General features: G+C 67.6%; 100 protein-coding genes and 1 tRNA gene (2 of these 101 cut by a window edge). 41 read left to right on the plus strand and 60 right to left on the minus strand.

Annotated elements, in window-relative coordinates:
- The 8 genes from BoBH3_RS24495 to BoBH3_RS17770 all read right to left on the minus strand — a co-directional run.
- Positions 1 to 664, minus strand: the start of a protein-coding gene (locus tag BoBH3_RS24495; protein ID WP_316045113.1) for a methyl-accepting chemotaxis protein. 665 nt of this gene lie to the left of the window's left edge; only the first 664 of its 1,329 coding nucleotides appear in the window; its start codon is at positions 662 to 664; the stop codon falls past the left edge of the window.
- Positions 665 to 712: 48 nt separating this feature from the next.
- Positions 713 to 1,840, minus strand: a complete 1,128-nt coding sequence (recF, locus tag BoBH3_RS17740) for a DNA replication/repair protein RecF (RefSeq protein ID WP_262332163.1) — start codon at positions 1,838 to 1,840, stop codon at positions 713 to 715.
- A 10-nt stretch (positions 1,841 to 1,850) separates the two neighbouring features.
- Positions 1,851 to 2,966, minus strand: coding sequence for a DNA polymerase III subunit beta (gene dnaN, locus BoBH3_RS17745; RefSeq protein WP_262332164.1), 1,116 nt, complete (start codon positions 2,964 to 2,966; stop codon positions 1,851 to 1,853).
- Between the two features lie 176 nt (positions 2,967 to 3,142).
- Positions 3,143 to 4,615: a chromosomal replication initiator protein DnaA gene (dnaA, locus tag BoBH3_RS17750; RefSeq protein WP_262332552.1), complete on the minus strand. Its 1,473-nt coding sequence runs from the start codon at positions 4,613 to 4,615 to the stop codon at positions 3,143 to 3,145.
- 909 nt (positions 4,616 to 5,524) lie between these two features.
- Positions 5,525 to 5,791 (minus strand): 30S ribosomal protein S20, encoded by a 267-nt coding sequence (rpsT, locus tag BoBH3_RS17755; protein ID WP_262332165.1) that lies wholly within the window; start codon positions 5,789 to 5,791, stop codon positions 5,525 to 5,527.
- A 195-nt stretch (positions 5,792 to 5,986) separates the two neighbouring features.
- Positions 5,987 to 6,970, minus strand: coding sequence for a threo-3-hydroxy-L-aspartate ammonia-lyase (locus tag BoBH3_RS17760; protein WP_262332166.1), 984 nt, complete (start codon positions 6,968 to 6,970; stop codon positions 5,987 to 5,989).
- Between the two features lie 126 nt (positions 6,971 to 7,096).
- On the minus strand, positions 7,097 to 7,870 hold the full coding sequence (locus tag BoBH3_RS17765) for an enoyl-CoA hydratase (protein WP_262332167.1): 774 nt from the start codon (positions 7,868 to 7,870) through the stop codon (positions 7,097 to 7,099).
- 33 nt (positions 7,871 to 7,903) lie between these two features.
- Positions 7,904 to 8,521 (minus strand): hypothetical protein, encoded by a 618-nt coding sequence (locus BoBH3_RS17770; protein ID WP_262332168.1) that lies wholly within the window; start codon positions 8,519 to 8,521, stop codon positions 7,904 to 7,906.
- A gap of 883 nt (positions 8,522 to 9,404) precedes the next feature.
- Between BoBH3_RS17770 and BoBH3_RS17775 the strand changes: the two genes are divergently transcribed.
- The gene (locus tag BoBH3_RS17775) at positions 9,405 to 10,385 is read left to right on the plus strand and encodes an ATP-grasp domain-containing protein (protein ID WP_262332169.1); all 981 of its coding nucleotides are present in this window, start codon (positions 9,405 to 9,407) and stop codon (positions 10,383 to 10,385) included.
- A 480-nt stretch (positions 10,386 to 10,865) separates the two neighbouring features.
- On the opposite strand, the gene mutM is transcribed toward BoBH3_RS17775, so the two are convergent.
- Positions 10,866 to 11,762 carry a bifunctional DNA-formamidopyrimidine glycosylase/DNA-(apurinic or apyrimidinic site) lyase gene (mutM, locus tag BoBH3_RS17780; RefSeq protein WP_262332170.1) on the minus strand — a complete coding sequence of 299 codons (897 nt, stop codon included), beginning with the start codon at positions 11,760 to 11,762 and terminating at the stop codon, positions 10,866 to 10,868.
- A gap of 113 nt (positions 11,763 to 11,875) precedes the next feature.
- On the opposite strand from mutM, the gene ubiE reads away from it, so the two are divergent.
- Together ubiE and ubiB are read left to right on the plus strand one after the other, a co-directional pair.
- Positions 11,876 to 12,652 carry a bifunctional demethylmenaquinone methyltransferase/2-methoxy-6-polyprenyl-1,4-benzoquinol methylase UbiE gene (ubiE, locus tag BoBH3_RS17785; RefSeq protein WP_262332171.1) on the plus strand — a complete coding sequence of 259 codons (777 nt, stop codon included), beginning with the start codon at positions 11,876 to 11,878 and terminating at the stop codon, positions 12,650 to 12,652.
- Positions 12,653 to 12,677: 25 nt separating this feature from the next.
- Positions 12,678 to 14,234, plus strand: coding sequence for a 2-polyprenylphenol 6-hydroxylase (gene ubiB, locus BoBH3_RS17790; RefSeq protein WP_262332172.1), 1,557 nt, complete (start codon positions 12,678 to 12,680; stop codon positions 14,232 to 14,234).
- A 111-nt stretch (positions 14,235 to 14,345) separates the two neighbouring features.
- On the opposite strand, the gene BoBH3_RS17795 is transcribed toward ubiB, so the two are convergent.
- On the minus strand, positions 14,346 to 15,800 hold the full coding sequence (locus BoBH3_RS17795; protein ID WP_262332173.1) for an AMP nucleosidase: 1,455 nt from the start codon (positions 15,798 to 15,800) through the stop codon (positions 14,346 to 14,348).
- A gap of 221 nt (positions 15,801 to 16,021) precedes the next feature.
- Here BoBH3_RS17795 and BoBH3_RS17800 point away from each other — a divergent pair, with 221 nt between their 5' ends.
- Genes BoBH3_RS17800 through BoBH3_RS17810 form a run of 3 tightly spaced genes read left to right on the plus strand, consistent with a single transcriptional unit; the run spans position 16,022 to position 17,555 of the window.
- Positions 16,022 to 16,567 (plus strand): SRPBCC family protein, encoded by a 546-nt coding sequence (locus tag BoBH3_RS17800; RefSeq protein WP_262332174.1) that lies wholly within the window; start codon positions 16,022 to 16,024, stop codon positions 16,565 to 16,567.
- A 37-nt stretch (positions 16,568 to 16,604) separates the two neighbouring features.
- Positions 16,605 to 17,087, plus strand: a complete 483-nt coding sequence (locus BoBH3_RS17805; protein ID WP_262332175.1) for a DUF1579 domain-containing protein — start codon at positions 16,605 to 16,607, stop codon at positions 17,085 to 17,087.
- A gap of 33 nt (positions 17,088 to 17,120) precedes the next feature.
- Entirely contained in the window at positions 17,121 to 17,555 is a 435-nt protein-coding gene (locus tag BoBH3_RS17810) for a VOC family protein (protein WP_262332176.1), read from the plus strand.
- 122 nt (positions 17,556 to 17,677) lie between these two features.
- Here BoBH3_RS17810 and BoBH3_RS17815 read toward each other — a convergent pair whose 3' ends face one another.
- From BoBH3_RS17815 to BoBH3_RS17835, 5 genes are all read right to left on the minus strand, one after another.
- Positions 17,678 to 18,433, minus strand: coding sequence for an SDR family NAD(P)-dependent oxidoreductase (locus tag BoBH3_RS17815; RefSeq protein ID WP_262332177.1), 756 nt, complete (start codon positions 18,431 to 18,433; stop codon positions 17,678 to 17,680).
- On the minus strand, positions 18,406 to 19,443 hold the full coding sequence (locus BoBH3_RS17820; RefSeq protein ID WP_262332178.1) for a ketopantoate reductase family protein: 1,038 nt from the start codon (positions 19,441 to 19,443) through the stop codon (positions 18,406 to 18,408). Before BoBH3_RS17820 ends, BoBH3_RS17815 begins: the two co-directional genes overlap by 28 nt.
- Positions 19,440 to 20,390: an isoaspartyl peptidase/L-asparaginase family protein gene (locus BoBH3_RS17825; RefSeq protein WP_262332179.1), complete on the minus strand. Its 951-nt coding sequence runs from the start codon at positions 20,388 to 20,390 to the stop codon at positions 19,440 to 19,442. The genes BoBH3_RS17820 and BoBH3_RS17825 overlap by 4 nt, the downstream gene beginning before the upstream one ends.
- A 114-nt stretch (positions 20,391 to 20,504) precedes the next feature.
- Complete coding sequence (locus BoBH3_RS17830) at positions 20,505 to 22,097, minus strand: ABC transporter substrate-binding protein (RefSeq protein ID WP_262332180.1); 1,593 nt, start codon at positions 22,095 to 22,097, stop codon at positions 20,505 to 20,507.
- Positions 22,094 to 22,645, minus strand: coding sequence for a MarR family winged helix-turn-helix transcriptional regulator (locus tag BoBH3_RS17835; protein WP_262332181.1), 552 nt, complete (start codon positions 22,643 to 22,645; stop codon positions 22,094 to 22,096). The genes BoBH3_RS17830 and BoBH3_RS17835 overlap by 4 nt, the downstream gene beginning before the upstream one ends.
- Positions 22,646 to 22,799: 154 nt before the next feature.
- On the opposite strand from BoBH3_RS17835, the gene BoBH3_RS17840 reads away from it, so the two are divergent.
- The 8 genes from BoBH3_RS17840 (at position 22,800) to BoBH3_RS17875 (ending at position 31,697) form a co-directional block, all read left to right on the plus strand.
- Positions 22,800 to 23,501, plus strand: coding sequence for a creatininase family protein (locus BoBH3_RS17840; RefSeq protein ID WP_262332182.1), 702 nt, complete (start codon positions 22,800 to 22,802; stop codon positions 23,499 to 23,501).
- A gap of 22 nt (positions 23,502 to 23,523) precedes the next feature.
- Positions 23,524 to 24,498, plus strand: a complete 975-nt coding sequence (locus BoBH3_RS17845) for an ABC transporter permease (protein ID WP_262332183.1) — start codon at positions 23,524 to 23,526, stop codon at positions 24,496 to 24,498.
- Positions 24,495 to 25,373 (plus strand): ABC transporter permease, encoded by an 879-nt coding sequence (locus BoBH3_RS17850; protein ID WP_262332184.1) that lies wholly within the window; start codon positions 24,495 to 24,497, stop codon positions 25,371 to 25,373. Before BoBH3_RS17845 ends, BoBH3_RS17850 begins: the two co-directional genes overlap by 4 nt.
- Entirely contained in the window at positions 25,370 to 27,070 is a 1,701-nt protein-coding gene (locus tag BoBH3_RS17855) for a dipeptide ABC transporter ATP-binding protein (protein ID WP_262332185.1), read from the plus strand. Before BoBH3_RS17850 ends, BoBH3_RS17855 begins: the two co-directional genes overlap by 4 nt.
- 24 nt (positions 27,071 to 27,094) lie before the next feature.
- Complete coding sequence (locus tag BoBH3_RS17860) at positions 27,095 to 27,997, plus strand: polysaccharide deacetylase family protein (RefSeq protein ID WP_262332186.1); 903 nt, start codon at positions 27,095 to 27,097, stop codon at positions 27,995 to 27,997.
- A 642-nt stretch (positions 27,998 to 28,639) separates the two neighbouring features.
- Positions 28,640 to 30,160: an OmpA family protein gene (locus BoBH3_RS17865; RefSeq protein ID WP_316045114.1), complete on the plus strand. Its 1,521-nt coding sequence runs from the start codon at positions 28,640 to 28,642 to the stop codon at positions 30,158 to 30,160.
- Positions 30,161 to 30,711: 551 nt separating this feature from the next.
- Positions 30,712 to 30,909 (plus strand): hypothetical protein, encoded by a 198-nt coding sequence (locus tag BoBH3_RS17870; RefSeq protein WP_262332188.1) that lies wholly within the window; start codon positions 30,712 to 30,714, stop codon positions 30,907 to 30,909.
- A 41-nt stretch (positions 30,910 to 30,950) separates the two neighbouring features.
- On the plus strand, positions 30,951 to 31,697 hold the full coding sequence (locus BoBH3_RS17875; RefSeq protein WP_262332189.1) for a hydroxyethylthiazole kinase: 747 nt from the start codon (positions 30,951 to 30,953) through the stop codon (positions 31,695 to 31,697).
- A 4-nt stretch (positions 31,698 to 31,701) separates the two neighbouring features.
- Here the strand turns inward: BoBH3_RS17875 and BoBH3_RS17880 are convergent, their stop codons facing one another.
- Positions 31,702 to 32,574: a hypothetical protein gene (locus BoBH3_RS17880; RefSeq protein ID WP_262332190.1), complete on the minus strand. Its 873-nt coding sequence runs from the start codon at positions 32,572 to 32,574 to the stop codon at positions 31,702 to 31,704.
- Positions 32,575 to 32,943: 369 nt separating this feature from the next.
- On the opposite strand from BoBH3_RS17880, the gene dnaK reads away from it, so the two are divergent.
- Positions 32,944 to 34,860: a molecular chaperone DnaK gene (dnaK, locus tag BoBH3_RS17885; RefSeq protein WP_262332191.1), complete on the plus strand. Its 1,917-nt coding sequence runs from the start codon at positions 32,944 to 32,946 to the stop codon at positions 34,858 to 34,860.
- 152 nt (positions 34,861 to 35,012) lie between these two features.
- Entirely contained in the window at positions 35,013 to 36,146 is a 1,134-nt protein-coding gene (dnaJ, locus tag BoBH3_RS17890; RefSeq protein WP_262332192.1) for a molecular chaperone DnaJ, read from the plus strand.
- A gap of 103 nt (positions 36,147 to 36,249) precedes the next feature.
- Here dnaJ and BoBH3_RS17895 read toward each other — a convergent pair whose 3' ends face one another.
- Together BoBH3_RS17895 and BoBH3_RS17900 are read right to left on the minus strand one after the other, a co-directional pair.
- Positions 36,250 to 36,441, minus strand: coding sequence for a CsbD family protein (locus BoBH3_RS17895; RefSeq protein ID WP_262332193.1), 192 nt, complete (start codon positions 36,439 to 36,441; stop codon positions 36,250 to 36,252).
- Positions 36,442 to 36,521: 80 nt separating this feature from the next.
- Entirely contained in the window at positions 36,522 to 37,343 is an 822-nt protein-coding gene (locus tag BoBH3_RS17900) for a helix-turn-helix domain-containing protein (RefSeq protein WP_262332194.1), read from the minus strand.
- Between the two features lie 128 nt (positions 37,344 to 37,471).
- Here BoBH3_RS17900 and BoBH3_RS17905 point away from each other — a divergent pair, with 128 nt between their 5' ends.
- A complete protein-coding gene (locus BoBH3_RS17905; protein WP_262332195.1) occupies positions 37,472 to 37,906 on the plus strand; it encodes a hypothetical protein in 435 nt (144 codons plus the stop codon).
- A gap of 71 nt (positions 37,907 to 37,977) precedes the next feature.
- Positions 37,978 to 40,176, plus strand: coding sequence for an esterase-like activity of phytase family protein (locus BoBH3_RS17910; protein ID WP_262332196.1), 2,199 nt, complete (start codon positions 37,978 to 37,980; stop codon positions 40,174 to 40,176).
- A 203-nt stretch (positions 40,177 to 40,379) separates the two neighbouring features.
- Here the strand turns inward: BoBH3_RS17910 and BoBH3_RS17915 are convergent, their stop codons facing one another.
- The 5 genes from BoBH3_RS17915 to BoBH3_RS17935 are packed head-to-tail and all read right to left on the minus strand — an operon-like array spanning position 40,380 to position 43,452.
- On the minus strand, positions 40,380 to 41,180 hold the full coding sequence (locus BoBH3_RS17915; RefSeq protein ID WP_262332197.1) for a MetQ/NlpA family ABC transporter substrate-binding protein: 801 nt from the start codon (positions 41,178 to 41,180) through the stop codon (positions 40,380 to 40,382).
- Positions 41,181 to 41,220: 40 nt separating this feature from the next.
- On the minus strand, positions 41,221 to 41,901 hold the full coding sequence (locus tag BoBH3_RS17920; protein ID WP_262332198.1) for a methionine ABC transporter permease: 681 nt from the start codon (positions 41,899 to 41,901) through the stop codon (positions 41,221 to 41,223).
- Positions 41,891 to 42,997 (minus strand): methionine ABC transporter ATP-binding protein, encoded by a 1,107-nt coding sequence (locus BoBH3_RS17925; RefSeq protein WP_262332199.1) that lies wholly within the window; start codon positions 42,995 to 42,997, stop codon positions 41,891 to 41,893. The genes BoBH3_RS17920 and BoBH3_RS17925 overlap by 11 nt, the downstream gene beginning before the upstream one ends.
- Positions 42,998 to 43,004: 7 nt before the next feature.
- Positions 43,005 to 43,175 carry a hypothetical protein gene (locus BoBH3_RS17930; RefSeq protein WP_262332200.1) on the minus strand — a complete coding sequence of 57 codons (171 nt, stop codon included), beginning with the start codon at positions 43,173 to 43,175 and terminating at the stop codon, positions 43,005 to 43,007.
- A 7-nt stretch (positions 43,176 to 43,182) separates the two neighbouring features.
- Positions 43,183 to 43,452, minus strand: coding sequence for a hypothetical protein (locus tag BoBH3_RS17935; protein WP_262332201.1), 270 nt, complete (start codon positions 43,450 to 43,452; stop codon positions 43,183 to 43,185).
- Positions 43,453 to 43,886: 434 nt separating this feature from the next.
- Between BoBH3_RS17935 and BoBH3_RS17940 the strand changes: the two genes are divergently transcribed.
- Both BoBH3_RS17940 and BoBH3_RS17945 read left to right on the plus strand, forming a co-directional pair.
- Positions 43,887 to 44,264, plus strand: coding sequence for a hypothetical protein (locus BoBH3_RS17940; RefSeq protein ID WP_262332202.1), 378 nt, complete (start codon positions 43,887 to 43,889; stop codon positions 44,262 to 44,264).
- A 104-nt stretch (positions 44,265 to 44,368) separates the two neighbouring features.
- On the plus strand, positions 44,369 to 44,851 hold the full coding sequence (locus BoBH3_RS17945) for a copper chaperone PCu(A)C (RefSeq protein ID WP_262332203.1): 483 nt from the start codon (positions 44,369 to 44,371) through the stop codon (positions 44,849 to 44,851).
- A 127-nt stretch (positions 44,852 to 44,978) separates the two neighbouring features.
- Here the strand turns inward: BoBH3_RS17945 and BoBH3_RS17950 are convergent, their stop codons facing one another.
- Together BoBH3_RS17950 and BoBH3_RS17955 are read right to left on the minus strand one after the other, a co-directional pair.
- A complete protein-coding gene (locus BoBH3_RS17950) occupies positions 44,979 to 45,908 on the minus strand; it encodes a dihydrodipicolinate synthase family protein (RefSeq protein WP_262332553.1) in 930 nt (309 codons plus the stop codon).
- Between the two features lie 20 nt (positions 45,909 to 45,928).
- On the minus strand, positions 45,929 to 46,615 hold the full coding sequence (locus BoBH3_RS17955) for a fumarylacetoacetate hydrolase family protein (protein WP_262332204.1): 687 nt from the start codon (positions 46,613 to 46,615) through the stop codon (positions 45,929 to 45,931).
- 213 nt (positions 46,616 to 46,828) lie between these two features.
- On the opposite strand from BoBH3_RS17955, the gene BoBH3_RS17960 reads away from it, so the two are divergent.
- Positions 46,829 to 47,035, plus strand: a complete 207-nt coding sequence (locus tag BoBH3_RS17960) for a cold-shock protein (protein ID WP_262332205.1) — start codon at positions 46,829 to 46,831, stop codon at positions 47,033 to 47,035.
- 118 nt (positions 47,036 to 47,153) lie between these two features.
- Here BoBH3_RS17960 and BoBH3_RS17965 read toward each other — a convergent pair whose 3' ends face one another.
- The gene (locus tag BoBH3_RS17965) at positions 47,154 to 48,440 is read right to left on the minus strand and encodes a multidrug effflux MFS transporter (RefSeq protein WP_262332206.1); all 1,287 of its coding nucleotides are present in this window, start codon (positions 48,438 to 48,440) and stop codon (positions 47,154 to 47,156) included.
- A gap of 84 nt (positions 48,441 to 48,524) precedes the next feature.
- Entirely contained in the window at positions 48,525 to 49,160 is a 636-nt protein-coding gene (locus BoBH3_RS17970) for a glutathione S-transferase family protein (protein WP_262332554.1), read from the minus strand.
- 142 nt (positions 49,161 to 49,302) lie between these two features.
- On the opposite strand from BoBH3_RS17970, the gene BoBH3_RS17975 reads away from it, so the two are divergent.
- Entirely contained in the window at positions 49,303 to 49,995 is a 693-nt protein-coding gene (locus BoBH3_RS17975) for a hypothetical protein (RefSeq protein WP_262332207.1), read from the plus strand.
- A 24-nt stretch (positions 49,996 to 50,019) separates the two neighbouring features.
- Here BoBH3_RS17975 and BoBH3_RS17980 read toward each other — a convergent pair whose 3' ends face one another.
- The 6 genes from BoBH3_RS17980 to BoBH3_RS18005 all read right to left on the minus strand — a co-directional run bounded on the left by BoBH3_RS17980 (position 50,020) and on the right by BoBH3_RS18005 (position 57,591).
- The gene (locus tag BoBH3_RS17980) at positions 50,020 to 50,967 is read right to left on the minus strand and encodes a lysylphosphatidylglycerol synthase domain-containing protein (protein ID WP_262332208.1); all 948 of its coding nucleotides are present in this window, start codon (positions 50,965 to 50,967) and stop codon (positions 50,020 to 50,022) included.
- 181 nt (positions 50,968 to 51,148) lie between these two features.
- Positions 51,149 to 51,715 carry a hypothetical protein gene (locus BoBH3_RS17985; protein WP_262332209.1) on the minus strand — a complete coding sequence of 189 codons (567 nt, stop codon included), beginning with the start codon at positions 51,713 to 51,715 and terminating at the stop codon, positions 51,149 to 51,151.
- Between the two features lie 45 nt (positions 51,716 to 51,760).
- Complete coding sequence (locus tag BoBH3_RS17990; protein WP_262332210.1) at positions 51,761 to 53,557, minus strand: ABC transporter ATP-binding protein/permease; 1,797 nt, start codon at positions 53,555 to 53,557, stop codon at positions 51,761 to 51,763.
- A 131-nt stretch (positions 53,558 to 53,688) separates the two neighbouring features.
- The gene (locus tag BoBH3_RS17995) at positions 53,689 to 55,653 is read right to left on the minus strand and encodes a potassium transporter Kup (RefSeq protein ID WP_262332211.1); all 1,965 of its coding nucleotides are present in this window, start codon (positions 55,651 to 55,653) and stop codon (positions 53,689 to 53,691) included.
- A 78-nt stretch (positions 55,654 to 55,731) separates the two neighbouring features.
- Complete coding sequence (gene ispG, locus BoBH3_RS18000; protein ID WP_262332212.1) at positions 55,732 to 57,006, minus strand: flavodoxin-dependent (E)-4-hydroxy-3-methylbut-2-enyl-diphosphate synthase; 1,275 nt, start codon at positions 57,004 to 57,006, stop codon at positions 55,732 to 55,734.
- Between the two features lie 42 nt (positions 57,007 to 57,048).
- On the minus strand, positions 57,049 to 57,591 hold the full coding sequence (locus BoBH3_RS18005) for a Fur family transcriptional regulator (RefSeq protein ID WP_262332213.1): 543 nt from the start codon (positions 57,589 to 57,591) through the stop codon (positions 57,049 to 57,051).
- A gap of 112 nt (positions 57,592 to 57,703) precedes the next feature.
- Here BoBH3_RS18005 and BoBH3_RS18010 point away from each other — a divergent pair, with 112 nt between their 5' ends.
- Positions 57,704 to 58,489, plus strand: a complete 786-nt coding sequence (locus BoBH3_RS18010) for a 3-hydroxybutyrate dehydrogenase (protein ID WP_262332214.1) — start codon at positions 57,704 to 57,706, stop codon at positions 58,487 to 58,489.
- Complete coding sequence (locus BoBH3_RS18015) at positions 58,486 to 59,556, plus strand: patatin-like phospholipase family protein (RefSeq protein WP_262332215.1); 1,071 nt, start codon at positions 58,486 to 58,488, stop codon at positions 59,554 to 59,556. Before BoBH3_RS18010 ends, BoBH3_RS18015 begins: the two co-directional genes overlap by 4 nt.
- A 138-nt stretch (positions 59,557 to 59,694) precedes the next feature.
- Here the strand turns inward: BoBH3_RS18015 and BoBH3_RS18020 are convergent, their stop codons facing one another.
- Complete coding sequence (locus BoBH3_RS18020; RefSeq protein WP_262332216.1) at positions 59,695 to 61,980, minus strand: NADP-dependent malic enzyme; 2,286 nt, start codon at positions 61,978 to 61,980, stop codon at positions 59,695 to 59,697.
- Positions 61,981 to 62,109: 129 nt separating this feature from the next.
- Positions 62,110 to 63,939, minus strand: a complete 1,830-nt coding sequence (locus BoBH3_RS18025) for a methyl-accepting chemotaxis protein (RefSeq protein WP_262332217.1) — start codon at positions 63,937 to 63,939, stop codon at positions 62,110 to 62,112.
- Between the two features lie 101 nt (positions 63,940 to 64,040).
- On the opposite strand from BoBH3_RS18025, the gene mutS reads away from it, so the two are divergent.
- Positions 64,041 to 66,767, plus strand: a complete 2,727-nt coding sequence (mutS, locus tag BoBH3_RS18030) for a DNA mismatch repair protein MutS (protein WP_262332218.1) — start codon at positions 64,041 to 64,043, stop codon at positions 66,765 to 66,767.
- A gap of 64 nt (positions 66,768 to 66,831) precedes the next feature.
- Here the strand turns inward: mutS and BoBH3_RS18035 are convergent, their stop codons facing one another.
- From BoBH3_RS18035 to BoBH3_RS18045, 3 genes are all read right to left on the minus strand, one after another.
- On the minus strand, positions 66,832 to 67,689 hold the full coding sequence (locus tag BoBH3_RS18035; protein WP_262332219.1) for a C40 family peptidase: 858 nt from the start codon (positions 67,687 to 67,689) through the stop codon (positions 66,832 to 66,834).
- 145 nt (positions 67,690 to 67,834) lie between these two features.
- Complete coding sequence (locus BoBH3_RS18040) at positions 67,835 to 68,188, minus strand: MarR family transcriptional regulator (RefSeq protein ID WP_262332220.1); 354 nt, start codon at positions 68,186 to 68,188, stop codon at positions 67,835 to 67,837.
- A gap of 99 nt (positions 68,189 to 68,287) precedes the next feature.
- Entirely contained in the window at positions 68,288 to 69,664 is a 1,377-nt protein-coding gene (locus tag BoBH3_RS18045; RefSeq protein ID WP_262332221.1) for a leucyl aminopeptidase family protein, read from the minus strand.
- A 116-nt stretch (positions 69,665 to 69,780) separates the two neighbouring features.
- Between BoBH3_RS18045 and BoBH3_RS18050 the strand changes: the two genes are divergently transcribed.
- Positions 69,781 to 70,689, plus strand: coding sequence for a tetratricopeptide repeat protein (locus BoBH3_RS18050; RefSeq protein WP_262332222.1), 909 nt, complete (start codon positions 69,781 to 69,783; stop codon positions 70,687 to 70,689).
- 166 nt (positions 70,690 to 70,855) lie between these two features.
- Here BoBH3_RS18050 and BoBH3_RS18055 read toward each other — a convergent pair whose 3' ends face one another.
- The 9 genes from BoBH3_RS18055 to BoBH3_RS18095 all read right to left on the minus strand — a co-directional run bounded on the left by BoBH3_RS18055 (position 70,856) and on the right by BoBH3_RS18095 (position 79,629).
- The gene (locus BoBH3_RS18055) at positions 70,856 to 71,833 is read right to left on the minus strand and encodes a type II secretion system F family protein (protein ID WP_262332223.1); all 978 of its coding nucleotides are present in this window, start codon (positions 71,831 to 71,833) and stop codon (positions 70,856 to 70,858) included.
- A gap of 9 nt (positions 71,834 to 71,842) precedes the next feature.
- Positions 71,843 to 72,820: a type II secretion system F family protein gene (locus BoBH3_RS18060; protein WP_262332224.1), complete on the minus strand. Its 978-nt coding sequence runs from the start codon at positions 72,818 to 72,820 to the stop codon at positions 71,843 to 71,845.
- A 27-nt stretch (positions 72,821 to 72,847) separates the two neighbouring features.
- Complete coding sequence (locus BoBH3_RS18065) at positions 72,848 to 74,290, minus strand: CpaF family protein (RefSeq protein ID WP_262332225.1); 1,443 nt, start codon at positions 74,288 to 74,290, stop codon at positions 72,848 to 72,850.
- A gap of 93 nt (positions 74,291 to 74,383) precedes the next feature.
- On the minus strand, positions 74,384 to 75,652 hold the full coding sequence (locus BoBH3_RS18070) for a CpaE/TadZ family protein (RefSeq protein ID WP_262332226.1): 1,269 nt from the start codon (positions 75,650 to 75,652) through the stop codon (positions 74,384 to 74,386).
- Complete coding sequence (locus tag BoBH3_RS18075; RefSeq protein WP_262332227.1) at positions 75,652 to 76,392, minus strand: CpaD family pilus assembly protein; 741 nt, start codon at positions 76,390 to 76,392, stop codon at positions 75,652 to 75,654. Before BoBH3_RS18075 ends, BoBH3_RS18070 begins: the two co-directional genes overlap by 1 nt.
- A 37-nt stretch (positions 76,393 to 76,429) precedes the next feature.
- The gene (locus tag BoBH3_RS18080) at positions 76,430 to 77,896 is read right to left on the minus strand and encodes a type II and III secretion system protein family protein (protein WP_262332228.1); all 1,467 of its coding nucleotides are present in this window, start codon (positions 77,894 to 77,896) and stop codon (positions 76,430 to 76,432) included.
- Positions 77,893 to 78,660 (minus strand): Flp pilus assembly protein CpaB, encoded by a 768-nt coding sequence (cpaB, locus tag BoBH3_RS18085; protein WP_262332229.1) that lies wholly within the window; start codon positions 78,658 to 78,660, stop codon positions 77,893 to 77,895. The genes BoBH3_RS18080 and cpaB overlap by 4 nt, the downstream gene beginning before the upstream one ends.
- Before the next feature lie 129 nt (positions 78,661 to 78,789).
- The gene (locus BoBH3_RS18090; protein ID WP_262332230.1) at positions 78,790 to 79,302 is read right to left on the minus strand and encodes an A24 family peptidase; all 513 of its coding nucleotides are present in this window, start codon (positions 79,300 to 79,302) and stop codon (positions 78,790 to 78,792) included.
- Positions 79,303 to 79,464: 162 nt separating this feature from the next.
- Positions 79,465 to 79,629 carry a Flp family type IVb pilin gene (locus BoBH3_RS18095; protein WP_262332231.1) on the minus strand — a complete coding sequence of 55 codons (165 nt, stop codon included), beginning with the start codon at positions 79,627 to 79,629 and terminating at the stop codon, positions 79,465 to 79,467.
- Positions 79,630 to 80,046: 417 nt separating this feature from the next.
- On the opposite strand from BoBH3_RS18095, the gene BoBH3_RS18100 reads away from it, so the two are divergent.
- The 3 genes from BoBH3_RS18100 (at position 80,047) to BoBH3_RS18110 (ending at position 81,959) form a co-directional block, all read left to right on the plus strand.
- Entirely contained in the window at positions 80,047 to 80,553 is a 507-nt protein-coding gene (locus tag BoBH3_RS18100) for a pilus assembly protein N-terminal domain-containing protein (protein ID WP_262332232.1), read from the plus strand.
- A gap of 294 nt (positions 80,554 to 80,847) precedes the next feature.
- Positions 80,848 to 81,348 (plus strand): TadE family protein, encoded by a 501-nt coding sequence (locus tag BoBH3_RS18105; RefSeq protein WP_262332233.1) that lies wholly within the window; start codon positions 80,848 to 80,850, stop codon positions 81,346 to 81,348.
- Positions 81,348 to 81,959 carry a TadE/TadG family type IV pilus assembly protein gene (locus tag BoBH3_RS18110; RefSeq protein WP_262332234.1) on the plus strand — a complete coding sequence of 204 codons (612 nt, stop codon included), beginning with the start codon at positions 81,348 to 81,350 and terminating at the stop codon, positions 81,957 to 81,959. The genes BoBH3_RS18105 and BoBH3_RS18110 overlap by 1 nt, the downstream gene beginning before the upstream one ends.
- A gap of 1 nt (position 81,960) precedes the next feature.
- Here BoBH3_RS18110 and BoBH3_RS18115 read toward each other — a convergent pair whose 3' ends face one another.
- Both BoBH3_RS18115 and BoBH3_RS18120 read right to left on the minus strand, forming a co-directional pair.
- A complete protein-coding gene (locus BoBH3_RS18115; protein ID WP_262332235.1) occupies positions 81,961 to 82,872 on the minus strand; it encodes a ribokinase in 912 nt (303 codons plus the stop codon).
- Complete coding sequence (locus BoBH3_RS18120; RefSeq protein ID WP_262332236.1) at positions 82,869 to 83,765, minus strand: 2-dehydro-3-deoxygalactonokinase; 897 nt, start codon at positions 83,763 to 83,765, stop codon at positions 82,869 to 82,871. Before BoBH3_RS18120 ends, BoBH3_RS18115 begins: the two co-directional genes overlap by 4 nt.
- 145 nt (positions 83,766 to 83,910) lie before the next feature.
- Between BoBH3_RS18120 and BoBH3_RS18125 the strand changes: the two genes are divergently transcribed.
- On the plus strand, positions 83,911 to 84,810 hold the full coding sequence (locus BoBH3_RS18125; protein ID WP_262332237.1) for an aldose epimerase family protein: 900 nt from the start codon (positions 83,911 to 83,913) through the stop codon (positions 84,808 to 84,810).
- Between the two features lie 88 nt (positions 84,811 to 84,898).
- Here BoBH3_RS18125 and BoBH3_RS24500 read toward each other — a convergent pair whose 3' ends face one another.
- From BoBH3_RS24500 to trpA, 5 genes are all read right to left on the minus strand, one after another.
- Complete coding sequence (locus tag BoBH3_RS24500) at positions 84,899 to 85,618, minus strand: L,D-transpeptidase (RefSeq protein WP_316045115.1); 720 nt, start codon at positions 85,616 to 85,618, stop codon at positions 84,899 to 84,901.
- Between the two features lie 141 nt (positions 85,619 to 85,759).
- Entirely contained in the window at positions 85,760 to 86,605 is an 846-nt protein-coding gene (locus BoBH3_RS18135) for an aldo/keto reductase (protein ID WP_262332238.1), read from the minus strand.
- A gap of 31 nt (positions 86,606 to 86,636) precedes the next feature.
- On the minus strand, positions 86,637 to 87,959 hold the full coding sequence (locus tag BoBH3_RS18140; protein WP_262332239.1) for a bifunctional folylpolyglutamate synthase/dihydrofolate synthase: 1,323 nt from the start codon (positions 87,957 to 87,959) through the stop codon (positions 86,637 to 86,639).
- Positions 87,960 to 88,085: 126 nt separating this feature from the next.
- Entirely contained in the window at positions 88,086 to 88,991 is a 906-nt protein-coding gene (gene accD, locus BoBH3_RS18145) for an acetyl-CoA carboxylase, carboxyltransferase subunit beta (protein WP_262332240.1), read from the minus strand.
- A 106-nt stretch (positions 88,992 to 89,097) separates the two neighbouring features.
- On the minus strand, positions 89,098 to 89,943 hold the full coding sequence (gene trpA / locus BoBH3_RS18150; RefSeq protein WP_262332241.1) for a tryptophan synthase subunit alpha: 846 nt from the start codon (positions 89,941 to 89,943) through the stop codon (positions 89,098 to 89,100).
- Positions 89,944 to 90,022: 79 nt separating this feature from the next.
- Between trpA and hrpB the strand changes: the two genes are divergently transcribed.
- Positions 90,023 to 92,518, plus strand: a complete 2,496-nt coding sequence (gene hrpB, locus BoBH3_RS18155) for an ATP-dependent helicase HrpB (RefSeq protein ID WP_262332242.1) — start codon at positions 90,023 to 90,025, stop codon at positions 92,516 to 92,518.
- Between the two features lie 119 nt (positions 92,519 to 92,637).
- Here the strand turns inward: hrpB and BoBH3_RS18160 are convergent, their stop codons facing one another.
- The 3 genes from BoBH3_RS18160 to aroA all read right to left on the minus strand — a co-directional run bounded on the left by BoBH3_RS18160 (position 92,638) and on the right by aroA (position 95,552).
- Positions 92,638 to 93,441: a DUF1194 domain-containing protein gene (locus BoBH3_RS18160; protein ID WP_262332243.1), complete on the minus strand. Its 804-nt coding sequence runs from the start codon at positions 93,439 to 93,441 to the stop codon at positions 92,638 to 92,640.
- A gap of 117 nt (positions 93,442 to 93,558) precedes the next feature.
- Positions 93,559 to 94,212, minus strand: a complete 654-nt coding sequence (cmk, locus tag BoBH3_RS18165) for a (d)CMP kinase (RefSeq protein WP_262332244.1) — start codon at positions 94,210 to 94,212, stop codon at positions 93,559 to 93,561.
- Positions 94,209 to 95,552, minus strand: coding sequence for a 3-phosphoshikimate 1-carboxyvinyltransferase (gene aroA, locus BoBH3_RS18170; protein WP_262332245.1), 1,344 nt, complete (start codon positions 95,550 to 95,552; stop codon positions 94,209 to 94,211). The genes cmk and aroA overlap by 4 nt, the downstream gene beginning before the upstream one ends.
- Before the next feature lie 227 nt (positions 95,553 to 95,779).
- Here aroA and BoBH3_RS18175 point away from each other — a divergent pair, with 227 nt between their 5' ends.
- From BoBH3_RS18175 to hemN, 4 genes are all read left to right on the plus strand, one after another.
- A complete protein-coding gene (locus BoBH3_RS18175) occupies positions 95,780 to 96,178 on the plus strand; it encodes a TIGR02300 family protein (RefSeq protein ID WP_262332246.1) in 399 nt (132 codons plus the stop codon).
- Positions 96,179 to 96,344: 166 nt separating this feature from the next.
- Positions 96,345 to 96,420: transfer RNA gene (locus tag BoBH3_RS18180), tRNA-Ala, on the plus strand.
- Positions 96,421 to 96,666: 246 nt separating this feature from the next.
- Positions 96,667 to 96,948, plus strand: a complete 282-nt coding sequence (locus BoBH3_RS18185) for a hypothetical protein (RefSeq protein ID WP_262332247.1) — start codon at positions 96,667 to 96,669, stop codon at positions 96,946 to 96,948.
- Positions 96,949 to 97,330: 382 nt separating this feature from the next.
- The gene (hemN, locus tag BoBH3_RS18190) at positions 97,331 to 98,674 is read left to right on the plus strand and encodes an oxygen-independent coproporphyrinogen III oxidase (RefSeq protein WP_262332248.1); all 1,344 of its coding nucleotides are present in this window, start codon (positions 97,331 to 97,333) and stop codon (positions 98,672 to 98,674) included.
- A 114-nt stretch (positions 98,675 to 98,788) separates the two neighbouring features.
- Here the strand turns inward: hemN and BoBH3_RS18195 are convergent, their stop codons facing one another.
- Entirely contained in the window at positions 98,789 to 100,345 is a 1,557-nt protein-coding gene (locus BoBH3_RS18195) for a glucan biosynthesis protein G (protein WP_262332249.1), read from the minus strand.
- 351 nt (positions 100,346 to 100,696) lie between these two features.
- Here BoBH3_RS18195 and bglX point away from each other — a divergent pair, with 351 nt between their 5' ends.
- The 5 genes from bglX (at position 100,697) to BoBH3_RS18220 (ending at position 109,736) form a co-directional block, all read left to right on the plus strand.
- Positions 100,697 to 103,099: a beta-glucosidase BglX gene (gene bglX, locus BoBH3_RS18200; RefSeq protein ID WP_262332250.1), complete on the plus strand. Its 2,403-nt coding sequence runs from the start codon at positions 100,697 to 100,699 to the stop codon at positions 103,097 to 103,099.
- Between the two features lie 291 nt (positions 103,100 to 103,390).
- On the plus strand, positions 103,391 to 105,952 hold the full coding sequence (locus BoBH3_RS18205) for a methyl-accepting chemotaxis protein (RefSeq protein WP_262332251.1): 2,562 nt from the start codon (positions 103,391 to 103,393) through the stop codon (positions 105,950 to 105,952).
- Positions 105,953 to 106,409: 457 nt separating this feature from the next.
- On the plus strand, positions 106,410 to 107,417 hold the full coding sequence (locus tag BoBH3_RS18210; protein WP_262332252.1) for a phosphotransferase: 1,008 nt from the start codon (positions 106,410 to 106,412) through the stop codon (positions 107,415 to 107,417).
- A complete protein-coding gene (eno, locus tag BoBH3_RS18215) occupies positions 107,414 to 108,709 on the plus strand; it encodes a phosphopyruvate hydratase (RefSeq protein ID WP_262332253.1) in 1,296 nt (431 codons plus the stop codon). Before BoBH3_RS18210 ends, eno begins: the two co-directional genes overlap by 4 nt.
- A gap of 7 nt (positions 108,710 to 108,716) precedes the next feature.
- Positions 108,717 to 109,736, plus strand: a complete 1,020-nt coding sequence (locus BoBH3_RS18220; protein WP_262332254.1) for a LacI family DNA-binding transcriptional regulator — start codon at positions 108,717 to 108,719, stop codon at positions 109,734 to 109,736.
- Positions 109,737 to 109,760: 24 nt separating this feature from the next.
- Here BoBH3_RS18220 and BoBH3_RS18225 read toward each other — a convergent pair whose 3' ends face one another.
- The gene (locus tag BoBH3_RS18225) at positions 109,761 to 110,744 is read right to left on the minus strand and encodes a D-2-hydroxyacid dehydrogenase (protein ID WP_262332255.1); all 984 of its coding nucleotides are present in this window, start codon (positions 110,742 to 110,744) and stop codon (positions 109,761 to 109,763) included.
- A 166-nt stretch (positions 110,745 to 110,910) separates the two neighbouring features.
- Positions 110,911 to 111,120 carry a hypothetical protein gene (locus BoBH3_RS18230; protein WP_262332256.1) on the minus strand — a complete coding sequence of 70 codons (210 nt, stop codon included), beginning with the start codon at positions 111,118 to 111,120 and terminating at the stop codon, positions 110,911 to 110,913.
- On the opposite strand from BoBH3_RS18230, the gene BoBH3_RS18235 reads away from it, so the two are divergent.
- Positions 111,110 to 111,421, plus strand: the 5' portion of a protein-coding gene (locus BoBH3_RS18235; RefSeq protein WP_262332257.1) for a TetR/AcrR family transcriptional regulator. It continues 282 nt past the right edge of the window; the window shows 312 of its 594 coding nt (coding positions 1-312); it begins with the start codon at positions 111,110 to 111,112; its stop codon lies beyond the right edge, outside the window. The two genes, BoBH3_RS18230 and BoBH3_RS18235, sit on opposite strands and share 11 nt — an antisense overlap.

A 111,421-nucleotide genomic window follows, 5' to 3' on the forward strand; every position in this document is an offset into this window, starting at 1 on the left:
AGGACGAGCCGAAGGCGCGCGTCGCGGCGACGATCTCGGCGACGGCGGCGGACACCTTCTCCGGACGATTCTGGGTGCCCGCGACGGCGGTGAGCGTCTCTCCGGCCTTGGCCGAAAGATCGTCCGAAAGGCCGGAGAGATGATCGATGCTGCGCTCCATGGCGCCGATGTGCTCGGCAATGCCGTGGCGGAAGGTGCTTTCGATGCCGCCCAGGCGCTGTTCCACCGCGCCCTGGATCGCCTCGTCGAAGCACGACAGCGAATAGGAGATGTCGATCAGCGTCAGCTTGCAGAAGACGCGCAGCGCATCTTCGATCGGCCCCCAGCGTCGCTTCCAGCGCCGCGTCAGGATGCCGAGGAACTTCGACATGTCTTCCAGGAAGAACAGCGGATAATCGGCGAGCATGATGTTGCGCCGGTTGGCATGGAAGACGATCCGCCGCTTGGCGGCGAAATAGGCCTCGTCATGCTTCAGCGAGAACAGCAGATCGTACTTCGTGATCTCGTCCTGCTGGAGCTGGCGCTCCATCTCCGAAAGATCTCGCTGGAAGGTCGTGCGATAGAGCGCGCGGATCGACTCCTCGAAATGCGGCGCCAGCAGCGCCAGCAAGCGTTGCGCGACCTGCCGTTCCGCGTCCGAGAAGCTTTGCTGCGAAGGATGCATGCCTCATCCTGTGGCAGAGTGGTTAATTCCGACTCAATTCCACTGCCTCTACGGCAGGGGCTCGACTCGACCGGGGAGCACCCCGAGGCGCAGCGCTCGGGCTGGCAGATCGCCAAAGAGCGCGCTGTCCGCCCCCGTCATCCAGACCTGGCAGCCGAGGCTCGTCAGCCCCTCATAAAGCGCAGCGCGTCGGCGGGGATCGAGATGGGCGGCCACCTCGTCGAGCAGCACGAGCGGCGGCAGCCCGCTCATCGCCGCGACGAGCCGGGCATGGGCGAGCACGAGCCCGATCAGCAGGGCCTTCTGCTCGCCGGTCGAGCCCTGGCCCGCGGCGATGTCCTTGGGCCCGTGCCGGACTTCGAGGTCGGAAGCCTGCGGCCCGGCGAGCGTCCGTCCGGCGGCGCGGTCTCGGTTTCGGCCCTGCCTCAGCAGGTCGCGATAGGCATCCTCGGCATCGACGGCGGGCCGGCTCGCGACGAGGCTGTCGATCTCGCCCGAAAGAGCGATCGACGCATAGGGGAAGGGCGAGGCCTCGTCGCGCGTATCGGCGATGATGGCGGAGAGCCGCGCCACCGTCTCGGCGCGGGCGGCGGCGACCGCGACGCCGAGCTCTGCGACCTCGCGCTCGATCGCATCGAGCCACTGGCCCTGTCCAGGGCTTTCCTCGAGGATGCGGTTGCGCGAGCGCAGCGCCCGCTCCAGGGCGTTGGAGCGCGTGGCGTGGCCGGGGTCGATCGCCAGCACCAGCCGGTCGAGGAAGCGGCGGCGGTCGCCGGCTGCGCCCCGGAACAGCCCGTCGAGATCGGGTGTCAGCCAGACGAGCCGCAGATAGTCGCTGAAGGCGAGCGCCGAGCCGACCGCCGCGCCGTCGATGCGGGCAAGCCGCGGGTGCCGTCCCTCCGCGTCGGCGGCGCCGAGCCCGATGCCGAGCCGCCCGGCATCATCCGCGAGCGTCACGGAAGCCGCGAAGGAGCCGTCCCCTCCCTGCCGCGCCATCGCTGTCAGCTCGGCGCGGCGCAGGCCGCGGCCCGGCGCGAAGAGCGAGAGAGCTTCGAGGATATTGGTCTTGCCGGCCCCGTTCTCGCCGATCAGCGCAACGATTTGGCCCTCGACCGGAAGATCGAGGGCCTCGTAGGAACGGAAATCCTGCAGGATCAGGCGCGCGACGGCGGCCATAACCGCTGGATCAGACGCGCATCGGCATCAGCACATAGAGCGCAGACGCCCCCTCGCGATCCTGGATCACGGTGGGCGAGCCGGGGTCGGCGAGCTTCAGCAGCGCGGTGTCGCCGTCGAGCTGCGCCGCGATGTCCATCAGGTAGCGGGCGTTGAAGCCGATATCGAGCGGGCTCGCCTCGTAATCGACTTCGATCTCCTCGGTCGCCGAGCCGGAATCGGGGTTGGTGACCGAAAGCGTCATGCGTCCGTCGCCCATGGAGAGCTTCACGGCGCGGCCGCGCTCCGAGGAAATCGTCGAGACACGATCGACGGAGGCCGCGAAATCGCCCCTGTCGACGGTCAGCCGCTTGTCGTTGCCGGCCGGGATGACGCGCTGATAGTCGGGGAAGGTGCCGTCGATCAGCTTCGAGGTCAGCACCACATGGCCGGTGGCGATGCGGATCTTAGCCCCGGACAGCTCGACCGCCACCTCGCTCTCGCCATCCTCCAGCAGCTTCTGGATCTCGGAAACGGCCTTGCGCGGCACGATCACGCCCGGCATGCCGACCGAGCCCTGCGGGGCGGCGGTGTCGACGCGGGCGAGCCTGTGCCCGTCGGTCGCGACCGCGCGCAGCACCGGGCGGCCATCGACGTCTATCGTGTGGAGATAGATGCCGTTGAGGTAATAGCGCGTCTCTTCGGTCGAGATCGCGAACTGGGTCTTGTCGATCAGCCGCTTCAGCTCGCCGGCCGGGAGGACGAAGCGATGCGCCATCTCGCCGGCGGTGATGTCCGGGAAATCGCTTTCCGGCAGCGTCTGGAGCTGGAAGCGCGAGCGGCCCGAGCGCAGCACGAGACCGGTTTCGCCGGTGGTCTCCAGCGAAACCTGCGCCCCGTCCGGCAGCTTGCGGACGATATCGTAGAGCGTGTGCGCCGGCACGGTCGTGGCGCCGGTTTCCGTCACCTCGGCGGGAATCGTCTCCACCACCTCGATGTCCAGATCGGTCGCCTTGAGCCTCAGGCCGCCCTCGGCGCCGCTGAGCAGCAGGTTCGACAGGATCGGAATCGTGTTGCGGCGCTCCACCACGCGATGGACGTGGCCGAGCGACTTGAGCAGCGTGGAACGTTCGACCGTGACCTTCATGATTGTCTAGTCTTCTGGCGCTTGCCGCCCGCGCTTGGAAAACGCGCGGGCCGTTGAATGGGCCAGCGACATTGCAGGAGGCCGCGCGGACACGCAAGTCCGCCGCCCTGCGGCAATCACAGCCATTTCGGACGGAAAGGGGCGGAGCCGGCCGCTCCGCCGCTCTCGCGGTCGCGTTACTCCTGCAGCATGCGCTTCAGGAGATCGACCTCTTCATGCAGCGAGCGGTCCTCGCTGATCGCCTTCTCGATCTTGCGCACGGCATGCAGCACCGTGGTGTGATCGCGCCCGCCGAAGCGGCGGCCGATCTCGGGCAGCGAGCGCGGCGTCAGCGCCTTCGACAGATACATCGCGATCTGGCGCGGCTTCACGACCGCGGCCGTGCGGCGCTCCGACAGGATATCGGCGCGGCTGACATTGTAGCGGGTCGCGACCAGCTTCTGGATGTCCTCGATCTTGACGCGGCGCGGCTCGCGGGTCCGCACGAGGTCGCGGATCGCGGCCTCGGCCGTCTCCAGCGTCACGAGCTGGCCCGACAGCGTCGCATGGGCGAGCAGTCGGTTGGCGGCGCCGTCGAGGTCGCGGCCATTGGTGGCGACCACGCGCGAGACATAGGCCACGACATCGGGGCTGACCTGGAAGTTCGGATGGGCGTTCTGCAGCGTCGCCAGCCGGCTGGAAAGGATCGTGGCCCGCAGCGTCTCGTCGAGCTCGCCAACTTCGACGACGAGGCCGCCGCCGAGCCGCGAGCGGATGCGCTCGTCCAGGGCCTCAAGTTCTCCGGCGAGGCGGTCGCCGGCGACGACGATCTGCTTGCCGGCGTCGAGCAGCGCGTTGATCGTGTGACCGAACTCCTGCTGGATCGACTTGCCCTGGATGAACTGCACGTCGTCGACGACCAGCAGGTCGATGCCGCGCAGCTTCTCCTTGAAGGCGAGCGCGGTCTGCGACTTCAGCGCCGCGACGAAGCCGTACATGAAGCGGTCGGCGGTGAAATAGGCGACGCGCTTGCCCTGGTTGCGCGCCTCCTGCGCGATGGCCTGCAGCAGATGCGTCTTGCCGAGGCCGACGCCCGCATGGAGGTAGAGCGGGTTATAGGGGCTCTGGCCCGCGGGCGCCGCGGCGATGCGCTCGGCCGCGGCAAAGGCGAGCTGGTTCGATTTGCCGACGACGAAGCTCTGGAAGCTCATGCGGCGGTCGAGCGTGGCTCCGCAGGCATCGACCATCTCGGCCTCGCCCGCTTGCGGAGCAGCGCCGCTGCCGGCCGGCTTGCCGGGCTCGGCCGGAGCAGGGGCGGCAGCCATGGCGGGGCGGCCGCGCAGCACGGCCTCAGCGCGGGGCGCGACGGAGGCATCGCGCGCCACCTGGCGCACCGAGAGCATCACGCCGTTGCAGCCGGGGAGCTCGGCCATGCAGTTGACCCGAAGGCGCTCGGCATAATGCGCCTCGAGCCAGCTTTTCAGAAAGCGCGTGGGGACGGTCAGATAGGCGACCCCATCGACGTAGCTGGCGATTTCGAGCCGACCGAACCAGCTCGAGAACACATCCTCGCCGAGCTCGGCCCGCAGGCGCCGGCGGACGCGTTCCCAGGTTTCGGTGAGCGAGTCTACGTCGGTCACGGTGACCGTCTCCGTCGCGGCGTCGACCATGGGGAGCGCCAATGCCACCGCCTCGATCGTATCCACCGCTTCTTGTCGCTCGAACATTCTCTGGCCCCATTCTGAAATATTAAAATTGACGCGGTTCCGCGATGGCCGCCGAGCTGATCGGCAGCTTTCGCCAGCACTGATTGCCAGGCCGACCCATCACCCTCCCGTCCCGCGCAGAGCGCCGGTCGGGCTGAATGACCGCTACGATTTCGATTACGCTTGAGTGGCTCGTCGAGGGATGGAGCCGCACTTCATCTCAACACAACAAGATAAAGAGCCGCATCCTCCAACCCCCCAAGGTCGTGAGCCAAAACGCTATCAATCTCTGGAAACCGCCGGGGGGACATCGCTGCCCCCCAGGCGATGGATGGACCTTATAGGGCGCTCTCGAAGCGGGGCAATATCCCTCTCAGCCGGCTTCATGGATCAGGCCCTTCGCGCCCGCATGATCTCATCGTCGTGAGGTGGCCAATCGTTTGTGGAACTTAAGATTTTCTTCAGGATTGGGGAGCCGGCAGACTCCGAATCTTTTTTTTTCGGGGCCGCCATCGCCTCTCGGGCGAGGGCTCACGATTCCGAGCCCTGAGAAGCTTTGCCCGCTAAACGCATGAGAAATAAGCGCTTTTGCTGCGCGGCCTGAACCCCTCCTGAGGGTCGATTCCGAGCTCAAAATTCACCCGAAGAGTCAACCCCGGAAGGCCTTGGAAAGCGACGTGAAATGCGCGGTCTTTGGCCAGTGTGGCTTGCGTGCGGCGGGTCGAAACGGCGGCTGGATCGCCGGTGCGGCGGATGAAAGCCGCCGCTCTCGCTCATTGGTGCGGCAGAGCCGTCGCGCGGCGGTGCCGGAACGAAAAAACCCGGCCGCGAGGGCCGGGTTTTGAAGACTGTCCGCACTGGCGGAAAGGGCGATCAGGACGCCAGGGCGCCGATCCGATGCGCGAGGCGCGAAACCTTGCGGGAGGCGGTGTTCTTGTGAACCACGCCCTTCTGCGCGGCGCGCATGATCTCGGGCTCTGCGGCCTTCAGGGCCTGGGAGGCGGCGCCCTTGTCGCCGGAGGCGATCGCCTCCTCGACCTTGCGCAGGAAGGTGCGCATCCGCGAGCGGCGCGCCTTGTTGACCTCGGTGCGCCGCACGATCTTGCGCGTAGCCTTTTTGGCCGACGTCGTATTGGCCATAGAAACGTCCTCGTCTTCATCACGGCCGGCGCCTGGCATTATTGCCGGCGGGTCGGTCCGCTACCTTGATGGAAAAGCGTGAGCGGCGGCCGAGCTTGCGCGGGCCGCCGCGAGTGGAGGGGCTATAGTCGCTCGCGCGCGCCCCGTCAACGCCGGAATCGAAGCCGGCTGGGTTCTTTCGCTCTCAAGGCGCCATCACGCCACGGGCGCAATGAACCGGGCGAAGCTCGCCAGATCGACATTGCCGCCGGACAGGATGACGCCGACGCGCTTGCCAGCGACCGGCACGGCGCCGGAGAAGGCCGCCGCGGCCGCGAGGCACCCAGTCGGCTCGACCACGAGCTTCATACGCTCCGCGAAGAAGCGCATCGCCGCGACCAGCGCCTCGTCGCTGACGGTGACGATGTCCTCGACGTCGCGCTGGATGATCGGGAAGGTGAGGTCCCCGAGGAAGGCGGTCTGCGCGCCGTCGGCGATGGTCTTGGGCACGCCGATCTTCACGATCTCGCCCTTGCGCAGCGATTGCTGCCCGTCATTGCCGGCCTCGGGTTCGACGCCGAAGATGCGGCAGGCGGGGTTGAGCGCCTTGGCCGCGAGCGCTGCGCCCGCCAGAAGTCCGCCGCCGCCGAGCGGCACGATCAGGATGTCGAGCGGGCCGGCATCCTCGATCAGCTCCTTGGTCGCCGTGCCCTGGCCGGCGATGACTTCGGCGTGGTCATAGGGCGGGATGAGGCTCAGCCCCTTTTCGGACGCGAGCCTGTCGCCGATCTCGAGCCGGTTCTCGGTATAGCGGTCATAGCGGACGACGGTGCCGCCATAGCCTTCCGTCGCCGCGACCTTCGCCGCAGGAGCGTCGTTCGGCATGATGATGGTGGTCGGCACGCCGAGAAGCTGCCCGGCATAGGCGATGGCCTGGGCATGGTTGCCCGAGGAGAAGGTGACGACGCCGGCCTTCTTCTGTTCGGGCGAGAGGCAGGAGATCGCGTTGTAGCCGCCTCGGAACTTGAAGGCGCCCATGCGCTGCAGGTTCTCGGGCTTGAAGACGAGGCTGGCTTCCGTGCGGCGGTTAGCCGTCGCCGAGCTCATCGCCGGGGTATGATGGGCGATGCCCTTCAGGCGGCCGGCCGCCGCCTCGACATCGGCATAGATCGGGAGTTGCGGACCGGTCTTGGCATTCATGGGGGCTTGTCCTGCTCAGGGCGCCATGGCCAGGCTAGACCCGACCATCTCGGAAAACAGTGCCTTCTTGTCGCGAGATCCTCGGGGCAAGCCCGAGGATGACGCAGAATCCTATCGCGACAAGGCTCAGAGGTTCTTGAAATCGGGCTTCCGCTTCTCGGCGAAGGCCGACATGCCTTCCTTCTGGTCGGCGGTGGCGAAGAGCGAGGAGAAGACGCGGCGCTCGAAGCGCAGCCCCTCGGCCAGCGTCACCTCGAAGGCGCGGTTGACCGATTCCTTGGCCATCAGCACGGAAGGCAGCGATTTGGCGGCGATGGCGTCGGCGGCCTTCAGCGTCTCGGCCATGAGATCGGCGAGGGGCACGATGCGGGCGACGACACCGGCGCGCTCGGCCTCCTGCGCATCCATCATCCGGCCGGTGAGGATGAGGTCCATGGCCTTCGCCTTGCCGACGGCCTTGGTCAGGCGCTGCGTGCCGCCGGCGCCGGGGATGACGCCGAGATTGATCTCGGGCTGGCCGAACTTGGCGTTGTCCGCGGCGATGATGAAGTCGCACATCATGGCGAGCTCGCAGCCGCCGCCGAGCGCGAAGCCCGCGACCGCCGCGACGATGGGCTTGTTGCGCTGGCCGATCCGGTCCCAATCCGCGAACTTGTCGTCGAGATAGGTGCCCGGGAAGGTGCGGCTCTGCATCTCCTTGATATCGGCGCCGGCGGCGAAGGCCTTCTCCGAGCCGGTGATGACGATGCAGCCGATACCGGCATCCTTCTCGAAGCCGTCGAGCGCCGCGTTGATCTCGCCGATGAGCTGGCCGTTCAGCGCGTTCAGCGCCTGCGGGCGGTTGAGCGTGATCAGCCCGACCTTGCCCTTCGTCTCGACGAGAATGGTCTCATAAGCCATGGCGGCCTCCCGATGATGCTGTTGCCGCCAGCTTTAGCGGGCGGGGCGGCGGAAAGTCCATGCCAGCCTGCGCAGGATGGATGGGCGCGGTTCGCCCTGATCTTCCCCGGCGTGGGGCCGCCCCGACGCTATCGCATGGTAGTGCCGGGCGGCTTTCAGGAACGCCCGGCCCGATGGGAGGATGCGGTCGCCTCGAAGCAACAGGCGATCCAGCTCCTTCTCCAGCCCCGCTGGGCCGAGCGGCTGCTTTCGCTTGAACTCGACGGCGACGTACCAAAAACGCCCGGGGCAATAATCGACGCTGGCGACATCGCGCCAGTCTACGGAGCCGCTGATCCCGAGCGGGAGGTCGAACGCGATCCCGCGTTGATTCATCGCGATGCGATGCGCGGGATAGAGCCAGTGGATTCGCTCATGGACACGGAGGGCGAGCGTCGCGATGGGATAGGCGGCAGCGAGGGTCAGGGCGATGACGGCTGCGACAAACAGCGGCTGCATCTCCAGCAGGGACGGTACCGCCATCTTGAGCCCCGCGCTGACCGCAGTGCTTAGCATGATAAAGGCGAATAGGCCGGCGCTCGCGAGAGACCAGTAGAACCAGAACGCGACGTATCGGAATTTCATCATGCCCGGCTCGATCGAAACGCCCATACGGCCTGATAGCTGATCGAGCTTTCGGTCCGGTGAATTCGTCAGCCGGCAGCTCTCGCCCCCAAAACTGACATGCTGTCATGGTCGGGCTTGTCCCGACCATCCACGTCCTCCGCCGTCGCCGGCAGTGCTGAAGACGCGGATGCTCGCCACGAGGGCGAGCATGACGGTCAGGTTACGATGCACGCGCTTTCACCCGCCCGCGTCGCCGCGTTCGGTGGAAATGAGGGGCAGCGGAGCGCCGCGAGGCGCAGGTTTGGTAGTCAGCCGCTTCCATTGAGCCAGGAAACGGCGCGGATGGATTGAGCCACCATCCGCACGCCCCGTGGCGCTCCGCTTATCGGCGATTTCGGACCTCGGGCCGCGCTTATGCGGCTGGGCGGTTCAGGAGCTGCGGGTCAGGACGCCAGTTCGGCTCATCGCCTTGTCGCGTCCTCGCTTACGCAATCCGTCACCGGCCGAGCCTTCCAGCGAGCTCCTCGCACAGGGATCGTAATGTCCCCAGGGCGGTGCCCCGAAGCCTCCCGGGAGTGGGTCGTAACTCCACCCGCAGGCGCCGCCCCCACCCCGGCCAACGGCATACCTCCGGACGGCTGCCCCTCTGGGATAAGGTGATGGCGAGGATAAGGGTACGAGGACAGGCGGGGATTAGTTTTGGCAGATTCTGCTCCCGACCCAAGGTCTTTCGCGGCCTCGATCAGCGTGTCCGCCCAGGCGGGCGGATATCGATTATTCCGCCCGCGCGCTCCATGGGAGAGGATATCCTCTGTCTGTAACCCGCTTGAGAGAATGGGTTTTTTATTTCCTTGCCCGGCTTCTGGCGCGCGCGGCCATGCCTATGATGCGCTGAAAATCAGGTCAGCGAGACAGTGGCAGGTTGCAGATGAGCGGGCTTCACGACGTGACAGATACGGCGCAGGTCTATGTCGTTCATGAGAACGACGCCTGGGTGGTGCCACTGCGGCAGGAGTTCGCGGCGCGGCATGTCCCTTATGCGGAATGGTTCATCGATGAAGGCGTGCTCGATCTCTCTGCCGCGCCGCCGGAAGGCGTCTTCTACAATCGCATGAGCGCCTCTTCGCACACCCGAGGCCACCGCTATTCACCGGAGCGTACCGCGGGCGTGCTGGCTTGGCTCGAACGGCACGGCCGCGTCGTCGTCAATGGCGGCCGCGCGCTGCAGCTCGAGGTTTCCAAGGTCGCGCAATACGAGGCTCTCGCCCCGTTCGGCATCGCCACGCCGCGCACGATCGCGGTGGTCGGGCGCAGTCATCTGCTGAACGCCGCCGAACAGCTCGGCTTCCCCGTGATCCTGAAGCACAATCGCGCCGGCAAGGGGCTTGGCGTCAAGCTGCTCTACTCGCGCGAGGCGCTCGCCCAGCACATCGAGAGCGCCGAATTCGAAGAGTCGGTCGACGGCATCACTCTCGTGCAGCAATACATCGCGGCTCCCGCCCCCTTCATCACGCGTATGGAGTTCGTCGGCGGGCGCTTTCTCTATGCGGTCAGGGTCGATACGTCCGAGGGCTTCGAGCTTTGCCCCGCGGATGTCTGCCAGGTCGATTCGACCTGCGCGACCGTTGCGCCGGGCGACAAGTTCCAGATCCAGCGCGCCTTCGAGCATCCTCTGGTGTCGGCCTGCGAGGCCTTCCTCGACGCCAACGGCATCGGCATTGCGGGGATCGAATTCATCGCGGATGCCGATGGCCGCGCTTACGTCTACGATGTGAACACCAACACCAATTACAACCCCGATGCCGAGGCGAAGGACGGCCGACGCGGCATGGGCGCGATCGCGTCTTATCTGGGCGGCCTGCTCGACCGGCATTACGGCGATCCGTCGCGCCTTTCCTCGGCTGCGTGAAACGGATCGCGGCGCGTCTACTGAATCACGCCACGCTTGACGAGGCCATCGACATCGCAGCGGCACGGGGTGCCGATCGGCTGCGGAGCCGTTCGGCACGGACCGCGTCCTGTCGAGCAGTAATCGCTGAAGCGCCCGCCCCGGCCATGGCGCCGGCCGTCGTCATATCGATAGCCCCGGCGGTCGTAGTCTTGGCGGTCGTAGTCCCGGCGCTCGTAGTCCCGGTCATAGCGCCGTTCGTCCCGGTAGACGGGCGGTGCTCCGCGGGGGCCATAGCCGTCACGCAGCCCTCCGAAAGGGTCTCCGTAGAGCTGCGCCATTGCTGACGGCGCTGACGCGAGCAGCGCTCCCAACACGGCGAGACATGCCAATTTCGGCCGCATGGTCAGGTCCTCCCTTGTGGCATCCCATGACCAATGGCCGAGCCGGGCGTTGGGTTCCACTGCCGCCCGCGCCCCATCGTCGTGTTACCCCAAGGCTTTACCGCAGCCGCCGCGGCTGGCAGCTCTCGCAGTAGAAGGTCGATCGCCCCGATTGCACCAGCCGCTGCACCACCCCGCCGCAGCCCGGCGTCACGCATGGATCGCCCTCGCGGTCATAGACCCGGAAGCGATGCTGGAAATAGCCGAGCGAGCCGTCGGCATGGGCGAAGTCGCGCAGCGTCGAGCCGCCGGCCGCGACGGCCTCCTCCAGCACCTCGCGGATGATGCGCGCCAGCTCATGCGCCTTGTCGCGTGGCCTGCCGGTCGGCGTGGCGATCGTTCCCGCTTCCGCCTCGGGATGGAGGCCTGCGCGGAACAGCGCCTCGCAGACATAGATGTTGCCCAGGCCCGCCACGAGCCGCTGGTCCAGCAAAGCGGCCTTGAGCGGTGCGATTTTGCCGGCAAAGAGCCTTGCCAGCATCTCGCCCGAGAGTTCGTTGCCGAGCGGCTCGATGCCCATGCCCGCGAAGTGCTTCGATGAGGCGAGATCGGCGCGCGGTAGAATGTCCATGAAGCCGAAGCGGCGGACATCGTTATAGGTCACGCGCGCGCCGGTCCCCATCTCGAACAGGACATGGTCGTGGATGAGGTGCCGGCCGATCTCGTTGTAATAGGCGCCGGGCTCGACCGGCGGCGTGCCGGGCGCCTCGACGATGAAGCGCCCGCTCATGCCTAGGTGCATGATGAGCGCGTTGCCGTCGTCGAGATCGGCGATCAGATATTTCGCCCGCCGCGACAGCGCCTCGACCCGTCTTCCGGTCAGTCGCTCGGCGAAATGCTCGGGCAGGGGAAAGCGCAGATCGGGCCGCCGCTGCTCGACACGGGCGAAGCGCTCGCCCGTCATGGCGGGTTCCAGCCCGCGCCGGACGGTTTCGACCTCGGGTAGCTCGGGCATCCTGCGTTCTCTCGTAAAGCCTGCGTCGAGACGGGCCGCGACAAGCCCGCCGCCTTTGGCTATTCATCGCGTCTAGCGAAAACAAGATAGATTTGCACAAGGCCGGCCCGACCGTGACAGCAGCCCAAAACACCAGGCCCGAGGACACCACCCATTTCGGCTTCGAGACCGTGAAGCTCGCCGAGAAGCAGGCCAAGGTCGACGACGTCTTCCACAAGGTCGCGAACCGCTACGACCTGATGAACGACCTGATGTCGGGCGGGCTGCACAGGGCCTGGAAAAGCGCGCTGCTCACCGCGATCAACCCGGCGAAGGACCGGCCCTTCCATCACCTCGACGTGGCCGGCGGCACGGGCGACGTCGCCTTCTCGGTGCTGGAGGCCGGCGGCCCGCAGACCGACGTCACCGTGCTCGACATCAATGCCGACATGCTGCGCGTCGGGCGCGAGCGCGCCGACAAGCGCTTCCCGGATGACGACCGCATCCGCTTCGTCCAGGGCAATGCCGAGGCGCTCGGCCTGCCGGACAATCATTTCGACTGCTACACCATCGCCTTCGGCATCCGGAACGTGCCGCGCATCGACAAGGCGCTGGCCGAGGCCTATCGCGTGTTGAAGCGCGGCGGGCGCCTGCTCTGCCTCGAATTCAGCCATGTCGATGTGCCGCTGCTCGACAAGATCTACGAGACCTATTCCTTCAAGGTCATCCCGCCGATGGGGCGGATGGTGACGGGCGAGGCCGAGCCCTACCAGTATCTGGTCGAGTCGATCCAGAAGTTCCCGAAGCCGCAGGCCTTCGCGAACATGATCGAGGATGCCGGCTTCCGCCGGGCCAAGTTCACGCCGATGACGGGCGGTGTCGTGGCGCTGCACTCCGGCTGGAAGCTGTGATGGCGGGCATGACGGCTAGACCTGCATGATCTCCTCCTTCTTCCATCTCCTGCGCGGCGCGCGCGTCGGCTTCGTGCTGGCGCGCGAGGGGGCTCTTTCGCTGGTCGATCCCTCGGTGCTGCCGCCCCTGGCGCGCGGGCTGATACGGCTCGGCCGGCTGATCGAGAGGCGCGGCGCCGGTTCCTCGGCGACGCGGCTCGCGGCGGCGCTGACCCGGCTGGGCCCGTCCTACGTCAAGTTCGGCCAGTTCCTCGCGACGCGGCCCGATGTCGTCGGCATGAGGATCGCGCAGGATCTCTCCGCCCTGCAGGACCGGATGCCCGCCTTCCCGATGGCGGAAGCGCGCGCCATCGTCGAAGCGGCCCATGGGGTGCCGCTGGAGGCCCTCTTTCCCGAATTCAGCGAGCCCGTCGCGGCCGCCTCGATCGCGCAGGTGCATCGCGCCCGGTTGAAGGACGGGCGCGAGGTCGCGGTCAAGATCCTGCGTCCCGGCATCCGCGACCGCTTCAACCGCGATCTCGCCGCGATGCGCTTCGGCGCCGAGATGGCCGAGCAGCGATCCGCCGAGGCGCGCCGCCTGCGCTTCACCGGCGTGGTCGAGACGCTGGCGCGCTCGGTGGCGATGGAGATGGACCTGCGGCTCGAAGCCGCCGCCCTCTCGGAGTTTGCCGAGAACACCAAGGAAGACGCCGATTTCCGCGTGCCGGAGCCGGACTGGCAGCTGACGGCGCGCGAGATGCTGGTCGACGAGTGGATCGACGGCGTGCGCCTCTCCGATATCGAGGGCCTGCGTGCGGCCGGCCACGACTTGGCCGAACTCGCCCGTAACATCATCCAGTCCTTCCTGAAGCACGCGATCCGCGACGGCTTCTTCCATGCCGACATGCATCCCGGAAACCTCTTCGTCGATGCGGAGGGCCGGCTCGTCGCCGTCGATGGCGGCATCATGGGGCGGCTTGGCCTGAAGGAGCGGCGTTTCCTCGCCGAGATCCTGCTCGGCTTCATCACCCGCGACTACCGGCGCGTGGCGGAGGTGCATTTCGAGGCCGGCTATGTCCCGGCCCACCACGATGTCGAGGATTTCGCCCAGGCGATCCGCGCCGTCGGCGAACCGATCCACGACAAGCGCGCCGACCAAATCTCGATGGCGAAGGTCCTGACCCTGCTCTTCGAGATCACCGGCATGTTCGACATGGCGACGCGCACCGAGCTCGTCATGCTGCAGAAGACCATGGTGGTGGTCGAGGGCGTCGCCCGCTCGCTCGATCCGCATCTCGACATGTGGGGCACGGCCGACCCCGTGGTGCGCGACTGGATCACGCAGAATCTCGGACCTCTCGGCAAGCTGGCGGATGCCGGGCGCGGCGCCCGTTCCCTGCTCGGCTCGCTCGCCGTCCTGCCCGATACAGTCGTCCGGGTGCAGCGCGTGCTGGGCCAGCTCGAGGACGCGTCCCGCAACGGCTTCGCGCTGGACGACCGCAGCGTCGAGGCGATCGGCCGGGCCGAGGCGAGGCGCAACCGCTGGGGCACCGCGGCGCTCTGGGTGATCGCGGCGCTGGTGGCTTATGGCGTGTTCGGCTAGCGTCATTCTCGGGCGAAGCATGGCTTCGACCCGAGAATCTCATGCAGGATAGAGCGCCTCTTCGTCCCGAGATGCTCGGGTCAAGCCCGAGCATGACGCGCTCGTGGCCGCTTAACGGAACGGCGGTTCGTCGAAGCTTCTGAGCTTGCGCGAGTGGATCGCCGAGCCTGTCGCCTTCAGCTTCTTGAGCGCATCGAGCCCGATGCGCAGATGCTCGCCTACCGCCCGCTCATAGAAGGCATTGGCGGCGCCGGGCAGCTTGATCTCGCCATGCAGCGGCTTGTCGGAGACGCAGAGCAGCGTGCCGTAGGGCACGCGCAAACGATAGCCCTGCGCTGCGATGGTGCCGGATTCCATGTCGACAGCGATAGCGCGCGACAGGTTGATGCGGCGCCTCGCCTTGGTCCAGCGCAGCTCCCAGTTGCGGTCATCCTGCGTCACGACCGTGCCCGTGCGCAGCCGCTGCTTCAGCCGATCGCCCTTTTCGCCGGTGATGTCGGCGGCGGCCTCCTGCAGCGCGACCTGCACCTCGGCCAGCGCCGGGATCGGGACATCCGGCGGCACCAGCTCGTCCAGAATGCCGTCCTGCCTGAGATAGGCATGGGCCAGCACATAGTCGCCGATGATCTGTGTCTGCCGCAGCCCGCCGCAATGGCCGACCATCAGCCAGCAATTGGGCCGCAGAACCGCGAGATGGTCGGTGATGTTCTTCGCATTGGAAGGGCCGACGCCGATATTGACCAGCGTCACCCCGTCGCCGTCCTTCCGGATCAGGTGATAGGCCGGCATCTGGAAACGGTGCCAGGGGCTGGACATCACCCGCTCCGCCGCCGAGACGTCGAGCCCGTTGCGGTCGATTCGGATGCCGCCCGGCGCGACGAGCGCTTCAGCCGTGCCGGCCTCGATCTCGGCAATGCCGAGCCGGACGAACTGGTCGACATAGCGGTGGTAGTTGGTCAGCAGCACCCAGGGCTGCACGGCCCGCCAGTCGGTGCCGGTGTAGTGGACGAGCCGGCGCAGCGAGTAATCCACACGCACGGCGTCGAAGAGCGAGAGCGGGCGCGGCTCGCCCTCGACGATGTCGAAGGTGCCGTCCGCGATCTCGTCGCCCACCAGCGAGAGCAGCGGGGTCGGAAAATACCGGGCGAGCTCGGAGGCCGTGACCTTGCCGCGCCCCAGCTCGTCGCCGCCTTCGAGCGCGTAAGGATAGGGGATTTCCTGGTTGCTCAGCCCTGTCTCGATCGTCGCGCCATATTCCTCGACGAGGGGCTTGAGCTGGTCGAGCAGATAGGCGCGGAACTCGGCAGGCTGCGTCACCGTGGTCGAGTAGATGCCGGGCGCGGCGAACTTGGCATAGCCGCGCCGCGTCGCCGCCGGCAGCTTCGAGGGCTCGTAGGTGACGCGCAGCAGCGGGTAGCGATAGCGCTGGCGGGCTTCCGGTGTCGGCGCCTCGCCCGTATCGAAGAAGCGCTGCAGGTCGCCTCGCAAGGCCGAGCGCGCCTCCTCATAGAGGCGTTCGAGCCTGTCGAGGGCGGCCTCGGGCGTCGCGGCGATCTCGAAGCTCATGGGCGGGTCCGGTCTGCTGCTGGGCTCCCGGTTCTAGCCGCGCCTCCTCCTGACAACAACCGGTCGCGACCGATCCTACGGTGCGGGCCGTGCTTGACAGTCGCCGGCGAGGACAATACTTAACCGATAAGTTAAGTGATGGCGCGAGCGCGAAACGAAACCGGAGGGACGGCCGGGCGTTCGATCGTTCGAGCCCTTCGCTCCGAGGAAAGGTCCCGGCGATGCTCAAGACAGTTCTCCTCAGCCTGCTCGGTGTCGTCGCGATGGCGGTCGCCGTGGTGCTGTTCCTGGCGGCGCGCAAGCCGGACAGCTTCCAGGTCACGCGTTCGACCACGATCAACGCGCCGCCGGAGCGCATCTATCCGCTGATCGCGGACTTCAGGGCCTGGGACGCCTGGTCGCCCTGGGAGAAGAAGGACCCGGCGATGAAGCGCAGCTATGGCGGCGCGGCATCCGGGCCCGGCGCGACCTATGCCTGGACCGGCGACAAGAATGTCGGCGAGGGCAGCATGCGCATCGTCGAGGCCAGCGCTCCGGGCCGGCTCGCGCTCAAGCTCGATTTCCTCAAGCCCTTCGAGGCGCATAACGACGTCGTCTTCGCCCTGACGCCAAGGGGCAGCGCGACGACGGTGACCTGGATCATGACCGGCCCGACGCCGTTCATCGGCAAGATCATGCACGTCTTCATGGACATGGACCGCATGGTCGGCGGCGATTTCGAGTCCGGGCTGGCGGCGATGAAGGCCGCGGCCGAGCGGCCCGCCTGAGGCGATCACCCAAAAGAAACATGAGAGGAGACGACCCATGATGGGCGAGCCGCAGAAGGAGCATGAATGGCTCCGGCAGCTGGTCGGTGACTGGACCGCCGAGATGAACTGCTCGATGGGGCCGGACCAGCCGCCGGGAACGTCGAAGGGCACGGAAAGCGTGCGCTCGCTCGGCGGGCTCTGGACCCTCGGCGAGGGGCAGGGCGAGTCCCCGGAGGGCCAGAAGGTCACGAGCCTGATGACGCTCGGCTTCGACCCGGCCAGGGGCCGCTTTGTCGGCAGCTTCGTCGCCTCGATGATGTCGATGATGTGGATTTACGACGGTGCGCTTTCCGAGGACGGCAAGTCGCTGGTCCTCGACACAGAAGGGCCGAGCATGACCGGCGATGGTTCCATGGCGAAATACCAGGACATCATCACCTTCCTGTCGCCGGACCACCGCACCCTGACCTCGCGCTCGCCCGGGCCTGACGGCCAATGGACCGAGTTCATGAGCGCGCATTACCGCCGCAAGGGCTGAGCGTCCGCAGGACAAAAACGAGGAGGAAACCCGATGAAGCTGTCGACCTATCTGATGTTCGAGGGTAATTGCCGCGAGGCCTTCAGCCACTACCAGAAGGTGCTGGGCGGCACGATGCAGGCCATGATGGATCACAGGGGCACGCCGGCCGAGGAGCATGTCGCCCCCGAATGGCGCGACAAGATCCTGCATGCCTGCCTCGAGATCGAGGGGCAGCTGCTGATGGCCTCCGACGCCCCGCCGGACCGCAGCGACGGTCCGATGCGCTCTGTTTCCGTGAGCATCGGCGTGGCGACCCCGGAGGACGCCGAGCGTATCTTCGCCGGCCTCTCCGAAGGCGGCGCGCGGATCACCATGCCGATGGCCGAGACCTTCTGGTCGCCGCGCTTCGGCATGCTGGTCGATCGCTTCGGCACCAACTGGATGGTCGGCGCCGAGATGCCGGCCGATCAGGCCAATTGCGGGTGAGGCACGGGCGGCGTCATTCTCGGGCTTGACCCGAGAATCTCAGGCAGGACGAGGCGCGGGAGCCTCCTTCGGGAAGAGATGCTCGGGTCAAGCCCGAGCATCAAGCTCCCCTTTTTTCGCGCCTACGACCGCCCGCCGTCGACGGAGAGCACCTGCCCGCTGATCCAGCTCGCCTGCTCGCTCAGGAAGAACAGCGTCGCATGTGCGATGTCCTGCGGCGTGCCGAGCTTGCGGGTGTGGATGCTCTCGACGAGGCGCTTCTGCCCCTCTGGCCCGTAGCTCTCCCATTGCCGCTCGGTGGCGGGGTTCGAGCGCACGAAGCCGGGCGCCACCGAATTGACGGTGATGCCGTGCGGGCCGAATTCCCAGGCGAGCTGCTTCGTCAGCCCGACCAGCGCGTGCTTGGCGCTGGAATAGGCCTGGATGCCCGTGAGGCTCGGCCGCAGGCCCGCCCCCGACGAGATCGTGACGATGCGGCCATAGCCGCCCTTCTTCATCACCGGCGCGGCAGCCTGCGCCAGGAAGAAGGCGGAATCGACATTGGCGGCGAAGATCACCCGCCAGTCGGCTTCCGAAATCTCCTCGATGGCCCGGCCAACCTGGCCGCGCACGCCGCCCGCGGCGTGGACCAGCAGGTCGAGGCGGCTCTCTGCCTTGGTGATCTCGCCGACGAGCTTCTGCGCGGCTTCCGGCGAGCCGAGATCGGCCGCATGCGCGCTCGCGCCGATCTCTCGGGCCGTCGCCGCCACGCCTTCGGCATCGATGTCGGCGAGGTGGACGCGGGCGCCGGCCTCGGCCAACGCCGCGGCGATGGCGCGCCCGATTCCCTGCGCGGCGCCGGTGACGAGGGCTACGCGGTTGTCGAAACGGATCTGCATCGGTCGATCAGTACTTTCAGCGTCTCGAAGGCCATCGGGCGGCGGCCTTCCTCGATGTCGTGGATGAGCGCAACCAGCGTCTCCAGCGCCGGCGTCGGCACCCCGACCTCGCTGCCGAGCGTCGCGATGATACCGATCTGCGGATCGACCTCGGTCTTGCGCTTGCGCACCGCGAGGTCTCGCCAGATGCCGGAATGGGTCTTGGCCGTCTGCGAGGTGTAATGGGCCAGCCAGCGTATCGTCTCGACCTGCGGGCCTTCCGGCCGGCCGGGCGCGAACACCATCGGATCGAATTCGCCGAAGCCGAGCGAGGTGATGCCGCGTTTGGCCGCCACCGCCCCGACCTCGCGCCCGAGCGCCAGCCAGACCGGCAGCCGCGCCGGATCGGCGAAGTTCGCCGACATGGAATCGTCGGTCAGCGCCGTGCCGAACAGCATCGCGCCATAGGCGAGCTTGCCCCAGAGATAGCCGAAGATGTTGTCGGTCAGGATGGCATCGGGCTCGAACATCTTGAGCAGCCGGTGCATCTCCGCGGCGCGCGCGCTCACCGTGCCGTCGAGCTCGCCGACCACCACCGCGCTGCGGTTGCCGTAGAGGATTTCGCCGGGCCCGAGCCAGTCGGCGCCGAAATTGACGAAGCAGCCCATGGTCCGCCGCTCGCCAACGGCCTTCGCGATGGCGAGCTCGTTCAGGCCGTTCTGGGCGGAGAGCACGAAGCCGTCCTCGGCCAGATGCGGCGCGAGCATCGCCAGCGCCGTTTCCGTAGCCCCCGCCTTCACGGCGAGCACGATGCAGCTGTAGCGGCCGGTCAGCTCCTGCGGCGTCGCGGCGGGTACGACCTGCCGGAATCCCTCGACGGGGCCGGTGATGGCGAGCCCGCTCGTCCGGCAGGCCTCGACATGCTCGGCCACGATGTCGACCAGCAGCACCGGGATGCCGGCGCGAGCCCAGTAGGCGCCGAGCGTGCCGCCAATGGCGCCTGCGCCCCAGATCAGGATCGGTTCGCTCATGCCGCCTGCCCGGCCAGTTCGACGTCGCCATGGGTGGCGACATGGATGAGCCCGTCCGGGCTGACCCAGCCGCGATACATGCCCTCGGTGTTGAAGGGCGCGACGATGTTGCCCTCGGCATCGACCGCGACGAGGCCGGCGCCGATCTCATGCGCCGAAAGCTCGGCCAGCACGGCCTGCGTCGCGTCCGCCAGCGAGAGACCCTTGTAGGCGATCAGCGACGCGATCTCGTGGCCGACGCAGTAGCGGATGAAATACTCGCCCTTGCCGGTGCCGGAGACGGCGCAGCGCCCGTCGCGGGCATAGGTGCCGGCGCCGATGATGGGGGAATCGCCGACGCGCCCGGCCGGCTTGTTGGTGTAGCCGCCGGTCGAGGTCGCGGCTGCGAGGTGCCCGCGCGTATCGCAGGCGACGGCCCCGACGGTGCCGTGCTTCTCGGCTTCGCTCGCCTCGGCGGCGGTGCCGACGAGCTCGCGGATCTTCATCGAGGCGAGGTTCTTGCGCCGGCGCTCGGTCGAGAAATAGGCGTTATCGACCGTATCGATGCCCTCATGCTCGGCGAAGGCGTCGGCGGCCGGCCCGGTGAGAAGCAGCGGGTCGCCGCGCAGCATCAGCGCCTTGGCGGCCAGGATCGGGTTGCGGATGCGCTTGGCGGCGCAGATGGCCCCGGCGGCGAGCGTCTCGCCATCCATGATCGAGGCGTCGAGCTCATGGTCGCCATCCGCGTTGAAGGCGGAGCCATAGCCGGCGTTGAAATGCGGCGAATCCTCCATCACCCGGACGGCAGCCTCGACCGCGTCGACGGCAGGCCCGCCCTTGGACAGGATCGTCCAGCCCGCGCGCAGCGCCGAGGCCAGGTCGGCGCGCGCCTGCGCCCATTCGGCCTCGGTCATCTCCGGCTTCGGCAGCGTGCCGCAGCCGCCATGGATGGCAAGCGCGAGAGTCATGTGAGAACCTCTGAAAAGGCCTTGCCCCTCGGGGGCAAGGTGTCTGCGGGCAAGCGGATCAGGGGGCCGGCGTCAGACCGGGCGCCCCTTCTCCGTCGCGGACGCCGGCGCGCCTCACTTCTTGGCGGGCTTGATGTCCATCGCCAGCGTGTCCTCGTCGACGCGCGGGGTGATCGTCACCTTGTCCTTCTGCATCGCCCAGGCCGAGCCGACCGCGACGACCGGCAGGCGCGGGCGCTCCTTGGCGACGATCGCGTTGACCTCGGAGAGGAAGCTGTTGCGCTTCGCCTCGTCGAGCTCGATCGAGGCGTCCTCGATCAGCTTGTCGACCTGCGCGTTCTTGTAGCCGAGCAGGTTGAAGGCGCCGAGCTTCTTGGCCGGGTCGTTGGAGTGGACCAGCGAGGAGAGGGTGTAGTTCGCCTCGCCCGTCAGCGTGCCCCAGCCCGACATGGAGAGGGAGTATTCGGAGCGCGCCCGGGCCGGGAAATAGACCGCTGCCGGCTGCGCGTTGGCGACGACCTCGATGCCGACGCGGGCCAGCATCTGCGCGATCGAGGTGCCGACCTGGCGGTCGCCCGGCAGGCGGTCATTGGTGAAGGAGAAGGTGATCTTGAAGCCGTTCGGATATCCGGCCTCCTCGAGCAGCTTCTTGGCCTTGGCGATATCCGGCTTGATCGGCGGCAGCGACTTGTTGAAGCCGGCGATGGTCGGCGTCACGAGCTGGTTGACCGGCGCGCCGAGGCCTTCCATCGCGATCTCGGCGAGCGCCGGCCGGTCGATGGCGATGTCGATCGCCTCGCGCACCTTCGCATCCTGCAGCGGGTTCTTCGGCAGGGCCGAGCCGTCCTTGGCGCTGATCTGCGGGGACTTGTCGCGCAGGTCGATCTCGATGTTGAAGACGTAGACGGTCTCGACGCTGGTGACGGCGAGCTTGGCGTCGCGCTTCAGCGTCGGCACGTCGGAGGCCGGCGCGCGCACGATCAGGTCGACCTGCCCGGCCTTGAGCTGGGCGACGCGGGCGGCGTCGTTCGGCAGCTCCTTGCGGACATGGCGGGCCCACGGCTCCTTCGGGCCCCAGTAGCCGTCGAAGCGCTCGAGCACGAGTTGGTCCTTCGGCGTCCAGGAGACGAACTTGTAGGGGCCGGTGCCGACCGCGGCCTTGCCGGTGTTGAAGGCCTCGTTGGCGCTGTCCTTGGTCAGGCCGGCGGCAGCCTTGTGCGAGACGACGAAGAGACGGATGAAGTCGTTCGGCAGGTTCGGCGCCGGTCCGTCGGTGACGACCTGGACGGTCAGCGGATCGACGATCTTCACCTCCTTGACGCGGCGGACATAGATCGTCGTCGGGTTCGGGCCGGCGACCGTCGGGATGCGCTCGATCGAGAACTTCACGTCCTCGGCCGTGAAGTCCGAGCCGTCATGGAACTTGACGCCGGGCCTGAGCTTGAACTCCCAGACATCGGGCGCGATCGCCTTCCAGCTCGTCGCCAGCCGCGGCTCGAGCTGCAGCTTGTCGCCAGACCAGACCAGCGTGTCGAAGACATGCTTCAGCGCTTCGGCATGGGTGCCGGTCGCGGTGTAGTGCGGGTCGATCGATTCAGGGCCGGCGCGCACGCCGATCGTCAGCGTCTGGGCGAGTGCGCCGGTGGAGACGGCGGCGCCGAGCAGGGCGGCGAAGGCCGCGAGGCGGAAGGTCCGGGCAATGGTCATGATGGTGTCCCCTCTTGTTCGAGTTCGTTGGGCCAGGCGGGCGAGGCGATGACGAGCTTGTCCATCAGCGTGCAGAGCTGCCGCTGCTCGTCCTCGCTGAGGCAGGCGAGCATCGCGGTCTGGTGCTGCACCATCAGCGGCATGGTCTCGTCGAAGATCTTGCGACCGGCCGGCGTCAGGTGCAGCACATAGCTGCGCAGGTCGGTCGGGTCCGTCTCGCGCCGGAGCAGCCGCCGCTGCAGCAGCTTCTGCACGGCGCGCGAGAGCGTGTTCTTCGGCAGACCGGAGGAGGCGACGATGTTCTTGGCCGCCACGCCCTCCCGCAGGCCCACCGCATAGAGCGCGACGAATTCCGGCCGCACCAGCCCGTAGCGGGTCTCGATCCAGCGATAGACCGGGTCGTTGAAGCGGAAAGCGACGAAGTTCAGCCTGAAGGACAGCCAGCAGGGATTCTCCCAGAGCTTGGTCACTGTCAGCGGGTCGAGGCCGCCGAGCGCGGCCTCGCGCTCCGGGTCGACACGCGAAAGAGAGGTCGGCGAGCGCCGCATGGGAGGTCTCTCGGGCCGATTTAGTTCCAAATGGAACTTGACGCTCTCCGGCCCCGGAGTCAAGGATCAACCGGAGCGGGAACCGGCACAGGCTACACCTCGACAGGGCTGGTCGTCTGCCCCACCGTCCCGTTTCCCAAGCAAGGATCGCGCCGTGCGTGTCGCCGAGATGAACTGGATGCAGATCGAGGCGCAGGCGAAGCGGGATGACCGCTGCGTCCTGCCTCTCGGCAGCGTCGAGCAGCACGCCTATTTGAGCCTCGCCACCGACGTGATCCTGTCCGAGCGGGTTGCGCAGGAGGCGGCCGAGCCGCTCGGCATCCCGGTCTTCCCGGTGCTGGCCTATGGCATGACGCCGGGCTTCCTCGATTTCCCGGGCAGTATCTCTCTGAGGCTATCGACCTATGTCGCCCTGCTCGAAGACATCTTCGACGGCTTCTACCGCTCGGGCTTCCGCAGGATCATGCTGGTCAACGGCCATGGCGGCAACTCGCCCGCGCTGAATTTCGCCACCGAATGGCTCGGCCGGCACCCCGATGCGAGCGTCAGGCTGCATAACTGGTGGGCTGCCCCGCAATTCCAGGCGGCGGTCAAGGCGGTCGACCCGGCCGCCTCCCATGCCTCCTGGATGGAGAACTTCCCCTGGACGCGGCTCGAGGGCGTGGCGATGCCCGACACGCTGAAGCCGCCCTTCAACCCCGCCCAGTATCAGGCAGCGAGCCCGAAGCGCCGTCGCGAGATCCTCGGCGACGGCAATTTCCATGGCCTCTACCAGCGGCCGGACGAGGAGATGCTGGAGGTTTGGCGGGTCGGCGTCGAGGAGACGCGTGCGGCGATGGTCGAGAACTGGCCGTGAGGCGCCGCGCCGGGCTCAGTCCATGCTAGGCCATGTCGCCATACGCCTGCTGCAGGCGCTCGTCGTCATGCTCGTCATGTCGATGCTGGTCTTCGTCGGCGTCTATGCGATCGGCAACCCGATCGACGTGCTGATCGGCCCCGACGTCAGCCAGGAACTGCGCTTGCAGACCATCGCCCGCTACGGGCTCGACCGGCCGCTCTGGGAGCAGTACTTCACCTTCCTCGGCCGTGTACTGCACGGCGATTTCGGCCGTTCCTTCGTCTTCGGCATGCCGGTGATGGAGCTGATCCTGTCGCGCCTACCGGCGACGCTGGAACTGACCCTAGCGGCGGTCTTCGGCGCGGCGCTGATCGGCATCCCCGCCGGCATCTATGCCGGCTATCGGCCGGATAGCGTCGCCGCCAAGCTAATCATGACGGTGTCGATCCTCGGTTTCTCGGTGCCGACCTTCTGGATCGGCCTCGTGCTGATCATGGCCTTCGCCGTCGAGCTGCAATGGCTGCCGGCAGGCGGGCGCGGCGAGACCGTTTCGCTCTTCGGCGTCCAGTGGAGCTTCCTGACCGCGAACGGACTGAGCCACCTGCTGCTGCCGGCGCTCAACCTCGCCTTGTTCAAGCTCGCCCTGATGACGCGCCTTGCAAGGGCGGGCACGCGCGAGACCATGCTGACCGACACGGTGAAGTTCGCCCGCGCCGCCGGCCTGTCCGAATGGACCGTGCTGCGCCGCCATGTCCTGCGGCTGATCGCGATCCCGCTGGTCACCGTCTTCGGGCTCGAATTCGCCTCGACGCTCGCCTTCGCCGTCGTCACCGAGACGATCTTCTCCTGGCCCGGCATCGGCAAGCTCATCATCGATTCGATCCAGTCGCTCGACCGGCCGGTGATGGTCGCCTATCTCATGCTCGTCGCCTTCGTCTTCATCACCATCAACTTCCTGGTCGACCTCGCCTATGTCGGGCTCGATCCGCGGTTGAGGAAGGGAGGCGCGCGATGAGCGAGGCCTCTCCCGTCGCCCGCTTCTGGGCGGAGTTTCGCGAGAGCAAGGTCGCGGTCGCGGCGCTCGCCGTGGTCGTGCTGATGATCGGGCTGGCCCTGCTCGCGCCGCTCGTCGCGCCGCAGGACCCCTACGACCTCGCCAACCTCTCCCTCTCCGATGCGCGCCGCCCACCGGGCTTCGTCGGCTCGGGCGGCTACACCCATTGGCTCGGCACCGACGCGCAGGGCCGCGACCTGCTCTCGGCGATTCTCTACGGCCTGCGCATCTCGCTGCAGATGGGGCTGGTGGCGGGCGCGCTCGCCTTCACGCTCGGCGTCGCGCTCGGCATCGGCGCTGCTTATGCCGGCGGCCGGCGCGAGGCCTTCATCATGCGGGTCATCGACCTGCAGCTCGCCTTCCCGGCGATCCTGCTGGCGCTCGTCCTGTCCGCCATGCTCGGGCAGGGCAAGCTCCAGCTCATCGCCGCGCTCGCCGCCGCGCAATACGCCTATTTCGCCCGCACGGCCCATGGCGCGGCCTCGGCCGAGCGCGGCAAGGACTATGTCGAGGCCGTGCTCTCGACGCCGCTGCCGCCCATGCGCGTCGTCTGGCGCCACATCTTCCCGAATTGCCTGCCTCCGTTGATCGTGGTCGCGACCGTGCAGGTGGCGAGCGCCATCGCATTGGAGGCGACGCTCTCCTTCCTCGGCGTTGGGCTGCCGGTGACGGAGCCCTCGCTCGGCATGCTGATCTCCAACGGTTTCCAGTACATGCTGTCGGGCCGCTACTGGATTTCGATCTATCCCGGCATCGCGCTGATCGTGCTGATCGTCGCCATCAACCTCGTCGGCGACCGCATCCGTGACCAGGTCAATCCGAGGCTGAAGCGATGAGCGAGGCGCCTCTCCTTCAGGTCTCGGACCTCACGACCCACTTCCACACCCGCGCCGGCGTGGTGAAGGCGGTCGACGGCGTCTCCTTCGCGTTGAAGCGCGGCGAGGTGATGGGCCTCGTCGGCGAGTCCGGCTCGGGCAAGAGCATCACCGGCTTCTCGATCATCGGGCTGATCGATCCGCCCGGCCGTGTCGAGAGCGGTTCGGTGCAGCTGGAAGGCCGCGAACTCGTCGGGCTCGGACCCGCGGAGCTGCGCAAGATCCGCGGCAAGCAGATCTCGATGGTCTTCCAGGACCCGATGATGACGCTGAACCCGATGCTGACCATCGGGGCGCAGATCAGGCTGGCGCTGGAAGCCCATGAGAAGGTCTCTGGAAGCGAGGCGCGCCGCCGCGCCGTCGCGGCGTTGGCGCAGGTCCGCATCCCCGACGCCGAGAGCAAGGTCGATTTCTATCCGCACCAGTTCTCCGGGGGCATGCGCCAGCGCGTCGCCATCGCCATCGCCCTGCTGCACCGGCCGAAGCTGATCATCTGCGACGAGCCGACGACCGCACTCGACGTCTCGGTCCAGGCCGAGATCCTCGCCGAGATGAAGGAACTGGTGGCGGAACTCGGCACGGCGCTGATCTGGATCAGCCACGATCTCGCGGTCGTCGCCGAGCTTGCCGACCATGTCTGCGTCATGCGCTATGGCAAGATCGTCGAGACGGGTAGGACGCTCGATGTGCTGACCCGTCCGCGGCACCCCTATACGCAGGCGCTGCTCGATGCGCTGCCCTCCCGCGCCGAGCCGGGCACGTTGCTCGCGGGCGGCGCCGGCGCCGAAGTTGCCCCGCCGCCGCGCGCCGCGAGGAAGGCAGAGCCTGCGCCCGGCGATGCAGCGCATTACGTCCGGATCGAGCATGTCGCCAAGCGCTTCGCCCAGACGCCCGGCCTGCTCCGCAAGCTCGGGCAGAGGCTCGGGCTGGCAAAGGCGCCGGCCGCCGTGCAGGCGGTCGATGACGTCACGCTCGTGCTCAGGCGCGGCGAGGCGCTGGGGCTGGTCGGCGAATCTGGTTCGGGCAAGTCGACGCTGGGGCGCGTGGCGGCCGGCATCTACGCGCCCGACAGCGGCCTTGTGCGCATCGACGACGCGCCGGTAATGAGCGCGGGCCGGGAGCCGCACAAGATCACGACGCGTGTCCAGACCATTTTCCAGGACCCCTTCGCCTCGCTCAATCCGCGCATGACGGTCGGCGATTCCATCGCCGAGGGGCCATTGGCACATGGGCTGGTCGGGCGGGCGGAGGCGAAGGACTATGTCCGGCAATGGCTCGCGGCCGTGGGGCTCGATCCCGCCTTCGCCAGCCGCTATCCGCACCAGTTCTCGGGCGGCCAACGTCAGCGCGTCGCGATCGCCCGCGCATTGGCCATGCAGCCCGACGTGGTGGTCTGCGACGAGCCTGTCGCCTCGCTCGACGTCTCGATCCAGGCGCAGATCATCAACCTGCTGATCCGCCTGCGCCAGGAACTCGGCCTGACGCTGATCTTCATCTCGCACGACCTTTCGGTGGTGCGCCATCTCTGCGACCGGGTCGCGATCATGTATCGCGGCAAGATCGTCGAGAGCGGCCCCTCAGCCGAGATCTACGAGCGCCCTCAGCACGACTACACCAAGCGCCTGCTCGCCGCCGTGCCGGTGCTGCCGGTGGCGTAGCGCTTCGACAGGAAAGGACCTGCCATGACCCAACCCGACGAACAGTTGCCCTGGCAATGGCCGGAAGAGGTCTGGCGCGGCAAGGTCGAGCAGGTCCGCGCCGGCCGCAATCTGAAGCCGGCAAAATGGAAGAACGGCGCTCGCTGCGCGGTCGCGCTCTCCTTCGACGTCGACCACGAGACCAACGAACTGCGCGACGGCGGCAAGTCGGTGGGGCGCCTCTCCTGGGGCCAGTACGGCAACCGGGTCGGCGTGCCGAAAATCCTCAATCTGTTGAAGAAGCAGGACATCAAGGCGAGCTTCTTCGTGCCGGCCGTCACCGCGCTGCTCTATCCGGATGAGCAGCGCCGCATCATCGGCGAGGGCCATGAGATCGGCCTCCATGGCTGGATCCACGAGGTCAACACGGCGGTGCCGCCCGCAAACGAGCGCGAGCTGCATCTGCGCTCGGCCGATACGCTCGAGAAGATCACCGGCATCCGCCCGGTGGGCATGCGCACCCCGTCCTGGGATTTCTCCGACGTCACGCTGTCGATCGAGCGCGAGCTTGGCCTGCTCTACGATTCCTCGCTCTTCGCGGATGACGACCCCTATGAGATCGTCGAGAAAGGCGAGCCGACCGGCATCGTCGAATTGCCGGTCGAGTGGATTCGCGACGACGCGCCCTATCTCAGCATGAACCGCTTCCAGGGCTTAAGGCCCTATACGTCGCCGGAAGCCGTCTTCGACATCTTCCGCCGCGAATTCGAGGGCGCCTATGCCGAAGGCGGGCTCTTCCTGCTGACCATGCACCCGCATGTCATCACCTATCGCTCGCGCTTCTGGATCCTCGAGGAGCTGGTCAGGCTCGCCAAGGCGAAGGGCGATTGCTGGTTCGCCAGCCACGCCGAGATCGCGGCCTATGTGAAGGCGGAGGCCGGCCTCTAGAGCATTTTCGAGCGAGGTGGACCCCGGTCCGCGTGAAGAAAATGCGATGAAGCAGAGGGAGAGTAGTTCCGCGGTTCGGAGAAGTGCGGAGCTGCTCTAGAGCGCTGCTTCGCGGAACCGCTGCCCGATTCCCGCCGTTTTCGCTTCATCACGGGTTCAGGCCGAGGGCGGCCTGATGCCTGTGCTTTGAAACGAAGAACAGGAATCGTAATGCGCACGAAACGTTGGTTGCTGGTCGGAACAATCCTGCCGGCCCTCGTCCTCTCGCAGGCCGGACACGCCTTCGCCGAAGCCGGTTATCGGGTCGCACAGGCGCCCTCCGCAGGTGATGACGAGCCGGGGCGCGGACCACGCCAGCGGCCACAGGAGCAGCAGCAGCGCGCCCCGGGAGCACAGCCCGGTCCGCGCGGCCCGGAGCGCCCCGTCCCGCCCGGCGCGCCGCAGGCTCCGCGTCCGCCGCAGATGCAGCCCGCCCCGCAGGCTCCCCGGCCGCAGCCGCCCGCCATGCCCGCCCCCCAGCCTCGCGGTGAGCCGCCGGCGGCACGCCCTGCGCCAAACATGGCGCCGGCTCCCGGCCAGCCTCCTTCTGCCCAGCCTCCTGCCGCCCGGCCGACGCCGCCGCGCCCGCCGGCTGAACCCAGCGTGCCGGCGGTTCCGCGCGCCGCTCCGCAGCCGCCCCCGGCCGCCGCGCCGCCGGCTCAGCGCCCGCAAGCGGCTCCGCCTGCCGCGCCTGCCCAGCCGGCTACCCCGCCTTCGGCTGTACCGCGCGGCGGCCCGGCCGTTCCGCCCTCGGCCGCGCCGCAGCCGGGCTCGGCTCCCGCCGCGCCTGCGACGCAGCAGCGTGCACCTGCGGCGCCGCCTTCCACCGCCCCGGCCGCCCCGGCCCAACCCGGTGCCGGCGCGCCGCCATCGGCCGTCCCGCCTTCCGCGGTCCCGGCACAGCCGCGTGCGCCCGGCGCGACGCAGCCCGGAACGCCTCCGGCTGCCGCTCCCGCTGCCCCGGTCGCGCCTGCCCCCGCTCCTGCTCCGGCACAGCCGCGCGCCGCGCCGCCCGCAGCAGCGCCTCAGGCTGCGCCCGTCGCACCGGCTCCGGCGCAACCCGGCGCAGCGCCGGCCCCGGCCCAGCCCGGTGTCGCACCCGCGCAGCCCGGCCTGCCTCCGGCGCCGCCGCAACAGCGCGACGGTCGTCGCAGCGGCATCTCGCCGGGCGTGGCCGGCGCCATCGGCCTCGGGGCCGGTGTGCTGGGCGGCATCATGGCGACGCAGGGCGCCGAGCGCTTCGACGACATCCGCAGCCGTCGCGAGGAGCGGCGCGAGGGCGACGTCACGGTCATCCGCGAGCCGGGGCGCACGATCATCCGCGACGATGACGGCCGCGCCATCATTCGCCGTGACGAGGACCAGCGCTTCCGCGATCTCGGCTGGCAGGGCCGCTCCGAGCGCCGCGATGGCGAGACGCGGACCGTCTTCGAGCGGCCCGACGGCACGCGCATCGTCACCGTCACCGACGGGGAAGGCCGGCTGATCCGGCGCACCCGCATCGGGCGCGACGACCGCGAGGTGGTGATCATCGACAACACGCTGCGCGACCGCCCGGGGCGTTTTGCCGACGACATCGTGGTGCTGCCGGCTCCGCCGCTGCCGATCCCGCGCGAACGCTATATCGTCGATGCGGATCAGGCGGACGAGGCCCTGATCTACGAGACGATCACGGCGCCGCCGGTGGCCGCCATCCCGCGCCGCTACACGCTCGACGAGGTGCGTTACTCGCCGGATCTGCGCGCCCGCATGCGCAGCGTCGATGTCGATACGATCAGCTTCGACTCGGGCTCCTGGCAGGTTTCGCCGGATCAGGGGCGGCGGCTGGCTGTGATCGCCGATTCGGTCCGGCGCGCCCTGCAGAGCTCGCCGAACGAGGTCTTCCTCGTCGAGGGCCATACCGATGCCGTTGGAGCCGATATCGACAATCTCTCGCTCTCGGACCGCCGCGCCCAGTCGGTCGCCGAAATCCTGACCCGCGACTTCCAGATCCCGCCGGAGAACCTGACGACGCAGGGCTATGGCGAGCAGTATCTGAAGGTCCAGACGCAGGATGCCGCACGGGAGAACCGGCGTGTCACGCTGCGGCGCATCACGCCGCTGCTGACCGGCCAGAACCGCTGACATGGACGGGGCTGCTCCTGGAGCCGGATCCGATCAGGTTGAAACAACCTGATCGGTGAATCCGCCTCCAGACTATTGATAGAGAACGCGTGATCCGATCGGATTGCTACGCAATCTGATCGGCGCGTGCTCTAGCAGCCCCGTTCTTCCTGCAATGCAGGGAACTTCGCACTCCGACAGCGGTTTTTCTTCCGGAGGAATCGATGATGGGAGGTGTCGCCATGAAAATCTCCATTCTAGCAAGCGCGGTCTTGATGCTTGCCGGTTCGTTCGCGCCGTTGCCGGCATGGCCTCAGAGCTCTCCACCGACCGTGAGTCCTCCGGTCGCGAGGGAGCGTGCTCCCGGTGTGCCGATGGCGCCGCGAATGGATGATTCCGTGCAACTGCCGGCCGGGGATCGGGCCGCGCCACTCCATAATCGGCGTGAAGAGCGTGATGACAGGGCACAGGCCAGTCGCGATCTGCCCATGCCGCGCGGCGTGCCGTCGATCATCGCGCCCTGATCTCGCGCGTTCAGGATTTGGCAAGGCCCGCCGGCTAGCGTGGCCGGCATGAGCGACGTCGCAGCCTTAGCCCAGAGTTTCGCCGCCACGCAGGCAGCCTCGCTGCAGCAGGCGCTGAGCACCGAAATGCTCCGCCAGGAGGCGCAGGCGCAGCAGAGCCTTGTCGCCATGCTCCAGCAGAGCACCGAGCAGATGCAGGCGACCCTCCCCGCCGGTCAGGGCGTGCTGGTCGACCGCACGGCCTGAAGGCCGTTGTCAGGGTCAGGCCTCGCGCCTAGCTTCCGGCCATGAGAGACAAGCCAGCCCCGGCCGAGATCGACGCCGCCACGGTCGTTGGGGTGATCAAGCGCGTGGCAGAGCGCCATCCGCGTGTCCATTGCCTCACCAACACGGTGGCGCAAAACATCACCGCCAACATGCTCCTCGCCTTCGGCGCCGTGCCGTCCATGGCGAGCCATCCCGAGGAGGTCGCGGCGGTCGCGGGCGGTGCCGGCGCGATCCTGATCAATCTCGGCACGATCAGCCCGGAGGCCGAGCGCGCCATTCCCAAGCTGCTGGAGGTCGCGCGACAGCGCGCCATTCCGCTGGTGCTCGATCCGGTCTTCGTCGAGCTCTCGCCGCTGCGCTTGAAGCTTGCGAGCGAAGTGCTGTGGCTGCCGGGTGTGACGGTGCGCGGCAATGCGACCGAGATGGCCGCGCTCGACCGTGTCATGAGCGGTGCGGAGGGCGTGCTGCGGGTGACGACTGGCGTGGTCGACCGGATCGAGGGCATGGGCCGGCTTTTCCTGGTCCGCCACGGCAACCGGCTGATGACCAAGGTCACCGGCCTCGGTTGTGCCTCCAGCGCCCTGGTCGCGGCCTGCCGCGCCGTCGAGTCGCAGGCCGATCTCGCCGCTGCCGCCGCGCTGACTGCCTATGGCATCGCCGGTGAGATCGCGGCCGAGCGCTCGGCCGGCCCCGGCAGCTTCGCCATGCACCTGATCGATGCGCTCGCCGGGCTGGACGAGGCGACGCTCGCGGCCCGGATGGCCTGAGCCGTTACTGCGTCGGTGTCAGCGAGAGCGGCTTCGGCGCGGCCGGGCGCGGTTTTGGCTTGGCCGCGGGCTTTGGCTCTGTATTGAGGCCCAGCCGGGCGCGCAGATAGGCGGCCCGCGCCGCGGTGATGCGGGCGGCGCAGAAGCCAAGCTGGCCTTCGCGCTGGAAATCCCGGCAGATCATCTCGCGCTCGGCCGAGAAGCCGGCCTGCTCGCGGGCGATGGAGCGCTGCTCGACGGCGTCCGAGCGGGCGGTCAGCGTTCGATAGCCTTCCCGCACCGCGCGCTCGGCAGCACCGCGTGCACTTTCGATCTCTTTCGCCTGACCGGAGATCGTGCGTGCATCCGGCCCCCACAGCCCGCGCGGGTCGATCCGGCACTGGGCGGCTTCGACGACGCAGGGCTCGTTCGGCTCGACGACGAGGAAGGCGCCGTCCAGCACGTCGAAGACGATCGGGCAGATCGGCGCCTCCAGCCGGTAGCGTGGCACGCCGGAGGGGCGCCCGATTGCCGTGACGGGCAGGGGCTCGTTGCCGAAGGAGACCGAGCAGGGCTCGACCAGATTGGCCGGGCGGAAGCCGTCGAGACTGAGCTTCATCCCGTAGCCCGAAGCCATTCTGCTGAAGGTCGCCTCGCCGTGATTGCCGTTGCGGTGCAAGATCTTGCCGAGGATCGCCTCCTCGCCCGCCACCTTGATCGCCGGCATGCTCGGCGGGCGCGGCTGGCTCGGTGCCCCGGGTTGGACAGGCGCGGCTTGCAGCGTGCCGGTGGCATTGAAGGGCTGCGCGCCGGGCAGTTGCAGGGGCTGTGCCTGCGCGCCGGCGATCATCGTGGCCAGCGCCGCAAGACTGACGGCAAAGCGCGTCGATCGGCTCATGGGGAGTCCTTCTGAGGGAATCCTCGGGGAGTCCTTGGGGGAATCCATGGGCAGGCGGAACGGCCTTTCTGCATGAAGGGCAACGCCGGGATGTGCAAGGGCGGCGAGGCCACACTCGGCCGGAAAGCGGGAGGGCCGTCCTGCAAAGCCTGCATCCCTCGTTTCTTAATCGGCTCGCCTGTCTTGCAAGGGCGGGAACACCCTCACTATATACGCCGCCAAGGGGCGGTTGTTGGAGTTCTGACCACCGTCGAACGTGGAATGCCGGTTCGTTCGCCGCTGAAGCGGGGGCGGTCCGGTCCATGGGCCGGCAGGCGGCGTGAAGACGTCGCGGGCCGGCGATCTGCTCAATCGAAAGGGATCCCGTCCATGGGTAAAGTCATCGGTATCGACCTCGGCACGACCAACAGCTGCGTTGCAGTGATGGAAGGCTCCACGCCGAAGGTCATCGAGAATTCGGAAGGCGCGCGCACCACGCCCTCCATCGTCGCCATCACGGATGACGGCGAGCGTCTTGTCGGCCAGCCGGCCAAGCGCCAGGCCGTCACCAATCCGGAGCGCACCTTCTTCGCCATCAAGCGCCTCATCGGCCGGACCTTCGAGGATCCGATGACGCAGAAGGACCTGTCGCTCGTCCCCTACAAGATCAAGAAGGCGTCTTCTGGCGACGCCTGGGTCGAGGCCGACGGCAAGGACTATTCGCCGTCGCAGATCTCGGCCTTCACCCTGACCAAGATGAAGGAGACGGCGGAGGCCTATCTCGGCCAGCCCGTCACCCAGGCCGTCATCACGGTCCCGGCCTATTTCAACGACGCCCAGCGCCAGGCGACCAAGGATGCCGGCAAGATTGCCGGCCTCGAGGTACTGCGCATCATCAACGAGCCGACGGCGGCTGCGCTGGCCTACGGCCTGGAGAAGAAGTCGTCCGGCACCATCGCGGTCTATGACCTCGGCGGCGGCACCTTCGACGTTTCGATCCTCGAGATCGGCGACGGCGTCTTCGAGGTGAAGTCCACCAACGGCGACACCTTCCTCGGCGGCGAGGACTTCGACATGCGCCTGGTCGAGTACCTGGCGGACGAGTTCAAGCGCGAGCAGGGCATCGACCTGAAGAAGGACAAGCTCGCCCTCCAGCGCCTGAAGGAGGCGGCCGAGAAGGCCAAGATCGAGCTCTCGACCACGGCCCAGACCGAGATCAACCTGCCCTACATCACGGCCGATGCCTCGGGCCCGAAGCACCTCGCCATCAAGCTCTCGCGCGCCAAGTTCGAGAGCCTGGTCGACGATCTGGTCCAGCGCACCGTCGAGCCCTGCAAGAAGGCGCTCAAGGATGCCGGCCTTTCGGCGGGCCAGATCGACGAGGTCGTCCTCGTCGGCGGCATGACCCGCATGCCGAAGGTCCAGGAGGTCGTGAAGCAGTTCTTCGGCAAGGAGCCGCACAAGGGCGTCAACCCGGATGAGGTCGTCGCCATCGGCGCCGCGATCCAGGCCGGCGTCCTCCAGGGCGACGTCAAGGACGTGCTGCTGCTCGACGTGACCCCGCTTTCGCTCGGCATCGAGACGCTGGGCGGCGTGTTCACGCGCCTGATCGACCGCAACACCACGATCCCGACCAAGAAGAGCCAGGTCTTCTCCACCGCCGAGGACAACCAGGGTGCGGTGACGATCCGGGTCTTCCAGGGCGAGCGCGAGATGGCGGCCGACAACAAGATGCTCGGCCAGTTCGACCTGATGGGCATTCCACCGGCCCCGCGCGGCATGCCGCAGATCGAGGTGACCTTCGACATCGACGCCAACGGCATCGTCTCGGTGACGGCGAAGGACAAGGCCACCAACAAGGAGCAGCAGATCAAGATCCAGGCTTCCGGCGGCCTCAGCGAGGCCGATATCGAGAAGATGGTGAAGGATGCCGAGGCGAACGCCGCCGAGGACAAGAAGCGCCGCGATCTGGTCGAAGCGAAGAACCAGGGCGAGAGCCTCGTCCACTCGACCGAGAAGTCGCTGAAGGACTATGGCGACAAGGTCTCGGAAGCCGACAAGTCGGCGATCGAGGCTGCGGCCGAGGCGCTCAAGACCGCGCTTTCGAGCGAGGATGCCGAGGCGATCAAGGCCCGCACCAACGAGCTGATGCAGGCTTCGATGAAGCTGGGCGAGGCGATGTATGCCGCCAGCCAGGCCGAAGGCGCTCCAGCCGAGGGCGGTGAAGCGCCTGAAGATGCCAAGAAGGACGACGTCATCGACGCGGACTTCAAGGATGTCTCGGACGACAAGAAGAAGAGCGCGTAAGCCGCGCTTGCCTTCCAGCAGACGTCATGGCCGGGCTTGACCCGGCCATCTCGTTACGGGAAGGCCTCATGAATGTTGAACGCTGTCCTGCGTGAGATGGCCGGGCCTGAGCCCGGCCATGGCGCGCGGGGCGCGAAGGGGCCGTTCGATCGATGTCGAAACGCGATTACTACGAAGTCCTCGGCGTCAGCCGGACGGTGACGGAAGTCGAGCTCAAGAGCTCCTTCCGCAAGCTCGCGATGCAGCACCATCCGGACAAGAATCCCGGCGACAAGGAAGCCGAGATCAAGTTCAAGGAACTCAACGAGGCCTATCAGGTCCTCTCCGACGGCCAGAAGCGCGCGGCCTATGACCGCTTCGGCCACCAGGCTTTCGAGAATGGCGGTGGCGGCCCCGGCGGCGGCGCCGAGTTCTCCGACTTCATGTCGGACATCTTCGATTCCTTCTTCGGCGACGCCCGTCGTGGCGGCCCGCGCAGCGCCAATGGCCGGGAGCGCGGCGCCGATCTGCGCTACAACCTCGAGATCGGGCTGGAAGACGCCTTCGCCGGCAAGAACGCCACGATTCATGTGCCGACCTCGGTCTCCTGCGAGGTCTGCACCGGCACCGGCGCCAAGCCCGGCTCCAAGTCGCGCCAGTGCCCGAGCTGCGGCGGCCATGGCCGCGTGCGCGCCAATCAAGGCTTCTTCTCGGTCGAGCGCACCTGCCCGACCTGCTCGGGCCGCGGCGAGATCATCGACGATCCCTGCAAGAACTGCCAGGGCGCCGGCCGCGTCACGCGCGAGCGCACGCTCTCCGTCAATATCCCGGCCGGCGTCGAGGACGGCACGCGCATCCGCCTGGCGGGCGAGGGCGAGGCCGGCCTGCGCGGCGGGCCGGCGGGGGATCTCTACATCTTCCTCTCGATCAAGCCACACGCCATCTTCCAGCGCGACGGCGCCGATCTGTTCTGCCGCGTGCCGATCGGGCTGGTCTCGGCCGCGCTCGGCGGCGAGATCGAGGTGCCGACGCTGACCGGCGAAAGTGCGCGGGTGAAGATTCCGGAAGGCACGCAGACCGGCAAGCAGTTCCGCATCAAGGCCAAGGGCATGAGCGTGCTGCGCTCGCGCGAGGTCGGAGACCTCTACATCCAGGTCGTGGTCGAGACGCCGCAGAAGCTGACGGCGCGCCAGCGCGAGCTTCTGGAGGAGTTCGAGCGCGAGAGTTCGCAGAACACTCATCCCGAGACGGCCGGCTTCTTCGGCCGCGTCAAGGAGTTCCTCGGCGGGCTCGGCGGCACGGCCTGAGTCTCTCCCGTCATTGCTTCGTTGCTCCGCTTCTCGCAATGACGGTGTTTCAATAACAAAAGGGCCGCCTTTCGGCGGCCCTTTGCGTTTCGAGGCTGTCGCCTCAGACTCGGTCGACGGCCTTCTTGACCGCGTCCTTGCCCTTGCCGATCGCCTGCTGGGCCTCGCCCTTCAGCTCCTGCGCCGCGCCCTCGGCCTCCAATTCCGGCTTGTTGAACGCCTTGCCGGCGGCCTGCTTCACGTTGCCGGCGGCCTCGTTGGCCATGCCCTTGATCTTGTCGGTCGTGCTGCTCATGGCGAAGCTCCTCTTGGATCCTGTGCGACACCCGTCGCGTCGGGCAAGGAACGGTGCTGCGGCGCAAAGGTTCCGGGCGCTCACGCCGTCCCGGTGCCGGCTGCGGCGAGCGCATGGAGCGTCTCGGCGGTGGCGGCATCGGCCGGGAAGAAGGTCTCCAGCGCGAGCTCCGACAGGGTGATGTCGACCGGCGTGCCGAACACCGTCGTCGTCGAGATCAGCGAGAGCACCGTCTCGCCCAATTGGAGCTGCATCGGCACGGCGATGCCGGCTTCATGATCGGTCTCCCGGTGGGCTTTCGCCGCGGCCTCGGCATGAGGATATGCTGAGAGCTCGCTCAGCAGCGCGCCCAGCGTGCCGTCCGCCGTCGCGCGGACCTGCTGCCGCAGCCGCGCGAGCAGATGGCCGCGCCATTGGCCGAAATTGACGATGAAGGGCGCAAGCCCATCCGGATGCAGCGAGAGGCGAAGGACGTTGACGGGCGGTCGCAGCAGTTCCGCATCGGTGACGAGGCCGAGCAGCCGTGTCACCGCGCCATTGGCGGCAAGCAGCGTCCAGTGCCGGTCGATGGCGAGCGCCGGATAGGGCTCGTGACCCTTGAGGATCAGGTCGATCGCGCCCCGGGCGGCCTTCAGCGCGGGGTCGTCGAGCGGGCGCTCCAGATAGATTGGGGCGTAGCCGGCGGCGAGCAGCAGCGCGTTGCGCTCGCGCAGCGGCACGGCGAGATGCTCCGCCAGCAGCAGCACCATCTCGCGGCTGGGGGAGGAGCGGCCGCTTTCGATGAAGCTCAGATGCTTCTGTGAGATCTCGGCTTCCAGCGCGAGGTCGAGCTGGCTGAAGCGCCGCTGCTGCCGCCAGTCGCGGAGCAGAGCGCCGATGGAGGGGGAATGATGCGTGCTCATGCTGGCAAGCTAGCTACGCAGGCCACCCGTTCCAATTACCTCCCGCTTAATCGACCGGCGTTCCCGAACCCGCCAGCATTCCCGGCATCGACCAACGGGCTGCTGCCCCGAACCGGAAGGATGATGCCATGTCGATGATCCAGTCCTCGCCCCTGTTGCACAAAGCCCTTGCGCTCGATGCCGCCGCTTGCGCTGGCATGGGGCTGCTTCTCACCACGGCTGCAGGCCCGCTCGCCGGCCCGCTTGGGTTGCCGGAGACGCTTCTGCAGGGCGCCGGCCTCATGCTGCTGCCCTGCGCCGCGCTGCTCGCTTTTCTCGCGAGTCGAGAGGCTCTGCCGCGCCTCGCCATCTACGCCGTCATCGGCATCAACCTGATCTGGATCGTCGACAGCCTCGCGATCCTGCTCACGGGTTGGTTCGCGCCAACCGGGCTCGGCATCGTCTTCGTGCTGGTGCAGGCCGCCGCTGTCGCCTTCGTCACCGAGCTGGAGGTTATCGGCTTCCGGCGCTCCTCGGCGCAGGCGGATATGATGCCCGGTGTCGATGGAGCAGGCCAAGGCTGACACATTGTCACGAAGCTGTCGCACAGGAGTCCTAGCCGACGGAGTTCTCACTCCGTCATCGGGTCAAATCCATGCGCCAGCCCCTCGTCCTCGCGGCTCTCGCCTCCCTGCTCCTGGCCGGCACCGCCGCCGCCGAGCCGATGTTCAATCGCATCGCCACCTTCTCGGTGCCGCTGAACCTGCCGGCCGACCGTGACGCGAGCAAGACCGTCTCGGAGATCATTGCCTCGAACGAAGCCGGCACGCTGCTCGCCTATACCGATGCCGAGCAGAAGGCGCTTGGCCTGATCGACATTGCCGACCCGGCCAATCCGAAGCCCGCCGGCTTTGTGCCGCTGGAGGGTGAATCCACCTCCGTGACCATCCTCGGCGGCAAGGCCTTCGTCGCGGTCGTCACCTCCGGCGACAATTTCAAGGAGCCGGCCGGCCATCTCGCCACCGTCGATCTCGCGACGAAGCAGGTCGTGGCGAAATGCGATCTCGGCGGCCAGCCCGACTCGGTGACGCTGACCAAGGACAAGGGCAAACTCGTCATCGCCATCGAGAACGAGCGCGACGAGAAGCTCAACAAGGGCGCGCTGCCGCAACTGCCCGCCGGCAACCTGACCCTGATCGGCATCAAGGACGGTGCTATCGATTGCACTTCGCGTCAGGTCGTCGACATGACCGGCATCGCCGCCGTCGAGCCGACCGATCCTGAGCCGGAATTCGTCGACGTCAATCAGGACGGCCTCGTGGTGGTGACGCTTCAGGAAAACAACCACATCGTCATCGTCGACAGCCGCACGGGCAAGGTGGTGACGCATTTCCCCGCCGGCACCGTCGACCTGAAGAACATCGACAAGACCCGCGACGGCCAGATCAAGCCCACTGAAGAGCTGAAGGGCGTGGCGCGGGAGCCCGACGCCGTGCGCTGGCTCGACAATGACCGCTTCGTCACCGCCAATGAGGGCGACTGGAAGGGCGGCTCGCGCGGCTTCACCATCTTCCGCAAGGACGGCACGGTCGAGTTCGATTCCGGCTCCGATGTCGACCACGTCGCCATGGCCCTCGGCCATTATCCGGAGCGGCGCTCCGCCGCCAAGGGCTCCGAGCCCGAGGGCATCGAGGTCGCGACCTATGGCCAGGACCGGCTGATCTTCGTCGGGCTGGAGCGTGCCTCGCTCGTGCTCGTCTACAAGGATGAGGGCGCCGGGAAGACGCCGCGCTTCCTGCAGGCCCTGCCGGGCGGCATCGGGCCGGAAGGCCTGCTCGCCATTCCGCAGCGCGACCTCTTCGTCTCGGCTTCGGAAACCGATGTCGGGGAGAAGGGCGGCGCGCGGTCGGCCGTGACGATCTATCGCCGCAGCGAGGGTCCCGCCTCCTATCCCACGATCCAGTCCGCCGACGAGAACGGTGCGCCGATCGGCTGGGGCGCGCTCTCCGGGCTTGCGGCGGACCAGACGGCCTCCGGCAAGCTCTTCGCGGTCACCGACAGCGCCTATAGCCCCTCGCGCATCCTCGAGATCGACGCGACGGGCAAGCCCGCGAAGATCACCGGCGCGATCACCGTGACCAGGGACGGCAAGCCCGCCGCCTACGACCTCGAAGGCATTGCGACGCGTCCCGCTGGCGGCTTCTGGCTCGCCTCCGAGGGCAATCCGGAGAACAAGGACAAGCCGACGCAGAACATCCTGCTGCGTGTCTCGGCGAAGGGCGAAGTCGAGGAAGAGATCCTGCTGCCGGAGGAACTGGCCAAGCAGGCGACCCGCTTCGGCTTCGAGGGCGTCGCCATCACCGGCACGGGCGCGGACGAGACGGTCTGGCTCGCCGTGCAGCGCGAATGGAAGGACGATCCGAAGGGCAAGACCAAGATCCTGACCTACAAGCCGGCCACCAAGGCCTGGGGCGCCCTGCATTACCCGCTCTCCCAGCCGGCCGCCGGTGCCTGGATGGGTCTCTCCGAACTGACCTATCTCGGCAACGATACGTTCGCCGTGATCGAGCGTGACAACCTCTTCGGGGCCAAGGCTGTGAAGACGCTCACGACCTTCTCGGTCAAGGGCCTGACGCCGGCCGCGCTCGGCTCCGCAACGATCCCGACGGTCGATAAGACGCTGCTGCGCGACCTGACGCCGGATCTGATGAAGGCCGGCGGCTACGGCCTCGACAAGGTCGAGGGCATGACGGTCGACAAGGCCGGAAACCTCTTCGTCGTCACCGACAATGACGGCGTCGACGATTCCTCCGGCGAGACGCAGTTCTTCGCCTTCGGCTCGCTCCCGCGCTGAGCAGTAACCCACAAACGAAAAGCCCCGGAGGCGCGGGTGGCGCGTCCGGGGCAGGTGCCTGGCTGATGACTGGAGAGCCAGGTGGGGAGGAGACCTAAAGCATTTTCGAGCGAAGTGGGTGCCGGATCGCGTAAAGAAAATGCGTTAAAACAAAGAGTTAGAGCGTTTCCGCGATTCGGGGAAACGCGGAAACGCTCTTAAAATTACCAGCCCGCCAGCACCGAGCCCTTGAAGCGCTCGGCCACGAAGGCCTTGATCTCAGGCGTGTGGTAGGCGGCGAGCAGTTCCTTGACCCAGGGCTTGTCCTTGTCGACGCTGCGCACGGCGATCAGGTTGACATAGGGCCCCTTCGGGTCTTCGCGCAGGATGGCCGAGGTCGGCTCGATCTTGGCGTCGACGGCGTAGTTGGTGTTGATCGCGGCGGCGGCGACGTCGGCCAGCGTGCGCGGCGTCTGGGCGGCCTCGACCTCGAGGATCTTCAGCTTCTTCGGGTTGGCGACGATGTCGAGCGGGGTCGGCTTGAAGCCGACGCCATCCTTCAGCTTGATCACGCCCTTGTCCTGCAGCAGCAGCAGCGAGCGGCCGCCATTGGTCGGGTCGTTCTGGATTGCGACGGTCGCGCCGTCCGGAATCTCGGACCAGTTCTTGTACTTCGACGAGTAGATGCCGAGCGGGAAGTTCACGGTCAGGCCGACGCTCTCGATCTTGTAGCCGCGGTCCTTCACCTGGTTGTCGAGATAGGGCTTGTTCTGGAAGGAATTGGCCTCCAGCTCGCCGGCGTCGAGCGCCTGGTTCGGCACGACATAGTCGGAGAACTCGATGATCTTGAGATCGATGTTCTTCTTGGCGAGCAGCGGCTTCACCTTCTCCAGAATCTCGGCATGCGGGCCGGGCGAGACGCCGATGCGCAGCACCTGGTTCTGCTGGGCGAGCGCGGGGCCGGCGGTGAGCGCGAGGGCGAGGCCGGCGGCGAGCGCGGCGCGGCGGCTGATGGAGGTCGTCATGATGGCATTTCCTTCGGTTGAGCTGTGATTGAAAGGGGTGTCAGGCGTGGCGCAGGCGCTTGTTCAGGCGGCGCGCCAGGCGGTCTCCGATGCTCTGGACGAGCTGGACGAGGACGATGAGGACGGCGACGACGGCGGCCATGACGTCGGGCATGAAGCGCTGGTAGCCGTAGCGGATGCCGAGGTCGCCGAGCCCGCCGCCGCCCACCGCGCCGACCATGGCCGAGAAGCCGATCAGGCTGACGAGGGCGAGCGTGAGCCCCAGCACGATCGCCGGCAGCGCCTCTGGCACCAGCACCTTGCGGACGATCTGGAGCGGCGTCGCGCCCATGGCGCGGGCGGCCTCGACGAGGCCCTGGTCGACCTCGCGCACCGCGCCCTCGATCAGCCGGGCGATGAAGGGCGTGGCAGCCACCGTCAGCGGCACGATGGCCGCGGCGGTGCCGATCGAGGTGCCGGCGATCAGCCGGGTGAAAGGGATGATCGCCACCACGAGGATGATGAAAGGCGTCGAGCGCGTGGCGTTGACCAGCGTGCCGAGCACGAGATTGGCGAGCGGGGAGGCGAACAGCTCGCCGCGCTTGCTGGTGGCGAGGAAGACGCCGAGCGGCAGGCCGAAGAACGTGCCGAGCCCGGCGGCAACCGCGACCATGGTCAGCGTGTCGAGGGTGGACTGCCAGATCAGGCTGATGATCTGGGGAGAGAGGAAATCAGGAAACATGGCCGACGACCTCCGCCTTGAGTCCGAGAGCCCTGAGCGCGCCGAGCACGGCGTCGCTTTCCGGCAGCCGCGCCGGAATCGAGACGAGCAGGCTGCCGAAGGGCTGGCCGGCGATGGCGTCGATCCGCCCGGCCAGGATGTTGACGTCCACGCCGACGACGGCGCTGAGGCGACTGATCACCGGGGCGGTCGCGTTCGCGCCGGTAAAGGTGATGCGCAGCACGAGGTTGTCGCCCTCCCGCGGCACCGCGCGGATCTGCCCTTCCAGATGGGCCGGCACTTCGACGCCGGTCACGGCCTCGACGAACAGCGCCGTGGTCGGATGCTGCGGGTTGGTGAAGACGGAGAAGGTCTCGCCCTGCTCGACAATCCGCCCGTCCTCGATCACCGCGACGCGGTCGCAGATCTCCTTGATGACGGGGATCTCGTGGGTGATCAGCAGGATGGTGATGCCGAGCTCGCGGTTGACCTGCTTCAGCAGCGCGAGGATCGAGCGCGTCGTCTCGGGATCGAGCGCCGAGGTGGCCTCGTCGCAGAGCAGCACCTTGGGGTCGGTGGCGAGTGCCCTAGCGATGCCGACGCGCTGCTTCTGCCCGCCCGAAAGCTCGGAAGGATAGCGCTCGCTCTTGTCGGAGAGGCCGACCAGCGCCAGCAGCCGCTCCACCTTCGCGGAAATCTCGGCGCGCGGCGTGCCCGCGATCTCCAGCGGCAGCGCGACATTGTCGAAGACGGTGCGCGAGGAAAGCAGGTTGAAATGCTGGAAGATCATGCCGATCCGGCGCCGCTGCCGGCGCCAGCCGGCCTCGTTCAACCCGGTGACATTTTCGCCTTCGATCAGGATGCGGCCCGCCGTCGCCCGCTCCAGCCCGTTGACGAGCCGGATCAGGGTCGACTTGCCGGCGCCCGAGCGGCCGATCACGCCGAGGATCGCGCCTGCCGGCACATCGAGATCGATGCCTTCGAGGGCGGTCACCGGCTGTTGGCCGCGCCGCGCCGGATAGGTCTTGCCAACCGCCTCGAAGCGGATGGCCGGGTCCGGCACGGCAATGGGTAGCGCGCCGACGACAACGGCGTCGGGTCTGACGGGGGCGTTCATCATGTCCTCAGAAGTGGCTGTGGCTGGACCAGTGGGCGATGCCGAGCTGTTCCAGCGTCACGTCACGGATCGAGCGGCGATCGTCTTCGCTCGTGGTTTCGGATCGTTCCGGCGTGGTCGGAATCGGCCAGCCGAACCAGATGGCCAGCGCATTCCGGAGTGCGGAGATCAATGGCATCGCCGCCTCACGAAGCCAGCCGCAGCGGGCCGTGGCGGCGCGGCGAGACGAGGAGGCGGGCGGCGCTTTCCGCCGCGACGGGCGTGGCGAAGCGCTGGCCGTCGAGCGCGCTGAATCGCGCGGAGGCGGCGATGAAGGTGAAATAGCGCTCCTCGCCGCGACGGCTCACGAGGCCAGCCTGCGTCTCGCCGATCTCGATGACATAGGCCTGATGCGCCTGGGCCTGGACCTGATGCGCCGGCGCGGGGTGGCCGGAGAAGGATTGAAGTTCGGACATGACTCTGCCTTTCGCCGCAGCGCGGCGCTTGTCGAAAAACGATGGGATGGAGCGGCCTTTCGGCCTCGCGATCTCAGCGTCGACAACAGCAGGGCGAAAGGCGGAAGCGGTCTGGGCTTCGGCTCGTCTTCGCAATCATCATGTCCGTCTCCTACGATCTGGAGCCCACGACACGGTCGTGGCGCTTTAGCGTTTGGTGACGCGGCGCAAGCTGCTCGCTCAAATCTCCGCGGCCCCGGATTGCTCCGGAACGGTTTGCAATCTGATCGGTATCGTCCTGTTTGTCAACCGGATCGTTCTTTTCAAGAAACGATACGTTGGAGAATATTCTTCTCCGCTCGGACCCGGACGCCGCGGATCGCGTGCCCCGCCTCTGGTGCCCCTGCGGCAAGAGGCGCCTTGACGCGGCGGCGGGACGGGCGCTTTCTCCCGCCATGTCGGCTCGCGCCACCTCGCTGCGGAATCTGCGCCGCTCCGGCCTCGGAGCCTGGCTTGCGGTGGCTTATGCCTGGGCCGTGCTGGCGCTCGCGCTGGTGCCGGCGCCCGCCTTTGCCGCGCTGGCCGGGCATGACGGCATCGTGCTCTGCTCCGGCGCAACGCTTCCGGACGATGGCGGCCCCGTCCCGTTAGGCGATCTCGCCCATTGCAAGGGCTGCCCTCTCAACCCGGTGCTCGCAGGGCCGCCTGCCAGCTCGGCGGCCCTCGCCGGGCAACATGCCGTCCGCCTGCCTCAGCGTCTGTCTCGGGCCGAGGGTCTGGCGCATCGCTTCGCGACGGGCCTCGCCCGGCCGCGCGCGCCGCCGGCAATCTGAGACGCACCGTTTCTTTCCAGCATGCGCGCCTGCTGTCCTCGGGTGATGGAGGGCGTGCTCTGCCCGGGCTGCGTCGTCAGCCCTTTGCTCTCAGGATATCTGCCATGAAGTTTTCCCTTCCCCTCGCCGCGGTCGCGCTTGCGCTGTCGGCCACGCTCGCCTCCGCCCACGGCTTCAAGCTCGGCTCGCTCACCATCGGCCACCCCTGGTCGCGCGCGACGCCGGCCGGCGCCAAGGTCGGTGGCGGCTATCTCACCATCGAGAACACCGGTTCCGCCCCGGACCGCCTCGTCTCGGTTTCGGCGCCGTTCGCCGGCCGCGCCGAGATCCACGAGATGGCCTTGAAGGACGGGATCATGACCATGCGCCCGCTCGAGAAGGGCGTGGACGTAGCGCCCGGCGCCAAGGTCGAGTTCAAGCCCGGCGGCTACCACATCATGTTCATGGACCTGAAGCAGCAGCTTAAGCAGGGCGAGACGCTGAAGGGCACGCTCACCTTCGAGAAGGCCGGCAGCGTCGATGTCGAGTTCAAGGTCGACTCGATCGCCGCCAAGGGCAGCACAGAAGGCGAGCATAAGGGCCATTGAACGGCCTATCAGGCGTCATGCCCAGGCTCGACCCGGGCATCTCATGCCGGGGAAGGCTTCCCGAGCCTCATTCTGCCGGAGATTCTCGGGTCGCCGCTGCGCGGCGCCCGAGAATGACGGTTGAGCCTCAGAGCTTCGCGCGCGGATCGAGTTTGGCGACGCGGGCGAGGAGGTAATCGACCTCTGCCTTCGCGGCGGCAGTCAGCGAAGAGCCCGGCTTGCGTTGGGCGTCGCTGGTCAGGATGCCACGCTTCATCATCGTATACTTGCGCACGGCGAGCCCGACGCCCTGCTGCTGCTCGTAACGCATCAGCGGCAGGTGAGCATCGAAGATGTCATGCGCCTCGTCGCGCTGTCCCGCCTTCTGCAGCTTTACGATATCGATCAGCAGCTCCGGGAAGGCATAACCGGTCATCGCGCCGTCGGCGCCACGTTCCATCTCGAAATCGAGGAAGAGCCCGCCATTGCCGGTCAGGATCGAGATCGGCCGTAGCGAGCCCTCCTGCTGAAATTTGCGCAGTGTCGAGATCTTCTCGAGGCCCGGCCAGTCCTCATGCTTCAGCATCACGCAGGACGGATTATCCGTGACGATCTTGCGGATCACGGCCGGCGTCATGATCACCGAGAGCGTCAGCGGGTAGTCCTGGATCACGAAGGGGATGTCGGTACCGATCGCCTCGACTGCCTGGGCGTAGTAGCCGGTAATCTGGTCGTCGGTGCGCAGGTTGGAGGGCGGCGCGATCATCACGGCGGCGGCGCCGAGCTCCATCGACTGGCGCGCGAGCGAGCGCATCGCCGCGAAGCCGGGCGCCGAGACGCCGACGATCACCGGCTTGCCCGGCATGTTCTTGACCGCGCTCTTGACGATGCCGAGCGATTCCTCGGGCTCGAGCTTGGGTGCCTCGCCCATGATGCCCAGCACGGTCGTGCCGTCGGAGCCGATGGTGTCGTAATAGGCGAAGAGCCGGTCGGTTGAGGCCCAGTCAAGGCTACCGTCGGGACTGAACGGCGTCGGCGCGATCGGGAAGACGCCAGAGGCGTCGGCGGTCAGGCGGATGGTCATGAAGCGCTCCGGGATCAGGAAATGCGGACGCGGACGGTGCCGACGCCGGCGATCTCGCCTTCCAGCACGTCGCCCTTGCCGACGGCGGCGACGCCCTCCGGCGTCCCGGTGAAGATCAGGTCGCCGGGCTTGAGTTCGACGAGGCCCGACAGATAGGAGATCGTCTCCTCGACGTTCCAGATCTGCTTGGCGAGGTCGGAGGTCTGGCGGACAGTGCCGTTGACCGTCAGTTCGATCTTGCCCGCGGCGGGGTGGCCCGCCTTGCTCGCCGGCACGATCTCGCCGATCGGCCCGGAAAGGTCGAAGCCCTTCGCCATGTCCCAGGGCCGCCCGGTCTTCTTGGCGGTGTTCTGCAGATCGCGGCGGGTCATGTCGAGCCCGGCCGCATAGCCGTAGACATGGGCCAGCGCTTCCGCTTCCGGGATGTCCTTGCCCCCGGTCCCGATCGCGACGACGAGCTCCATCTCATGGTGCAGGTCGGCGGTCTTGGTCGGATAGGGCATGTCGGCGCCGTTGATCAGCAGCGCATCGGCCGGCTTGGTGAAGAAGAACGGCTCTTCGCGGTCCGGGTCGCCGCCCATCTCGCGGGTGTGCTCGGCATAGTTGCGGCCGACGCAGAAGACGCGCCTGACCGGGAAGGAACCGCCCCCCGCCACCGGCACGGCCACGGTGGCCGGCGGGTCGATCACATAGTTGCTCATGGGGCAGCTCCTTCAATCATGCTCGCCGCCGTTCATGCGGCAGCGGCGCGCCGACCGCAAGCGTCCCTGCGGCGGCCCCCGGCCTGCGCGGACGGCATTGCGGCATGCGCCTTCGCATGCGCGGAAAGGTTTGTGCGGCGCGTCGTTGCAACCGGCGGGATTTGCCGCCTACAGTGCCGTTGCTGGGGGAATCGGCGATAGGAAAGACACGGCATGAGCACCGGAACCGTGAAGTGGTTCAACGAAACCAAGGGATACGGCTTCATCACCCCCGATCAAGGCGGGAGTGATATTTTCGTCCATATCAGTGCGGTGACGCGCGCAGGTTTGCGCGGTCTCAACGAGGGCCAGAAGATCAGCTACGATCTTGAGCCTGACCGCAAGACCGGCAAGAACGCTGCGGTGAACCTGAAGGTCTAAGGGCGACGAGACAGCGGGGCAGCGAAGGCGAAGCCTGTCCCGAGCCAGGGTATTCCAGGCATCTCCGCCGCCATCGGCGGCGGAACGGGAGCGAAAGCGCTCCGGATGGAAAATGCGGTCAGCTCCGGCCGGGCGCTGGATGAAACAGGCTGCCTCGCTCGACGACGAGCACGGTGATGAGGGCAGCAAGGCCGCAAAGCGCGAAGCCCGAGGTCAGGGGCACGACCGTCCCGTTGAAATGCTGGCCGATATAGAAGCCGAGCAGGGCGCCGATCACGGTCGTCACGAAACCCTGGATCGACGAGGCCGTCCCCGCGACATGGCCGAGCGGCTCCATCGCCAAGGTGCCGAAATTCGGCCCGATCAGTCCGAAGCAGAACATGCACCCGCCCTGCAGGATCGCGAAGGCCCAGAGCGATTCATGGCCCGAAAGCGCCAGGAGCGCATGGCTGCTCGTCAGCGCGATGTAGCCGAGCAGTGCCCCGTGCGAGACGCGACGCATGCCGAGACGTCCGACGATGCGCGAGTTCACCAGCGAGGCCGCTGCCATGAACATCGCGATCATCGCAAAGATGGTGGTGAACAGCTCCGGCGTGCGGAAGACGTCGACGAAGACCTGCTGCGCCGAATTGATGAAGCCGAACAGCCCGCCGAGCATGAAGGCCATCGCCAGCATGTAGCCGACGGCGATGCGGTTGGTCAGCGTCGTGCGGAAGGCGGCGACGACGCTCGCCGCGTCGATCGGCTTGCGGTCCTCGGGGCGCTGGGTCTCGGGCAGCTTCAGCAGCACCCAGATCATCACCGCGGCGCCGAAAGCGGTCAGGATGCCGAAGATCCAGCGCCATGGCGCGACCCAGAGGATCGCCTGCCCCAGCGAAGGCGCCAGGATCGGCACCGACAGGAAGACGATCATGGCCAGCGACATCACCCGCGCCATGTCGCGGCCGGAATAGCAGTCGCGCACGATCGAGACGACGAGGACGCGCGTCGCCGCAGCCCCCACCCCCTGCAGCACGCGCGCCGCCATCAACGCCTCGAAGGAGCCGGCGAAGGAGCAGGCGATGCTGGCCAGCACATAGACGGCGAGCCCGAAGAGCAGCACCGGCCGGCGTCCGTAGCGGTCCGAGATCGTGCCGTAGACGATCTGCGACACACCGAAGCCGAGCAGATACGCGGTGATGATCCACTGGCGCTGATTGGCCTCGGCGATGCCGAGTGCCTCCGACATCTCCGACAGGGCCGGAAGCATCACGTCGACGGCGAGCGCGTTCGTCGCCATCAGCGCGGCGGTGAGGCCGACGAAGGGGTAGAAACCCATGCCGTGGCGCGGCCGGGAGACGGGAGGCATTTCGTTCATGGCGATCGATAGGGAGCGGCTGCGAAGATCGTCGCAGCGGCGGATCATCTGTATGGCGCAGGATTAGACCTCTCGGCCGGGAGCGGCAACCCGCCCTGCCGGCCATGGGTCATGCGTTCCGCGCGTCTCGGCTTATTTCGCCTTCGATTGCTCTGCGATCAGCGCATCGTCGATCGCGTCGGCGCGAAGAGCGGCCGGCCGGGCCGCGATCCGTGCACCATAGGCCTCGAAGGCGGGACGCTTCTCGATCGTGCCGAACTGCAGCCCCCAGAGGATATGGGCGCCGACATAGACGTCCGCGGCGCTGAAACGCTCGCCGAGCAGATATTCGTCGCGCGAGACGGCCTGCTCGAGCGTGTCCATCACGTCGCCGAAGCTGCCGTAGCCGATCGCCCGCTCCTTGCCGGCCGGGACCTCGAGCCCGAAGGCCTTGTTGCTGACGGCCGCCTCGAGCGGGCCAGCGCCGAAGAACAGCCAGCGGTAATAGGGACCGCGCAGGGGGCTGCCGGGCTCCGGCGCCAAGCCGCATTGCGGAAAGACGTCGGCCAGATAGGCGCAGATCGCGGCGCATTCGGTCACGACCGTGTCGCCATGGAGGAGCGTGGGCACCTTCCCCATCGGGTTCAGCGCCTTGTAGCCATCGCTCTTCATAGGAGGCCCGAAATCCATCACCTCGGCCCGGTAGGGCTGGCCGGTTTCCTCCAGCATCCAGCGCGCGATCCGGCCGCGCGACATCGGGTTGGTGTAAAGCACGATTTCATCGGCCACGCCTGTGTCGGCCATGGGTTTTCCTCCGTGACGGTTCCGCTCCGGCTTCTTAGCCTGCCGGGATGGCGCGCATCTGTCAGGAGCGCCGCGCCTGACGCCGGCGGATCGAGCTGCTATCCTGCACACGAAGCAGGGCGGGAGCATGAACGAATCACGCGCGGAAAGCGGCGTATCCGCTGAAGACGGGCATCCGCCTCGCTATGTGCAGGGCATCGCCCGGCGTTTTCGCCTGACGGCTTCCGGGCTGCGTTTCGTCGGTGGCTTCGAGAGCCGTGACGGGCGCCTGGAGGACGGGCGGCGCATCCTCGCGGAGGCCCATGTCGTCGGCGGCACGCTCGCCCCCGCCGGTATGTCCGGAGAGGCCGGCCCGATCGGGCTGACGCTGCGCCCGCTGACCGCCTCAGCCGATGAGGGGCGGCTGCTGTTGCTGATCGGCTATCGCGAGGCGCCCTTTGCCGAGGCGTTCCTGCCGCTGGCCGTCTTCGAGCAGCTCAAAGGCGATATGCTGGCGGGCCTGGCGCAGGAGCTCGCCATCTCCGCCACGACCAGCCTCTGGGTGCGCAGGGAGGATCGCGAGAGGCCGGAGGCGGAGCCGCTCGACTGGTATCTCAGCCGCGATGGCGAAGGCCATGCCATGGCGCCGGCACGGGGCTTCATCGAGAGTCTCACCTGGTGGCCGCGCCCGCCGGCGGATGCCGCCGCGCCCGCTCAAGAGACGGACGATGAGGAGGACTGGCAGGCCGAAAGCGCCGACCAGCTGCGCCGCATCAACTGGAGCTTCAAGCAGCTCCTGCTGCTGCTCGTCTTCCTGATGCTCATCGTCGCGGTGAAATAGCCGCCGGCCCGAAAGCCGTCCGCTTCAGGGTTCGTGGCGGCGGATGCGGCGGACGATCTCGTTCAGCGCCAGCATCGCCAGCGCCACGATGAAGGGCAGGACGTAGTAGATGACGCGGAAGATCAGCAGCGCGCCCAGCACTTGTTCCTGGGGCAGGCGGTTGAGGGCGACGAGCATCGTGGCCTCGAATACGCCGAGCCCGCCCGGCGCGTGGCTGGCAATGCCGATCAGGCAGGCGAAGATGTAGGCGGCCAGGAATGTCGTATACTCGAGATTGTAGCCCCCCGGCAGCAGCACGAACAGCACCGCGGCCGCTGCGCTGACCTCACAGGCGCCAAGTGCCATCTGGCCCAGCGTCGTGCCCAGGCCCGGCAGGGGCAGGTTCCAGCCCTTGACGCGCAGGCTGCGCTCATCCGTCGCAATCCAGACGAGATAGCCCAGGGTGGCCATCCCGATCACACCACCGACGATCTGGACCACGAGCGGCGAGGTGCGTGCCAGCATCGCGACCGATTCGGCCGAGTAGAACAGGCTGGCGCAGAGGATGGCGCCGAGGCCGAGCCAGAACGTCAGGCCTGCGATCACGGTCAGGCTCGCGACCTCCGAGGCCCGCACGCCCTTCGGCGAATAGATCCAGTAGCGCACCGTCCCGCCGGTCACGATCGGGAAGCCGAGCGTGAACGACACCGAATAGCTGGTGAAGGAGGCGAGCGCCGTGGTGCGATAGGGGATCGAGAGGCCGAGCCGCCGCAGCGCCAGCGCGTCGTAGCCGGTGAGCAGCAGGTAGCTCAGCGCGGTGAAGGCGGTGGCGAGGCCGAGCTGGCGCAGGCTCGCATTGGAGAAGGCACCGGCGAGCTCCGCCGGCTCCATCTGGCTGACGATGTGCCAGAGCACGACGAGCGAGGCGCCGAAGATGGCAAGGCTCGCCAGCGGGCCCAGCCACCACCAGCGGCTGCGCCTGCGCAGGGGCATTCCTGGCTCGAACGACATGCGCTCTCTGGCTCAAGCGCCGCGGCTGTCCGCGGCGAGGTGGCGGGCGAGAGGGCGCGGACACGCCCCGGCCGCAGACATAACGTCTCAGCCGCGATGCACAACCCGCGACCACGAATAGGGCCCATGAGGCAGCCCGATCCTCCCGCCCAGCCGGATGTTCTCAGGCGGTCTTGCGGAAGATCCGAAGCGTCTTGAAGCCCTCGATCTCCTCGACGGGCATGGCCTTCACCCATTCCGGAATCAGCCGGTCCGCGACGTCGTAGGCGTAGGATCCCTTGTAGAACAGGATATAGCCGCCCTTGTCCGTCTGCTCGGTGAAGAGGTCCATCACCTCGCGGTCGGTCAGCGCGCCATAGGCGTCGTTGGCCTCGCCGCGGAACTCGCCGGAGTGGAACAGCGTCACGATGTCGAAGCGCGGCAGAAGCTTGGCGTTGCTGGTGTAGATGTCGCCGAAATAGGCGCTGTAGGTCTTGGTGATAGTGGGGTTGTCGGTCGCGAGCTTGATGAAGGACTCGTATTCCTGCGGCGACGCGGTGATGCCCAGAACCGTGTTGTCGAGATGCGGCTCGGCGCAGCGCAGCCCGACATAGTGGTGCCCGCCGGTGCCGAAATGATAGATGCGCCGGCCGCTCAGCTTCTCGGCCTCCAGCCATTCGACGAAATGTACGTCGCAGGGACATTGCTCGATCTCGAGCCCCCAGAAGGCGTCCCAGATGTTCATTTTCACGGTTGTGTTCCTTCTTGTTGAACGGTTAGGGCGGTTCGCGGCCCGTCAGGATGCTTCCAGGGCCGCTGCGGCGTGGTGCTCCAGGAACCCTTCGCGCTCGACGATCGCGGCAACGCCCCTGATCCGCCGCAGCACGATCCGGTGGCTGGCGATCTCAGCGAGGCCGGGGCTCTGTCCGAAAGCGATGATGACCGCGCGGGGCAGGGCTGCACGCAGCTCGGTCAGGAGATCCAGCGCCGCGTCGGTTTCGAGCGCACTCGTCGCTTCGTCGAGCAGTACGATCTCGGGGCTGCCGAGCTCGGTCCTGGCCAAAGCGAGCCGCTGCCGTTCGCCACGGGTCAGCGTCTTGTTCCAGTCATCCTCGCCATCGAGACGCGAGGTGAGGGTCGACAGACCGTAACGGCGCAGTACCGCGGCGATCTCCGGCGCAGGGCGCGGCCGATCGCTCTGGAGAAGCTGCCGCAGGCTGATCCCCGGCAATTGCAGATGCTGGGGTACGGTGGCGACGCGGGCGCCGCGCGGCATGGCGATCACGCCCTCGCCCTGCTGCCACAGCCCTGCGATGGCCTGCAGCAGCGCGCTCTTCGCGAAGCCGGCATCGCCGGTGATGTGAAGCATCGCTCCCGCCGGCAATGCGAAGCCGATCTCGGCGGCAAGCGGTTGCCCGGTGCCGTCATGCAGCGTCACCGCTTCCAGGCGCAGGCCCTCATGCGGGCCGTCCTCGATGACGAGGCCCTGCGCCGGCGGCTCGCATTCGACGGCCTCCAGCGCATCGGCAAGCTCGTTGACGCGCCGTGCGGCCGCGAGCCATTCGGCGATGCGCATGAAATTGTCGAACAGCCAGTTGCAGGCGTTCTGCACGGCGACGAAGGCGGCTGCGACCTGGACGACGCCGCCCAGCGTCATCTCGCCGGCGAGATATTTCGGTGCCGCCAACAGCAGCGGCACGACCGGAACCAGAGCGCTGCTGCCATTGGTGATCCAGGTCAGGCGCGCGCGGTGCTTGATGACGCTGAGCCAGCGCAACACGAGCACGCCATGGCTCAAGGCCACGGCGTGGCGCTCCCCGGCTTCCGTGCGGGCGAGTGCGATCGCCTCGCCATGGTCGCGGATGCGCATCAGCGCGAAGCGCAGGCCCGCCTCGCTGTCCGTTCGCAGCGCAATCAGGCCGGCGAGGTGGCGTCCGACGCCCGTCACCAGCAGCGTGACGATGACGGCATAGAGGATCGCGGCGAGCACGAGATAGGCGGGTATGGTGATCTCGCTGTCGCCCCAGGACACGCTCAGGCTGCCGCCGATCTCCCAGAGGATCTCGATGAACATCACGATGGTGATGACGGAGGAGAGCAGCCCCATCGCGAAATCGACGATCGGCTCCGTCGCCCAGCGGACATCGTCCGCGATCCGGTATTCCGGATTGGCAGGCTCCTTGCCGGACAATCCCAGCCTGAAGAAGCGCCGCTCGCCGACCCAGCCATCGACGAGTTTGGCGGTGAGCCAGCGCCGCCAATGCACCTGGAAGGTCTCGCGCGACTTCAGGATCAGGACGCCGAGCCCCGCGACCACCAGCACGATGAGGGGAAACACGGCCATGGCCACGAGGGCGCTATGGCCGTCCTTGCGCTCCAGAGCGTCGAAGAACCAGCCGTTCCAGCGGTTGACCGTGACGTTGGCGAAGACGGTGAGGATGACGCCCGCTGCCAGCAGCAGCGTCCAGAGCCAGGCGCAACGGGCCGTCTCGCCATGCCAGAATCCGCCGGTCAGGCGGGCAAAACGCAGCGCGACCTGCCGGTCGCCCGGCACGGCCGATCCTGCGCCTGGCTTGTCGTCGGGCGTCAGCACGGTCGAGATCGTTCCCCCAGGGCCGGTTTTCCGGTCTCCCTCTACTGGGAACCTCGCCGGGACTGGATGAACTCAAAATGAACGGAGTACGCGCGAGCCGTCCGTGCCGGCTCTCGCCTGAGGAAGCGTGCTCAGACGGTCACTTGCGTGCCGACCTCGACGACGCGGCCGGTGGGGATCTGGAAGAAGTTCGTGGCGTCGGTCGCGCTCTTCGTCAGGCTGATGAAGAGGTTGTCCTGCCAGACCGGCATGCCCGATTGCGGGGAGGCCTTGATCGAGCGGCGCGACAGGAAGAACGAGGTCGACATGATGTCGAACTTGAAGCCCTGCTTGCGCAGCATCGCGAGCCCCTTGGGCACGTTCGGGCTCTCCATGTAGCCGTAGACCATGTCGACCCGCCAGAAATCGTCGGTGATGCGGGAGAGGCGCACGCGCTCCTCCTCCGCGACGCGCGGCGTGTCGGCGGAGCGCACGGTCAGGATGACGTTGCGCTCGTGCAGCACCTTGTTGTGCTTGAGGTTGTGCAGCAGCGAGGCCGGCGCCGTTTCCGGGTCGCTGGTCAGGAAGACGGCCATGCCCTTCACCCGCGCCGGCGGGCTCTTGGAGAGCATGCTGACGAGCTCCAGCAGCGGCACGTCGGTCTTGCGGGTCTTGTCGAACAGGATCTTGGTGCCGCGCATCCAGGTCCACATCACCAGCGTCAGCGCCATGGCGAGCAGCACCGGCACATAGCCGCCATGGAAGAGCTTCAGCATGTTGGCCGAGAAGAACGAAAGGTCGACCAGCAGGAAGGGCAGGATCAGCGCCGTCGTGGCGGGCAGGCTCCAGCCCCAGTGGCGGCGGATGACGATGGAGGCAAGCAGCGACGACACCACCATCGTCCCGAAGACCGAGATGCCATAGGCATGCGACAGGCTGGACGATGTGCGGAAGGACCAGACCAGGATCAGCACGACGACCAGCAGCAGCAGGTTGACGCGCGGCACGTAGATCTGGCCGGAGGTCTGCTCAGAGGTGTGGCGGATCTCCATGCGCGGCAGCAGGCCGAGCTGGATGGCCTGCCGCGTCAGCGAGAAGGCGCCGGTGATCACGGACTGGCTGGCGATGATGGTGGCGACCGTCGCCATGATGACGAAGGGCAGCAGGAAGCCCTCAGGCGCGAGCCGGTAGAACGGATTGTCGATGGCGCTGGGGTCGGAGAGGATCAGCGCACCCTGACCGAGATAGTTGAGCCACAGCGCCGGAAAGACGACGTAGAGCCAGGCTCCGCGGATCGGCCCGCGGCCGAAATGGCCCATATCGGCATAGAGCGCTTCCGCCCCGGTGACGGCGAGGCAGACCGAGCCGAGCACGGCGAGCGCCACCACGGAATGGTCCCTGAAGAACAGCAGGGCGTACCAGGGGTTGATCGAGCGGAAGACGCTGAGGTCGTCGGCGATATGGTAGATGCCGAGCCCCGCCAGCGTCAGGAACCAGACCAGCATGATCGGGCCGAAGAAGGTCGCGACGCGATGCGTGCCGTGGCTCTGCATCACGAACAGCCCGATCAGGATCACCGAGGCGATCCACAGGATGTAGTCGTCCAGCGCCGGCGTGATGAGCTTCACGCCCTCGATCGCCGAGAGCACCGAGATCGCCGGGGTGATGACGGTGTCGCCATAGAACAGCCCGGCGCCGATCATGCCGAGCAACAGGGCCATATGGCTGCGCGCCCGGCCGAGGCTGCGCTGGGCGAGGGCCACCAGCGTCAGGATGCCGCCTTCGCCGTTGTTGTCGGCCCTCATCAGCAGCACGACGTATTTCAGCGTCACGACGATGACGAGCGACCACAGGATCAGCGAGAGCACGCCGATGATGATTCCGTCGGGGATGACAGCCTTCTCGTCGCCGCCGCTGGCGGCAAGCAACGTCTCGCGCAACGCATAGAGCGGGCTCGTTCCGATATCGCCGTAGACGACACCCAGCGCACCGAGCGCGAGCGCGGCGAAGCCGGATTTGCCGTGGCCGTGGCTGCCGGCATGGCCGTTGCCGTCGTCGAGGCCGAAACGGCTATCCTCCGGCCGGACGTTGGCCGGCGTCGGGTTCTCATGCCCCATAGGGGAACTCCGCGCATGCTGCGGTGCAACGAAAGGCCGGGGCCTCTAACATAATGTCTGCGATGCGCAAAGCCGGAGTCAGTCGGAGCTGCCGGCGGCGACGTTGAAGCGCTTCTCGATATAGCTCGCGACCATGGCCTTGAACTCCTCGGCGATGCCGGCGCCCCGCAGCGTGGTGACCTTCTTGCCGTCCACGAAGACAGGCGCGGTCGGAGCCTCGCCCGTGCCGGGCAGCGAGATGCCGATATCGGCATGCTTGGACTCGCCCGGCCCGTTGACGATGCAGCCCATCACCGCGACGTTGAGGTTCTCGACGCCGGGATAGACGGTCTTCCATTCCGGCATGGAGGACGAGATCCAATCCTGGATATCCCGCGCCAGCTCCTGGAATACGGTCGAGGTGGTGCGCCCGCAGCCAGGGCAGGCCGCGACGAGCGGCACGAAGGCGCGGAAGCCCATGGTCTGGAGCAGTTCCTGCGCCGTCTTGACCTCGAGCGTGCGGTCGCCGCCGGGCTCGGGCGTCAGCGAGAAGCGGATCGTGTCGCCGATGCCTTCCTGCAGGAGGATGCCGAGCGCGGCCGAGGAGGCGACGATGCCCTTCGTGCCCATGCCGGCCTCGGTCAGCCCGAGATGGATGGCGTAGTTCGCCCGGCTCGCCAGCATGCGGTAGACCGTGATCAGGTCCTGCACGCCCGAGACCTTGGCCGAAAGGATGATGTATTCGCGGCCGAGGCCGAGCTCTTCCGCGCGCTCGGCAGAGAGCAGGGCCGACTGCACCATCGCCTCGCGCATGATGGCTCGCGCATCGAGCGGGCGGACGGCACGCGCGTTCTCGTCCATCAGCGCCGTCAGCAGCTCCTGGTCGAGCGAGCCCCAGTTCGCCCCGATGCGCACCGGCTTGCCATGCCGGATCGCCATCTCGACGATCTGGGAGAACTGCTTGTCCTTCTTGTCCTTGAATCCGACATTGCCCGGGTTGATCCGGTATTTCGCCAGTGCCTCGGCACAGGCCGGATGGTCGGCGAGCAGCTTGTGGCCGATATAGTGGAAGTCCCCGACCAGCGGCACGTCGATGCCGACGCGGTCGAGCCGCTCGCGGATCTTCGGCACGGCGGCTGCGGCCTCGTCGCGGTCGACCGTGATGCGGACAAGCTCGGAGCCCTGGCGTGCAAGCGCGGCGACCTGCGCGACGGTGGCCGCGATATCGGCAGTGTCGGTGTTGGTCATCGACTGCACGACGATGGGCGCGCCGCCGCCGACCGTCACATGGCCGACCTTGACCGGCACGGTGAGCTGGCGGCCGAGGGGCCCCGCGCGTTCCGGCGTCAGGTATGAGAAGGCGCGCTCATTCATGCGGGCTGCTCTAGAGGCTCTCAGGGACCATGGGAAGGCTCATCATGAAGCGGCGTTCCGGCAATGCTCGCAGAGGCCGACGATCTCGACCATCTGGTGCGAAGGGGAGAATTGCCGGATTTCGGTGATGGCCGCCACAGCCTTCTTCATGGCGGGCGAGGAATCCTCGTCCACCCCGCCGCAGGCCTCGCAGATCAGGAAGGCGACGATATCGTCCGCGCCATGGCCGTGCAGGCAGGCGACATAGGCGTTCTTCGATGACAGCCGGTGGACGAAGCCCTGCTCGACCAGGAAATCCAGCGCCCGGTAGATCGAGATCGGCGCGAGCCTGCGCCCGCCCGCCGGCGAGATCCGGTCGGCGAGATCATAGGCTCCGACCGGGCGGTGGTCGGCATGGAGCGCTTCCAGCGTCTGGCGCCGGATCGGAGTCAGGCGCAGGCCGCGCTCGCGGCACAGGCGCTCGGCCCGCTCCAGCGCTTCTGCGGCGTGGGCGCGGTGGTCCTGCGCGTGGCGGCAGGTCTCGCCGTCATGCGTGTGGTGCGCATGGTCGCCATGCGCATGGGCGTGGGGCTGCAATTTCGTCATGTTGCGTAGCAAAGACTCATCGGGCAACCTGCTGTCCTGTCGTTGCGGCAATTGCCCCGTTCGCCCCCGAACCTAAGCATTTTCTCCCCGATTGTCAGGAGCCTCGACGATCATGTTTCTGAAAGACCGCGCCGCCGCCATCACCGGCTCGACCTCCGGCATCGGACTCGCCTATGCCCGGGCGCTCGCCAAGGAGGGTGCCAATCTCGTCATCAACGGCATCATGCCCCCGGCCGACGCCGAGAAGCTGCGCACCGATCTCGCCAAGGAATTCGGTGTCGAGGTGGTGTTCTCGCCCGCCGACATGACCAAGCCCGCCGAAATCGCAGGCTTCATCGCCGAGGGTGAGAAGGCCTTCGGCGCCATCGACATCCTCGTCAACAACGCCGGGATCCAGCATGTCGCGCCGATCGACGAGTTCCCGCTGGAGAAGTGGGACCAGATCATCGCGATCAACCTGTCCTCGGCCTTTCACACCATCCGCGCCGCCCTGCCGAAGATGAAGCAGAAGGGCTGGGGCCGCATCATCAACACGGCCTCGGCGCACGCCTTCGTCGCCTCGCCCTTCAAGTCGGCCTATGTCTCGGCCAAGCACGGCATCGCCGGGCTGACCAAGACGGTCGCGCTCGAAGTCGCGACCAAGGGCATCACGGTCAACGCCATCGCGCCGGGCTATGTCTGGACGCCGCTGGTCGAGAAGCAGATCCCCGACACGATGAAGGCGCGCGGCCTCACCAAGGAGCAGGTCATCCAGGACGTGCTGCTGGAGGCCCAGCCGACCAAGGAGTTCGTCACGGTCGAGCAGGTCGCGGCGCTCGCCGTCTTCCTTTGCACCGACGCGGCCAAGTCGATCACGGGCGCCACGCTCCCGATCGACGGCGGCTGGACGGCCGCGTGAGCGGACGCCAGCCGGGCAGCGCCGCGCCGGTCCTCGGGCTCGCGGGGCCGAAGGCGCAGAAGACGGTCTCGCTGGCGCTGCAGGGCGGCGGCGCCCATGGCGCCTTCACCTGGGGCGTGCTCGACGCCGTCCTGGAAGATGGGCGGCTCGCCATCGAGGCGCTGACCGGCACGAGCGCGGGCGCGATGAACGCGGTCGTGTTGGTCGAGGGCTGGCTCGAAGGCGGGGCCGACGGTGCGCGCGCCCAGCTCGAGGCCTTCTGGCGGGCGGTCAGCGTCGACGGCAAGTACGGCGGCTCGGAGCGCTCGCTGCTCGACACGATGCTCGGCGCCTGGGGCCATAACGGCACGCCGCCGGGCATGATCTTCTTCGAGATGTTCTCGAAGGTGGCCAGCCCCTATGACGTCAATCCGCTCAACATCAACCCGCTGCGCGGCGTCATCGCGGACCTGATCGATTTCGAGAAGGTCCGCGCCTGCCATGCGGTCAAGCTCTTCATCGCCGCCACCAATGTCCGCACCGGCAAGATCGCGCTGTTCGAGCGCGACGAGCTGACGGCGGACCATCTCATGGCCTCGGCCTGCCTGCCGATGGTCTTCCAGGCGGTGGAGATCAAGGGCGAGGCCTATTGGGACGGCGGCTTCATGGGCAACCCGGCCCTGTTCCCGCTGTTCTACCAGGCCCATTGCGACGACATCCTGCTGGTGCAGATCAACCCGCTCCAGCGCCGCGAACTGCCGACCAGGGCCCGCGAGATCCAGGACCGGCTGAACGAGATCACCTTCAACGCCTCGCTGCTGCGCGAGCTGCGCGCCATCGACTTCGTCAACCGTCTCGTCGATTCCGGCAAGCTGCCGCGTGCCGAATACAAGCGCGTGCTGATGCACCGCATCGACGGCGGCCCGCCGCTGGCGGAGCTGACCTCGTCGTCGCGGATGAACGCCGACTGGTCCTTCCTGCTCAGGCTGCGCGACATGGGCCGCGCGGCCGGCAAGCGCTGGCTGAAGCGCAACTACGACGCCGTCGGCAAGACCGAGACGATCGATCTCAGGGAAGCGTTCTCCTGAGCGGCGCCGCGGCGCCGTCATGCTCGGGCTTGACCCGAGCATCTCCTGACGAAGGAGGCTCGTGCGCCCCTCTTTCACGAGATTCCCGGGTCGCCGCCAGGCGGCACCCGAGAATGACGCCCGAGCGGTGTGGCAGGCTCACCCCCCGATATTGAACGACGCCAGCGCCGCCATGTTGACGATGTCGGAGTCCTTCGCGCCGAGCGGCACGATCTGCACCGGCTTGTCGAGGCCGACGATCAGCGGGCCGATAACGGTCGCGCCGCCGAGCTCCTGCAGCAGCTTGGTCGAGATCGAGGCCGAATGGAACGCCGGCATGACCAGCACGTTCGCCGGCCCGGTCAGCCGGCAGAACGGATATTGGCTCATGATGTCGCGATTGAGCGCCACATCCGCCGCCATCTCGCCGTCATACTCGAAATCGACGCGCTGGGCGTCAAGCAGCTTCACCGCCTCGCGCACCTTCTCCGAGCGCTCGCCGGGCGGATGGCCGAAGCTGGAGAAGGCCAGCATCGCGACCTTGGGCTCGTAGCCGAGGCGTCGCCCGACGCCGGCCGCCTCGATGGCGATCTCGGCGAGTTGCTGCGCGGTCGGCATCTCGGTGATCGCAGTGTCGGCGACCAGCACCGTGCGGTCCCGCGAGATCACGACCGAGACGCCGATCAGCCGGTGCCCCGGCTTCTCGTCGATGACGCGCCGGACTTCCTCCAGTGCGATCGAGTAGTTGCGGGTCACGCCGGTCACCATCGCGTCGGCATCGCCGAGCGCCACCATCGCCGCGGCGAAGTGGTTGCGATCCTGGTTGATCAGCCGCTGGCAGTCGCGGAAGAGGTAGCCCTGCCGCTGCAGCCGTTCGTAGAGATACTGCGCATAGGCGGCGTTACGATGCGAGAGCCGCGCGTTCTGGATTTCGATGCCCTTCGCCTCGAGGTCGACGCCGAGGAAGGCGGCTGCCTCCTGGATGCGCTCGTCGCGGCCGACCAGGATCGCCTGGCCGAGCCCCTGGCTCACGAAGGAGGCGGCTGCGCGGATGACCTGCTCCTCCTCGCCCTCGGCGAAGACGACGCGCTTGGGATAGCGCCGCACGCGCTCGAAGATGCGGTTGAGCGTGCCGGCGATCGGGTCCCGCCGCGCCGAGAGCTGCGCCTTGTAGGCCTTGGTGTCGACGATCGGCTTGCCGGCGACGCCGGTGTCCATTGCCGCCTGCGCCACCGCCATCGGCACGACATGGATCAGCCGCGGATCGAAGGGCACGGGGATGATGTAATCCTTGCCGTAGCGCGGCCGGGCGCCCTGATAGGCGGCGGCCACCTCGTCCGGCACGTCCTCGCGGGCGAGCGCCGCCAGCGATTCGGCTGCGGCGATCTTCATCTCCATGTTGATGGTGTTGGCGCGCACGTCGAGCGCGCCGCGGAAGATGTAGGGGAAGCCCAGGACGTTGTTGACCTGGTTGGGATAGTCCGAGCGGCCCGTCGCCATGATGGCGTCGTCGCGGATGGCCGCGACCTCCTCCGGTGTGATCTCCGGGTCGGGATTGGCCATGGCGAAGATGATCGGGTTCGGCGCCATCGAGGCGACCATCTCCCGCGTCACGGCGCCCTTCTGCGACAGGCCGAAGAAGGCGTCCGCGCCCTCCATCGCCTGCGCCAGCGTGCGCCGGTCGGTGATCGCGGCATGGGCCGATTTCCACTGGTTCATGCCCTCGGTGCGGCCTTGGTAGATCACGCCCTTGGTGTCGCAGAGGATGACGTTGTCGGGCTTGAAGCCCATCGCCTTGAGGAGTTCCGTGCAGGCGATGGCCGCCGCGCCGGCGCCGTTGATGACGAGCTTCGTCGACTTGATGTCGCGCCCCGTCAGGTCGAGCGCATTGATCAGGCCGGCGGCCGCGATGATCGCCGTGCCGTGCTGGTCGTCATGGAAGACGGGGATGTCCATCAGCTCGCGCAGGCGCTGCTCGATGATGAAGCACTCCGGCGCCTTGATATCCTCGAGGTTGATGCCGCCGAAGGAGGGGCCGAGATAGCGCACGGCCTCGATGAACTTGTCCGGGTCCTCCGTATCGATCTCGAGGTCGATCGAGTCGACGTCGGCGAAGCGCTTGAACAGGACGGCCTTGCCCTCCATCACCGGCTTCGAGGCGAGCGCGCCGAGATTGCCGAGGCCGAGGATCGCGGTGCCGTTGGTGATGACGGCGACGAGGTTCGAGCGCGTGGTGTAGTCGTAGGCGCGGGACGGGTCCTCGGCGATCGCCAGGACCGGGACCGCCACGCCGGGCGAATAGGCGAGCGAGAGGTCCCGCTGCGTCGCCATCGGCTTGGTCGGCACCACCTCCAGCTTGCCGGGCCGGCCCTGTGAATGGAAGAGAAGTGCCTCCTGATCCGTGAAGGTCGGACGGGCGCGTTTGTTCGTCGGCTGGTTGGTCATCAGGGCGGTCTTTTCTTGTGCGTTTCCTCGCGGGCGCCGACCATACGGTGCCGCGGCGGCAGATCACAAGCGGCGCGGTTTCATAGGACCCTTGCCGCAGGGGGCGAGGTTCCGCAAAGGCCGGGGAGGCTAGAAGCGGTTGCGGACGCTGCGGACGAACTCGCCGACATAGCGGTCGAGCGCCTCGGTCTGCTCGTCGACCTTGCGCGCGGCCTCAGCGACATGGATCGCGGCATCGCCCGTGACGCGCGCTTCCGCGCCGACCGCGCCGACATTGGCGGTGACGGCGTCGGCGTTGAACGCGACCGCCTGCGCATCGGCTGCGATGGTCGAGGCGATGTCGGCCTGGCGGCTGACGACGGAGGCGATCGTGCCCGAGGTCTGCTCGATCGTCGTCATCGTGTCTTCGATATGCGCCACGGCCTCGAAGGCGGTGGAGGCGGCGGTGCGGATGTCGGCTAGCGTTTCGGCGATGTCGCGCGTCGCCTTCTGGGTCTGCTCGGCGAGGTTCTTCACCTCGCCCGCCACCACGGCGAAGCCGCGGCCGGCAGCGCCGGCGCGCGCCGCCTCGATCGTGGCGTTGAGCGCCAGCAGATTGGTGCGGGCCGCGATCTCCTCGATGAAATCGAGCACGGCGCGGACCTTGTCGGCGGCCTCCGTCAATCCGGCGACGTCGCTGCGCGTGCTGCGGACATAGCGTGCGGCGGCCCGCACCGTCTCGTCGGCATGCTGCGTCTGGCGGGTCAGCTCGCGGATCGAGGCCTCGATCTCCTCGGCCGCGATCGCCACGCTGCTGACGCGCTGCGAGGCGCTTCCCGCTTCCTTCGTCACGCCCTCGGCGCGCTGGGTCGTCTTGTTGGCGCTTTCGACCATCTGGTTCGCGGCCTCGTGCATGCCATGCATCGAGGCGCCGACATCCCAGAGCGCCTTGCCGACGGTGCGCTCCAGATCGCCGGCCAGCTCGTCGAGCGCGGCCTTGCGCAGGGTCTCGATCTCGGCACGCCGGGTCTCCAGCGATTTCTCGGCGGTGACGTCGAGCAGGATGCCGTCCCAGATCACCGTGCCGTCGGCCACGTTGCGGCGCGTCGCATCCGTTCGCAGCCAGACTGTCGTGCCGTCGACGCCCGGATATCGGGCTTCGAACCGCCAGATCTTCGCCGCGGGGTCGAGCTGTCGCAGCGCCTCGTCGAAGCGCAGCTTGTCTTCCGGAAGCATCTTGCCGGTCCAGACACTCGGATCGCGTTCGACATCGGCCTGCTCGAGGCCGAGCAGCCTGTCGAGGAAATAGGATGCGAACTTGAAGCGCAGCACGCCGTCCGGCGTCATGATGCGCTGATAAAGCGTGCCCGGCGCCCGCGAGACCAGCACATCGAGGCGGTAGGCGGTCTCGCGCCGTTCCGCATCCTTCAGCAGGATCAGCGCGCCGAGCACGGTGCCGGTCACGTTCACGAACATGGTGGTCGACAAGGCATCGCGGAGGAAACCGGTGGTGTCGACATGTGCCGGCAGGAAGGGGATGGGCGGCAGCAGGACCAGAGCCGCGCCGATCGCCATCGCCACGACGTCGAACGAGGACAGCGTCCGGCGGCGATATTGGGCGTGGAGATGCACCGCATATCCGACGAGGCCGCTGAGCACGATCCCGACGATGCCGAGCACGTAGCTCCCGCCCAGGAAATAGCGGTAGCAGGCCAGCGGAACCGTCGTCACGAGCATCGCCAGGGGGCCGCCGAACGCACTCGCCAGCAGCACGCTGGTGTTGCGCGAATCGATCATGATGCCGGTGTCGAGCTTCACCGGATTCGTCATGCCGCAGAGGCCGGCGATGGCGAAGATCGCTCCGATCGCGGCCGAACGCAGCAATGTGGGCCGGTCGATCCGATGCAGGATGGCTGTCAGGGCCAGCGCCGCCAGCAGCACGAAAGACAGGCTGCTGATGAGGTGGGCGAGAAGCGACATGGGCATCCGGATGCTTAATGACCCGCCAAGCTTGCCTTTCAATTGTTGAAAGCTGTCCTAACGGATGGCCTCTTCTGCGCTTTTTGCTAGCGTGCGCGCCGATGCGCCACAGTCCTCCCAGTGAAGTCACCCCTGTCGCCGCGCCGGCCGCGACGCCCGAGCGCGTCACGCCGATGATGGCGCAGTACATGGAGATCAAGGCGGCCAATCCCGACAGCCTGCTGTTCTACCGGATGGGCGATTTCTACGAGCTGTTCTTCACGGATGCCGAGATCGCCTCTCGCACGCTCGGCATCGTGCTGACCAAGCGCGGCAAGCATCAGGGCGACGACATCCCGATGTGCGGCGTGCCGGTCGAGCGCGCCGACGACTATCTCCAGCGCCTCATCGCCGCCGGCCACCGCGTTGCCGTCTGCGAGCAGACCGAGGACCCGGCCGAGGCCAAGAAGCGCGGCGCCAAATCGGTGGTGAAGCGCGATGTGGTGCGGCTCGTCACACCCGGCACCATCACCGAGGAGCGGCTGCTGGAGCCCGGCCGCGCGAGCCTGCTCTTAGCCGTGGCACGCCGCAAGACCGGTGAGGCGGCGGCGCTCTACGGGCTTGCGGCCATCGACATCTCGACCGGACGCTTCACCGTGATGGAGGCGCCGCAGGAGCGGCTCGCCATCGAGTTCTCGCGGCTCGAGCCCCGCGAGATCGTCTGCCCCGACGCGATCCATGACGACCCGGAGCTCAGAGAGTTCTGGCGCGATATCGCGGTGCCGGTGACCCCGCTCGCCCGCGACGGGCTCGATGCGGCGTCCGCCGAACGGCGGCTCAAGGAGTTCTTCGGCGTCGCAACGCTCGATGCCTTCGGCGCCTTCAGCCGGGCGGAGATCGCGGCAGCGGGCGCGGCGCTCGCCTATGTCGAGCGCACGCAGCTCGGCGCGCGGCCGCCGCTTTCGGCCCCGGTGCGCGATGCGGGCTCGGCGACGATGCTCATCGACGCCGCCACCCGCGCCAACCTCGAGCTGACGCGCACGCTGGGTGGCGAACGTCAGGGCAGCCTGCTCGCCGTTATCGACCGCACGGTGACGCCGGGCGGCGCGCGCCTGCTGGCCGAGCGTCTGGCCGGCCCGCTGACCGATCCCGCCGCCATCGCGGCGCGGCACGATGCCGTCGAGCTGCTGGCTGCCGAAGTCGGCCTGCGCGAGGATCTGCGGCAGGCTCTCGCGAAGGTGCCGGACGTGGCGCGCGCGCTGGCGCGGCTTTCGCTCGACCGGGGCGGCCCGCGCGATCTCGCCGCCCTCGGCGCGGGGCTCTCAGCTGCCCGCGAGATCGCCGCGCTGCTGGTTCGGCGCGGCGAATTGCCGGCGGAGCTAGGGCGCGCGATGCGTGCGCTCGGCGACAGCGATCCGGACCTGCCGGTGAGGCTCGATGCGACGCTGGCGGAGGAATTGCCGCTCAATCGCCGCGACGGCCGCTTCGTCCGCGAAGGCCATGACGCAGGCCTCGACGAGCTGCGCTTGCTCCAGGTCGATTCGCGCAAGGTCATCGCCCAGCTTCAGGCACGCTATGCGGCCGAGACCGGCTGCCGGACGCTGCGCATCAAGCACAACGCCATGCTCGGCTATTTCGTCGAGGTGCCGCAGGCGGTTGGCGAGGATTTCCTGAAGGAACCCTGGCGGGCGGTCTTCGTGCACCGGCAGACCATGTCGGATGCGATGCGCTTCTCCTCCGTCGAGCTCGGCGAGCTCGAAGCCAAGATCGCGTCTGCCGCCGACCGGGCGCTGAAGCTTGAACTGGCGATCTTCGCCGCCTTGACCGAGGCGGTTCTGGCGCAGGCGGAGCCGATCAAGGCCGTGGCGCTGGCGCTGGCCGAGCTGGACGTCGCCGCGGCACTGGCCGATCTCGCGACGCGCGAGGGCTGGAGCCGCCCCGTGGTCGATGAAGGCCTGTCCTTCACCATCGAGGGAGGCCGCCATCCGGTGGTCGAGGCCGCGCTGAAGCGCGACGGCAAGCCCTTCGTCGCCAACGACACCGAGCTCTCACCGCCCGCCACAGAGGCGAAAGGCGGGCGCATCTGCCTGATCACCGGCCCGAACATGGCCGGTAAGTCGACCTTCCTGCGCCAGAATGCGCTGATCGCCGTGCTCGCCCAGATGGGCTCCTTCGTGCCGGCGGCGAAGGCGCAGATCGGCATTGTCGACCGGCTGTTCTCCCGCGTCGGCGCTGCCGACGATCTGGCGCGCGGCCGCTCGACCTTCATGGTCGAGATGGTCGAGACCGCGGCGATCCTGAACCAGGCCGGCCCGCATGCGCTGGTCATCCTCGACGAGATCGGCCGCGGCACCGCGACCTTCGACGGCCTTTCGATCGCCTGGGCCGCGATCGAGCATCTGCATGAGATCAACCGCTGCCGCAGCCTCTTCGCCACGCACTACCATGAGCTGACGGCGCTGGGAGACAGGCTCGACCGCGTCGCCAACGCGACGGTCCGCGTCACCGAATGGAAGGGCGAGGTCGTCTTCCTGCACGAGGTCGTGCCGGGCGCGGCCGATCGCTCCTACGGCATCCAGGTCGCCAAGCTCGCGGGCCTCCCGCCGGCTGTCGTCGAGCGTGCTCGCGCGATCCTCGGCGAACTGGAGAAGACCGAGCGCGAGAAGCCGGTCGCCTCGCTGGTCGACGATCTGCCGCTCTTCGCCGCCCCTGTGCGCCGCCCGGCTCCCGTCGCCGCCGAGGTCGAGGACGCTGACGGCCTGCGCGAGGCTTTGTCCGGCATCGATCCCGACGAGATGACCCCGCGCGAGGCGCTGGAAGTGCTCTACCGGTTGAAGGGGCTGGCCTGAGGGCGCCGGAAACACGCCGTCATCCCGGGTCTGCGCTTCGCGCCGCCCGGGATGACCGTGCTCTCTATTTCAGCCGCTTGATGCTGGTGATGGCGCCGAAGCTCTTGTCGCGGATGCGGTCGCGCGCTTCGCGCAAGGGCTCGCGGTGGACGCTCATCGAATGGCCGCTGGCGTGGAGCAGCGTGTCGGGGTCGGTCAGGATGCCGACATGGCCCTTCCAGAAGACGAGGTCGCCGCGCTTCAGGCCGGACAGGCTCTCGTCGAAAGGCACAGGCATGCCGAGCCCTGCCTCCAGCATGTCGGAATCGCGGGGGGCGGCGATGCCGGCGGCACTGAGCGCAAGCTGCGTCAGCCCTGAGCAGTCGAGTCCGAGGCTGGTCTTGCCGCCCCAGAGATAGGGCACGCCGAGGAAGCGCTCGGCCACCGCGACGAAATCGGCCTCATGGCTGTCGACCGGCGCCAGATGCGCCGCGAAGACATGGCCGCCATCGCCCAGCACCGCGAAATCGCCCTTCATCTCGACGACAGCCACGGCCGCGCCCAGCGAGAGAGCGGCAAGCGGCGGCAGTTTGATCGAGGCGCCGGGATAGACGAAGGTCCGGAGCGCCGCGACGCGATGGGTGGGCGCGGGCACGCCCGGTCGCAAGGCGTCGTCCGGCAGGTAGCCGACATAGCCGTCGCCCGCGAGCTGGACCCAGGCCCAGCCCTCCTCGCTCTCATAGACCTGCACCAGCTCTCCGGCGAGCGCTTCGGTATCGAGCGGCGCATCTGGTCGCGGCTCGCGCCGAAGCGGCGCGGAGGGCGCGACCACGCGCATCGGCTGCGGATCGGTGAAGCGGGCAGCCTCGACCAGCCCCGCCAGGTGGCGCGCGGCGAGATCGGGGCGGAAGGCGGTGATGCGGCGGTCGGGAATCGCGGTCATGGCGGCAATCTAGAGCTTTCGGCTTGGTCCGTCATTCTCGGGCGGAGCGAAGCGCAGACCCGAGAATCGCAGGCAGGACGAGGCGCCCGAGCCTTCTTCGGCAGGAGATGCTCGGGTCGAACCGGAGCATGAGGCGCCCTTCGATCTAGCTCGCCCCGATCTCCTTCGCATGCTCCGTCACCAGATCGGCGAGCTTCTCGACGGCCAGCGCGCCGGCGACCGTGCGCTGGATCACGACGTTGCGGAGGTCGGCCTCGTCGCGCTTGCGGGTCAGGAGGCCGAGCTTGCCCAGCGTGTCGAGCGCGCGGGTGATGACGGGCTTGGTCACGCCGAGCTGCTTCGCCAGCCCCCTGACCGTATGCGGCGGCAGTTCGAGATAGACCGTCAGCAGGATCGCGGTCTGGCGGGCCGAGAGGTCGGCCTCCCCGTCGCGCACCAGATCGAGATGCACCTGCCGCCACAGTCTGAGCGCCTGCGAAGGCCTGATCTCCAGCGGCATGAAGGTGCGGTTCCCGATCGTTACGGGTCCGTATCATTATCCGGCTGCGAGGCCGGCGCAATCGCCTTCGCCGATCAGCCTTAACCGGGCGGCTGCCGATCAGGCGTAGCGCTGTTTCACCAGGGCGTAAGTCAGCCGCGCGCCCTGGCACTCGCCGCCTTCCGGGCGTCCGGGTTTGGGCGAAGGGTTCCAGCCATAGATGTCGAAATGCGCGTAGGACGCGGTCTTCTCGACGAAGCGGTTGAGGAAGAGCGCCGCCGTGACCGAGCCCGCCATGCCGCCGCTGGAGACGTGGTTCACATCGGCGATCTTGGAATCGAGCATCGCATCGTAGCTCGGCCAGAGCGGCAGCCGCCAGGCGGGGTCGTTCACCGCCATGCCGGTCAGCGAAATCTCGGCCGCAAGCCCCTCGTCATGGGTGTAGAACGGTGGCAGTTCCGGCCCGAGCGCCGTGCGCGCGGCGCCCGTCAGCGTCGCGAAATCGATCAGCAGCTCCGGAGCCTCCTCGTCGGCGAGCGCCAGCGCATCGGCCAGGATCAGCCGCCCCTCGGCATCGGTATTGCCGATCTCGACGGACAGCCCCTTGCGGCTCGCTAGCACGTCGCCGGGGCGGAAGGAGGCGCCGGAAACGGAATTCTCCACCGCCGGCACCAGAAGACGCAGCCTCACGGGCAGCTTCGCCAGCATGATCATCCGCGCCGCTGCGATGGCAGCCGCCGCGCCGCCCATATCCTTCTTCATCAGCAGCATCGATGAGTCGGGCTTGAGGTTGAGCCCGCCCGTGTCGAAGGCGACCCCCTTGCCGACGAGCGTGACCTTGGGATGCGCCGGGTCACCCCAACTCAGCTCGACGAGGCGTGGCGCGCGCGGCGAAGCCCGGCCGACCGCATGAATCATCGGGAAGTTGCGGGCAACTAGATCGTCCCCGACGATGCTGGAGGTGGTCGCGCCACATTCTTCCGCCAGCGCCCGGATCGCGCCTTCGATCTCGGCAGGGCCTAGATCGTTCGCCGGGGTGTTGACGAGATCGCGCGCCAGCATGGCCGATTCGGCGATGAGGCTGACCTCCTCCCCATCGGCGCCATTCGGGAGAGAGAGCCGCGCCCGGGACGGGCTCGGCTTGCGATAGCGGTCGAAACGATAGCCCTGCAGCAGCCAGCCGAGCGCGGCGAGCGCCGGATCGTCGATCTCGCCCTCGAGCCGGTAGTCGCCGGCCGGTAGCAGCGCAGCGAGACGAGCCGGCGCGAACGGATCTTGCCGCCGGCTGACGGCGCTCCGTCCCAGCAGCACGACGGCGAGCGTCCCTGCGGTGTCGGGCAGCAGGCAGTGCTGGCCCGGCCGGGCCGCGAAGCCCTGCGCCAGCGCGAAGCTGCGATGGGCAGGAGCTAGCTTCTCCTGCAGCGCTGGCCAGCTCTCGGCGGAGACGACATGGATCGGAACCGCCGTGGCGGACGCGGTGGTCAGGAGGCTGTGCACGGGCGGCTGATCTGTTCTGGAGCGCGGGCGGGATCCGCGAATTAAGGATGCATTAGGGTTAACGCTTTATCACCGGAGGAACCAGACGAACCCGTTGTCGCGAGGCGATCCGGCCAATGCCACTCAGGACCATGTCTTCCCGGTCGACCTCTGCCCCAAACGCCGCTTCCGTTTCGCCCTCGCTCCGCGTCCGCCGTTTCGGGCTGACGTTCGCGGTCTGCCTCGCCGCACTCGCAGTGGCCGGCTGCCAGGGGCGAGGCGGCATCGGCGATATCACGGGCTCGATTGGCCGCGCCCAGCCCACCCAGCCCCGGACGGCTGCCGATTGGCAGGCCGAGCGCGAGGCATGGGCCAAGCGCTACGATGCCAATCAGAAGAATCGTGACGCCGCCTTCTTCTATGCGCGCGCTCTCCGCGCGCTTGACCAGAACGCCCAGGCGCTGGCTGTGCTGCAGAACGCCGTCATGGTCCATCAGGACGATCGCGAGATGCTCGGCGCTTATGGCCGCTCGCTCGCCGATAACGGCCGGCTGCGCGAGGCCGACGAGGTGCTGTCCCGCGCCCACACTCCGGAGCGGCCGGACTGGCGCATCCTCTCCGCGCAGGGCACGGTCGCCGACCAGCTCGGCGAGCATGATCGCGCCCAGCAGATCTATCAGTCGGCGTTGAAGCTCGCCCCCGGCGAGCCGACGGTGATGTCCAACTATGGCCTGTCGCTTGCCCTCTCCAAGCGACTGCCGGAAGCCGAGCGTGTCCTCGCCGAGGCTGTCGCGTCCGACCGGGCCGATGTCCGCGTTCGCCAGAACCTCGTGCTGGTGCTCGGGCTGCAGGGGCGCTTCGGCGAGGCCGAGACGCTGGCGCGGCGCGACCAGAGCCCGGCCGAGGCCGCGGCCACGATCGCCTACCTCAAGCGCAGCGTCAGCCAGCAGAACAGCTGGGATCTGCTGAAGGGCGGGAAGGGTCGTGCGGCGCCTGCCGCCAAGCCGCCCGTCGCGCGAGCACCGACCGCCGAACCGCGCGGATAAGCTGAAGACCCCAGACGTGGTCATTCCGGCTTGACCTGCAGTATCCCGAAGCGTGAGGCGCGCGCCAGCGCCTCTTGCGAGGTCAGGTGCCGGGGGCGCGAGCCCGGGCATGATGGCATCCAGCTTGGTCGCGGATTCCAGGGGAACCAGCGGGGCTATGCCCCCATCACTTCCACTTGAAGACCTGCACCAGCGCCGGGAACATGATGATCACGAAGAGCACGGGCAGGAAGAACAGGATCATCGGCACGGTGAGCTTGGGCGGCAATGCGGCGGCCTTCTTCTCGGCGGCGTTCATGCGCTGGTCGCGGCTTTCCTGAGCCAGTGTCCTGAGCGCGGTGCCCAGCGGCGTGCCGTAGCGCTCCGCCTGGATCAGCGCCGTCGAGACCGACTTGACGGTTTCGAGGCCTGTGCGCAGCGCCAGGTTCTCATAGGCGATCTTGCGGTCCGAGAGATAGGATAGCTCGGCGGTGCAGAGCGCCAGTTCCTCGGCCAGCGGCACGGACTGGCTGCCCACTTCCGTCGAGACCTTCCGGAAGGCCTGCTCGATCGACATGCCGGATTCGACGCAGATCAGCAGCAGGTCGAGCGCATCGGGAAAGGCGAGCCGCATCGAGAGCTGCCGCTTGGCGATCTGGTTGCTGAGAAATATCTCGGGTGCCTTGAGGCCGATATAGGCGGCGCCGATCGCCATGCCGATCCGGACCATGACGGTCTGGCCGAAATCCTTGATGACGAAGACATAGAACAGCGCGAACAGGAAGAGCGCGATGGGAACCGCGAGACGGAAGAACAGGAAGGCGATCTCGGCCTGCGCGCCGCGATAGCCGGCCATGGCCAGCTGCTGCTTGGCGTTCTCCGTGCCGAGCCAGTCACCGAGTTTGAAGCGCTCGACGATGCGCCGCATATAGGCCTTGGGCTCGGGGCGCAGATTCGCCCGGTCGTTCTGGCGGTTGAGCCTTTCGCGTTCCCGGGCGCGGATTTTCTCGCGCTCGGTTGCGACGCTCTTCATGCGCTTGTGGAGGGTGTTGCCCTCGGTCAGCGGGATCGCGATCGTCAGCACCGTCGCCGCCGCGGCGACGGCGGCGAACAGCGCCAGCAGGAACTGCGGATTGGCGAGGGCGTCGGCGATCTGGGCAATCATGGCGCGTCCTCAGATGTCGAAGTTGATCATCTTGCGCATGACCAGCACGCCGATCGACATCCAGATGGCGCAGCACAGGATGGCGACCTTGCCCGATTGGGTGATCCAGAGCAGCTCGATGTATTTCGGGGTGCTCAGCCAGACCAGGACGGCCACAGCCGGCGGCAGACAGCCGATGATGGCGGCTGAGGCCTTGGCTTCCATCGAGACGGCCTGGATCTTGTCACGCATCTTCCGGCGTTCACGCAGGACGCGGGACAGGTTGGCGAGGGTCTCCGAGAGATTGCCGCCCGTCTTCTGCTGGATGGCGATGACGATGCCAAAGAAATTGGCCTCCGCGCAGGGCATGCGTTCGAAGAGCTTGGCGGTTGCGTCGGAGAGTGGCAGTCCGAGCGTCTGCGCCTCGACGATCTGCCGGAACTCGCCCCGGACGGGCTCCTGCGCCTCGCTGGCGATGATGCGCAGGCAGTCGTTGACCGGCAGGCCCGCCTTGATGCCGCGCACGATCACGTCGAGCGCGTTGGGGAATTCGGTGCCGAATTTCTGGAGCCGCTTGTTGCGGCTGCGCTTCAGGAACCAGGCGGGCAAGCCGAAGCCGCCGACGAAGAGGCCGACGGCGCCGAGGATGGCGTTGCCGCTCGCGATCCACATGAAGAGACCGGTAGCGACGGCCGTGGCCACGCTGACCATGTAGTACTTCCGGCGTGTCCAGTTCAGGCCGGCCTGGGCGATCCGGGTCTCGAGCGTCAGCTTGTTGCGAGCGTTCTCGCGGTTCTCGATTTCCTTCAGGCTCTGGGCGATCTGCCCGCGCTTCGTCCGCGCCTGCGCCTCGCGGTCCACGCCGCGCGCCGTCGCCGGGCCCGTGAAGTCCTTGCGCCGCTTCTCGGCGCGTTTCTCGCCGCTCAGGGTCGGATAGAGCAGCGCGTAGACCACCCCGCCGACGGCGAGCATGGCCAGCAGGGCCACGGCAAGCGTGCTTCCATTCATCGCCGGGCCCCCTGCATGAGCATGCGCCTATACGCCATTGCCTTCGGTCGCCTGCGCGAGTTGGTCGAGCGCGGTTGCGAGGCGCTGCTCCTCGCCGAAATAGCGAGCCCTCTCCCAGAAGCGTGGACGGCCGATGCCGGTGGAGCGATGGCGCCCGATCAGCTTGCCGGCGGCATCCTCGCCCTGCACCTCGTAGACCATCAGGTCCTGCGTCGTGATGACCTCGCCTTCCATGCCCATCACTTCGGTGATGTGGGTGATGCGGCGCGAGCCGTCGCGCATGCGCTGGGCCTGGATGATGACGTCGACCGACGAGCAGATCATCTCGCGCAGCGTTTTCGAGGGCAGGCTGAAGCCGCCCATCGTGATCATCGATTCGATACGGCTGAGGCACTCGCGCGGCGTGTTGGCGTGCAGCGTCCCCATCGAGCCGTCATGGCCGGTGTTCATCGCCTGCAGCAGATCGAAGGCTTCCGGCCCGCGCACCTCGCCGACGATGATGCGCTCGGGCCGCATGCGCAGGCAGTTCTTGACGAGGTCGCGCATCGTCACGGCGCCGGTGCCCTCCAGATTGGGCGGGCGGGTTTCGAGGCGCACCACATGCGGCTGCTGGAGCTGCAATTCGGCCGCGTCCTCGCAGGTGATGACGCGCTCGTCATGCTCGATGTAGTTGGTCAGGCAGTTCAGCAGCGTCGTCTTGCCGGAGCCCGTGCCGCCCGAGATCACGACATTGCAGCGGACCTTGCCGATGATCTTCAGGATTTCCGCGCCCGGCGGCGATATCGCGCCAAATTTGGTGATCTGGTCGAGCGTCAGCTTGTCTTTTCTGAATTTGCGGATGGTCAGCGCAGGGCCGTCGATCGCCAGCGGTGGGGCGATGACGTTGACGCGCGAGCCGTCGGCGAGGCGCGCGTCGCAAATCGGGGAGCTTTCGTCGACGCGCCGGCCGACCTGGCTGACGATGCGCTGGCAGATGTTCATCAGCTGCGCATTGTCGCGGAAACGGACATTAGTCAGCGTGATTTTGCCGGCGACTTCGATGAAGGTCCGCGTCGCGCCGTTGACCATGATGTCGGCGATGTCGTCCCGGGCCAGCAGCGGTTCGAGCGGCCCGTAGCCGAGGACGTCGTTGCAGATGTCGTCGAGCAGTTCCTCCTGCTCCGCGATCGATAGCACGACGTTCTTCAGCGAGATGATCTCGTTGATGATGTCGCGGATTTCTTCGCGCGCCGATTCGGAGTCGAGCTTCGCGAGCTGCGACAGATCGATGGCCTCGATCAGCGCCCCGAAGATCATGCTCTTCATCTGGTAGTATTCTTCGGAGCGCGGCGCCTCCAGCGGCGGCGGTGCTGCGGCCTTGCGCTCCTCCGTGGGGACCTGTGCCGGTTCCGGCCGGCGCGGCACGGCCTGCAGCGCGGCTGGCGGCCGCGAGCTCGGCACGGTGGCGCCTGCGGGGCGCTTTCCGAACATCTCAGCGGGCTCCCGGCTGCGCGCTCGCGGCACTCTGAAGCGTCGCGGCTTTTCGCAGGAAGATCGGCCTGGTCTGCGTCTGATGTTGCGTCATCATGAGGCCTTGCGGCGTTTCAGCTTGGAAACGAGCGGTTCGAGCAAGCTGCGCCGGCTCCGCTTGGCTTCGCCGCGGCCGGTCAGGGCGCTCGCGATCTGGGTGAAGGCCTCGGCCGCCTTGCCGCCGGCCTGGACCTCGGCGATCATCTGGCCATTATTGGCGGCTGTGCCGAAGAGCTGGGCGTCGAAGGGGATCGTGCAGAGCACGTCGATCCCGAGCGCCTTGGCGAACTCTCCGGTGTTGATCTCCGGGCGCTTCGGCACCCCGATCTTGTTCAGGACCAGCCGGGCCACGGCGTCATTGGGGCGCGTCGCGCGCGAGAGATCGACGAGGTTCTTGGCGTTGCGCAGCGAGGCGAGCTCGGGCTCGCCAACGATGACGATCTCGTCCGCACTGAGCATGGTCCGCTTCACCCAGCCGCTCCATTGGTGCGGCAGGTCGAGGACGATGCAGGGCACGCTCGCGCGCAGCAGGTCGAGGAGTTGCTCGAGCGCATCCTCGTTGAGGTCGATCGTCCGATCGAGCATCGCCGGCGCAGCCAGCAGCGCGAGGTTGTCGCTGCAGCGAGAGAGCAGCCGGTCCAGCACGTTGGAATCGAGGCGTTCCGGCGCGAAGATGGCCTCGGCGATGCCCTGCGGCGGGTCCTGGTTGAAGTTGAGGCCGGCGGTGCCGTAGGCGACGTCGAGATCGACGATCACGGTCGAGGCGTCGAGGCTGCGTGCGATCGCCCAGGAGATGTTGTGGGCGACGGTCGAGGCGCCGACGCCGCCCTTGGCGCCCATGACCGCGATGACCCGGCCGAGATTGCGGGCTTCCGGCGCGACATAGAGCTCCGAGAGCGTGCGCAGAACGTCGAGCGTCTCCAGCGGCGCGATCAGGTATTCGCTGACGCCGCGGCGGATCAGGTCGCGATAGAGCTGGACGTCGTTGACGTGGCCGATCACCACGACCTTGGTCCCGGCGTCGCAGCTTTCGGACAGCGATTCGAGATGGGAGACGAGCGTCGCCGGATCGGAGAGCGTCTCGAGCACGATGATGTTGGGCGTCGGTGCCGAGCGGAAGGCCTCGACGGCGGCAGCCGGCCCGCCCATCTGGATGCGGGCATGGGCCTTGTCCATGCGCCGGTCGGCGACCACGGTCTGCATCGTCGCCGCCACGGCGGGGGTTTCGCAGAATGCCTGCAGCGTGATGCGCGGCAGCGGCGCGATGACCTCTTCGTTGGTCGGCTCGCTCGCGGGGAGTTGCTCGCTGGTCTCGGACGTCATCAGTTGCCGCCTCCGACCGCTGAATTGATCTGCGGCGTGCTCTGTCGGTACAGGGTCGAGGGATCCTGGCCCTGGCGGATCTTGCCGATCGCATTCATGCGCTTGACGATGTCCGGCCGGCCCTCGGCGCGCGCCCTGACGAGGTCGATGGGGTCGGCCACCTGCGCGGCGAGAGTCGCCTGCGTGGAGCAGCCGAAGTTCCAGTAGCTCTCGTTCGAGGCGTCGAACTTGTAGCTAGAGACGCCGAGATCGGTCGGCCATTGCCCGCACTCATGCGGCAACGCGGCTTGGAGCGAGGCGAAGGTCAGCCGGATCGGCGAGGCAAGCCCGGGGTCCTCGACCGGATAGCTGCGGACGGCGAGGCCCGAGACGCCGTGGCGCGCCAGCTCGGAACGGATGCCGGCCAGCGTGTCCCGCGCCGCATGGTCGCGGCGTTCCCCGGTCGGCACCTGCGCGACCATCCCGCCCTTGCCGGAGCGGCGATAGGCGCGGGCGAAATCGGCGACGTCCTGCGCCTGGCGGCCGTCGAGCCTTCCCCCGGCTCGTCCGACAAAGACATCGAGCGACTGCGGCGCGTCGCGCAGCACGATCGGATGGCGTTCGCGCACATCGTTCGGGTGGAAGGGGACCGGGTCGATCTCGGCTGTTTTGTTGGCGCAGCCGCCAAGCAGCGCGCCCAGGGCGAGCGCGGCGGCGGCGGTCCGCGTCCGGAGCGAGCTGTTGCGTGAGGATGCCGTCATGTCGGAGCGTCCATCATCCATTGCGATCGTTCGGCGGTCAGTCAGCGATGAAGCCGACGCGACCCTTGTAGGCCTGCGGCACGGGGCCGGAGCCGCTGCCATAGATCCTGTTGAGCCGCCCGAGCAGGATCGCCTGGGCGTCATGGGATTCGACGAAGCCGTCATCGGGACGCTGCACTTCGTTCGGCTGCATCGGCTTCGCGATGTAGGGCGTCACGGTGATCATCAGCTCCGTCTCCTCGCGCTGGTAGTCGCGTGAGCGGAAGAGCGCGCCGATGATCGGCAGGTTCATCAGGCCGGGCAGGCCGTTGATCGAGCTCTTGGAAACGCGCTGGATCAGGCCGGCCGTCGCCAGCGTGCCGCCGGAGGGCAATTCAACCGTGGTGTCCGACTTCCGAACCCTGAACGCCGGAATATTGAGCGCGTCCGCGTTCTGACCGCTGACCCGTAGCTGGTTCTCGAAGTCGAGCTCGGTGACCTCGGTGGCGATGCGCATGCTGATCTTGTTGTCGGACAGGACGATCGGCGTGAAGTTCAGCGCGACGCCGACCGGGCGATACTCGATCTGGTAGGTGCAGGTCTGCCGGTTGAACAGGTCGTAGCTGCAGCTCTGCCCCTTAGGGGCCGGGATTTCTCCGCCGGCGGTGAACTTGGCGCTCTCTCCCGAGATGGCGGTCACCGTCGGTTCGGCAAGCACGCGGGCCAGGCCAGCTCGCTCGAGCGCGCGGATGGTGAAGCTTTGCGAGTTGCCGAAGGCTGCGCCGATCGCGGTTGCCGACAGTTGCTGGGGCTGCAGCGGAAACGGATTGTCGATGGTCGGCGTGATCGAGAGATTGCCGATCTTCCATTCGCCGGTCGAATTGATACCGAGCTGCTTGATCGCCTTGCGCTGTATTTCCGAGACGGTGACCTTGACCATGACCTGGTCCCGCCCGCGGATCGTCAGCGAGTTGATCACCGCGCCCTTGCCACTGGTCTTGTCGGACGAGCCGACGAAGGCGTTGGCGATGTCGACCGCCTGGGTTGCATCCGAGGCGTTCGGGACAGAGCCGACCAGCAGGATCGAGTCCCCCGCAGGCTTGATCTCGATCTGCGAGTTCGGCAGGGCGGTTCGGAGCGTCTGGCGCAGCACGTTGAGGTCGCGTCCGACATTGATCTCGAGCGCGGTGATCTGCCGGCCTTCGGCATCCATCACGAACATCGAGGTGGCGCCATCGGCGATGCCGATGACGAAGAGCTTGCGTGCCGTCCGCACAACCGCATTGGCGACCTTCGGGTTCGCGACGAAGACCTCCTTGGCGTCGCGCGGCAGCTCGACGATCAACGAGCGGCCGATCGAGAGATCGAGCTTCCGCGACATCGCATGCTCGCTCGCTCCGACATTGAGGACGGGAGAAGCTTCCCGGCCGGCCTGAGCCAGTGCGTCGCTGGCCGTGAAGACGGCGGCGCCGGTCGTGAGCGCGAATGCGAGAGCCGTCGCCAAGCGGGGTGAAGGTCTGATCATGGCTTTACGCTCTTGGAGGTGACGCCATAGCGCACGAGCGTCATGGCATTTTCCGTCTCGGGGGGCGCCGTCTGGCCGGCATCCTTCAGGCTGCGCAGCGCCAACGAGAGTGTTCCGCCCTTCTGGGCCTGGACCAGGGTCTCGACCTGCCCGGGGTCGACTTCGAGCGTCGCGGTCTCGCCGACCACGACCTTCTCGCCGTTGCGCTCCTGCACATTCTGGCCGATCGCCAGGACGCGGATGTTGCGCAGCAGGGTTTCGCTGAAAACGCCGGCGCTGTCCGCTTCGGCTCGTGGCGTGCTGACTACGTCGACACGGTCATTGGGCAGGATGAAGCCGCCGGCCGTGCTGGCGCCGCGACTATCCGTGCTGATGGCTACGGCGCGCATGCCGGAGGGCAGCACGGCGGAGAGGAAGCCGGTTCCATCGGTCTTGATCAGTTTCTCGCGGCGGATGGGCTCGGCGGCGAGCAGCGCAAAGCGCGCGACCTGCCCGACGAGCTCTTTCTCCGCCTCGGGCGCCTCGTCCTTGCGGACCACGCCCGCTGGAACCCCCGAGAGCGGCCAATCCAGCCAGCGCAGATCGTTGGCCGTCACCGCGTTGCCGACGGGGATGTCGGCGGCGGCGACGAGCACAGGCACGGTTGGCGCCGCCTCGACCTTGGCGACGGTCTTGGGTGCCTGGGAGGGTCTCTGCGCCAGCAAGGCGGCTCCGAGACCGGCGACCAGCGCGACGACGAGAATGATGATGCGTGCGGGACTCATCGACCTGCGATCCTCAAGCCAGGCCTAGGCTGGCTACTGACCCTGATCGTCGGCCGGAAACGTCAACTTATGGTTAATCGGACGTGTATTTTTTGAGGGCTGGCGCCCGGACGTCGCGGGTATGTTGGCTCAGATGCCGATCGCCGCGTGCCAGATCCGCGTGTTCGGCAGGAGATAGAGCGCGGCGAAGGCCAGGGCGATGCCGTAGGGAACGCCTTCCTTGGGGGCGTGCAGGCGCCGGGCCCAGCTCCAATTCGCGGCCAGTGCCGGTAGTGGATGCGCGCGCAGGCGCAACAGCAGCAGCGTCAGGACGCCACCGCCGACACTCGACAGCACGAGATAGGGCATCAGCTGATCGAAGCCGAACCACAGCGCGGTCGCAGCGGCGAGTTTCGCGTCTCCACCCCCGATCCAGCCGGCGGCGAAGAGCCCGAAGGCGCCGATCAGCACGGTGAACCCGGCCGCCAGATGCCAGGCCGTCTCCTGGAGGCTGAGGTCGAGAAGCACCGCGCAGAGCGCGAAGGTCGCGACGAGGGAGAGGCATAGCCGGTTGGAGATCGTCATCGAGACGAGGTCGCTCGCCGCGGCATAGGCCATGGCGAAGGGGAAGACACCGAGCATGATGATCAGCGAAAGCGACATGGGCTGGCTCCGGGCCTGTCTCGTGCCCGATCTTTCGCAGGCAGCTCTCACCAAAGCCTTACGCGAATGGTGGAATCGTCGTGAGGCGAGCCCAAACGCGAAACGCCCCGGCTGGCCGGGGCGTTCCTCGTTCCGTTTGCAACGGAAGGCTCGGTCGTCCGATCAGTTCAGAGCGTTCTGGACTTCGGTGAACCGCGCCAGGAGGTTGGTGCCGATGGTCGTCCAGACGCCGATGCAGACGACGGCGATCAGGGCGGCGATCAGGCCGTATTCAATGGCGGTGGCGCCGGACTCGTCCTTGGCGAAACGCGCGAAGAGCTTGGTCATGCTGAATCTCCTTTACACCACGGTTTGACGGCTGCCTTTGCTCTGGAGTGGCTTGGGTCAGCGACAGGATGGAGATTAGGACGTTCCTCTTGCCGATCGGTTAAGCCGATCGAAGAATTAGGCCGTTCAAAAAATGGTCTTCCCCGTGGTTAATTCTCAATTGAACGATCGATCATAAGATATGATCATAAATTTAATTGAATAGAACTGTGGATTTATCGGTAAACAAGATATTTAATCGGTCTGATACGCGTGATTGAATTGGCTTGGCGGCCCAGACAAACGTTGGTCTGCACGTCGCTTCTGCTCTGGCAAGCCTGGAATCTGCGGGCGAAAGCGCTCCTGTCGGAGTCGTTTAGGGTTTGGTTCATCATTTTGCGCTTCTCTGGCGCTGTCACAAAGCTTTGAGGCGTCGCCATGTTGACCAAGCGCATTCCTGGAGGGCCCCGCCGGCAGGCGCGCTGGAACCTGGCCGCGACCCTGCTGGCGGTCATTTTCGCGAGCGATGCGGCGCTGGCCGCCCCGCAGGAGGCGCCGGGCGGCAGCGTCATGGTGCTGGTCGACCATGCCAAGGTCGTGCGGCTGCCCGAGAAGGCCCGCACCGTCATCGTCGGCAACCCGGCCATCGCCGACGTCACCGTCCAGCGCAATGGCGTGATGGTGGTGACGGGCAAGAGCTTCGGCGTGACCAACCTGATCGCGCTGGATTCCAGCGGCACTCTGCTCGCCGAATCCCTGGTGCGCGTCGGCGCCGCCTCGGATGCCGTGCTCACGGTCCAGCGCGGCATGGAGCGCGAGAGCTATTCCTGCACGCCGGTCTGCCAGCCCTCGATGCAGCTTGGCGATGCTCAGAAGTATTTCGGCGAGGCCGGCACGCAGGCCAAGAGCCGCAACGCGCTGGCGACCGGCGCCGACGCCAAATAGGCATTCCGATCAGAATATGAATCGCGCGCGTGAGAGAGGCCGCGCGGGCTGCCGTCCGAACAGGGTTAATCGAATCTTCACCCTGCTTTTCGTGGCGGCGAGGCGCCTCTAACCGATCGGAAATTCTTTTGCATTAGAGATGATCTCGTCCGAGCCGAGCGCTCGATGAGGCCATCGATGTTCGATCGCAACACACAAACCGCTCCTCTCGCAGGCAAGGTCCGACCGGCCGCCCGGCGACGCCGCTGGACTTTGCTCCGGCGCTTCAGGCGCTCGCAGGACGGCGCAACCGCGGTGGAATTTGGATTCATCGCGGCGCCGTTCCTGATGCTCCTCTGGGCGATCATCGAGACGGCGCTGATGTTCTGGACGACCCAGGTCCTGGAGGAGGCGCTGACGCAGGCGTCCCGCGTCGTGCTCACCGGCGAGTCCCGGGCGCTCTATGCCTCCAACAACGCTTCCGTGAATGCAGCGGCCTTTCGAGATGCGGTCTGCGCGCGGGCGCCGCTGGGTCTCGTCGACTGCACGAAGCTGGCCATCGACGTGCGCACCTATGCGAGCTTCGGCGCGGCCAGCTCCGGCACCTCCAGCAGCAATCCGCTCGCCGGCGGCGGGCTCAACACGAACACCTTCTCCTACAGCCCGCCGGGATCCAACCAGATCGTCGTGATCCGGGCTGCGCTCGACTACAGTCTCTTCCTGACGAGCTGGGCCTCAACCTCCCTCGCCAATATCGGTCCCGGTCGCCGCGGCATCGTCGCGAGCGTCGCCCTTCGCACGGAGCCCTTCGTCTGATGTCGGTCGCCAGGCAAAACAGCCCGCTGCTTCGCCTCTTGCGTCGCTTCCGCCGTGCGCGCGACGGCGTGGCGATCGTCGAGTTCGCCATGGTGCTGCCCTTCCTGATGATCGCCTATTGCGGGCTGGTCGATGTCGCGCAACTCGTCATGGTCAATCGCAAGGTCACGCTGCTCACCTCGACCCTGAGCGATCTTACGGCGCGGATGCAGTCGGCTCCCGTTGCGGAGATCAGCAACATCTTCGAAGCCGCCCGCACGGTCCTGCTGCCCTATGACGCAACCCGGGCCAGCATGGTCATCGCCAGCGTCGTGATCGACTCCGCCGGCGTCGGGCGCATCTGCTGGAGCAGCAGCTATCCGGCGGGCACGCCGGCGCCGGCGCGCGGCACCACGGTCGTCTTGCCCGACAGCGTCCGGATTCCCAGCACCTCGGTGATCATGGCGCGTGCGAGCTATCGCTTCACGCCGATCATCGGCGAGGTCGTCACCGGCCCGGTGACGCTGGGCGACAACCCGATCTACGCACGTCCTCGCAACGGCAAGGCCGATGGCTCCGCCTCCATCGAGCAGATCGTCCGCAGCGACGTGAACGCCTGCCCCGCCTTCTGATTCAAGGGCAGTTCCCTTCGCCGATCAGGGCCGCGATCTCCGCCCGATAGGGAATGCTGGGCTGCGCGCCGGGGCGCGTGCAGGCGATCGAGCCGGCCGCGAGGCCGTTCTGCAGGGCTTCAGCGAAAGCACGCCCATCCGCCAGCGCAGCGGCGAAGGCGCCTGTAAAGCTGTCGCCAGCCGCGACCGTATCGACCACCGCGACATGCGGAGCCGGCCGGCGATGGCGGACTCCGTTCTGCCAGGCGACGGTGCCCTCCGCCCCCAGCGTCGCGACCGCGGCGATGCCGCGCTCGGCGTCGAGCCTCCGCGCGATCGCCTCGGGTTCCCGCTCCGGCCATCCGAGTGCCTGCGCCAGGACCAGCGCCTCGTGCTCATTGACGATCATCATGTCGAGACAGGCGAGGAGCGCCTCGGACGGAGCTTCCGCCGGGGCGAGGTTGAGGATCACGCGCCCCCCGGCCGCTTTCATGGCCTGCGCGGCGGCAAGATTCGCAGGGGCCGGCACCTCGCATTGCAGCAGCAGGATGTTGTCTGCACCGAGCGACATTTGCTTCAGCGCGCCGGGCTCGGCAGACGCATTGGCGCCGGCCGCGACGATGATCTGGTTGGCGCCCTCGCGGTCGATGGCGATGAAGGCCGCGCCCGTCGGCTGATCGAGGCGAGCGACGCCGGAAAGATCGACGCCGTCCTTCGCCAGCAACGCGAGAGCCGCCTCGCCGAAGCCGTCGTGCCCGACCGCGCCGACCAGTGCGACGTCGGCTCCCGCGCGCCGCGCGGCCAGTGCCTGGTTCGCGCCCTTGCCGCCGGGATGCACCGAATAGCCGGGCCCGAGCACGGTCTCGCCAGCGCCCGGCAGCCGCTCCACCGGCGTCACCAGATCGATGTTGATCGAGCCGAAGACGACGATCATGCGACCAGGCCGGCAGCCAGGCGCCTGACACCGGCGATGAAGGCCGCTTCCGGCGTCGTCGTCCGCACGGTGAGGCCGGCTGCGGCGAGCTCGCCGCCATAGCTTTCCGCGAGCGCGCCGTCGGCGACGAGATGGATCTCGGTCCTCTTGCCGAACAGCGATCGCGCCCCCGCGATCTCCTGCCCGACCAGCAATGCCGACAGATAGGGGCCGACCGCCCCGCCCGGCATCCGCCCGGCGAGCACCTCGGTACGCGCGGCGAAGGCGCTGTTGAGCAGGCCGCCGGCGCGCGTGGCAGCAGCGCGTCCCCGCGCGGCGCCGTCCGCCGCATCGCTCCCTGCGGGTGCTTCGGCCAGCCGGCCCAGGATCGAGCTCTCGCGCAGGAGCCCATAGACCTCCCCGGTCATGAAGCTGGCGAAGCGGGTGATGCGCCCGCCCTTGATCTCGGCCCATTTCGAATGCGTGCCCGGCAGGCAGGCGAGGCCGTCCGTCAGCCGGAGGCCGACGATCAGCGTCTCCTCGCCGCGCATCACGTCGAAGGCGCCATCATCGCAGCTCAAGCCAGGCAGGATCGTTGCCGTCGTGCTGCCGTCAAGCTCGACCCGGATCGCCGCGGCGGCGATCTCCTCTGGCGAGGCGGGACAGGCCGCATAGGCTGCCTCGACCCAGCCGTTTCGGCTTCCCACCATGCCGGCGAGCACGATCGGGGCATCGGGAGCTGCGCGCCGGAAATCGCCTGCCAGCGCCTCGAAGGCGGCGGGATAGCCGCCCGCCGGCACCGACTGGATGCCCTGATCGGCGATGCGGCGCTGCATCACCTCGCCTGTCTCCGAGATCAGGAAGGCTCGTGCGCGGGTCGTACCCCAGTCGAGCGCGATCAGAGGTTTCGGCATGGCGGGTTCCGGCAAAGGCAGGCCTGAAAAAGGGGGGCAACTCTCTTAGCCGCGCCGGCCCTGGTCAAGAGCAGGCGGCTTGTGCCCGCCTCGCGATCGCGGCAACGCTCCTGTCAGGCGTCAACGGATGAATCGGAGGGTTACAATGCTCGAATTGCAGGCTGGTGGCCTCGATGCGACCGTCGTTCCCGATGCGGGTGGCATCGTCTCGCGCCTGCGCTGGCGCGGGCCGGACGGGCGCCTGCACGATATCCTGCGCCCCTCGCCCGGTGGAGCCCCAACGACAGCCTCGCCCAACTTTTTCGGCAGCTGGGCGATGCTGCCCTTCGCGAACCGCGCCTTCGGCAGCACGGTCGATGACGGGACCAGCCGCTTCCTCGTCCCCGCGAACGATCCGGCCGGCACGATCCACGGCTTCGGCTGGCAGTCGACCTGGGAGGTGCTGCGGTATGACCGCGGTCATACCGTCCTCGAACACCGGCGCATCCAAGGCCCGGACCCCTACCGCTATCGTGCGCGGCAGGAGATCGAACTCGACGAGGCCGGCATGACCATTCGCCTCTCGATCACGAACGAGGCGCAGACGGCACTCCCCTTCGGCATCGGCCATCACCCCTGGTTTCCCTGCGCCGCCGATACCCGCCTCGCCATGCGGGCGACAGGCGCGCTTGTCTTCGGCGAGGCCTTCCGCGCGATCGGGCAACAAGCCTTTAGCGATGGCGGGCCTTATGTGGCCGCACCGGCTTTCCGCTCGGACGGGGTGACGGCCTGGAGCTTCCTCGGATGGGATGGCCGCGCCCGGATCGAGACGCCCTCGAGCGGCCTCGCCATCACGCTCAGCGCCAGCGAAACCCTGAACTGCCCCGTGGTCTGGGCGCCGGCCGGCGCGGATTTCCTCTGCGTCGAGCCACAAAGCCACGCCATCGGAGCTCCGAGCGAGCCGGCTGCGCGGACTGCCGCGCCACTGCAGCGGCTCGCACCGGGCGAAACGCTGGAAGGCTGGCTCAGGATCGCGCCGGGAGCGATCCGGCCTCAGAGCATCTGACCGAAAGTGGAACTCACTTTTCGGAAAAATCAGATGCTGAAACAACGAGCTAGATCGTCACTTTGCGTCCGATAGAACGCGCGGCGATTTAGCGCCAGCCGCCTCTGCTCGGGTAGTTATAGTAGGGCTGGTAGCCATAGGCGTTGGCCGGCAGGCTCGGCCGCAGCAGAATCTGGCCGCGCGCAGCTTCCCAGCCGCCATACCGCTGACGCTCCTGCACGACGATCTGATCATGGTAGCGCTGCTGCGCCTTGGCGATCTTGGACTTCGCCATCTGGGAACTGGCCACCTTGGAGCTGGCGATCCGGGAATTGGTCGGCGAGGCTTTCGCGATCTTGGCCTTGGAGCTGGTCGAGGCCCTGGCGAAGCGCGAGAGGCTGTCGTTGACGGAGCCGTTCAGCGCGATCCGCGTCTGGCCGTAGCCATGCTTCTTGACGAGCGCGAAGAGCTTGGCGGCATTGGCGGGGTGCAGCCGGATGCAGCCATGCGAGGCAGGCCGGCCGAGCGCGCCGACGGATGTCGTGCCGTGGATGGCATAGCCGCCATGGAAGAACACCGAATGCGGCATCGCGCCGTCATATTTGCGCGAATACCAGCTCTTCTCGAGCCGGATCGGCCGATAGACCCCGGTTGGGGTGCGGAAACCCTTGCGGCCCGAGGAGATTTTCCAGTTGTAGGCCTCGCCGTCGGAGGTGGTGACCTGCATGCGCTGGGCGGCGAGGTCGATCTGGACGTCGATGCCGGCTTGGGCGGAGCTGCCGAAAAGGGCGGCGATCAACAGGGCAAGACAACCGAGTACGCGACGCATCACTCTCACTCCTCAGAACTCAACGGGGATGAGGCGTTGGCGCAGGCGCGAGGCCGTCGCCCAAAGGCCCTACGTTGACTCTAGGAAAGCGCGCCTGAGGCGGGAATGTAAAGCGTCAAGGCGGATCGTGGTTTCCGCGCGTCAGATCATCGGCAGCGAATGCGGCTTCCGGCCGCGCGGGAAGGCGGCGTCGATCCGGGAGATGTCCTCGGCCGAAAGTACGAGCCCGGCCGCGCCGGCATTGTCCTCGACATGGGCCGCTTTCCCGGCCTTCGGGATGGCGAAGACGCTGGGGCGGCGAGTCAGGAAGGCGAGCGCGACCTGCCGGGGCGTCGCGCCATGAGCCTCGGCGATTTCGGCGAGCACCTTGCCCTGCGCGCTGCCGGCCGCAGGAAAATCGTCATGGCCGAAGGGGCTGTAGGCGGTGACGGCGACGCCGTTGCGCTCGCTCCAGGGGATCACCGCATGCTCGATGGCGCGTTCGCACAGATGATAGAGCACCTGGTTGCAGGCGATCAGGCCCGGGCCCGACGCGTCGAGAGCCTCGTCGAGATCGTCCTCGTCGAAATTGCTGACGCCCCAGGAGAGGATCTTGCCCTCCCGCTTCAGGTCCTCGAAGGCAGCGAAGGTCTCTTCCAGCGGATGCGGGCCGCGCCAGTGCAGCAGGTAGCAGTCGAGCCGGTCGGTCTTCAGATGCTTCAACGAGCGCTCGCAGGCGGCGCGCACGCCCTGCCGCGAGGCGTTGTGCGGCAAGACCTTCGAGACGAGAAAGACCTCGTCGCGCCGCCCGGCGATGGCCTCGCCGATGATCGCCTCCGAAAGGCCGTCGCCATACATCTCGGCGGTGTCGATATGGGAAAGGCCGAGATCGAGCCCGCGCCGGAGCGCTGCGATCGCCTCCGTCCGGTCGCCACGCTCGATATACCAGCTGCCCTGGCCAATGGCGGGAACGCTGCGTCCGGTGGAGCCGAAGGGATGACCGGTCATGCTGTCCTCTTCGTTTCGGACGCGGAACGCATCATTCCGGGGGCGTTCCATTGGCCGAGAGCACCTCGCCCGCGAGATAGAGCGAGCCGCAGATCAGGATGCGCGGCGGCGCCGGCCAGTCCTGCGCGGCGATCAGGCGCAGAGCCTGCTCGACAGAGCCGGAAGCCTCGGCGGTGAGGCCGGCGCTGCGCGCCGCTGCCGCGACCTCTTCGGCCGGGCGCGCCGCGAGCGAATTCTGGATCGGCACCGCGTAGAGCCGTTGGGCCAGCCCATTGAAATGGCCGAGCGTGGCGGCGGCGTCCTTGGTCGAGAGCAGCCCCGCGATCATCACCAGCGGCGCCGGGTTGCGGTCGGCGAGATCGGCCATGGCCTGCGCCAGCACACGCCCCCCATCGGGATTGTGGCCGCCGTCGAGCCAGAGCTCGGCCCTTGGGGGGATCAGCTCGGTGAGCCGACCGCGCGCCAGCCTTTGCAGCCTTGCCGGCCAATCGGCATGCCGCATGCCGTCCTCGAAGGCCCGCGTGGGCAGGGCGCCGTAGCCGGCCGCCCGCAGTGCCGCGATGGCGGTCCCGGCATTGATGTGCTGGTGGCGGCCCGCGAGCCTGGGCAGCGGCAGGTCGAGCAGCCCGTCCTGGTCCTCGTAGACCAGCCTTCCGCCGGCCTCGTGGACGTTGAAGTCCTGCGCACCGACCAGGATTTTCGAGGCTCCGGCGCGCTCGGCGGCCGCCTCGAGCACGGCGGTCGGCTCCGGCTCTTGCGGTGCGATCACGGCCGGCGCACCGCGCTTGAAGATGCCGGCCTTCTCGCCGGCGATCTTGGTGACGGTGTCGCCGAGATATTCGGAATGGTCGAGCGAGACCGGCGTCACCACCGTGCAGGCCGGATGGGCCACGATATTCGTTGCGTCGAAGCGCCCGCCGAGGCCAACCTCCAGCAGCAGCACATCCGCAGGGTTCTCGGCGAAGAGCAGCATCGCGGCTGCCGTCGTCATCTCGAAGAAGGTGATCGGATCGCCGGCATTGATGCGCTCGCAGCGCTCCAGCGCCTCGACGAGCTTGTCCTCGTCGACGAAGCGACCGCCGCCGGGCGCCCCCAGCCGGATGCGCTCATGGAAGCGCACGAGATGCGGCGAGATATAGACATGGACCGAGAGGCCCGCCGCCTCGAGGATCGCCCGCATGAAGGCGATGGTCGAGCCCTTGCCGTTGGTGCCGGCGACATGGATCACCGGCGGCAGACGCTTCTGCGGATCGCCGAGGCGCTCCAGCAGCGTGAGGATACGGCCGAGCGAAAGGTCGATCAGCTTGGGGTGCAGCGCCATGAAGCGCGCCAGCACCGTATCGGAAGACCCCATGGCGCGACCGTCCGGCGGCTAGAGCATTTTCGAGCGAAGTGGGCACCGGTTCGCGTGAAGAAAATGCGACGAAACAAATAGTTAGAGCATTTTCGCGATTCGAGGAAACGCGGAAATGCTCCAGGCTCAGACCGCCTCGGCCATCGGCCGCAGAGGTGCGGGCACGGGCGCCTCGCTCTTCGCCTGCGGCTGCTTGGTCAGCAGGCGGCCCAGGCGCGCGAGCGTCTCGGGGATGTCCCGGCGATGCACCACCATGTCGACCATGCCGTGGTCCTTGAGGTATTCGGAACGCTGGAAGCCGTCCGGCAGCTTCTCGCGGATCGTCTGCTCGATCACGCGCGGGCCGGCGAAGCCGATCAGCGCGCCGGGCTCCGCGATATGGATGTCGCCCAGCATGGCGTAGGAGGCGGTGACGCCGCCGGTCGTCGGGTTGGTCAGCACCACGAAATAGGGCAGGCCCGCCGCCCGCAGGCGGCGCACGGCGACCGTCGTGCGCGGCAGCTGCATCAGCGAGAGGATGCCCTCCTGCATGCGCGCGCCGCCCGAGGCGGCGAAGACGACATACGGCGTCTTCTTGTCGAGCGCGGTCTCAGCGCCCTTGATGAAGGCCTCGCCCGCTGCCATGCCGAGCGAGCCGCCCATGAAGTGGAAGTCCTGCGCCGCGACCGTCATCGGCAGGCCCTTGACCCGGCCGAAGCCGACCTTGAAGGCGTCCGGCGCGCCGGTCTTGGCGCGGGCGTCCTTCAGCCGGTCGACATAACGCTTCTCGTCGCGGAACTTGAGCGGATCGGCCGGCGCCTCGGGCAGGGCGACATCGACCCACTTGCCCTCGTCGAAGGTCAGGCGCAGCCGCTCGGGGGCGGTGACGCGCATATGGTGCTCGGAGCCGGGGATGACGTAGCCATTGGCCTCGACATCCTTGTGGAACACCATCTGTCCGGAATCCGGGCATTTGACCCAGAGGTTCTCGGGGGTCTCGCGCTTGAACAGCGTCTTGATGCGCGGCCGGACGACTTCGGAAATCCAGTTCATCGGATGATTCCCTGATAGGCTTGCGGCGCGCTGGAGGCGCCGTCACGCAGGAGAGGGGCCGGGCCTGCCTGCGGACAGGCGGCGCGGCCGCTGAATGAAACGAATCTCAGGCCGCTTTGGCCACGGAGCGCACGCCCTCGGCGAGTTCCCTGACAAGCGAGGTGACAGCCGAAACGGTCTTTTCCGTGGCCTTGCCCTCGGCATCGAGCGAAAGCCGAACGCGCTCCACCAGGGCCGAGCCGACGACGACGCCGTCCGCGCTTCCGGCGATCTGGATGGCGTCCTGCGCCGTCTTGACGCCGAAGCCGACCGCGACCGGCAGGTCGGTGTGCCGCTTGATGCGTGCGACCGCCTCGCCGACAGCGCCGTAATCGGCGATCGCGCCGCCGGTGACGCCGGTGACCGAGACGTAATAGACGAAGCCGGACGTGTTCTGCAGCACCTTGGGCAGGCGCTTGTCGTCCGTCGTCGGCGTGGCCAGCCGGATGAAGGAAACGCCGGCCTTCAGCGCGGGCAGGCAGAGCTCCTCATCCTCTTCCGGCGGCAGGTCGACGACGATGAGGCCATCGATGCCGACGCGGCGGGCATCGGCCAGGAAGGCCTCGACGCCATAGACGTAGATCGGGTTGTAGTAGCCCATCAGCACGATCGGCGTGTCGTGGCCTGCCTTGCGGAAGCTCTCGACCATGGCGAGCGTCTTGCGGAGCGTCTGTCCGCCCTTGAGCGCGCGCTGCCCGGCGAGCTGGACGGGAATGCCGTCCGCCATCGGATCGGTGAAGGGCACGCCGAGCTCGATCACGTCGGCGCCGGCCGCGGGCAGGGCGTTCAGGATCGCGCTCGACGTCTCGAAATCGGGATCGCCGGCGGTGACGAAGGTCACGAGCGCCGCCCGGCCCTCGCGGGCGCAGGCCTGGAAGCGGTTCTGGATGCGGGTCTGGCCGGTCTCTGTCATGCCGCAGCGGTTAGCATGGCGCGCGCGGGCTGGCGAGTGGCTTGCGTGCGGCACGCGCCTGCGCCACATCGGCCGGGCCATGCGCGCCTTCGACACCGCCCTGCCCATCGACGCCGTCCTCGGCGATCTTGCAGCCTCCCTGCATGCCCGGCCGAACGCCGTGCTGGTCGCGCCGCCCGGCGCCGGCAAGACGACGCGCGTGCCGCTCGCCCTGCTCGACGAGCCCTGGACCAAGGGCGGCAAGCTCATCCTGCTCGAACCACGCCGGCTCGCGGCCCGCGGCGCGGCGAACCGGATGGCGCAGACGCTGGGCGAGCGCGTCGGCGAGACGGTGGGCCTGCGCGTCCGGCTCGGTTCGAAAATCGGGCCGAAGACGCGCATCGAGGTCGTCACCGAGGGCGTCTTCGCCCGCATGATCCTCGACGACCCGGCGCTGGAAGGCGTCGCCGCCGTGCTCTTCGACGAGTTCCATGAGCGTTCGCTCGACGCCGATTTCGGGTTGGCGCTGGCGCTCGATGCCCAAGGCGGCCTGCGTGAGGACCTGCGCATCCTCGTCATGTCCGCGACGCTGGACGGTGCACGCGTCGCCAGATTGCTGGGCGACGCGCCGGTGATCGAGAGCGAAGGCCGCGCCTATTCGGTCGAGACGCGCTATCGCGGCCGCGACCCGCTGAAGCGCATCGAGGATCAGGTCACGGAAACCATCCTGCTGGCGCTGAACGAGCAGCCGGGCTCGCAGCTCGTCTTCCTGCCGGGGCAGGGCGAGATCCGTCGTGTCGAGGAGCGCCTGCGCGAGCGGTTGCGTGATCCGGCCGTCGAGATCGCGCCGCTCTATGGTGCGCTCGACCAGCGCGAGCAGGACCGCGCCGTGCTGCCCGCGCCGGCCGGTCGCCGCAAGGTCGTGCTCGCCACTGCCATCGCCGAGACCTCGCTGACGATCGAGGGCGTGCGCGTCGTGGTCGACTCAGGGCTCGCCCGCGTCCCGGTCTATGAGCCGGATATCGGCGTGACCCGGCTGGAGACGCGCCGTGTCAGCCGCGCCGCCGCCGACCAGCGCCGCGGCCGGGCCGGGCGCACGGAGCCTGGTGTCTGCTACAGACTCTGGGAGGAAGCCGCGACCGGTGCGCTCGAACCTTTCGCCCGCCCCGAAATCCTGTCGGCCGATCTGAGCCCCCTGCTACTGGATTGCGCGGCCTGGGGCGTCGCGGACCCTGCCACGCTCGCCTTCCTCGATCAGCCGCCCGCCCCGGCCCTCAAGGAAGCGCGCACATTGTTGGCGAGCATCGGAGCGCTCGATGCCGATGGGCGCATCACACCCGACGGGCGCGCCTTGCAGGCCCTGCCGCTGCCGCCGCGCCTTGCCCGCATGCTCGTGGCCGCGGCCCGTTTCGGGCGGGCGGATGCGGCTGCCGATCTCGCGGCCGTGCTGGTCGAGCGCGGGCTCGGCGGCGATGTCGTCGACCTCGCCGAGCGGCTGGAGCGTTTCGCCCGCGAACGCGGTGGCCGCGCGGGCGACATGCGCCGCCTCGCTGAGGGCTGGGCCCGCTCGGCGGAGCGGAGTGTTGCAAGGACGGATGGCGGGCCGCTTTCGCCGGGCTTTCTTCTCGCCTTGGCCTATCCTGACCGGGTCGCGAAGGCGCGCACGCCGGGCTCAGGGCAATATCTCCTCGCCAACGGCCGCGGCGGCGCGCTGGAGGCCTCGCAGCGCCTGGCGCGCGAGCCTTACATCGTCGTCGCCGAGATGACCGGCGCGGCCCAGCAGGCTCGGATCATGGCGGCGGCTGCAATCGACGAGGCGGAGATCGCCGCCCTCGTCGCCCATGGGCTCGCGCCCTTCGCCATCGAGGAACGCGAGGAAGCGAGTTTCGATCGCGCGGCGCGGGCGCTGCGGGTGCGAGCCGTGCGCCGCTACGGCGCGCTGTCTCTGTCTGAGCGGCCCTTGGCCGTGGCGAATACGACGGAGAATGCCGAGGCGTTGGCGAAAGGCATCGCCTCGCTCGGCATCGGCCTCCTGCCCTGGAGCAAGGGGCAGGAGCAGCTGCGCGAGCGCGTGACCTTCCTGCGCAGGGCCGAGCCGGAGGCGGGCTGGCCCGATCTCTCCGACGAAGGGTTGGCGCAGGAGCCGGAACTCTGGCTCGCTCCCGATATCGGTGGGCGCGCCTCGCTCGCAGCGATTCAGTCTTCCGATCTTGATTCGGCACTCGCAAGCCTGCTGCCCTGGGAGATGAAGCGTCGGCTCGATGCCGAGGCGCCGACGCATTTCACCGCCCCGACAGGCTCCTCGCTCGCCGTCGACTACGCCGCCGAGGCCGGACCGACCATCGCGGTGCGCGTGCAGGAACTCTTTGGCCTCTCGACCCATCCGGCGCTGGCCGGCGGACGGGTGCCTCTGGTGCTTGAGCTGCTTTCCCCGGCGCATCGGCCGATCCAGGTCACACGCGATCTGCCGGGCTTCTGGCGCGGCTCCTGGGCGGCGGTGAAATCCGAGATGAAGGGCCGTTACCCGCGCCACCCCTGGCCGGACGATCCCGCCGCCGCCCCGCCGACGACGCGAGCGAAGCCGCGCGGGACGTGAAGCTGAACGTCATTCTCGGGCGCCGCATAGCGGCGAGCCGAGAATCTCAGGCCGGATAAGGCGCCCTCTCGTCCAGAGATGCTCGGGTCGAGCCCGAGCATGACGGCCGACGGCTCTGCTCAATTCCCCATCCGGTCGCGCCACTGCCGCTCGCCGGCGAGGCAGCTTGCGGCGTTCGATTGCGCCTTCTGGACCGTCGCATCCGGCGGCACTTCGGCAATCTCGCGCAGGAGCTTGGTTTTCGTCGCCTCGACGAATTGATGCTTCTCGCGGATCGGGATGACGAAGGCGCCGATGCCGGTGATGACGCAGTCGGTGTAGTAGGCATCGAGGTTGTCGATGTCGAAATAGCCGGCCTGCTTCAGCATCACCGGCAGGCCGTTGATGGCGATGCCCTTGGCGCCCGCCTCGTCACGCGCGGCGGTGACGGGGCGCCCGTCATTGTTGGCGCCGTCGCCGGAGATGTCGATGACGCGGCGCATCGCCGTGACGTTCGCCTGTTCGAGAAGCTGCACGCCGAGATCGATCGCGCCCGAGATCGAGGTGCGGCGGCCGCGGCGGGTCGGCGCCTCGCCCAGTTCCTCCGCGAAGGCGATCGCTGCGCCTGGCCCGTCGATGACCTTCCAGGGCCGGACGACGAACTGGAAATTCCCGCCGGCCCATTCGACATAGGTCACGGCGATCTTGCCGATAGCGCCTTTCTCGATGGCATCGTGCAACTGCTTGGAGCGAAAGGCCTCGATATAGCCGTTTCGCTGCAAGGCCAGCTCGTCGAGATCCATCGAATAGGACACGTCGACCGCGAGCACGAGCGCGACATCGACCTCCTCGGGCGGTCCATCCGCCGTCTGGGCTCTGGGCAGTGCGGGGCTCCATAGCGCCGCAGCCGCGAGACACGAGAGACCGTACAGCCAACGCCGCATCGCCACCTCCGCCATTTCAGTCGCGAAAGGGAGTGTGCGCCCGGTCTGCGCGCGCGCCAAGGCGAAAAACCGTGAGCCGCGCCTGTTTCGACGGCAAATCGTCGTCGGCTTGCCCGGTCAGGCGGCGCGGCGCGTCTCGATGATGCCGATCGCGGCTGCGAGAGCTTCTTCGACCGTCAACGCCGAGGTGTCGAGCGTCACGGCATCGTCCGCTGCCTTGAGCGGGGCGTCGCTGCGCCCCGAATCACGCGCGTCGCGGCGGCGGATATCGGCGAGAATGCCGTCGAAGGGCACGGCCTCGCCGCGCCCGATCAGCTCCTTGTGCCGGCGCGCGGCGCGCACTTCCGGCGTCGCGGTGACGAAGAGCTTGGCCGGGGCATCAGGGCAGATCACGGTTCCGATGTCGCGCCCGTCGAGCACTGCGCCGCCGGGCTGGCTTGCGAAACGCCGCTGCCGGGCGAGCAGCCCCGCCCGGACCGCCGGCACGGCCGCCACGACCGAAGCCGCCTCGCCGATCTCCCGCCCACGCAGCCGCTCTTCCGGGAAGGCGGCCTCGTCGAAGCTCTCGACGATCTGCGCCGCGGCTTCGGCGTCGCGAATGTCGTGGCCGGCGTCGAGCATGGCCCGCGCCACCATCCGGTAGAGCAGGCCGGTGTCGAGATAGGGCAGGCCGTAATGCGCCGCGAGCCGCCGCGCCATCGTGCCCTTGCCGGACGCGGCCGGGCCGTCGACCGCGATCACGAATGGGCGTGGGGCTCGCGCGGCGCTCATCCGATCCGGCCTCCGAGGCCGTTCATCAGCGAAACGAAGCTCGGGAAGCTCGTCGCGATCATCAGCCCGTCATCGACCACGACCGGGTTCTGCGTCGCCAGCCCCATGACGAGGAAGCTCATCGCGATGCGGTGGTCGAGATGGGTCGCGATCGGCCCGCCGCCGCGCACCGGTCCGCCGCCCGAGCCCTCGACGACAAGATCGTCGCCCTCGATGGCGCAGGTCACGCCCGCAGCCTTCAGCCCGGCCTCGACCGCGGCGAGGCGGTCGGATTCCTTGACGCGCAGCTCCTGCAGCCCGCGCATCCGCGTCGTGCCATGGGCGAAGGAGGCCGCCACCGCCAGCACCGGATATTCGTCGATCATCGCGGGTGCGCGCTCGGGCGGCACGGTCACGCCCTTGAGGCTGGAGAAGCGCACGCGCAGGTCGGCGACCGTCTCGCCGCCTTCATTGGCCTCGCGTTCGATCGTGATGTCGGCGCCCATCTCGATCAGCGTCGTCAGCAGGCCGGAGCGCAGCGGATTGGTCATCACGCTCTCAATCAGGATGTCGGAGCCCGGCACGATCAGCCCCGCCACGAGCGGGAAGGCGGCCGAGGAGGGGTCGGCCGGCACCACGATCGGCGCCGCCTTGAGTTCGGGCTGGCCCTTGAGGACGATTCGCCGCCCATGCGCGCCTTCCGGCGTCACGGTAACCTCGGCTCCGAAATGGGTCAGCATCTTCTCGGTGTGGTCGCGCGTCGCCTCCGCCTCGATCACCGTCGTCTCGCCGGGCGCGGCGAGGCCGGCCAGCAGCACGGCGGACTTGATCTGCGCTGAGGCGACCGGCGGGCGATAGACGATCGGGATCGCCTCTTTCGGGCCGCGCAGCGTCAGCGGCACGCGCCCGCCTTCCTGCTGCGAGACGACCACCGTGCCCATCTGCTCCAGCGGGTCGAGGATTCGCCGCATCGGCCGCTTGCGCAGCGAGGCGTCGCCGTCGAAGGTCGTGGTGATGGGATGGGAGCCGCAGACGCCCATCATCAACCGCGAGCCGGTGCCGGCATTGCCGAAATCGAGGACGTCGGTCGGTTCCCGCAGGCCGCCGACGCCGACGCCCTGAACGCGCCAGGCACCGGGCCCGTCGTGATGGACGATAGCGCCGAGCGCGCGCGCCGCGGCGGCGGTGCGCATCACGTCCTCGCCCTCCAGCAGGCCGGTGACCTTTGTCTCGCCGATCGCGAGCAGGCCGAAAATCATCGCGCGATGCGAGATCGACTTGTCGCCCGGCACGCGCACGCGGCCCTTGAGCGGCCCGCCGGCCCGGGCGGTGACGGGAACGGGATCATGATCGTGGGACACGGGTATCGGTCTCTGCGAGCGGATCGAAAGGGATGCGTGCCCGCCCTAGCATGCCCATGCAGGCCGCGCCAATGCGGCGGCTCTCGGAGCAACTGGGCGGTGCGGATTCGAGATGCCCCTTGCGCGCCGGAGGCGCTGGAGGCAAATCAGCATTTGACAGGGCCGGCCGCCCCGACTAACGGACGCCCCTGCTTTTCCAGAACATGTAGGTTAAAGGGTCCGACGCAGTGGCGAAACCGGAACTCGGAACGAAGCGCGTTTGCCCGGTCACGGGCCGCAAGTTCTATGATCTCGACAAAGATCCCATCGTCTCGCCCTATACGGGGCAGGCTTACCCGCGCTCGATGTTCGAGCCGCAGGCTACCAAGGCTGCGGCTGTGAAGCCGAAGGAAGAGGAAGAGGAAGAGGCCGAGGCCGCTGAGGGCGCGGTCGAGATCGTCTCGCTCGACGAGGCGGATGCGGAGGCCTCGGAGGCCGAGGCCGTCGTCACCAGCGAGGACGACATCGAGGTCGAGGACGTCGACACCGATGACGAGGACGATACCTTCCTCGAGGAGGATGAGGAAGGTGACGACGACGTCTCCGACCTGATCGATGGCGACATCGAAGGCGACGAGGATAACTGAGCCGCCTGTGAAAAAGATGATGACAAAGCGCCGATAGGCGCTTGTGTCTTCCGTCCGAGCCGCCTATAGAGCGCTGCGTCGCTGGCAGGCGGCCCGGACGGAACCGCCCAAGGGCGTTGCAGAACTCCGGATTTGACGGCCGATCCCCAATTCGGCCGTTGCGCGTGGGGCCATAGCTCAGTTGGGAGAGCGCTTGAATGGCATTCAAGAGGTCGGCGGTTCGATTCCGCCTGGCTCCACCAAATTTCCTCCGTAAGCAGCTGGGTTAGCCAGCCTTGCGGACGAGTGCTTCGGCGCTACCCAACATTCAGTGCGGTTCGGTTCGGGCTGGTTCGAACTGAAACGACAATGTCGCACCGAGAATCGACCCGCCGACGCCTTACGGGCGGCACCGCTCAGCCTCCTTTGCTCGGTCTGCCCGACCGTCTTTCAGGTGGCTCCGGCTGGCCTCGGACCGGAAGCGGCATCTAGCATGCAAGGATGGCAGCATGGCCAGGCGCACGAAATCCAAAGCTCTCGATACTGAGTTCACGATGTTCGACGTCGTCTACGAGGACGGCTCTCGGACGTCCAATCGGCGCGTGCCGACATCGCTGCTTGGCGGCCTGGACGGCGATGAGCCGGCGAGGGCCACGATCATGGAGCAGGATCAGGTGATTTCCGAGAGGTCGGGCAAGCCGCCGCTGGCTATTGCCACGCTCGTCCGGTCGGCGAAGTCCTCGGCCGATCCGGTCAAGGATGATCGGAAGAAGAAGCGTGTTGGTGCCTGACCGGGCTGGATGAAATACAAGGCCCGGCAGCAGGCACTCAGACGCGCTGCCCCTGCCCGCGGATCGGTGCGGGTCGACGTTTGAGCCGTGGCACGAGCGCGGCTTCGCGCTCAGGGTTGCTCGGTATCGGAAATGTAGAAGCCGATGGCCGAAGCACAGGCCAGGACGATGCTGATCTCCAGAATTCCCATGGTCGCCTCCGTGGTATCGCGAGAGGGAACGACCCAAGGCCTGCCATTGTTCCGCCGCGTTCGTGGCGAGTTGGGGGCGGCCGACCGAGGCCTGGTGCAGCCCATTTCCACATTTGCACCAAATCAAAGATGGGCGCGTTTCGACACGCTATGCAGGCCGTCGTTGGACAACGATTGACCGGAGCCGCGCCATGCAGGCCGCGCCCTATCGGGACGAGCGCCTCCCGCGCTACACGAGCTATCCGACCGCACCGCATTTCAATCCCGGCGTCGACGCGCAGAGCTATGCCGGCTGGCTGAAATCGCTCGCGGCGGGGACGACGACATCGCTCTACCTGCATGTGCCGTTCTGCCGCTCGATGTGCTGGTATTGCGGCTGCAACACCACGCTTGCGCTGCGCAACGGCCCGATCATCGACTATCTGGCGGCGCTGCGCGGCGAGATCGCGCTCGTGGCGGAGCAGCTCTCCGCACCGCTCGACGTGCGCCATATCCATTTCGGCGGCGGCACGCCGACGATCCTCGATCCGGCCGATTTCGTCGCGCTCGTCGCCGTGCTGCGTCGGCGCTTCGCGATCCACCGCCAAGCCGAGATCGCCGTGGAGATCGATCCACGCCGGCTCGATCCGGCGATGATGGAGGCGCTCGCCACGGCCGGCGTCAATCGTGCGAGCCTCGGCGTGCAGAGCTTCGACCCTGCCGTGCAGCAAGCGATCAACCGCGTCCAGAGCGTCGAGCAGACCGCGGCGGTCGTGGCCGGCCTGCGCAAGGCCGGCATCGACGCCATCAGCTTCGACCTGATCTACGGCCTGCCACGGCAGACGCTGCAATCCTGCCTCGATACGATCGAGCAATGCCTGGCGATGCGCCCGGACCGGTTCTCGATCTTCGGCTACGCCCATGTGCCGGAGTTCAAGAGGCATCAGCGTCGTATCGCAACGGCCGAGCTGCCGGATGGCGAGGCGCGGCATGAGCAGGCCGAGGCCATGGCGCGCCGTCTCGTTGAGGTCGGCTATGTCCGCATCGGGCTCGATCATTTTGCCCTGCCGGGCGACGCGATGGCGCAGGCCCTGTCAGGGGGGCAGCTTCACCGGAATTTCCAGGGCTACACCACGGACCCGTGCGAGGCGCTGATCGGCCTCGGCGCCTCGGCGATCGGCCGGTTGGGGCAGGGCTATGTCCAGAACGAGGTCGTGGTCGGCCGCTATGCCGAGCAGATCGCCAATGGTTCTCTGCCGATCTCGAAGGGCTATCGGCTGACGCCCGAGGACCGGCTCCGCGCCGAGCTGATCGAACGGGTGATGTGCGACCTTTCGGTCGATGTCGACGCCGTCTGCGCCCGGCATCCCGTCGACCGGCGGATTCTCTCACATTCGCTGCGCAAGCTCGGCGAACTTGCGCAGGAGGGGCTGGTCAGCTTCGACGGCAGCCGCGTGCGCCTGCCGGATGAGACGCGGCTCTTCGTCCGCAAGGTGGCGTCGGCCTTCGACGCGCATCTGGACGGCCCGCCGCGGCAATTCAGCCGGACCGTCTAGAGCAGCGGACCGAAGAGTGGAATCCACTCTTCGGAAAATCCGATGCGATAACAATGAGATCGATCCTCGTGGCCGCGTTCGATAGGACGCGCCACGATCGACGCTCGCCGCCCGCTACTCGATCACCTTGAACAGGTTGAGGTAGCGCTCCGTCTCCTTGGCGAATTTCGCCGGCGGAGCGGGGGGCAGCTGGACGGTCCAGGTCTCGGTGATCGGCTTCTTGTCGAGTTCCAGGGTCGCCTGCAGCTCCGAGGGCTTGGCCGGATCCTTGACCTTGACCCGATAGGTGAGGCGCCAACCCTTGATCGAGGGGTTGGGCTGCAGCTCCGTGCCCACGATCTCGACATTGTCATTGGCGCCGACCCGCGCGGAGACCGCCGCGCCTGGCGGCAGATCGGCGAGCGAGGAGCCCCTGAAATCGATGAGATAGGCGAGCGTGCCGTCATGGGCGCGGATCAGGTTGGACTGATAGATCTCGCCCGTGGCGCGCATGGTCTGCCAGACATAGGCCAGGCCGTCGCGCAGGATGGATGGCTCGTCCATCGTCCAATGGACGCGATAGTCGAAGGGCAGCGGCTGCCCCGGCGTCGGCAGCACGTCGGGCGCCCAGTAAGTGACGATGTTGTCGTTGGTCTCGTCGGCCGTCGGGATCTCGACGAGGCGGACCTGGCCCTTGCCCCAGTCGTTGGTCGGCTCGATCCAGGCGCTCGGGCGCAGGTCGTAGCGGTCCTTCAGGTCCTCGTAGCGCGAGAAGTCCCGGCCGCGCTGGAGCAGGCCGAAGCCTTTCGGGCTCGCGGTCGCGAAGGAGCTGACGGTCACCATCGGTGGGTTGTTGAGTGGGCGCCAGATCCAGCGATCGTCGCCGGCATGGATCGCAAGCCCGTTGGAATCATGGATGGCGGGGCGGAAGTTCTGGGCGGCTGGGGGCTGGTTCGGGCCGTAGAGGAACATGCTCGTCAGCGGCGCGATGCCGAAATTCTGCGGCTTCGCGCCGGCACGCATGAAGACGCGCGACTTGACGTCGAGCACGGTGTCGGCGCCGGGCGTCAGCGTGAACTGATAGGCGCCGGTAGCGGTCGGCGAATCCAGCAGGCCGTAGAAAACCAGCGATGTGTCGGGCGTCGCAGGGCGGCGAATCCAGAACTCGCGGAAGGCTGGGAACTCCTCTGCGACCGGCAGGCCGGTGTTGACGGCGAGCCCGCGACCCGACAGGCCGTAGATCTGATCCTTGCCGATGACGCGGAAATAGCTCGCGCCCAGCACGCTCATGATCTCGTCGTCCTTGCCGGGGCGATTGATCGGGTAGGTCACCCGGAATCCGGCCCAGCCGAGCTTGCGGGTCTGCTCGCGGTCGAAATGCAGGTCCCCGAAATCGAAGCGGGCGGGGTCGTAGGGAATTTCCTGCACGGCGCCGTCGACGATCTCGTTGATCCGCACCGGCGTATTGAACTGCATGCCCTGATGATAGAAAGCGAGCTTGAACGGCGTCTCGCGCTCGGTCCAGACGAAGCGCTCCCGCTTCGGCTGCATCTTCTGGTAGTCGGCGAACTGCATCTTGCTGAAGACGTCCGGCAGGTTGCTGACCGGCGCGACATAAGGCGCATCCACGAGCGCTTTGGCCCGCGCCACCACATCCTCCAGCCCGAACCCGACGGGGCGTTCCTGCGCCATGGCCGGCGAACCCAACATGCCTGCGACAAGTAGCCCTAGCGCCGATGCGAGACGCGCGAAGCCCGGCCTGCGCCGGGCCGATACCCATCTGAGAGAGGCCGACGGGCGCCACGCCGAAAAGCGTCGAGCCGGATCTCGCTGTCCGGCCGTGGAACGGGTCGACAAATTCACAGAAGCTCCTTTAAAAGGCCTGTATCGGGGGAAATGGGTACGCCCGTCATGTGCTGGTAGCAGCGCAGACGAGAGCACAAATGCCTATCATCGCCACAAGGGTCAAGGAATGAGCGCCGACCATCTCGACCTGCGCCCACGCCGCCTCCGGCGATCTCAATCCAAGTGAACGAAAGCAGCATGGACAATCTGAACGGGGTTCCGGTCGCTGACGACCGGGTGGCGGAGTCGCGCATGGACGCGATCGAAAAGGGCGGATTGTCCCGGCGGCAGGCGCTCGGGGCGATGGTTTCGGCGGCACTTGTGCCCGTCGCAGCCGCGAACGAGGCTCTGGCATCATCGCCCCGCGGTAAGGCGGCATCGGGGCCGGCCACCAAGAAGGCCTTCATCGACGACCTGATCGGGAAGATGACGGTCGACGAAAAGGTCGGCCAATTGCGCCTGATCAGCATCGGCCCGGAGATGCCCTTCGCCCAGATCGTCGAGGAGATCGCGGCCGGGCGTATCGCCGGCTCGTTCAACACGGTCGTCAGGCGCGACAACCGGCCGATGCAGGAAGCCGCCGTCACGCGCTCGCGGCTGAAGATCCCGCTCTTCTTCGCCTATGACGTGGTGCATGGCCACCGCACGACATTCCCGATCCCGCTCGGCCTGGCGGCGAGCTTCGACATGGCGGCGATCGAACGGATGGCCCGCGTCTCCGCGATCGAGGCCTGCAACGACGGCGTCGACATGACCTTCGCGCCGATGGTCGACATCAGCCACGATCCGCGCTGGGGCCGGACCTCGGAAGGCTTCGGCGAGGACCCCTATCTCGTCAGCGAATGCGCGCGCGCCAGCGTGCGGGGCTTCCAGGGCCCTTCGCCCGACCGGCCGGACACGATCATGGCCGCGGTCAAGCATTTCGCGCTCTACGGCGCGGTCGAGGGCGGGCGCGACTACAATACGGTCGATATGAGCCCGCTGCGCATGCATCAGATCTATCTTCCGCCCTATCGCGCCGCGATCGATGAGGGGGCGGGCGGGGTCATGGTCGCGCTCAACTCGATCAACGGCGTGCCCGCGAGCTCCAACACCTGGCTGATGCAGGATCTGCTGCGCAGGGACTGGGGCTTCAAGGGCGTGACGGTCAGCGACCATGGCGCCATCACCGAGCTGACGCGGCATGGTGTCGCGCGCGACAATCGTGAGGCGGCCAAGCTCGCCATCAAGGCCGGCATCGACCTCAGCATGGCCGATCAGGTCTATCTGGCGGAGCTGCCGGGGCTCGTCGCCTCGGGCGAGATCAAGATGGCCGAGCTCGACGCCTGCGTGCGCGAGGTGCTGGGCGCGAAATACGACATGGGCCTGTTCGCCAATCCGTTCCTGCGGATGGGCAAGAAGGAGGACGATCCGGTCGACGTACGCGCCGACGACCGCCTCCACCGCGAGCCGGCGCGCGCGATCGCGCGCGAGACCCTCGTGCTGCTCGAGAACCGCAATCAGACCCTGCCGCTGAAGAAGCAGGGGACCATCGCGCTCATCGGCCCGCTGGCCGACTCCGGGCTCGACATCCTGGGCAGCTGGTCGGCGCAGGGCGTCGCCACCCAGGCGGTGACGCTGAAGGCCGGCATCGAGAAGGCGATCGAGGGCAAGGCGCGACTGCTCACCGCCCATGGCACCAACGTGCTCGACGACCAGAAGGTCGTCGACTACCTGAACTATCTGAACTGGGACAAGCCCGAGGTCATCCAGGACCCGCGCAGCGTCGAGGCGATGATCGCCGAGGCCGTGTCGGTGGCGCAGCAGGCCGATGTCGTGATCGCGGCGGTGGGCGAGCTGCGCGGCATGTCGCATGAATCCTCGAGCCGCGTCAGCATCGAGATGCCGGGTTCGCAGCGCAAGCTGCTGCAGGCCCTGAAGGCCACCGGCAAGCCGCTCGTCGTCGTGCTGATGAACGGCCGCCCTCTCGCCATCGGCTGGGAGAAGGACAATGCCGACGCGCTGCTGGAGACCTGGTATGCCGGCACCGAGGGTGGCAACGCCATCGCCGACGTGCTGTTCGGCGACCACAATCCCTCCGCCAAGCTGCCGATCAGCTTCCCGCGCTCGGCCGGTCAGATCCCGACCTATTACAACCACCTGCGCATCGGCCGCCCGTTCACCCCGGGCAAGCCGGGCAACTACACCTCGCAATATTTCGAGGAGGAGCAGGGCGCGCTCTATCCGTTCGGTTTCGGGCTGAGCTACAGCCGCTTCACCCTGTCGGGGCTGAAGCTCTCCGCCGCCCGAATCTCCCGCGGCCAGAAGCTGACAGCCGAGGCGACGCTGACCAACGAGGGCGCCTACGAGGGTGCCGACGTCGTGCAGCTCTACATCAGCGACAACTACGCCTCCATCGCGCGGCCGGTGAAGGAGTTGAAGGGCTTCACGAAGCTGACGCTCAAGTCCGGCGAAAGCCGCGTCGTTCGCTTCGAGATCGGCGAGGATCAGCTCAAATTCGTCAATGCCGAGCTGCGCGAGGTGGTCGAAAGCGGGCGCTTCACCGTGCAGCTCGGCCTCGATTCCCGCGACGTTCTGGAGCAGGGCTTCGAGCTCGTCTGACCGCTGCAGGCCACCGCCCCCGGCGGCGGTGGCCTCGGCCCGGCTCTTCCGGCACGACGATGGCGTCAGCGCCGCGAGTTTGCGTCAGGCGACACATCAACGAGCAGCTTCGCGGGCCTTTGCGGACCCGCGGCTCGACGACGTTCGGTCGGCGAGGAAAAATTGTGCTGCCTGAAACTTTTTTAAGCTCAATTTTAATCAATCGGGCGAAAACTGGACGGAGAGGTTCCGTGCGGCGCGCCGTCGGGCCGGACTTGCCCGCGTCGCTGCTTTTTCATGTGAGTCCTCCCCGTGAAATTCTTCCCGGCTTCGATCCAGAACTATCTTGTGGCCACGATGGCCTGTCTCTGCGTGCCTGGCATCGGAGCGTTGACCTATATGGCGGCGCAATCGATCGGGGATCTTCGCGTCAACATGCGCCTGGCCGCGTTGGTTGACGCCGACAAGGCCCTGCTCCTCACCGGCAACACGATCCGCACCGCGCGTGGCCAGGCCCAGACCAGCATCCAGGTCGCTGACGATCCGGTGCCGACGCTGAAGGAGATCGAGAAGGCCAATGGCAGCCGGATCGCAGAGGCGATCGCGAACGTCCTGAAAACCGACCTGCCGAACCGCCAGGAGCTCGCCGCCGGCATTGCGCAGGAGCAGAAGGCCACCGACGCGAGGATGGGCGATCTCTATGCCGAGGCGGCGAAGCCCAAGTCTCAGCGCAGCCTCGCCGCGACCATGCCCTGGTATAACGGCGTAGGCGCAATCGAAGGCGCTCTCGTCAAAGCCTCGGACAGCACGTCCAGCGCCGCGCGCCTCGCCGATCCGATCCTCGCCGACTTGCAGGCGTTCAAATCCTCGGGCTGGGACGTCCGCTCGAACTACGGCACCCAGTGCTCGCTGCTCCGCCCCGCCTTCGGCTCGGGCAAGCCGCTCGACACGGCCCAGCTTCGCAAGCTCGGCGAGCTGCGCGGTTCCTCCAACGCGGCGCTCGCCGAGCTCAGGCAGCTTGGCAGCCGGCCCGGCGTCGGCAGCGAACTCGTCGGCAAGATCGGCGTGGCGGCGGGCGAGGTCGATGCCTCGAACCGCAAGATGGATGAGCTGATCGGCAAGCTCGGTCAGAGCTCGGGCCCCATCATCGGCGCCGAGGAGTGGACCAAGCAGTGCAACGGGCCCTTCACGGCCATCGTCGCGGCTGTGACCCAGTCCTTCGACGACATGCTGGTGCGGACCGACGAGAAGGTCTCCGAGGCCTGGACGAAGCTCACCATCGTAGGCGTTCTGCTGACGCTTCTGCTCGCGATCTGCGTGCTGAGCCTGCGCGGCGTGCAGCGCCGTATCGCCCGCCCGCTCGTCTCGCTGAAGACTGCGCTCGATGGCATGCAGCAGGGTGATTTCGCCCAGGCGATCCCGGCTCCGCCTTCGCCGGACGAGATCGGCGCCCTCAGCGGTGCTCTCGAGACTTATCGCGAGAACGCGCTCGCCCTCGAGACGAACCGGCGCGACCGCGAGCTCGCCATGCTCGCCGATGCCGAGCAGGCTGCCCACGTCCAGAAGCTGCTCGCCGAAGTGGCGACCATCGTTGCCGCCGCCCGCGATGGTGATTTCTCCGGGAAAGCCGAGATCGGCGGCATGGAGGGCCCGCTTCGCGGGCTCGTCGAGGGCATCAACGAGATCAACGCGGTGGTGGATTCCGCCACGACCGAGTTCGCCGGGACGCTGTCGGCGATCGCCGGCGGTGACCTGACCAACCGGGTCGAGACCGCCTATCGCGGCAAGTTCGCCGATCTCAAGGGCGCCATCAACGAGACGGTCGACCGCCTCTCGGAGACCGTCTCGACGATCCAGACCACCTCAGCCGATGTCGGCCTCGCGGCCCGCGAGATCAATATGGGCGCCGACGATCTCTCCAAGCGCACCGAGGAGCAGGCCTCCTCGCTGGAAGAGACCGCCGCCACGACCGAGGAGCTCGCCGCTTCCGTCAAGGCCTCGGCCCAGGCCGCTCGCCAGGCGACGGAGATCGCCGAGGAGGCCATGAGCGCAGCGCAGTCCGGCGGGGTGATCGCCGGTCAGGCCGTCGCCGCCATGGCCCGCATCGAGGATGCCTCGCAGAAGATCTCCGACATCATCCGGGTGATCGACGACATCGCCTTCCAGACCAACCTGCTGGCGCTCAACGCGGCGGTGGAAGCGGCGCGCGCCGGCGATGCCGGCAAGGGCTTCGCCGTCGTCGCCTCCGAGGTGCGCACCCTGGCGCAGCGCTCGGGCGAGGCGGCCAAGGACATCTCCAGCCTGATCTCGTCGTCGAACAACGAGGTCACCGAGGGCGTCAAGCTGGTGCGTCAGGCGGGTGAATCGCTGACCCGCATCCTGGAGGCCTCGCAGAAGGTCTCGACCACCATCGCCGACATCTCGACGGCGTCTGGCGAGCAGGCCAACGGCATCGACGAGATGAGCCAGGCTGTCGCGCATCTCGACGAGATGACCCAGCAGAACGCCGCGCTGGCCGAGCAGAGCGCCGCCTCGGCGGGCTCGCTGTCGGGCCGCATCGGCCAGCTCAACGACCTCGTCGCGACCTTCCGCACGAGGCGCGATGGCACGAGCGGACGCAGTGTCGCCGCGCCGATGGCAGCCTACGCCGCCCCGGCTCAGCGCGCGCCCGTCGCTCCCGCCCCGGCGAAGCCGCGCGCCAGCACCTCGAACTGGTCGGCCGCCGGCAAGGCCGCCACTCCTGCGGCCGGAGCTTCCGAACCCGAGCGTCTGCGTCAATTGGCCGAGGCCGCCTTCGTCCAGTCGAAGGCTGCTCCCGCGCCGCGCAAGGTCGCCAACGGCCGCGCCCATGACGCCGGCTGGGAAGAGTTCTGATAACCGGGCCGGGAGCCACCACGGCCCGGTGCTCTCCCTACCCCACGATACCGGACGGCGCCCGAAAGGGCGCCGTTCTCATAGGTGGCGACAAAAGCTGGAAGGTGAGGTCGGCAACCTTGAGTCGAGGGGCTCGCCGCGCTCGTGGAAAGCCTCCGGAGATCGCGCATTCGATCTGCGGTGCGTGCTTCTCCCAGCGCACCGATCGAGCCCTTCGCCAACCTGCCAGAGCCCACCAGATCGCTGTCCGGACCTCGCATTTCGGCAGGAAGATCCCCGCCAAGGCATTACCTTGTGCGAAGACACGCACATGTTCGCCTAAAGTCTAATGCGGTGCGCTCCTGAACCGCTCGCCGCGCATTGACATGGCCTGTGACCCAGAGGCAATGCGCAAACGATAGCAATTCGTTTCGATATGAACTGACGCTATCGTTTGCTTTGCGTGTGAGGCTTCACATTGGCGGCCGCCTTCGACGATATCATCCCGAGCTTCCTGCGCGCGAGCGGCCTCGTGGCCGATCCCGCTGCGGCGCGACTGACTCCGCTGACCGGTGGCGTCGCCTCCGACATCTGGAAAGTGGAGGCGGATGGCCGCGTCTTCGCGGTCAAGAAGGCGCTGCCGCAATTGCGTGTCGCCCAGACCTGGCTCGCGCCGGTGTCGCGCAATGCCAGCGAAGTCGAATGGCTGCGCGAGGCGGGGCGGATCGTACCTGGCGTCGTCCCCGAGATTCTGGCGAGCGATGCGGAGGCTGGCGTCTTTGCGATGAGCTATCTCGACCCGGCGGATCATCCCGTCTGGAAGCAGGAGCTCCGCGCCGGGCGCGCCGATGCCGCCTTCGCGGCCAAGCTTGGTCGCACGATCGCGGCGATCCATGCCGGCACGGCCGGCTCGCCCGAGATCGCGCGGCGCTTCGACAACGAAGAGACCTTCCACTCGATCCGCCTGGAGCCCTATCTCGAAGCCACGGCGCGCGTGCATGCCGACTTGTCTGGGCCGCTGCTGGCCCTGGCCCACGACACGCTCTGCGCGAAGCTGACGCTGGTCCATGGCGATGTCAGCCCGAAGAACATCCTCGTGGGGCCTGACGGCCCCGTGATCCTCGATGCTGAATGCGCTTGGTATGGCGACCCGGCCTTCGACCTCGCCTTCTGCCTCAACCACCTGCTGCTGAAATGCCTGTGGACCCCGGCCGCGCGGGCGGAGTTCCTGGCCTGCTTCGACGCACTGGCCCAGGCCTATCTGGCCGGTGTGAACTGGGAGGCGCCGGCTGCTGTCGAGGAGCGGATCGCCCGGCTGCTGCCAGCCCTGTTCCTGGCACGGGTCGACGGCAAGTCTCCGGCCGAATATGTCACGGCGGAGGCCGACAAGGAGCGAATCAGGCGCATCGCCCGGCCCCTCGTGGCATGGCCGCCCCGGCGGCTTTCGGAGATACGGGCCGCCTGGGCCGAGGAGGTGTCGGCATGACGGATACGACGATCGCCGCGGTGCGCGGCAGGCGGGTCTGGGATTCGCGCGGGCGACCGACCGTCGAGGCGGATGTGATCCTGAAGGGCGGCCGCAGCGGGCGGGCCATCGCGCCGGCCGGCGCATCGACCGGCACGGGCGAGGCCGTCGACAAGCGCGACGGCGGCACAGCCTTCGGCGGCCTGGACGTCACGGCGGCTGTCGCAGCGGTCAATGGTGAGATCGCCGCGGCCCTGGCCGGCCGTGATGCGCGCGACCAGGCCGGGATCGACGCCGTCCTTATCGCGCTCGACGGCACGGAGAACTTTGCCCGCCTTGGCGGCAATGCCGTGGTTGCGACCTCGATGGCTGTGCTGCATGCGGCGGCTGCCGCGAGCGGCCAGCCGCTCTGGCGATATCTGTCTCAGGGGCGGAAGGTTCGCATTCCGCTGCCCGAAATCCAGATCTTCGGCGGCGGCGCACATGCGGCGCGGCGCGTCGACGTGCAGGATTTCATGGTGATGTGCCCGGCGGCCACGTCGTTCGCGCAGGCGCTGGATTGGACGGCGGAAGTGTATCGCGCCGCAGGCACGCTGATGAAGCAGGCCGGCAAGCTGCAGGGCGTCGCCGATGAGGGTGGCTTCTGGCCGGCCTTCGCCTCCAATGAGGAGGCGCTGGATACGTTGGTGCGCGCGATCGAGAATGCCGGCTTCAAACCGGGCGCCGAGGTCGCGATCTCGCTCGACATCGCGGCGTCCGAATTCGGTCGCGACGGCGTCTACAAGCTGGCGCTGGAGCAGCGCGAGCTTGACTCCGCCGGCATGATCGCGCTGCTCGGCCGCTGGCTCGATGCCTACCCGATCGTCTCCATCGAGGACCCGCTGGCCGAGGACGACCGGCAAGGCTTCCAGGACTTCACTGCCGCCTATGGAAGCCGCTGCCAGGTCATCGGGGACGATTATCTCGTCACCAACGCCGGTCGGGTCGAGGCGGCGGCGAGGGAGAAGGCGCTCAACGCCGTGCTGATCAAGCCGAACCAGTCCGGCACCGTGAGCGGGACGCGCGCCGCGCTCGAAGCCGGCAAGGCGGCGGGCTTCGGCACCATCGTCTCGGCGCGCTCGGGCGAGACGGAGGATGTCACCATCGCTCACCTCGCGGTGGGCTGGGATTCGGGGCAGTTCAAGGTCGGCTCCTTCACCCGCTCCGAGCGCATGGCGAAATGGAACGAGGTCCTGCGCATCGAGGAGGAGCTCGCGGACGAAGCCGGTTTCGCCGGCTGGGCCGCCCTGCCCGCCGGAGCCAGGCGTTGGTGAGCGCTCCATGACGTCGTCACGCGGCCCCGGCATGGTCACGGCGAAGCAGGTCGCCGAGAGCCTGGGCGTCGCGGTCTCGACAGTCGGCCGCGCCCTTGCAGACGATCCGCGTATCAGCGCCCGGACCAAGGAGCTGGTGCGCGAGGCGGCCGCCCGGCTCGGCTATGTCGAGAACCTGCCGGCGCGGATGATGCGGGGCGGGGCGAGCCGGCTGATCGGCCTAATGCTGCCGGACATCCGTAACAGCTTCTACGCAACGATAGCCGATGCGATGTCGCGCTGTTGCGACGAGGCCGGCTATCAGCTCGCCTTCTCGATCGCCGACGATCCCGCAGTCGAGGCGCGCCATGTGCGCGAGCTGGCGAGCGCCCGCGTCGCCGGCATCGTGATCGTGCCCACGCCGGAGCCGCTGCCGGAGACGCGTGCGATCCTGTCGCGTTTTCCGCATGTGCAGCTGCTGCGGCGGGTCGAGGGGCTCGCGCCGATCTGGTTCGGCATCGACGACAGGGAATGCCTGCGCGCCGGAACCTCCGCCCTGATTGCGCGCGGCCACAAGCGCATCGCCTATATCGGCGGTGTCGCGCGCTATTCGACAGGCGTCACCCGGCTGGCTGGTTTTCGGCAGGCCTATGCCGAGGCGGGGCTCGATCCGGCGCTGGCCACGGTGTGCCTCGGGCCTCCGGCCGATACGCGCTTCGGCGCCGAAGCGACAACAGCCTTGTTGGAGGCGGATGAGCCGCCGAGCGCGATCGTGACCGGCGCCGTGCAGCTCACGGGCGCCGTCCTCGGGGCGCTCGCGGCGTCGAGGCACCCGCACGCCAGGAAGATGGCCGTCGCCTCCTTCGGCGACGAGCCCGCCTTCGGCTGGTGGCCGGGCAGGCTCGTCGCGATGGCGATGCCGATCGAGGAACTCGCGCAGAGCTGCGGCAGCTGGCTGATCGAGCGCCTGAGCAGCGGCAGGCCGCTGGAGGCGCATGAATATCTCGCCCCGACGAAGCTGAGCTTCCGTGTCAGCGGGCGAGGTTAGGGCGGCGCGCTCCTGCGACGCCGATCAGTAGCCTCGCGTCAGATCGACTTGGTTCGGCAGGGCCCGTCCGGCGCGATAGGCCGCGAGGTTGTCCAGGAAGATGTCGAGGCTGCGCGGCATGTAGGTCAGCGGATCGCCCGCCGACATGTGCGGGGTCAGCGTCAGGTTGCGGGTCCGCCAGAGGCGGTGGCCGGGCGGGATCGGCTCGGGGATCATGACGTCGAGCACAGCGCCGGCGAGCTTGCCGGCATCGAGGGCATCGAGCAGCGCCTCCTGCTCGACCAGCTCGCCACGGCCGATATTGACAACTCCGGCATGGGCCGGCAGCAGGCCGATGCGGTGCCGGTTCAAAATCTCGCGGCTGCGCGGCGTCAGCGGCGCGACGAGCACCAGGAACTCGGTCTGCGGCAGGACGCTGTCGATATCGTCGGTGGCGACAACGGCGTCGCAATGCGGATGCGGCTCGGCGCTCGTGCGCACGCCGGTGACGTGCATGCCGAAGGCCTTGAGCCATTGCGCGATCGCGCCGCCGATCGCGCCGATCCCGACGATCGTCGCCCGCCGGCCGGCGACGGATGATGCGAGCTTGCGATCCCAGACCCCCTCGCGCTGCCGATCTCCGAAGAAGGGGAGATGGTTGGCCAGCATCAGCACGGCCATCAGCGCGTATTCGGCCGCCTTCACCCCATGGGCGCCGCTGTTGTTGAGAAGCTTCACGCCCGTGGGGACGTAATTGCCCTTCGCCAGCGAATCGACGCCGGCATGGGTCACGAAGATCAGCTCCAGCGCGGGCGCAGGAACGGCCGGCAGCAGGTTCATGACGACGCGCCCGGCGCTGATCATGGCCTTCGCATCCGCGATCCCCGCCGCGAATTCCGCATCGTTGCTGCCCAGGCTCACCTCCAGCTCCCGCGCCCAGTCGCCGGCACGCGCCACCGCGTCCCGCCATTGCTCGAGACTGATCTTCGGGTTGGCGTCGTCGGGATGGTTCTGGATGTGGATACGCATGGTCGGCTCCTGGTAGGCGGATAACGCCCGTCCGCCTTTTAGGGGTGGAAGCGGGCGAGGTCAGCCCGTTTCGGCGAGAGGTGCGAAGGTTGTCGCTGCCTCCAGCAACCCGCGCGCCAGCCGCGGCTGCATGGCAGAATCGTCTCTTTCGTTATCAAAAGAGCCGTCAATCCGCGCGCGTCGATCCGAGCCAGCCTTTGCCGCGCCTAAAAGGCGAGCTTTGCCGGGGAAGCCTTGCGATAAAAACAGCCTTGCTTGTTTGCAAGAGCCGCGCGAACCTCGCCCGGAACAGGGGCGGCCCGAACGCATCGATGAACAAGCGGCGATCACAGAAGGAGCGCAGCGCCGAAACCTCGGCGAAGCTGATGAGTTCCACGATCGACCTGCTGCATGATCAGGGCATCACCCGCACCACCACCTCGGACATCGCCCGGCATGCCGGCGTCTCGCGCGGGGCACTGACGCATCACTTTGCCAGCCGCGAGGCCGTCATCGGTGCCTCCGTCGCCGAGATGCTGAGCAAGACGGCGCGCGACCTGCACCGCTTCGCCGAGGACTTCATGGCGCGCGGCGGCTCCAGCGACGAGATCGTCGATTACATCTGGCAGATGATGGACGACCGTCTGTTCTATGTGACGATGGAGTTCCTGCCGGAGGCCCGCCACAACGACGACTTC

This window comes from Allobosea sp. BH3, assembly GCF_025499465.1.
Lineage (GTDB): Bacteria > Pseudomonadota > Alphaproteobacteria > Rhizobiales > Beijerinckiaceae > Allobosea.

What these genes read in the sequence shown, in the direction of transcription:
- recF (WP_262332163.1), bottom strand. Translation starts at nt 1,840, where the DNA reads ATGGCCGCCGTCGCGCGCCTGATCCTGCAGGATTTCCGTTCCTACGAG.
- dnaN (WP_262332164.1), bottom strand. Translation starts at nt 2,966, where the DNA reads ATGAAGGTCACGGTCGAACGTTCCACGCTGCTCAAGTCGCTCGGCCAC.
- dnaA (WP_262332552.1), bottom strand. Translation starts at nt 4,615, where the DNA reads ATGGTCGACGCCGCGACGGAGACGGTCACCGTGACCGACGTAGACTCG.
- rpsT (WP_262332165.1), bottom strand. Translation starts at nt 5,791, where the DNA reads ATGGCCAATACGACGTCGGCCAAAAAGGCTACGCGCAAGATCGTGCGG.
- BoBH3_RS17760 (WP_262332166.1), bottom strand. Translation starts at nt 6,970, where the DNA reads ATGAATGCCAAGACCGGTCCGCAACTCCCGATCTATGCCGATGTCGAG.
- BoBH3_RS17765 (WP_262332167.1), bottom strand. Translation starts at nt 7,870, where the DNA reads ATGGCTTATGAGACCATTCTCGTCGAGACGAAGGGCAAGGTCGGGCTG.
- BoBH3_RS17770 (WP_262332168.1), bottom strand. Translation starts at nt 8,521, where the DNA reads ATGGGCGTTTCGATCGAGCCGGGCATGATGAAATTCCGATACGTCGCG.
- BoBH3_RS17775 (WP_262332169.1), top strand. Translation starts at nt 9,405, where the DNA reads ATGAGCGGGCTTCACGACGTGACAGATACGGCGCAGGTCTATGTCGTT.
- mutM (WP_262332170.1), bottom strand. Translation starts at nt 11,762, where the DNA reads ATGCCCGAGCTACCCGAGGTCGAAACCGTCCGGCGCGGGCTGGAACCC.
- ubiB (WP_262332172.1), top strand. Translation starts at nt 12,678, where the DNA reads ATGATCTCCTCCTTCTTCCATCTCCTGCGCGGCGCGCGCGTCGGCTTC.
- BoBH3_RS17795 (WP_262332173.1), bottom strand. Translation starts at nt 15,800, where the DNA reads ATGAGCTTCGAGATCGCCGCGACGCCCGAGGCCGCCCTCGACAGGCTC.
- BoBH3_RS17800 (WP_262332174.1), top strand. Translation starts at nt 16,022, where the DNA reads ATGCTCAAGACAGTTCTCCTCAGCCTGCTCGGTGTCGTCGCGATGGCG.
- BoBH3_RS17805 (WP_262332175.1), top strand. Translation starts at nt 16,605, where the DNA reads ATGATGGGCGAGCCGCAGAAGGAGCATGAATGGCTCCGGCAGCTGGTC.
- BoBH3_RS17810 (WP_262332176.1), top strand. Translation starts at nt 17,121, where the DNA reads ATGAAGCTGTCGACCTATCTGATGTTCGAGGGTAATTGCCGCGAGGCC.
- BoBH3_RS17815 (WP_262332177.1), bottom strand. Translation starts at nt 18,433, where the DNA reads ATGCAGATCCGTTTCGACAACCGCGTAGCCCTCGTCACCGGCGCCGCG.
- BoBH3_RS17820 (WP_262332178.1), bottom strand. Translation starts at nt 19,443, where the DNA reads ATGAGCGAACCGATCCTGATCTGGGGCGCAGGCGCCATTGGCGGCACG.
- BoBH3_RS17825 (WP_262332179.1), bottom strand. Translation starts at nt 20,390, where the DNA reads ATGACTCTCGCGCTTGCCATCCATGGCGGCTGCGGCACGCTGCCGAAG.
- BoBH3_RS17830 (WP_262332180.1), bottom strand. Translation starts at nt 22,097, where the DNA reads ATGACCATTGCCCGGACCTTCCGCCTCGCGGCCTTCGCCGCCCTGCTC.
- BoBH3_RS17835 (WP_262332181.1), bottom strand. Translation starts at nt 22,645, where the DNA reads ATGCGGCGCTCGCCGACCTCTCTTTCGCGTGTCGACCCGGAGCGCGAG.
- BoBH3_RS17845 (WP_262332183.1), top strand. Translation starts at nt 23,524, where the DNA reads ATGCTAGGCCATGTCGCCATACGCCTGCTGCAGGCGCTCGTCGTCATG.
- BoBH3_RS17850 (WP_262332184.1), top strand. Translation starts at nt 24,495, where the DNA reads ATGAGCGAGGCCTCTCCCGTCGCCCGCTTCTGGGCGGAGTTTCGCGAG.
- BoBH3_RS17855 (WP_262332185.1), top strand. Translation starts at nt 25,370, where the DNA reads ATGAGCGAGGCGCCTCTCCTTCAGGTCTCGGACCTCACGACCCACTTC.
- BoBH3_RS17860 (WP_262332186.1), top strand. Translation starts at nt 27,095, where the DNA reads ATGACCCAACCCGACGAACAGTTGCCCTGGCAATGGCCGGAAGAGGTC.
- BoBH3_RS17870 (WP_262332188.1), top strand. Translation starts at nt 30,712, where the DNA reads ATGAGCGACGTCGCAGCCTTAGCCCAGAGTTTCGCCGCCACGCAGGCA.
- BoBH3_RS17875 (WP_262332189.1), top strand. Translation starts at nt 30,951, where the DNA reads ATGAGAGACAAGCCAGCCCCGGCCGAGATCGACGCCGCCACGGTCGTT.
- BoBH3_RS17880 (WP_262332190.1), bottom strand. Translation starts at nt 32,574, where the DNA reads ATGAGCCGATCGACGCGCTTTGCCGTCAGTCTTGCGGCGCTGGCCACG.
- dnaK (WP_262332191.1), top strand. Translation starts at nt 32,944, where the DNA reads ATGGGTAAAGTCATCGGTATCGACCTCGGCACGACCAACAGCTGCGTT.
- dnaJ (WP_262332192.1), top strand. Translation starts at nt 35,013, where the DNA reads ATGTCGAAACGCGATTACTACGAAGTCCTCGGCGTCAGCCGGACGGTG.
- BoBH3_RS17895 (WP_262332193.1), bottom strand. Translation starts at nt 36,441, where the DNA reads ATGAGCAGCACGACCGACAAGATCAAGGGCATGGCCAACGAGGCCGCC.
- BoBH3_RS17900 (WP_262332194.1), bottom strand. Translation starts at nt 37,343, where the DNA reads ATGAGCACGCATCATTCCCCCTCCATCGGCGCTCTGCTCCGCGACTGG.
- BoBH3_RS17905 (WP_262332195.1), top strand. Translation starts at nt 37,472, where the DNA reads ATGTCGATGATCCAGTCCTCGCCCCTGTTGCACAAAGCCCTTGCGCTC.
- BoBH3_RS17910 (WP_262332196.1), top strand. Translation starts at nt 37,978, where the DNA reads ATGCGCCAGCCCCTCGTCCTCGCGGCTCTCGCCTCCCTGCTCCTGGCC.
- BoBH3_RS17915 (WP_262332197.1), bottom strand. Translation starts at nt 41,180, where the DNA reads ATGACGACCTCCATCAGCCGCCGCGCCGCGCTCGCCGCCGGCCTCGCC.
- BoBH3_RS17920 (WP_262332198.1), bottom strand. Translation starts at nt 41,901, where the DNA reads ATGTTTCCTGATTTCCTCTCTCCCCAGATCATCAGCCTGATCTGGCAG.
- BoBH3_RS17925 (WP_262332199.1), bottom strand. Translation starts at nt 42,997, where the DNA reads ATGAACGCCCCCGTCAGACCCGACGCCGTTGTCGTCGGCGCGCTACCC.
- BoBH3_RS17930 (WP_262332200.1), bottom strand. Translation starts at nt 43,175, where the DNA reads ATGCCATTGATCTCCGCACTCCGGAATGCGCTGGCCATCTGGTTCGGC.
- BoBH3_RS17935 (WP_262332201.1), bottom strand. Translation starts at nt 43,452, where the DNA reads ATGTCCGAACTTCAATCCTTCTCCGGCCACCCCGCGCCGGCGCATCAG.
- BoBH3_RS17940 (WP_262332202.1), top strand. Translation starts at nt 43,887, where the DNA reads ATGTCGGCTCGCGCCACCTCGCTGCGGAATCTGCGCCGCTCCGGCCTC.
- BoBH3_RS17945 (WP_262332203.1), top strand. Translation starts at nt 44,369, where the DNA reads ATGAAGTTTTCCCTTCCCCTCGCCGCGGTCGCGCTTGCGCTGTCGGCC.
- BoBH3_RS17955 (WP_262332204.1), bottom strand. Translation starts at nt 46,615, where the DNA reads ATGAGCAACTATGTGATCGACCCGCCGGCCACCGTGGCCGTGCCGGTG.
- BoBH3_RS17960 (WP_262332205.1), top strand. Translation starts at nt 46,829, where the DNA reads ATGAGCACCGGAACCGTGAAGTGGTTCAACGAAACCAAGGGATACGGC.
- BoBH3_RS17965 (WP_262332206.1), bottom strand. Translation starts at nt 48,440, where the DNA reads ATGATCCGCCGCTGCGACGATCTTCGCAGCCGCTCCCTATCGATCGCC.
- BoBH3_RS17975 (WP_262332207.1), top strand. Translation starts at nt 49,303, where the DNA reads ATGAACGAATCACGCGCGGAAAGCGGCGTATCCGCTGAAGACGGGCAT.
- BoBH3_RS17980 (WP_262332208.1), bottom strand. Translation starts at nt 50,967, where the DNA reads ATGCCCCTGCGCAGGCGCAGCCGCTGGTGGTGGCTGGGCCCGCTGGCG.
- BoBH3_RS17995 (WP_262332211.1), bottom strand. Translation starts at nt 55,653, where the DNA reads ATGGGGCATGAGAACCCGACGCCGGCCAACGTCCGGCCGGAGGATAGC.
- ispG (WP_262332212.1), bottom strand. Translation starts at nt 57,006, where the DNA reads ATGAATGAGCGCGCCTTCTCATACCTGACGCCGGAACGCGCGGGGCCC.
- BoBH3_RS18005 (WP_262332213.1), bottom strand. Translation starts at nt 57,591, where the DNA reads ATGACGAAATTGCAGCCCCACGCCCATGCGCATGGCGACCATGCGCAC.
- BoBH3_RS18010 (WP_262332214.1), top strand. Translation starts at nt 57,704, where the DNA reads ATGTTTCTGAAAGACCGCGCCGCCGCCATCACCGGCTCGACCTCCGGC.
- BoBH3_RS18020 (WP_262332216.1), bottom strand. Translation starts at nt 61,980, where the DNA reads ATGACCAACCAGCCGACGAACAAACGCGCCCGTCCGACCTTCACGGAT.
- BoBH3_RS18025 (WP_262332217.1), bottom strand. Translation starts at nt 63,939, where the DNA reads ATGTCGCTTCTCGCCCACCTCATCAGCAGCCTGTCTTTCGTGCTGCTG.
- mutS (WP_262332218.1), top strand. Translation starts at nt 64,041, where the DNA reads ATGCGCCACAGTCCTCCCAGTGAAGTCACCCCTGTCGCCGCGCCGGCC.
- BoBH3_RS18035 (WP_262332219.1), bottom strand. Translation starts at nt 67,689, where the DNA reads ATGACCGCGATTCCCGACCGCCGCATCACCGCCTTCCGCCCCGATCTC.
- BoBH3_RS18040 (WP_262332220.1), bottom strand. Translation starts at nt 68,188, where the DNA reads ATGCCGCTGGAGATCAGGCCTTCGCAGGCGCTCAGACTGTGGCGGCAG.
- BoBH3_RS18050 (WP_262332222.1), top strand. Translation starts at nt 69,781, where the DNA reads ATGCCACTCAGGACCATGTCTTCCCGGTCGACCTCTGCCCCAAACGCC.
- BoBH3_RS18055 (WP_262332223.1), bottom strand. Translation starts at nt 71,833, where the DNA reads ATGATTGCCCAGATCGCCGACGCCCTCGCCAATCCGCAGTTCCTGCTG.
- BoBH3_RS18060 (WP_262332224.1), bottom strand. Translation starts at nt 72,820, where the DNA reads ATGAATGGAAGCACGCTTGCCGTGGCCCTGCTGGCCATGCTCGCCGTC.
- BoBH3_RS18065 (WP_262332225.1), bottom strand. Translation starts at nt 74,290, where the DNA reads ATGTTCGGAAAGCGCCCCGCAGGCGCCACCGTGCCGAGCTCGCGGCCG.
- BoBH3_RS18070 (WP_262332226.1), bottom strand. Translation starts at nt 75,652, where the DNA reads ATGACGTCCGAGACCAGCGAGCAACTCCCCGCGAGCGAGCCGACCAAC.
- BoBH3_RS18075 (WP_262332227.1), bottom strand. Translation starts at nt 76,392, where the DNA reads ATGACGGCATCCTCACGCAACAGCTCGCTCCGGACGCGGACCGCCGCC.
- BoBH3_RS18080 (WP_262332228.1), bottom strand. Translation starts at nt 77,896, where the DNA reads ATGATCAGACCTTCACCCCGCTTGGCGACGGCTCTCGCATTCGCGCTC.
- cpaB (WP_262332229.1), bottom strand. Translation starts at nt 78,660, where the DNA reads ATGAGTCCCGCACGCATCATCATTCTCGTCGTCGCGCTGGTCGCCGGT.
- BoBH3_RS18090 (WP_262332230.1), bottom strand. Translation starts at nt 79,302, where the DNA reads ATGTCGCTTTCGCTGATCATCATGCTCGGTGTCTTCCCCTTCGCCATG.
- BoBH3_RS18095 (WP_262332231.1), bottom strand. Translation starts at nt 79,629, where the DNA reads ATGACCAAGCTCTTCGCGCGTTTCGCCAAGGACGAGTCCGGCGCCACC.
- BoBH3_RS18100 (WP_262332232.1), top strand. Translation starts at nt 80,047, where the DNA reads ATGTTGACCAAGCGCATTCCTGGAGGGCCCCGCCGGCAGGCGCGCTGG.
- BoBH3_RS18110 (WP_262332234.1), top strand. Translation starts at nt 81,348, where the DNA reads ATGTCGGTCGCCAGGCAAAACAGCCCGCTGCTTCGCCTCTTGCGTCGC.
- BoBH3_RS18115 (WP_262332235.1), bottom strand. Translation starts at nt 82,872, where the DNA reads ATGATCGTCGTCTTCGGCTCGATCAACATCGATCTGGTGACGCCGGTG.
- BoBH3_RS18120 (WP_262332236.1), bottom strand. Translation starts at nt 83,765, where the DNA reads ATGCCGAAACCTCTGATCGCGCTCGACTGGGGTACGACCCGCGCACGA.
- BoBH3_RS18125 (WP_262332237.1), top strand. Translation starts at nt 83,911, where the DNA reads ATGCTCGAATTGCAGGCTGGTGGCCTCGATGCGACCGTCGTTCCCGAT.
- BoBH3_RS24500 (WP_316045115.1), bottom strand. Translation starts at nt 85,618, where the DNA reads ATGCGTCGCGTACTCGGTTGTCTTGCCCTGTTGATCGCCGCCCTTTTC.
- BoBH3_RS18135 (WP_262332238.1), bottom strand. Translation starts at nt 86,605, where the DNA reads ATGACCGGTCATCCCTTCGGCTCCACCGGACGCAGCGTTCCCGCCATT.
- BoBH3_RS18140 (WP_262332239.1), bottom strand. Translation starts at nt 87,959, where the DNA reads ATGGGGTCTTCCGATACGGTGCTGGCGCGCTTCATGGCGCTGCACCCC.
- accD (WP_262332240.1), bottom strand. Translation starts at nt 88,991, where the DNA reads ATGAACTGGATTTCCGAAGTCGTCCGGCCGCGCATCAAGACGCTGTTC.
- trpA (WP_262332241.1), bottom strand. Translation starts at nt 89,943, where the DNA reads ATGACAGAGACCGGCCAGACCCGCATCCAGAACCGCTTCCAGGCCTGC.
- hrpB (WP_262332242.1), top strand. Translation starts at nt 90,023, where the DNA reads ATGCGCGCCTTCGACACCGCCCTGCCCATCGACGCCGTCCTCGGCGAT.
- BoBH3_RS18160 (WP_262332243.1), bottom strand. Translation starts at nt 93,441, where the DNA reads ATGCGGCGTTGGCTGTACGGTCTCTCGTGTCTCGCGGCTGCGGCGCTA.
- cmk (WP_262332244.1), bottom strand. Translation starts at nt 94,212, where the DNA reads ATGAGCGCCGCGCGAGCCCCACGCCCATTCGTGATCGCGGTCGACGGC.
- BoBH3_RS18185 (WP_262332247.1), top strand. Translation starts at nt 96,667, where the DNA reads ATGGCCAGGCGCACGAAATCCAAAGCTCTCGATACTGAGTTCACGATG.
- hemN (WP_262332248.1), top strand. Translation starts at nt 97,331, where the DNA reads ATGCAGGCCGCGCCCTATCGGGACGAGCGCCTCCCGCGCTACACGAGC.
- BoBH3_RS18195 (WP_262332249.1), bottom strand. Translation starts at nt 100,345, where the DNA reads ATGGCGCAGGAACGCCCCGTCGGGTTCGGGCTGGAGGATGTGGTGGCG.
- bglX (WP_262332250.1), top strand. Translation starts at nt 100,697, where the DNA reads ATGGACAATCTGAACGGGGTTCCGGTCGCTGACGACCGGGTGGCGGAG.
- eno (WP_262332253.1), top strand. Translation starts at nt 107,414, where the DNA reads ATGACGGATACGACGATCGCCGCGGTGCGCGGCAGGCGGGTCTGGGAT.
- BoBH3_RS18220 (WP_262332254.1), top strand. Translation starts at nt 108,717, where the DNA reads ATGACGTCGTCACGCGGCCCCGGCATGGTCACGGCGAAGCAGGTCGCC.
- BoBH3_RS18225 (WP_262332255.1), bottom strand. Translation starts at nt 110,744, where the DNA reads ATGCGTATCCACATCCAGAACCATCCCGACGACGCCAACCCGAAGATC.